The sequence below is a fragment of the Paenibacillus sp. FW104-T2 genome (genome assembly GCF_058789975.1).
Window position 1 is genome coordinate 172488 of record NZ_JBYTCE010000007.1, and the last position, 97773, is coordinate 270260.

General features: G+C 48.7%; 88 protein-coding genes and 1 riboswitch (1 of these 89 cut by a window edge). Of the genes, 61 read left to right on the top strand and 27 right to left on the bottom strand.

Features of this window, described 5'->3' with window-relative positions; genetic code table 11:
• From AC3WQ3_RS11415 to AC3WQ3_RS11435, 5 genes are all read left to right on the top strand, one after another.
• Positions 1-773: the end of a rhamnogalacturonan lyase gene (locus AC3WQ3_RS11415; protein WP_492472377.1), read on the top strand. Its footprint begins 1036 nt before the window's first position; only the last 773 of its 1809 coding nucleotides appear in the window; the start codon falls outside the window, past its left edge; the stop codon is at positions 771-773.
• A 475-nt stretch (positions 774-1248) separates the two neighbouring features.
• Positions 1249-2328: a sulfate ABC transporter substrate-binding protein gene (locus AC3WQ3_RS11420; protein WP_127539182.1), complete on the top strand. Its 1080-nt coding sequence runs from the start codon at positions 1249-1251 to the stop codon at positions 2326-2328.
• Between the two features lie 79 nt (positions 2329-2407).
• Entirely contained in the window at positions 2408-3244 is an 837-nt protein-coding gene (gene cysT / locus AC3WQ3_RS11425) for a sulfate ABC transporter permease subunit CysT (RefSeq protein ID WP_127539183.1), read from the top strand.
• 40 nt (positions 3245-3284) lie between these two features.
• Entirely contained in the window at positions 3285-4160 is an 876-nt protein-coding gene (gene cysW, locus AC3WQ3_RS11430; protein ID WP_492472321.1) for a sulfate ABC transporter permease subunit CysW, read from the top strand.
• A 221-nt stretch (positions 4161-4381) separates the two neighbouring features.
• Complete coding sequence (locus tag AC3WQ3_RS11435; protein ID WP_095291770.1) at positions 4382-4621, top strand: YezD family protein; 240 nt, start codon at positions 4382-4384, stop codon at positions 4619-4621.
• Positions 4622-4748: 127 nt separating this feature from the next.
• Here the strand turns inward: AC3WQ3_RS11435 and AC3WQ3_RS11440 are convergent, their stop codons facing one another.
• Both AC3WQ3_RS11440 and AC3WQ3_RS11445 read right to left on the bottom strand, forming a co-directional pair.
• Positions 4749-6287, bottom strand: a complete 1539-nt coding sequence (locus AC3WQ3_RS11440; protein ID WP_492472322.1) for an extracellular solute-binding protein — start codon at positions 6285-6287, stop codon at positions 4749-4751.
• A gap of 168 nt (positions 6288-6455) precedes the next feature.
• Positions 6456-8765, bottom strand: a complete 2310-nt coding sequence (locus AC3WQ3_RS11445) for a helix-turn-helix domain-containing protein (protein WP_492472323.1) — start codon at positions 8763-8765, stop codon at positions 6456-6458.
• Between the two features lie 313 nt (positions 8766-9078).
• Here AC3WQ3_RS11445 and AC3WQ3_RS11450 point away from each other — a divergent pair, with 313 nt between their 5' ends.
• Positions 9079-11832, top strand: coding sequence for an S-layer homology domain-containing protein (locus tag AC3WQ3_RS11450; protein ID WP_492472324.1), 2754 nt, complete (start codon positions 9079-9081; stop codon positions 11830-11832).
• A gap of 166 nt (positions 11833-11998) precedes the next feature.
• On the opposite strand, the gene AC3WQ3_RS11455 is transcribed toward AC3WQ3_RS11450, so the two are convergent.
• Positions 11999-12886, bottom strand: coding sequence for a hypothetical protein (locus tag AC3WQ3_RS11455; protein WP_492472325.1), 888 nt, complete (start codon positions 12884-12886; stop codon positions 11999-12001).
• Positions 12887-12997: 111 nt separating this feature from the next.
• Here AC3WQ3_RS11455 and AC3WQ3_RS11460 point away from each other — a divergent pair, with 111 nt between their 5' ends.
• The 3 genes from AC3WQ3_RS11460 (at position 12998) to AC3WQ3_RS11470 (ending at position 16061) form a co-directional block, all read left to right on the top strand.
• Positions 12998-13423: a GNAT family N-acetyltransferase gene (locus AC3WQ3_RS11460; RefSeq protein WP_492472326.1), complete on the top strand. Its 426-nt coding sequence runs from the start codon at positions 12998-13000 to the stop codon at positions 13421-13423.
• Positions 13424-13674: 251 nt separating this feature from the next.
• Positions 13675-14307: an NAD(P)-dependent oxidoreductase gene (locus tag AC3WQ3_RS11465; RefSeq protein WP_095361535.1), complete on the top strand. Its 633-nt coding sequence runs from the start codon at positions 13675-13677 to the stop codon at positions 14305-14307.
• Positions 14308-14387: 80 nt separating this feature from the next.
• Positions 14388-16061, top strand: a complete 1674-nt coding sequence (locus tag AC3WQ3_RS11470; RefSeq protein ID WP_492472327.1) for an NAD(P)H-hydrate dehydratase — start codon at positions 14388-14390, stop codon at positions 16059-16061.
• A 146-nt stretch (positions 16062-16207) separates the two neighbouring features.
• On the opposite strand, the gene AC3WQ3_RS11475 is transcribed toward AC3WQ3_RS11470, so the two are convergent.
• The 4 genes from AC3WQ3_RS11475 to AC3WQ3_RS11490 all read right to left on the bottom strand — a co-directional run bounded on the left by AC3WQ3_RS11475 (position 16208) and on the right by AC3WQ3_RS11490 (position 21992).
• Positions 16208-17860, bottom strand: a complete 1653-nt coding sequence (locus AC3WQ3_RS11475) for a methyl-accepting chemotaxis protein (RefSeq protein WP_492472328.1) — start codon at positions 17858-17860, stop codon at positions 16208-16210.
• Positions 17861-17886: 26 nt separating this feature from the next.
• On the bottom strand, positions 17887-18894 hold the full coding sequence (locus AC3WQ3_RS11480; RefSeq protein WP_492472329.1) for a BMP family lipoprotein: 1008 nt from the start codon (positions 18892-18894) through the stop codon (positions 17887-17889).
• A 420-nt stretch (positions 18895-19314) separates the two neighbouring features.
• Positions 19315-20925 carry a gamma-glutamyltransferase family protein gene (locus AC3WQ3_RS11485; RefSeq protein WP_492472378.1) on the bottom strand — a complete coding sequence of 537 codons (1611 nt, stop codon included), beginning with the start codon at positions 20923-20925 and terminating at the stop codon, positions 19315-19317.
• A 167-nt stretch (positions 20926-21092) separates the two neighbouring features.
• The gene (locus AC3WQ3_RS11490) at positions 21093-21992 is read right to left on the bottom strand and encodes an SDR family oxidoreductase (protein ID WP_153976719.1); all 900 of its coding nucleotides are present in this window, start codon (positions 21990-21992) and stop codon (positions 21093-21095) included.
• A gap of 155 nt (positions 21993-22147) precedes the next feature.
• On the opposite strand from AC3WQ3_RS11490, the gene fosB reads away from it, so the two are divergent.
• Together fosB and AC3WQ3_RS11500 are read left to right on the top strand one after the other, a co-directional pair.
• Positions 22148-22567 carry a metallothiol transferase FosB gene (fosB, locus tag AC3WQ3_RS11495; protein WP_095291785.1) on the top strand — a complete coding sequence of 140 codons (420 nt, stop codon included), beginning with the start codon at positions 22148-22150 and terminating at the stop codon, positions 22565-22567.
• Between the two features lie 134 nt (positions 22568-22701).
• Positions 22702-22911: a hypothetical protein gene (locus AC3WQ3_RS11500; protein WP_336783736.1), complete on the top strand. Its 210-nt coding sequence runs from the start codon at positions 22702-22704 to the stop codon at positions 22909-22911.
• A gap of 96 nt (positions 22912-23007) precedes the next feature.
• Here AC3WQ3_RS11500 and AC3WQ3_RS11505 read toward each other — a convergent pair whose 3' ends face one another.
• Positions 23008-24258 (bottom strand): helix-turn-helix domain-containing protein, encoded by a 1251-nt coding sequence (locus AC3WQ3_RS11505; RefSeq protein ID WP_492472330.1) that lies wholly within the window; start codon positions 24256-24258, stop codon positions 23008-23010.
• Positions 24259-24443: 185 nt separating this feature from the next.
• On the opposite strand from AC3WQ3_RS11505, the gene AC3WQ3_RS11510 reads away from it, so the two are divergent.
• From AC3WQ3_RS11510 to AC3WQ3_RS11590, 17 genes are all read left to right on the top strand, one after another.
• Complete coding sequence (locus tag AC3WQ3_RS11510; RefSeq protein ID WP_193724807.1) at positions 24444-24650, top strand: hypothetical protein; 207 nt, start codon at positions 24444-24446, stop codon at positions 24648-24650.
• Between the two features lie 117 nt (positions 24651-24767).
• Positions 24768-25736 carry a 3-oxoacyl-[acyl-carrier-protein] synthase III C-terminal domain-containing protein gene (locus AC3WQ3_RS11515; protein ID WP_492472331.1) on the top strand — a complete coding sequence of 323 codons (969 nt, stop codon included), beginning with the start codon at positions 24768-24770 and terminating at the stop codon, positions 25734-25736.
• Positions 25717-27105 carry a preATP grasp domain-containing protein gene (locus AC3WQ3_RS11520; RefSeq protein ID WP_492472332.1) on the top strand — a complete coding sequence of 463 codons (1389 nt, stop codon included), beginning with the start codon at positions 25717-25719 and terminating at the stop codon, positions 27103-27105. Before AC3WQ3_RS11515 ends, AC3WQ3_RS11520 begins: the two co-directional genes overlap by 20 nt.
• Positions 27106-28395 (top strand): diaminopimelate decarboxylase, encoded by a 1290-nt coding sequence (gene lysA / locus AC3WQ3_RS11525; protein WP_492472333.1) that lies wholly within the window; start codon positions 27106-27108, stop codon positions 28393-28395.
• 15 nt (positions 28396-28410) lie between these two features.
• Complete coding sequence (locus AC3WQ3_RS11530) at positions 28411-28671, top strand: acyl carrier protein (RefSeq protein ID WP_336783730.1); 261 nt, start codon at positions 28411-28413, stop codon at positions 28669-28671.
• On the top strand, positions 28671-29549 hold the full coding sequence (locus tag AC3WQ3_RS11535) for a hypothetical protein (RefSeq protein WP_492472334.1): 879 nt from the start codon (positions 28671-28673) through the stop codon (positions 29547-29549). The genes AC3WQ3_RS11530 and AC3WQ3_RS11535 overlap by 1 nt, the downstream gene beginning before the upstream one ends.
• Before the next feature lie 19 nt (positions 29550-29568).
• Positions 29569-30540 (top strand): 3-oxoacyl-[acyl-carrier-protein] synthase III C-terminal domain-containing protein, encoded by a 972-nt coding sequence (locus AC3WQ3_RS11540; protein WP_492472335.1) that lies wholly within the window; start codon positions 29569-29571, stop codon positions 30538-30540.
• Positions 30541-31269 carry a hypothetical protein gene (locus AC3WQ3_RS11545; protein WP_492472336.1) on the top strand — a complete coding sequence of 243 codons (729 nt, stop codon included), beginning with the start codon at positions 30541-30543 and terminating at the stop codon, positions 31267-31269.
• Positions 31269-32426 (top strand): acyl-CoA dehydrogenase family protein, encoded by a 1158-nt coding sequence (locus tag AC3WQ3_RS11550; RefSeq protein ID WP_492472337.1) that lies wholly within the window; start codon positions 31269-31271, stop codon positions 32424-32426. Before AC3WQ3_RS11545 ends, AC3WQ3_RS11550 begins: the two co-directional genes overlap by 1 nt.
• On the top strand, positions 32419-33393 hold the full coding sequence (locus AC3WQ3_RS11555; RefSeq protein WP_492472338.1) for a hypothetical protein: 975 nt from the start codon (positions 32419-32421) through the stop codon (positions 33391-33393). The genes AC3WQ3_RS11550 and AC3WQ3_RS11555 overlap by 8 nt, the downstream gene beginning before the upstream one ends.
• Before the next feature lie 19 nt (positions 33394-33412).
• Positions 33413-34798, top strand: coding sequence for an MATE family efflux transporter (locus AC3WQ3_RS11560; RefSeq protein ID WP_336783723.1), 1386 nt, complete (start codon positions 33413-33415; stop codon positions 34796-34798).
• 30 nt (positions 34799-34828) lie between these two features.
• Positions 34829-36001: an arginase family protein gene (locus AC3WQ3_RS11565; RefSeq protein ID WP_336783722.1), complete on the top strand. Its 1173-nt coding sequence runs from the start codon at positions 34829-34831 to the stop codon at positions 35999-36001.
• On the top strand, positions 35998-36975 hold the full coding sequence (locus AC3WQ3_RS11570) for an LpxL/LpxP family acyltransferase (RefSeq protein WP_492472339.1): 978 nt from the start codon (positions 35998-36000) through the stop codon (positions 36973-36975). The genes AC3WQ3_RS11565 and AC3WQ3_RS11570 overlap by 4 nt, the downstream gene beginning before the upstream one ends.
• A gap of 23 nt (positions 36976-36998) precedes the next feature.
• Positions 36999-38354 carry a M16 family metallopeptidase gene (locus tag AC3WQ3_RS11575; protein WP_492472340.1) on the top strand — a complete coding sequence of 452 codons (1356 nt, stop codon included), beginning with the start codon at positions 36999-37001 and terminating at the stop codon, positions 38352-38354.
• 18 nt (positions 38355-38372) lie between these two features.
• Complete coding sequence (locus tag AC3WQ3_RS11580; protein WP_492472341.1) at positions 38373-39596, top strand: M16 family metallopeptidase; 1224 nt, start codon at positions 38373-38375, stop codon at positions 39594-39596.
• A 170-nt stretch (positions 39597-39766) separates the two neighbouring features.
• On the top strand, positions 39767-40417 hold the full coding sequence (locus AC3WQ3_RS11585; RefSeq protein ID WP_336783718.1) for a 4'-phosphopantetheinyl transferase family protein: 651 nt from the start codon (positions 39767-39769) through the stop codon (positions 40415-40417).
• A gap of 122 nt (positions 40418-40539) precedes the next feature.
• A complete protein-coding gene (locus AC3WQ3_RS11590) occupies positions 40540-42357 on the top strand; it encodes a S9 family peptidase (protein WP_492472342.1) in 1818 nt (605 codons plus the stop codon).
• Between the two features lie 118 nt (positions 42358-42475).
• Here AC3WQ3_RS11590 and AC3WQ3_RS11595 read toward each other — a convergent pair whose 3' ends face one another.
• The 4 genes from AC3WQ3_RS11595 to AC3WQ3_RS11610 form a co-directional block, all read right to left on the bottom strand.
• Positions 42476-43510, bottom strand: coding sequence for an aminoglycoside phosphotransferase family protein (locus AC3WQ3_RS11595; protein ID WP_492472343.1), 1035 nt, complete (start codon positions 43508-43510; stop codon positions 42476-42478).
• 17 nt (positions 43511-43527) lie between these two features.
• Positions 43528-44499, bottom strand: coding sequence for an SMI1/KNR4 family protein (locus AC3WQ3_RS11600; protein ID WP_492472344.1), 972 nt, complete (start codon positions 44497-44499; stop codon positions 43528-43530).
• 153 nt (positions 44500-44652) lie between these two features.
• Entirely contained in the window at positions 44653-45684 is a 1032-nt protein-coding gene (locus AC3WQ3_RS11605; RefSeq protein WP_095291792.1) for a ribonucleotide-diphosphate reductase subunit beta, read from the bottom strand.
• Between the two features lie 370 nt (positions 45685-46054).
• Positions 46055-48388, bottom strand: a complete 2334-nt coding sequence (locus AC3WQ3_RS11610) for a ribonucleoside-diphosphate reductase subunit alpha (RefSeq protein WP_492472345.1) — start codon at positions 48386-48388, stop codon at positions 46055-46057.
• Positions 48389-49142: 754 nt separating this feature from the next.
• On the opposite strand from AC3WQ3_RS11610, the gene AC3WQ3_RS11615 reads away from it, so the two are divergent.
• Positions 49143-49469: an MTH1187 family thiamine-binding protein gene (locus AC3WQ3_RS11615; RefSeq protein ID WP_095291795.1), complete on the top strand. Its 327-nt coding sequence runs from the start codon at positions 49143-49145 to the stop codon at positions 49467-49469.
• A 145-nt stretch (positions 49470-49614) separates the two neighbouring features.
• Here the strand turns inward: AC3WQ3_RS11615 and AC3WQ3_RS11620 are convergent, their stop codons facing one another.
• The 3 genes from AC3WQ3_RS11620 to AC3WQ3_RS11630 form a co-directional block, all read right to left on the bottom strand.
• On the bottom strand, positions 49615-50136 hold the full coding sequence (locus AC3WQ3_RS11620) for a stalk domain-containing protein (RefSeq protein WP_249281219.1): 522 nt from the start codon (positions 50134-50136) through the stop codon (positions 49615-49617).
• 320 nt (positions 50137-50456) lie between these two features.
• A complete protein-coding gene (locus AC3WQ3_RS11625; RefSeq protein ID WP_492472346.1) occupies positions 50457-51563 on the bottom strand; it encodes a hypothetical protein in 1107 nt (368 codons plus the stop codon).
• Positions 51564-51610: 47 nt separating this feature from the next.
• The gene (locus tag AC3WQ3_RS11630; protein ID WP_154896592.1) at positions 51611-52012 is read right to left on the bottom strand and encodes a helix-turn-helix domain-containing protein; all 402 of its coding nucleotides are present in this window, start codon (positions 52010-52012) and stop codon (positions 51611-51613) included.
• A 391-nt stretch (positions 52013-52403) separates the two neighbouring features.
• Between AC3WQ3_RS11630 and AC3WQ3_RS11635 the strand changes: the two genes are divergently transcribed.
• From AC3WQ3_RS11635 to AC3WQ3_RS11660, 6 genes are all read left to right on the top strand, one after another.
• Positions 52404-52508, top strand: coding sequence for a sporulation protein YjcZ (locus AC3WQ3_RS11635; RefSeq protein WP_192262833.1), 105 nt, complete (start codon positions 52404-52406; stop codon positions 52506-52508).
• A gap of 50 nt (positions 52509-52558) precedes the next feature.
• Positions 52559-52663 carry a YjcZ family sporulation protein gene (locus AC3WQ3_RS11640; protein ID WP_212677023.1) on the top strand — a complete coding sequence of 35 codons (105 nt, stop codon included), beginning with the start codon at positions 52559-52561 and terminating at the stop codon, positions 52661-52663.
• A gap of 234 nt (positions 52664-52897) precedes the next feature.
• Positions 52898-53215 carry a hypothetical protein gene (locus AC3WQ3_RS11645; RefSeq protein ID WP_183525959.1) on the top strand — a complete coding sequence of 106 codons (318 nt, stop codon included), beginning with the start codon at positions 52898-52900 and terminating at the stop codon, positions 53213-53215.
• 521 nt (positions 53216-53736) lie between these two features.
• Positions 53737-54333 carry an RNA polymerase sigma factor gene (locus AC3WQ3_RS11650; protein ID WP_492472347.1) on the top strand — a complete coding sequence of 199 codons (597 nt, stop codon included), beginning with the start codon at positions 53737-53739 and terminating at the stop codon, positions 54331-54333.
• Positions 54330-55313, top strand: a complete 984-nt coding sequence (locus AC3WQ3_RS11655; protein ID WP_492472348.1) for an anti-sigma factor domain-containing protein — start codon at positions 54330-54332, stop codon at positions 55311-55313. The genes AC3WQ3_RS11650 and AC3WQ3_RS11655 overlap by 4 nt, the downstream gene beginning before the upstream one ends.
• A gap of 232 nt (positions 55314-55545) precedes the next feature.
• On the top strand, positions 55546-57069 hold the full coding sequence (locus AC3WQ3_RS11660; protein ID WP_154896593.1) for an HD domain-containing phosphohydrolase: 1524 nt from the start codon (positions 55546-55548) through the stop codon (positions 57067-57069).
• Here AC3WQ3_RS11660 and AC3WQ3_RS11665 read toward each other — a convergent pair.
• Complete coding sequence (locus AC3WQ3_RS11665; RefSeq protein ID WP_492472349.1) at positions 57062-57715, bottom strand: phosphatase PAP2 family protein; 654 nt, start codon at positions 57713-57715, stop codon at positions 57062-57064. The genes AC3WQ3_RS11660 and AC3WQ3_RS11665 overlap by 8 nt on opposite strands.
• Positions 57716-57946: 231 nt before the next feature.
• Between AC3WQ3_RS11665 and AC3WQ3_RS11670 the strand changes: the two genes are divergently transcribed.
• The 4 genes from AC3WQ3_RS11670 to AC3WQ3_RS11685 all read left to right on the top strand — a co-directional run bounded on the left by AC3WQ3_RS11670 (position 57947) and on the right by AC3WQ3_RS11685 (position 61881).
• Positions 57947-59362: a sensor histidine kinase gene (locus AC3WQ3_RS11670; protein WP_492472350.1), complete on the top strand. Its 1416-nt coding sequence runs from the start codon at positions 57947-57949 to the stop codon at positions 59360-59362.
• A gap of 91 nt (positions 59363-59453) precedes the next feature.
• Positions 59454-60728 carry an MFS transporter gene (locus AC3WQ3_RS11675; RefSeq protein ID WP_492472351.1) on the top strand — a complete coding sequence of 425 codons (1275 nt, stop codon included), beginning with the start codon at positions 59454-59456 and terminating at the stop codon, positions 60726-60728.
• Positions 60729-60747: 19 nt separating this feature from the next.
• Entirely contained in the window at positions 60748-61434 is a 687-nt protein-coding gene (locus AC3WQ3_RS11680; protein ID WP_492472352.1) for an oxidoreductase, read from the top strand.
• Positions 61435-61506: 72 nt separating this feature from the next.
• Entirely contained in the window at positions 61507-61881 is a 375-nt protein-coding gene (locus AC3WQ3_RS11685; protein WP_127539207.1) for a RidA family protein, read from the top strand.
• 106 nt (positions 61882-61987) lie between these two features.
• Here the strand turns inward: AC3WQ3_RS11685 and AC3WQ3_RS11690 are convergent, their stop codons facing one another.
• Positions 61988-62746, bottom strand: a complete 759-nt coding sequence (locus tag AC3WQ3_RS11690) for a TspO-related membrane protein (RefSeq protein WP_336783707.1) — start codon at positions 62744-62746, stop codon at positions 61988-61990.
• 226 nt (positions 62747-62972) lie between these two features.
• Between AC3WQ3_RS11690 and AC3WQ3_RS11695 the strand changes: the two genes are divergently transcribed.
• A complete protein-coding gene (locus tag AC3WQ3_RS11695) occupies positions 62973-63920 on the top strand; it encodes an arsenic resistance protein (RefSeq protein ID WP_492472379.1) in 948 nt (315 codons plus the stop codon).
• Between the two features lie 9 nt (positions 63921-63929).
• Here the strand turns inward: AC3WQ3_RS11695 and AC3WQ3_RS11700 are convergent, their stop codons facing one another.
• From AC3WQ3_RS11700 to AC3WQ3_RS11710, 3 genes are read right to left on the bottom strand one after another with little or no spacing between them, the layout of a single operon-like run.
• Positions 63930-64415, bottom strand: a complete 486-nt coding sequence (locus AC3WQ3_RS11700) for an AAA family ATPase (RefSeq protein WP_336783706.1) — start codon at positions 64413-64415, stop codon at positions 63930-63932.
• Between the two features lie 4 nt (positions 64416-64419).
• On the bottom strand, positions 64420-66054 hold the full coding sequence (locus AC3WQ3_RS11705; RefSeq protein ID WP_492472353.1) for a response regulator: 1635 nt from the start codon (positions 66052-66054) through the stop codon (positions 64420-64422).
• A gap of 5 nt (positions 66055-66059) precedes the next feature.
• Positions 66060-67889 carry a cache domain-containing sensor histidine kinase gene (locus AC3WQ3_RS11710; RefSeq protein WP_492472354.1) on the bottom strand — a complete coding sequence of 610 codons (1830 nt, stop codon included), beginning with the start codon at positions 67887-67889 and terminating at the stop codon, positions 66060-66062.
• A 143-nt stretch (positions 67890-68032) separates the two neighbouring features.
• On the opposite strand from AC3WQ3_RS11710, the gene AC3WQ3_RS11715 reads away from it, so the two are divergent.
• The 13 genes from AC3WQ3_RS11715 to AC3WQ3_RS11775 all read left to right on the top strand — a co-directional run bounded on the left by AC3WQ3_RS11715 (position 68033) and on the right by AC3WQ3_RS11775 (position 82900).
• Positions 68033-68914 carry a carbohydrate ABC transporter permease gene (locus AC3WQ3_RS11715; protein ID WP_095361509.1) on the top strand — a complete coding sequence of 294 codons (882 nt, stop codon included), beginning with the start codon at positions 68033-68035 and terminating at the stop codon, positions 68912-68914.
• The gene (locus AC3WQ3_RS11720) at positions 68915-69751 is read left to right on the top strand and encodes a carbohydrate ABC transporter permease (protein WP_095291844.1); all 837 of its coding nucleotides are present in this window, start codon (positions 68915-68917) and stop codon (positions 69749-69751) included.
• A 602-nt stretch (positions 69752-70353) separates the two neighbouring features.
• A complete protein-coding gene (locus tag AC3WQ3_RS11725) occupies positions 70354-71655 on the top strand; it encodes an extracellular solute-binding protein (protein WP_154896601.1) in 1302 nt (433 codons plus the stop codon).
• Positions 71656-72063: 408 nt separating this feature from the next.
• A complete protein-coding gene (locus AC3WQ3_RS11730) occupies positions 72064-72684 on the top strand; it encodes a TetR/AcrR family transcriptional regulator (RefSeq protein WP_492472355.1) in 621 nt (206 codons plus the stop codon).
• A gap of 60 nt (positions 72685-72744) precedes the next feature.
• Positions 72745-74712 carry an alpha/beta fold hydrolase gene (locus tag AC3WQ3_RS11735; protein WP_492472356.1) on the top strand — a complete coding sequence of 656 codons (1968 nt, stop codon included), beginning with the start codon at positions 72745-72747 and terminating at the stop codon, positions 74710-74712.
• Positions 74713-74829: 117 nt separating this feature from the next.
• Entirely contained in the window at positions 74830-75777 is a 948-nt protein-coding gene (locus AC3WQ3_RS11740) for an aminopeptidase (RefSeq protein ID WP_492472357.1), read from the top strand.
• 527 nt (positions 75778-76304) lie between these two features.
• Positions 76305-76748 carry a chemotaxis protein CheW gene (locus tag AC3WQ3_RS11745; protein ID WP_492472358.1) on the top strand — a complete coding sequence of 148 codons (444 nt, stop codon included), beginning with the start codon at positions 76305-76307 and terminating at the stop codon, positions 76746-76748.
• A 229-nt stretch (positions 76749-76977) separates the two neighbouring features.
• Positions 76978-80178 (top strand): DEAD/DEAH box helicase, encoded by a 3201-nt coding sequence (locus AC3WQ3_RS11750; protein WP_492472359.1) that lies wholly within the window; start codon positions 76978-76980, stop codon positions 80176-80178.
• On the top strand, positions 80162-80680 hold the full coding sequence (locus tag AC3WQ3_RS11755; RefSeq protein ID WP_492472360.1) for a hypothetical protein: 519 nt from the start codon (positions 80162-80164) through the stop codon (positions 80678-80680). The genes AC3WQ3_RS11750 and AC3WQ3_RS11755 overlap by 17 nt, the downstream gene beginning before the upstream one ends.
• A gap of 81 nt (positions 80681-80761) precedes the next feature.
• Complete coding sequence (locus tag AC3WQ3_RS11760) at positions 80762-81046, top strand: hypothetical protein (RefSeq protein ID WP_492472361.1); 285 nt, start codon at positions 80762-80764, stop codon at positions 81044-81046.
• A 9-nt stretch (positions 81047-81055) separates the two neighbouring features.
• Positions 81056-81232: a hypothetical protein gene (locus tag AC3WQ3_RS11765; protein ID WP_164764301.1), complete on the top strand. Its 177-nt coding sequence runs from the start codon at positions 81056-81058 to the stop codon at positions 81230-81232.
• Between the two features lie 81 nt (positions 81233-81313).
• On the top strand, positions 81314-82279 hold the full coding sequence (locus AC3WQ3_RS11770) for a M15 family metallopeptidase (protein ID WP_492472362.1): 966 nt from the start codon (positions 81314-81316) through the stop codon (positions 82277-82279).
• A 219-nt stretch (positions 82280-82498) separates the two neighbouring features.
• Entirely contained in the window at positions 82499-82900 is a 402-nt protein-coding gene (locus AC3WQ3_RS11775) for a RidA family protein (protein ID WP_336783696.1), read from the top strand.
• A 137-nt stretch (positions 82901-83037) separates the two neighbouring features.
• Here the strand turns inward: AC3WQ3_RS11775 and AC3WQ3_RS11780 are convergent, their stop codons facing one another.
• Positions 83038-84102 carry a copper amine oxidase N-terminal domain-containing protein gene (locus AC3WQ3_RS11780; protein WP_492472363.1) on the bottom strand — a complete coding sequence of 355 codons (1065 nt, stop codon included), beginning with the start codon at positions 84100-84102 and terminating at the stop codon, positions 83038-83040.
• Positions 84103-84398: 296 nt separating this feature from the next.
• Here AC3WQ3_RS11780 and AC3WQ3_RS11785 point away from each other — a divergent pair, with 296 nt between their 5' ends.
• The gene (locus AC3WQ3_RS11785) at positions 84399-84875 is read left to right on the top strand and encodes a GNAT family N-acetyltransferase (protein WP_492472364.1); all 477 of its coding nucleotides are present in this window, start codon (positions 84399-84401) and stop codon (positions 84873-84875) included.
• 42 nt (positions 84876-84917) lie between these two features.
• Complete coding sequence (locus AC3WQ3_RS11790; RefSeq protein ID WP_492472365.1) at positions 84918-85988, top strand: Gfo/Idh/MocA family protein; 1071 nt, start codon at positions 84918-84920, stop codon at positions 85986-85988.
• A gap of 85 nt (positions 85989-86073) precedes the next feature.
• On the opposite strand, the gene AC3WQ3_RS11795 is transcribed toward AC3WQ3_RS11790, so the two are convergent.
• From AC3WQ3_RS11795 to AC3WQ3_RS11805, 3 genes are all read right to left on the bottom strand, one after another.
• Positions 86074-86442 (bottom strand): hypothetical protein, encoded by a 369-nt coding sequence (locus AC3WQ3_RS11795; protein ID WP_492472366.1) that lies wholly within the window; start codon positions 86440-86442, stop codon positions 86074-86076.
• Between the two features lie 94 nt (positions 86443-86536).
• Entirely contained in the window at positions 86537-86854 is a 318-nt protein-coding gene (locus AC3WQ3_RS11800; RefSeq protein WP_492472367.1) for a hypothetical protein, read from the bottom strand.
• Between the two features lie 204 nt (positions 86855-87058).
• Positions 87059-89635 (bottom strand): UvrD-helicase domain-containing protein, encoded by a 2577-nt coding sequence (locus tag AC3WQ3_RS11805; RefSeq protein WP_492472368.1) that lies wholly within the window; start codon positions 89633-89635, stop codon positions 87059-87061.
• Between the two features lie 338 nt (positions 89636-89973).
• Here AC3WQ3_RS11805 and AC3WQ3_RS11810 point away from each other — a divergent pair, with 338 nt between their 5' ends.
• Both AC3WQ3_RS11810 and AC3WQ3_RS11815 read left to right on the top strand, forming a co-directional pair.
• On the top strand, positions 89974-90768 hold the full coding sequence (locus tag AC3WQ3_RS11810) for a zinc ribbon domain-containing protein (RefSeq protein ID WP_492472369.1): 795 nt from the start codon (positions 89974-89976) through the stop codon (positions 90766-90768).
• A gap of 67 nt (positions 90769-90835) precedes the next feature.
• Positions 90836-91633: a TrmB family transcriptional regulator gene (locus AC3WQ3_RS11815; protein ID WP_492472370.1), complete on the top strand. Its 798-nt coding sequence runs from the start codon at positions 90836-90838 to the stop codon at positions 91631-91633.
• 249 nt (positions 91634-91882) lie between these two features.
• Here the strand turns inward: AC3WQ3_RS11815 and AC3WQ3_RS11820 are convergent, their stop codons facing one another.
• Positions 91883-92542, bottom strand: a complete 660-nt coding sequence (locus tag AC3WQ3_RS11820) for an NUDIX hydrolase (RefSeq protein ID WP_492472371.1) — start codon at positions 92540-92542, stop codon at positions 91883-91885.
• Positions 92543-92622: 80 nt separating this feature from the next.
• Here AC3WQ3_RS11820 and AC3WQ3_RS11825 point away from each other — a divergent pair, with 80 nt between their 5' ends.
• The gene (locus AC3WQ3_RS11825; protein WP_095291879.1) at positions 92623-92925 is read left to right on the top strand and encodes a hypothetical protein; all 303 of its coding nucleotides are present in this window, start codon (positions 92623-92625) and stop codon (positions 92923-92925) included.
• Between the two features lie 153 nt (positions 92926-93078).
• On the opposite strand, the gene mscL is transcribed toward AC3WQ3_RS11825, so the two are convergent.
• Entirely contained in the window at positions 93079-93573 is a 495-nt protein-coding gene (gene mscL, locus AC3WQ3_RS11830; RefSeq protein WP_416292431.1) for a large conductance mechanosensitive channel protein MscL, read from the bottom strand.
• A 244-nt stretch (positions 93574-93817) separates the two neighbouring features.
• Positions 93818-93917, top strand: a riboswitch (purine riboswitch).
• A gap of 249 nt (positions 93918-94166) precedes the next feature.
• On the opposite strand from mscL, the gene AC3WQ3_RS11835 reads away from it, so the two are divergent.
• Positions 94167-94754: a xanthine phosphoribosyltransferase gene (locus AC3WQ3_RS11835; protein WP_336783687.1), complete on the top strand. Its 588-nt coding sequence runs from the start codon at positions 94167-94169 to the stop codon at positions 94752-94754.
• A gap of 1 nt (position 94755) precedes the next feature.
• Complete coding sequence (locus AC3WQ3_RS11840; RefSeq protein ID WP_095291884.1) at positions 94756-96117, top strand: nucleobase:cation symporter-2 family protein; 1362 nt, start codon at positions 94756-94758, stop codon at positions 96115-96117.
• 191 nt (positions 96118-96308) lie between these two features.
• Here AC3WQ3_RS11840 and AC3WQ3_RS11845 read toward each other — a convergent pair whose 3' ends face one another.
• Positions 96309-96647 carry a DUF4870 domain-containing protein gene (locus AC3WQ3_RS11845; protein WP_336783686.1) on the bottom strand — a complete coding sequence of 113 codons (339 nt, stop codon included), beginning with the start codon at positions 96645-96647 and terminating at the stop codon, positions 96309-96311.
• 259 nt (positions 96648-96906) lie between these two features.
• Between AC3WQ3_RS11845 and AC3WQ3_RS11850 the strand changes: the two genes are divergently transcribed.
• The coding region (locus tag AC3WQ3_RS11850) for a hypothetical protein (protein ID WP_492472372.1) at positions 96907-97773 on the top strand (867 nt) is incomplete at its 3' end.

Consider the following 97773-nt stretch of genomic DNA (forward strand, 5'->3'; position numbering starts at 1 on the left):
TGAGCGTAGCGGACGTGGATGGAGACGGCAAGGATGAGATTATCTACGGTGCCATGGCGGTAGATGACAACGGAAAAGGATTGTACACAACAGGGCTTCATCATGGCGATGCCATGCATCTAAGTGACCTGGACCCCGACCGTGCCGGGCTTGAGGTATTTCAGGTTCATGAGACCCCGTCCAATGCGGGAGTTGAATTTCGTGATGCACGTACAGGGCAGCTCATCTGGGGCATACCTACAACAAAGGATATCGGACGCGGCATGGCAGCGGATATCGACCCGAGATATAAGGGAGCTGAAGTTTGGGCGGACGGTGGTCTGTATACAGCCAAAGGACAGAAAATTGGAACAACCTTGCCTTCATCCACGAATTTTGGTATCTGGTGGGATGGAGATCTGCTGCGGGAGCTGCTGGACAGCAACCGAATCGATAAGTGGGACTATGCCAACAGTAAAACGGTTAATTTGCTGACAGCTTCAGGTGTTTCCTCCAATAACGGTACAAAATCCACACCGAATCTGCAGGCTGACCTGTTCGGGGACTGGAGGGAAGAGGTAGTATGGCGGACAAGCGATAGCTCTGCGCTGCGGATCTACACCACAACTGCGGTCACGGACAAGCGGATTTATACCCTGATGCATGATCCGGTGTATCGTCTTGGTATCGCATGGCAAAATGTTGCCTATAATCAACCGCCCCACACCGGTTTTTATTTGGGTGAAGGCATGAGCACGCCACCGGTACCCAATATTCATTATGCTGGGAAATAAGAGATAAGCATGAGCTGCGGCAACCAGAGCAAGATGCCATGTTAATCTGTTATTCCGCCTGATCCGAGGACAACAGGGTAATCCTGTTGTCCGTTTTTCATTCCATTTCAATCGGATTGAAATCCCGAAGAAATCGGAAAAAACGTTTGACAGGCCAGAGGGCTGCCCTTATGATATGCATATAACTTACTAAACAGGTAGGAATAATAAAAATGATTGCTTAACTATTGCAGCAGCAGTCATGACAGTCAGAGAAGAATAACTTGAACAGAATAACGTTCTAACCGTATCGACGGAGGAACACTGCAGCACATCATTTCTGGATGAAGCATACACGGCCTTGGGTCGGCATGACTTTGTGAGGGAGAAGTGTGCGGGTGGTTCCTCCGTCTTTTGTTCTTTTTTCGGTGCGTTCCATACTGTTCAGCCTGCCTGAGGTAGTCATTGCAGAACCATTCTGGGGGGAGTGTTGTTTATGAAAAAGAGAATTCATAAGGGTATTCTGGTTGGTCTGGCATTGGTATTAACAGGGGTACTGGCAGCGTGCGGCGCGGAGAGCAGCGGTTCCAGTGCAGCAGGAACATCGGGAGAGCAGGATAGCGGCAAGGAAGCTGCCAAAGCCATCGAGCTGCTGAATGTATCCTATGATCCGACGCGGGAACTGTATGAGCAATATAACAAGGCGTTTGCGGCGTATTGGCAAAAAGAGAAAGGCCAGGAAGTGACGATCAAGCAGTCACACGGCGGTTCCGGTAAACAGAGTCGTTCCGTGATCGATGGCTTGGACGCAGATATCGTTACACTGGCATTGGGATATGATATCGACGCGATCGAGGATAAAGGGCTGATTAATGCGGGCTGGCAGGATAAATACGAGCACAACAGCTCCCCATATACCTCAACCATTGTATTTTTGGTACGTAAAGGCAATCCGAAAGGCATCAAGGACTGGGATGATCTGATCAAAGGGGATACCCAGGTGATTACCCCGAACCCCAAAACCTCCGGCGGAGCGCGTTGGAACTATTTGGCAGCATGGGGATATGCGCTGAAAAAGAACAACAATGATGAAGAGAAGGCGAAGGAATTCGTAGGTGAACTCTTCAAGCATGCACCTGTACTTGATTCCGGGGCACGTGGCTCTACGACAACATTTGTTGAACGTGGTATCGGTGATGTGCTGCTGGCTTGGGAGAACGAAGCGTTCTTATCGGTAAAAGAGCTGGGTCCGGACAAATTCGATATCGTTGTTCCTTCCGTTAGTATCTTGGCTGAACCACCTGTAGCAATCGTGGATAAAAATGCAGACAAAAAAGGCAGCCGCGAGGTGGCAGACGCTTATCTGAAATATCTGTATAGCGAAGAGGGGCAGACCATTGCCGCGGAAAATTACTATCGCCCGACGCTGGATAGCGTGAAGGAGAAATTCAAAGACCAGTTCCCGGATGTTGAATTGTTTACACTGAATGATGTATTTGGCAATTGGCGGGATACGCAGGCCAAACATTTCAATGACGGCGGGATCTTTGACCAGATCTACGTTCCAGGCAGTTAATGTTGAACACAAAAAGAGCTCACCACCATGTAAGCGGCCAACCAGCCCTACCGGCTGAAGGCAGAGAGGATGAACGTCCATGAGCAAGGTGATGGTGGCCCGGAGACGCACACTGCCGGGCTTCGGATTGACAATGGGGTACAGCGTGTTCTACTTGAGCCTGGTTGTCCTTATTCCACTGGCAGCGTTGATCTTTAACTCCACGGGCCTGACCTGGTCCACGTTGATTGAGACAGCAAGTAACCCTCGGGTACTTGCTTCTTTCAAGGTTAGCTTCCTGACTGCAGGAGTGGCTGCCTTGATTAATCTGGTTCTTGGGCTGCTCCTGGCTTGGGTGCTGGTCCGATATGAATTCCCAGGCAAGCGCCTGTTTGATGCAGTCATTGACCTGCCATTCGCCCTGCCTACTGCAGTGGCAGGTGTTGCCCTTACGGCCCTGTATGCCGGAAATGGATGGATAGGGCAGCTGGTGGAGCCTTTGGGTATCAAGCTGGCGTATTCGCAGGCAGGTATTACCCTGGCGCTGATGTTTATCGGCATTCCGTTTGTTGTACGTACGGTACAGCCAGTTTTGGAAGAGCTGGAGGCCGAAGTGGAAGAGGCTGCCGCCACGCTGGGAGCAGGAAGATGGCGCATTTTTCGGACGATATTGCTTCCGGACCTGATCCCGCCGCTGCTGACCGGGTTTGCACTTGCTTTTGCCAGAGGCATTGGGGAATATGGATCAGTCGTATTTATCTCGGGCAACATGCCGATGAAAACGGAGATTGCACCTCTGCTGATCATGGCGAAGCTGGAGCAGTTCGATTACGCCGGAGCTACGGCCGTAGCCCTGCTGCTGCTGCTGGTCTCTTTTGTCCTGCTGCTGGTGATTAATTCACTTCAACGCTGGAGCCGGAAGGCTGGCAGGGCTTAGGCGTAATAAGCCAACCTAAACCAAAAGGAGGTACATATGAATGGCGGGTTCCGTTCCAATAACGCCTGCTCCCCAAGTGCGAACCGGTCCGGGGCCAAACCGTGCAACTACGGAAGCTCCATGGGTCAAATGGCTATTGATCGGTCTGGCGAGTCTGGTACTGCTCTGGCTTCTCATTTTGCCATTAATCATTGTGATGATGGAAGCACTGAAGCAAGGGTGGGGTGTCTATATTGCAGCTCTTACCGAACCAGATGCCATGTCAGCCCTGAAGCTGACACTGCTGGTTGCAGCGATTACCGTACCGCTGAATACGATATTTGGTGTAGCCGCAGCCTGGGTCATCACCAAGTTCCAGTTCAGGGGAAAGGGAGTCATGATCACGTTAATTGATCTCCCCTTCTCCATCTCGCCAGTTGTGGGCGGGTTGATCTTTGTACTGGTATTTGGCTCCAATGGCTGGTTTGGACCGTGGCTGGCAGAGCATGATATCAAAATTATCTTTGCCTTGCCTGGTATCGTAATCGCAACGCTATTTATTACCTTTCCTTTTGTGGCGAGAGAGCTCATTCCGTTAATGGAGGACCAAGGGACGCGGGAAGAAGAGGCGGCAGTCACGCTTGGCGCTTCCGGATGGCGAATCTTCTGGAATGTTACGCTGCCCAACATTAAGTGGGGGCTGCTGTACGGCATCATTCTGTGTAATGCCCGCGCGATGGGCGAGTTCGGAGCTGTATCGGTGGTGTCTGGACATATTCGCGGAGAGACGAATACACTGCCGCTGCATGTCGAGATTTTGTACAACGAGTACCAGTTCTCGGCATCGTTCGCAGTCGCTTCCTTATTACTGATTCTGGCTCTGGCAACGCTGCTGCTCAAGAGCTGGCTGGGACACAGAACGGTTTCAGAGAAGTAATTAAGGGTCCGAATTCTGGCCCATTTCCACCTTAATTGGGAGAAATCACGAGTTCATTATATTTCGATAATGTTTCTTGAAAATACAGATTGACAGCTACTGGAAGCCCTGCTAATGTATAAACCAAGTATATGGGTTGGATAAGAATGAATTATAAGTCGGATGGATGATCATGCGTCAATCATATAGCGGGCAGCAGCCCGGGAAGAGGAGGCGGCTCTATGGCTAAGCCGTTAAAAGTGGATGAGGTATGGATGGATCGAATTGCCGGACAGCTGAATGACATGGAGTTTGGCTCGCTTCACATCGTTGTACATGAAGGCCAGATTGTGCAGATGGAGCGGACTGAACGCAAACGATTTGAGAACACGCCCTCAGGCAGCACCTCCAAATCCGGCAGCACTGCACGAAGCAGCTCCCCCCGCTCATTGCGCGGATCGAACGCAAGTGCGAAGGGGTAGAGACTGAGGCGGCATCAGGGAGCATAGATTGGCTTAGTGTGAGTTACCCATAAGTTTTCCAAAGAACACGTATTTTTTTTGGAAACTCATGGGTAATTCATGCTTTTAATGTGATAATGTGGCCAAACTATTTCGTGGAATTTGTCTCCATTTGCCCGTTATACCATTCATTAGCTTCAGTCAGCACCTGCTGCCCGCCTGCTTCCATAAATTCCTCCACGAAGGTATCAAAACTTTCAACAGGCTGATCGCCGGTGATGATGGAGATGTATGCTCTGTCCCTCATATGGATCAACTCAGATGAATATTGAATCAGGGCAGGGGTAGCCACCTCCAGATGATTATAAATACCGTTCTCCGTCAATCCCTCAGATGCAGCCCACTGCTCCCGTTTGCCAGAGGTTGCACCTGGAACGGTCATGCCAATGCTGGAGCCGATCATATTGGTGTAATTCTCCATACGGTTATATGGGGGCAGAATGTGAAATTCCCCTGAAGATGAAGAGCTCCAGTTCCAGTGCTTTCCTGGAAGGCCATATTCCATTTTGATCTGCTCTGCCGGATCGGAGTTAGCACTGACATAATCGAGGATTTCAAGGATTTTTTCCAGTTTACCAGGCTCGTTGACCGTATCGGCCCCGATTGTAATGAAACTCATCAGCAGATTGTAGCCTTTGGAGCCACTGAGTCCATCAGGACCTGTAACAGGAGGACCGAATTCAACGCCTGCGGATGCGTTCTTCTGCAGGAGTTCATGGACATTGAACATGGCTCCGACGGGAATTTCCTCATCCTTTTCATTAAGAATGCTATAATCGCCGTCTTGAGTCCAATGATAATAATTGCCCATGGAGGTCATCCCAATTCTGCTATTAATAAACGCATGCGACAAATGCTTGTAGCCACCTTTATTTTCTCCAGTTATGAATTCAGGATCGATAATCCCATCCTGATACCACTTCTGCAGATAAGCTAGGGCTTTCTTCATCTCAGGTTCCAATGCGCCGATCACGAGTCGGTTATTTTTTTGGTTAAAATATAGCTGCTCGGTAAAAACGGACTGCCCAAAAGCACCAAAAACGACATTCATGCCCTCTTTGGATAACCCGTATGTATCCTGTTTCCCATTTCGGTCAGGGTCACCTTTGGCGAATGCATACATAACTGTCTCAAACTCCTCTAATGTTCGCGGAACTTCGAAACTGCGTTTCTCCAGCCAGTCTTCCCGATATACAATAGGGGTCCGGTAGATGTTAGTCTGATTGATGACCGGGATTCCATATAAGGCGCCATTTATTTTTCCGTACTCCAGGTAACGTGAATCATAATCACGGATTCGCTTCACAATATTAGGCGCATGTTCTTCAAGTACGTCCTCGGGAATTTCTGCTAATACCCCCTGCATCTGATATTTAAGCAGATCATGTGGCTGCCTGATCCGAAGAAGATCCGGTATGTTTCCTTGAGCGAGCTTCAAGTCCAGCAGGTCCTCATAGCGTCTGTTCTCCAGGTTCCACACCTCCAGATTCACATCAAAAAGATCCTCAATATAGGTGATCATCTCTGCATTCTCAGGAACGGGAGTATTCTGATGCATGGTCCAGGAAATTGTATATGGCGGCTCTGTATCCTTCTCAGACTCATCAGCAGGATTGTGCTGCTGCATTTGAGCGCGTTGTTCCCCCAAAACGGTGCAGCCACTCATACATATGATAAGGATAACGGTTGTGATCAATAGACACAGAGCTCTTGAAAGGTTGAGGTTCATAGCAGCTCCTTCTCATGGTTTGATATCTGGATCAATGTCCTAGGATAGGGATAACCCTTCGGCTATTCAGTTCATCAGACTGCGCATGAAGTTTTTCGGTGTACAGCCGTGAATTTCTTTGAACTTCTTAATGAAGTAAGCAGAGGTACGGTATCCGACCGTGCTCGCAACCTGCTCAATAGTAAATTCCTGTTGTGCGATGAGTTCGCGTGCGCGTTCCATTCTCTGATTGGTGACATATTCCGAATAGGCCATGCCGGTCTCTTCCTTGAAAATCTTACTAAGATACTTGGGACTGATATACACCTGTTCTGCGACATGATCCAGCGTGAGATCGCCCGAAATATGCTCGCGAACGTAGGCTTTGACAGCTGAAATGGTATCCGGGCTCCTGACCTCGCTTCGTTTCTCCATCTGTGTGATAAATTCGGTTACCAGATCAGTCATCCATTCCGAATACCGGTTGATATTGTAGAACGAGGAATATTGCTTGTACAAATTCATGGAGCTCATCTCGGCGGGCTGCCAGCGCACCTGACTGATGCAGTCAGCGTATATGGAAACCATTTTTAATAAAATAATGCGGCTGTATTCGGCTGAATAGAGGCCTTCCTTGATGGTCGATACCACATCCTGAATGGCCTGAACCGTACCATCCATATCACGGGATTGCAACTTCTTCTCAAAACTCATGAGGTAAGCGTCCGGAATCTCCAAACTGCTGGTTTCCCTTTGCAGGAGATCAAGGTCTTGAATGGCAGACAGAGCGGGAAAGAAATAGCTGTATTGAATCAAGGCTTTCGCCTCATGATAGCTTGTGTGAATCTTCGTGAAATGCTCTACCCAGCCGCCTAACGACACTGCAAATTCCAGACCGAACCTGTTTCTCGCCTCGGAATGAATAAAGGATACAATGTGATCCGAAACAGGCTCTTCGCGTTGGTTCGTACAGATGATCACGGCTATTTTGTGATCCTGCAATTCCTCCGCAAGCAGCTTGGTTTCAGCCATTTCTGCTGTCTCCAGCTGCTGAATCATCGTGTACAACGTATGCTGCAGCTGTCGTGGCTGCAATTCCTTCCACTTCTCGCTGACGGGGTCAATGACGATACAGCGATAGCGGGAATAGGCCACAGACACCTGAACAGACTGCAGCTGTTCTTTAAGTTCCTCAGGCGTAAATCGGTTATTTAACATATTCAGCATGATACTGTGCCTAATCATTTTGTGATTGGCCTGCAGCGTTTCTTCCAAACTATCGACTTTGATGGATAGGCTGCTGATAGCCGAATCGATGAATCGATATTCATTCTGCTTCAGGTTACCGGGGCTATCTACCCTGGCCTTGATATTATTCAGGATCCGCTTAAGAGGACTGTAATTGGCTACAGTGAAGCCGAACGACATGGCTATCCCAACCGCTACAGCAAGCAAACCCAGAAGCGCAGAGACCTCCTTTAAGCTATCAAGCTTATAATAGAAGCTTTTATTCGGGATGGTTGTGTAAATTCTCCATCCATTTTCTTCGAATTGCTCCTGGGAAACAACATAAGCATCATGATTAAAGTTTTGCGTGAAGCTCTCGCCGGAAGAAGGACCGGAGAGCAGCGACTGAAGCAGAGTCTCGTTCGTGGAGCTGCCTAACATCGATTTATCAGCGGCAGATATGACAATTCCGTGCTGATCCACGATGTATGTATTTTCATAGTCGGCAGGGATCATATTGTGAATCAGCTGACTGATCGTCGATTCTTTGATATCAATCGCAACCATGACCTTACTGTCTTGTCCAGAGGACTGAAATGGATAACTGTGAACATAGGAGATTAGAATCATCGTGCTGCTCTGTTCGGGTAATTCGATAAAAGTATCCTCAGGAACCATACGAGTCTGCATCCATAAGGAGCTTTTGTCACTCTTTTTCATCGCCTCAATCCAATCGTAGGCAGAATCTACGCTCGATGGAGTGACTTCATGGAGCTGCAGTCCATATATAGAAGAGATCATGAAATGATTCTCTGTATCGTACACATGAATGGCCTGAATCAGGTCGGAATAATTCTGCACCTGACTTTTGAGCAGCTGCTCAATGTCCAGAATTTTGCTGTGGTTTCCTTGCAGGCTATCGAGCTGAATGCTGACGGGGCTGCCCAGGGCAAGAGAAAGATAGACTTGGTTCACCTTTTCGATAACGGAGGTCTCAATATAATTGACGGTACTTTGCAGCTGCAATTGTTTGTTGATCCGAATCTCTTTGCTGTATTGATGGGAGAAGAAGAGATATAAGATAGATCCGAAAAGAAGCGCAATAACAAGGACGACAGCAAGATAGGAAAAAATCAACCTGGATCTCACCGACTGGAAGAGCTTGCGCATTCTTTTTCCTCCTTCATAACGGGTTTCTAGACAACTTCATCATTATATAATAGCCCCGGCACTAGAAATCATGTTGATCGAAATTTAACAAACACCCCCAGAACAATTTACGTTCCGTTAATCTAAATTTACAAACAACTGCACTCTAGATGATGATTCTATTATTCACTCTATTTTTTGGAGAATACACAGGCCAAAACGTACGAATTTGATATAAAACGGAATTTGTTCTATAGATGCCAGGCTCCTCCGAGTGCTAAAGTAACCCCAGATCAGACACGGAATGAATGGAGACGATCCTACACATTCGCTGATGAAATCGAAAAATTACGATTATGGGAGCGTGTATTTGCAGGCCATGAGAAAACCACTTAAAAAATCACTGGCATTACTTCTAATGTTGTCTATGGTAAGCCCAACGTTTGCAGATCGGAGCTTTGCAGCCGATCAGAAGATTCAGTTCTCTGATATTAAGGGACACTGGGCGGAAGCGAGCATTCAAGCATGGGGTGATGAAGGACTGATTCGGGGCTATCTGGATCGTTCATTCAAACCAAACAACGAGATTACGAGAGCAGAATTTATGAATCTGGTGAATGGTGCTTTTGGATATGCAGGACAAGCTGCCATTAACTTTAATGATGTTTCTGAAGATGCATGGTATTATCAGGCCGTTTCTACAGCTAGTGCGGCTGGATATATGGATGGTTATGCGGATCAAACGATGAAACCTCAAAATCAGATCACACGTCAGGAAGCGGCCAAAATCATCGCTGGCATTCTGAATCTGGACCTGAATGAGGGAGCAGCGAATGCATTTAGCGATGCTTCGTCCATAGCGGATTGGAGCAAAGGAGCTGTAGGTGGAACTGCAGCAGCCAAAATTATATCCGGATATTCAGATGGAAGCTTCAAACCACTGCAATCGATCACTCGGGCAGAAGCGGTAAGTGCACTTTTTAATGCCTTGGAAATAGACTCGAGCGATGCTAAACCATTCAAGCCAAAGGGCACGGCTAATGTGCTGAATGTGGAACCTCCTGCCGAAGAAGCTCGTCTGTCTGCAGTCGAACATGGAGCCAATGCGGACGACGGCACGTTGAAAAATATTGCGGCAACGAATCCATTTATTGATATTTTGGACGGTTTCGAACAAGTCTGGTCCATGAACCAATCGGATTGGAGAGATGGAACAGCAGCGACCAAACCGGGAGTTAAGGGAGAGGTTGCAAAGTATGGCGATGGACCGACCCCATATTATGATGGCTTTAAAAATGATCAAAAGACAGCAGTCGCAGACCAGAAAACATTTGCGAACGAAGAAATTCGAAATCAAGCGACTTGGGTTGCTAACATCAAATATGTAGAAGATGTGACGCAAAATCGTACCGATGAAGAGGCGTTAGCCGCCTATTACGATGACCAGAGAGATAAGATCTACAGTATGATGGAAGCTTTTGGGCCACTGGCTAACACGTATGTAGACATCGTTAAGCCAACGACAAGCGTCGAAAGAGAGATCAGCGATATGGATGTTGTCTTGACAGAAGAAACGGCAGAAGACCAAAGCCAGGGAATGGGAAGTGAATGGGCTAAGACGGAGCTTGCAGACATGGTAGCCCTGGTGGATCTGGTTCGATTCAAGACTCCTTCATCCTCCAATCCTTCGAAATACTTCTACTCTTCCCCAAGACCATGGAGAATGAATTCGAACGGAGAAGTGAAAGAGGTTGTCGATGAGAATGGTTTGGCCGTGTGGGAAACCTTGGGTAAAGGTGAAGTGATAGAAGAACCTTTGGCTTCAGGAGGAACCAAAACAACGGGAGAAAAGCATTTCCAACAATACGAAAGCAACGTGGAAATCATTCCTGCATTGAGCTATGTAAGAAGAATAGCGGAAGATGGACGAGGTAAGGATGGAGCATTCCCGAGCGGTCATACCAGTGCTTCGTATCTGTCTGTTCTCCCTTTTGCCTACGCCACGCCAGAACGATTCTCTGAATTTTTAACAAGAGCTGCTCAAATGGGTGAAAACCGCATTGTGACCGGGATGCACTCGCCGCTTGATGTTATTGGTGCAAGGATTCAAGCGACAGCCATGACAGCTTATGCATTCAATAAGGAAGAGAACCAGGAATTGATGGAAAAGGCATATAATAATGCAGGAGAAGTATTCGGAGCATTGGCAGAAAAAGAAAATATGAGTTTGTACGAATATGCGCACACGGTAACAGAGGACTATACCTTCAAAAGTGCATATGACGAAAAGAAATGGGAAGATCATGATGCCAATAAAGCCTTCTACCGAGATAAACTCACATACGGCCTGCCACAAACAGGAATCAAAGGTTTGGCTCCTGAAGTGCCACAAGGAGCAGAGGCGCTATTGAAGACACGTCAGCCTTATTTAACCGATGAGCAGCGTAGAGAAGTGTTATATACCACATCCATTGACTCCGGTTATCCGGTACTGGACGAATCAAACGGTTGGGGCAGATTGGATTTGGTAACGGCAGCGGATGGCTACGGCGCATTCATAAACAATGTAACCGTGGATATGGATGCTTCCAAAGGACGTTTCAATGCAGAGGATTGGTGGAGAAATGATATCTCTGGCAGTGGAATGCTGACGAAAAAGGGAACAGGAACACTTACCATGACAGGCAATAACAGTTACACAGGCGGAACGCTGCTGCAGGCAGGAACGCTGGTGGCTGAATCTGCATCTGCTTTTGGTCTCGGTGATCTGTATGTGGAGAATGGAAAAGTCATCGTTCATGCGGATGGAGCATTAAAATTAAATAGAAACTTTACTCTGGACAGTGGAACGTTGGAATTGGTTATGGACAATGATAACAGCCAGGTTAATGTCGGTAAAAAGCTGTATCTGGATGGAGGAAGCCTCAATCTGGACTTGTCCAACTATAAGATCGAAGGTTCCAAGGATATTACTTTAATGACGGCTGGCGTAATTAAAGGTGAATTCGACCAAGTCACAGCGGATGGTTATGACGTTCAGGTTACTTACGAAAAGGATCGCATCATTGCACATGTTGTAGCCAAATAAGCTATGTCATTGATTGAAGTAATACTATTCTTATATGGAAAAGGACTGAACTACGTTGTAGTTCAGTCCTTTTTGAATTCCGAGCAACACAAGGATTCAGTCGTGAGAGTTCTGGTTTACCCATTTGATTATCATAGATTACATGAAAAAAAGGGAATGGTCCTCACTATTCGCCCGTGTAGGCACCAGCTTTACGCGCTGCACTCACTTCGATTTCAGTAGGGGACTCATTCGTTGGCTCCAGCTCGGTATGACCTACATAAGGGCGATCACTCCGTGGGCGAGTTCCAGTAAACCCGAAACCTGAAACGAACAGGATCAGCTGTAATCCCAAGGCATAAGGAGCAGCAGCAGGCCCAATCAGATGGAGCAGCGAGCATAGCACGATCAGCAAGAAGAGTATTTTGTTCACTGTACCTGATGGTTCGCGGCGAAGGCTGGCCCAGAGCAGATAACCATACATGATGGCAATCATCAAGGAAACTGCACGCAACCACGGGAGGACGCTCTCCCATGAATCTACAGAAACGTCCAACAGTCGCTGACGGAACACAAGATCAACAACCAGCAACAGGGTAGCTGCCAGTGCAGCTGGTTCGGCCAGAGGCCGAAAGATTGTCCAGATGGCCTCGCCCCAATGATCTGTTCGGGTATCTTGACCAAGTTCATCTGATAATGCGGTGCATTCTCGTTCCAATGCTCTGTGCATCAGCGCGAGTCTGGCAGGATCATGCTCCTTGATGCAGTCGCGGATCTGATCCTGTAACGTAGAGGAGAGGTCAGATGCTGATTTGCAGGCCAGCATGGCCATGAACAGATCATGTTGTTCATTTTGTGAGAATGAATACTTTTTATGTTCCAGAATGGTGAGTTTTCCCAACAGGGTTGTGCTTATGTATAATGTATTTTGTATCCTTCGCATTCGCCTTTCGTGGCTGCGGCGAACTTCAGTGGCGGACCATATATATATCCCAAGCAGCAAAGCTATGACTCCAAACAGCACAGCCTCAGCGCCGGGGCGCGATAGTAGCTCTTTGATCCAGGGTTGAAACACACGTTTTCCTCCTTTGCACAAACTTAACGTATCTTGAAACACGCTTCACGTAAGCTTTCTCTCACTATTACACAGGAAGTAGATGAATTCAAGCAGAAAGGGGCACAATTCATGGACCAGATCAGCATGGAACACATTCCACCCACAGCAGCAGAGTATCTTGCCTTGCGACAGATGGCGGGTCTCAGTGCGATGAGCAAGGAGGGAGCAGAAATTGGACTGCCGAACAGTCTTTTTGCCGTATGTTTACGTAATAAAGATGCACTCGTAGGCATGGGTAGGGTTATTGGGGATGGCGGTTGTTTCTTTCAGGTGGTGGATATTGCGGTTCACCCGGATGTTCAAGGCAGGGGATATGGCAAGTTGATTATGAGCGAGATCATGAAATACTTGCGTGAACATGTGCCTGCTCGAGGCTTGGTGAGTCTTCTTGCAGATGTACCTGCAGATCGCCTTTACTCCCAATTTGGTTTTACCTATACCAGCCCGAAATCGGAAGGCATGTGGTGGAGGCAGGGAGAGGATGAACGGATATAATTAAGATATCCCGATCTTGAAGCCGCTATAGCGGCTTTTTTTGCTGTGTAAAAAATGCAGTGGATGCAGAAGATAGGTGCAGCGCTGCTTATTGGATGTGTGAAGTTTGTCGGTTTATTAACTTTGGTTTACAAGTGACTACATACGGTTTAAGATGGCGTGAGCCGTTTAAGGTATATAACAATAGGATTAAGTATTACAATATAACGGTATGTTGACGAGATGATATCTACTGAAAAGAGGGATAAGATATGAAAGTTGCGATTTTTGGTGCGACCGGAACGATTGGAAAGACGATACTGTGGGAGCTTATGGACCGCGGGCATGAAGTGACTGCGATTGTGCGTGATCCGTCCAAAGTGGAAATGGTTCATGAACGTCTGCGTGTGGAAAAGGGCGATTTGTTGAACCCGGATCAGGTAGCCGATTTTACAGCAGGCCAGGAAGCTGTCGTTAGTGCCTATGGTCCGAAATTCGGAGAAGAAGAGGAGCTGCTGGAAGTTACACGTTCACTGATTGAGGGTGTTCGTCGCGGCAAAGCCAGCCGTCTGGTTGTCGTTGGCGGAGCTGGCAGCTTGCTGACCGATTCAGGTGAGATGCTGATGGATACGCCTGGATTTCCGGAGGAAGTTAGAACCCTGGCGAAGGCACATGTGGATGCTTATGGCTTAATCGAGGAATCGGATATCCACTGGACGTATATGAGCCCAGCGGCAACAATTACATCCGGACCGCGGACAGGCCATTTCCGGATCGGGATGAATCGTTTGGTCACCGATGATCTGGGAGAGAGCACGATCTCGGTTGGCGACTTTGCTGCGGCATTGGTGGATGAGCTTGATGATCCGCAGTTTATTGGTTCCCGTTTTACGGTAGCTTATTAAGGGAAAGTGTGCCGGGAGCTAGTAGAATTGAATGATGCCAAACGCAGTATGAGAAGTTACTCACCGGGGAGGGATGAACCTTGTTTATCGTCACCGCTGAACAGATGCGAGCTGTAGATGAGCACACCATCCATAAGTTGGGCATTCCTGCTGCGAGTCTGATGGAGAACGCGGGCAGAGCCATAGCGGAGGAAGTTATCGCCTTGTGCCGTGAGGAGGCTGCGGGTGGTAAGGTTGTTGAACACAAAAGGCGCCGGGAGCAGGGAGAGGCACAGCGGGCACACACCGGGCCAGGTGATCGCCAAGGTTCCGGCGGCGACATCATCGCCGATCCGGCGCTGGTGATGGCGCACCCCGCTGATCAGCATTGGTACATGCTGATCGGTAAGGGCAATAATGGCGGGGACGGGCTGGTTGCGGCCCGCCATCTGCTTGAAGCGGGGCTCGGCGTGACCTTGATCTACGCCGATGCGCCCGAGTCACTGCGGGGCGAAGCCGCCGTGCAGCGGGATGCCGCTGCGCAGCTCGGCATCCCTGCCCTTGTCCACGGCCGTGAAGCCGTGGACTTCAGCCGGTGCACAGGCATCGTGGATGCACTGCTGGGCACCGGCTCGCAAGGGGCGCCGCGGGGAGCTTACGCGGCGCTGATTGAGGCGGCGAACGACAGCGGCAAGCCGGTCGTGTCCGCCGATGTGCCAAGCGGGCTGAATGCCGACACCGGGGAGGTATACGAGCCTTGCATTCAAGCGCGGGTGACTGTATGCCTCGCGCTGCTGAAGCGCGGACTTGTACAGTATCCGGGCGCGACGGCCGCAGGGCGCATCGTGGTGCGCGCCATCGGCATTCCGGCACGGCTTGCGCCGGAGCACGGTCCTTCCGTTCGTCTGTTGACGGAGGAAGTGATGCGTGGTGCCCTGAAGGTGGATACGGATCGTCTGCGGGCACCTGACGGGCACAAGGGAACCTACGGCCACGTACTGCTGGCCGCAGGCAGTCTGCCGATGAGCGGCGCAGGTCTGCTCTCGGCCAAGGCTGCGCTGCGCGCTGGCTGCGGACTCGCCACATGGGCGCTGCCGGCGGCACTGCTGCCGCATGTCATCGGCAGTGTGCCTGAGCTCATGCTCGCAGCCGCGGCAGATGGCGACAGCGGCGAGTGGAACGCGGCTTCCGCCGAAGCCGTGCTTCGTCTTGCGGAGAGCCGCGACGTGATTGCAACCGGGCCAGGCCTCGGCCGCTTCGAGGGCGACACCGGCTGGCTGCGCCGGCTGTGGCAGCAGACGGATCGCCCGCTCGTCATCGACGCGGACGCTCTCAACATGCTTGCAGACGCGGGCAGAGCCGGGCCTCGCGACTGGGGCCGGCGCAGTGCGGCGACCATTCTGACGCCGCACCCCGGAGAGATGGGCCGCCTGCTGGGCATGCCGACCCCCGAAGTGCAGCGTGACCGAATTGGTCACGCTGCACGGTACGCCCGCGAGCAGGGCGTGACCCTGGTGCTCAAAGGAGCACGAACGGTCATCGCAACGCCTTCCGGCGAGGCGTACATTAACACCACCGGGCACGCCGGTATGGCAACGGGCGGCGCCGGGGACGTATTGACCGGCATCATCGCCGGTCTGCTCGCTCAAGGACTCAGCGCGGAGCAGGCCGCCGCTTTTGGTGTATACCTGCACGGCCAGGCCGCCGAGCAGGCTGCGCAGCGGCGCGGCGATCCGGCGTCTCTGCTGGCAGGAGACATCATTGACGCCCTGTGACGCGATCTTCTTGAGAGAGCCTTAATCTCTACGGGTGATCTGAATAATAATCTGTGTATTCGCACGCTCATTAAAAAACCTCCACTTCTCTCATACCAAGAGAAGTGGAGGTTTCTTGTTTAGACTATTGAGGCTGAGGCATACCTTTACAAGCGGAAACGCTGCAGCTCCTGATGCATTTCCTCACTGATGTCACGCAGCGATTTGACCTTGATGCTGGCCTCTTCAAACGAGCGCTGCTGTTCCGTCGTCGAAGCCGTAATCTCTTCACTGCTGGCTGCTGATTGCTGCGTAATCGCACTGATGTTTTCAATGGCCTGCTGCACCTGTGTACTTAGCTGACTGGATAGCTGCATATCTTCGGCCAGCTGGTTAATGCCCGTACTGATCTGTTCTACGCTGTCACGAATAGCGGAGAAGGAATCCCGGGTTTGTCCGGTCGCCTTTTCCTGTTCAGCGAAGAGCTGTATACTCTGCATCACAGAACCTTTCACCTTGTCCATGGCGCTTGTGATTTCACCCACAGCCGCATAGATATGCTGCACGGATTGTGCAGACTGCTCTGCGAGCTTGTTGACTTCCCCTGCAACCACGGCAAAACCGCGACCGGCTTCGCCGGCACGAGCCGCTTCGATTGAAGCGTTCAGGGAGAGCAGTGTGGTCTGCTTGGCGATCTCGGACACATAGCCTGTCATCGTGGTAATGCGCGCTGCGCTTTCTTCCAGCTCCTGCACAGTCTGTTCAACCTCAGCCATGGCTACCCGGTTCATTTCAGCGAGGCGAAGCTGCTCCTCAATGGCCGTGTGTCCTTCCTCAACCGTGCTCATCACCTCGTTGCCATGGATCGCCGATTGGGAAGTGGCATGAAGGTTGCTGCCGAACGTGTGCTGCATCTTGTCCACGACCATCACCGTTTCACTCAGATCCTCCGCAATCTTCTGGCTGCCGGTGGACAGCTCTTCCGTCGTACGGGAGACCTGCTGCACAATGGCCTGCATGGTGTCGTTGCCGCGGTCAATGTCCTGAGCCATGCCATCCACCCGTTTCCCGGCGGTATCAATCGATTGGATAATATTGCGAATGTTTTCTGTCATAAGACGGAAGGAGCGATTCAGCTCATCCAGTTCATCCTTGCCCCGGGTTTCAGGCAGCTGCTGAGTCAGATCGCCAGCTGCAATCTGTCCTGCAGCGATCTTCAGCACTCCAATACGTTTGGCTAGCTTCCGGGAAGTATACATGTTGAACAGCATGGCAGCGACGAGCAGGAGAACAGCGCCGCCCAATGCAATCTGCCAGGTCTGCTGAATGTCCTGCTCCAGATTAATCGTGTATTGATCATACCGTTCCTTGGTTATTTCATCGAGCATGTAGATATCATTTTGAATGCCCTGCACTCGTGTACTGTAGCGTTTGGCTTCCGAGCTGTCCAAGGCTTGCATGGCTTCAGTTGCCCCCTGATCCAGTGCAGTCAGTTTCGTCTGAATGGACCCCATCAATCGAAGCTGTTCATCGGTTTCCAGTAATCCTTCGGTAAGTTCTTGAATCATCGTTTTACCTTCGTCCAACAAGCTGCGTACGGCATTCTGATTGCCAGCTGTCATCGAGAAAGAGAACACGTCCAGCGCCTGCTGTGTCTGAATCTGATTGGCTTTAAGCTCACTGACCTTGAGCATGGCGGGTACTAAATTTTGATTTTTGGCGTTGATGCCCAGTAACTGAAAAATGATATAGGCTACCAAAACAAGACATAAAAGTAATGAAATTAACGCATTAATAATCAATTTGCCTTGCAATTTCATAAGCGTATCTCCTCTAATCCGTCGATTTAGGGTTCAAGCGTAATTTTGGTTTTGCCGGATATGATTTCAGCTTTCCGATCTTCGAAGGTTTGCTGCTGTTCCGCACTGAGTGTGATGTTATGTAATGCGGTCAGGCCTACGGCATCTTCTGCCAGCCCCTCAACCATGTTCTGCTCGGGGAAGGAGTGATTGTTTTTCGTAAACGTGTTAACAGCGTTGTAGATGGAGACATTGACATTTTTCAGCATAGAGGTGAGAACAGCCTTTTCCGCCAAAAAGAATTGATCCGTATCCACACCGATGGCGTATTTCCCCAACTTCTGAATCTCGGTTAGTGAGCCTACTCCGGTGAGGCCCGCTGCGACATAAATAACATCGACGTCTTGCTCCTGGATCATTTTCGCTGCCAGCTCCTCGCCAAGCTTCGAATTACCGAAGTCTCCTGCATAAACGACCTGAACTGTAGCATCCGGATTAACGGCCTGTACCCCTTGTTCGAAACCCTGTTGAAAATCGCGGAGAAGGGGAATCTCCATTCCACCCAAAAAGCCTACGTGATTCTCGGTTGTCGCGAAGCCAGCGATCATGCCAGCAAGATAACTGCCTTCTTCACTGCGGAATGACATGGAAGTCACGTTTGGCAATTCGGAGTGTCCGTCGACAATAAGAAACGGCTGCTCCGGATATTTTTGAGCGACCTTTTCCAGATCGGGCAGAAGGGTGTCGCTAAGTCCGATAATCAAGTCCACACCATCCTGAGCGAATTGCTCAAATGCTGTTTCTGCCGTTAGATCTTTTCCGGGCTCCTTATAATCAAACCGAATCGTGTTTTCATTTCTGGCCTGAACCAGTCCTTCAAAAGCAGCATCATTGAATGAACGATCGCCAAGGCCGACTTCAGTAAGGACAATACCTACTTTGGTCCGCTCGTCCTCTGCCGTTTCATTTTCTGTGGAAGAACATGCCCCCAGCATCAAAACCATGACAACCAAAATCATGCTCCATAAAGCCTGGGTGACCCTTTTTGTTTTCATGTTATACCCTCGTTTCTATAGATGTGTGATGTGAGAGGTGAGTCTTTTGCCCTATATGTATATCGGTCAGGAGGAGGATGGGGATTATGGTTAATGATGAAAATTTACGAAAATCTTAAACGATTTCATGATTTATTCATTCCTGTTACAAAATCTGGCAGGGTTGATTAACATACCGTATCTCCATGCCGATCATCTAACCCAAAAAGGCAAAGAAAAGATCAGCGAATGATCTCTTCTTTGCCTTTTTATCTGGATATCTAGTGATGTGAGGATGATAGCTATTCATGAATAATCATCCTATCGATGAAAACCCTCTATATATCAACGGTTTCTCCTGCCGCCGAAGCAAATGGCCAGCTTATGGTTGCTCCTGTTTGAATACTGCTCGCTTTAAACTCAGTTCTAAGCTGAGCTGTATTACCATGCCGCCACCGATCCGTCTGTCCGGCTTTCGGTGCCAGCGCATAGTACCCCGCTGCCTGGGTCACGCCATATAATCTGACCGCGTCCAAACATGGAAGGGTCGAGAGCAACCTGAATATCATGCCCTTTGCGGGCAAGTGCTTGTGCAATATGCTGCGGAAAGCCGGTCTCCACCAGTATCGTTTTGCCTTTTGTCCACTGCCACCTTGGAGAATCCAGGGCTGCCTGCGGATTCAGGTGGAAGTCGACCGTGTTCATGACAACCTGCACGTGGCCCTGAGGCTGCATGAACCCGCCCATGACCCCGAATGGGCCAACTGCTTCATCGTCGCGCGTAAGGAACCCTGGAATGATCGTATGATACGTGCGTTTGCCTGGCTCCAAGGCGTTGGCCTGATCCGGATCGAGTGTGAAGTTATGACCTCGATTCTGCAGGGAGATACCTGTTCCCGGTACGACCAGCCCGGAGCCGAAGCCCATATAATTGCTCTGAATGAAGGAAACCATGTTGCCTTCCCCATCAGCCGCAGCGAGGTATACCGTACCGCTTCCTTTTGGATCGCCTGCTTCAGGCATGCGTGCCACGTCTCCAATGAGTTTGCGCCGCTCTTCCGCATACGCTTCGGATAGGAGCTCCTTCACCGTCACGCCCATCTTCCGCTCCTCGGTAATATATTTCTCTCCATCGGCGAATGCGAGTTTTATCGCTTCGAGCTGTCTATGGTACCCGAGCACGGATTCTTTTTCTTCAAAATCGAACCCTTTGAGCAGATTGAGCGCTGAGAGGGCAATCAGTCCCTGACCGTTTGGCGGGATCTCCCAGACATCGTAGCCACGATAGGAAACCGAGATGGGATCGACCCATTCAGGCTGAAAGGCCGCCAGGTCGTCTTTGGTCAGGTAGCCGCCATGCTCTGCCATAAACGAATGAATGCGCTCCGCCAGTTCTCCTTCGTAAAAGTCACGTGCGTTGCTCTCGCCGATTCGGCGAAGTGTAGCCGCATGATCCGGCGAACGCCACATCTCGCCCACGGCCGGAACACGCCCGCCTGGAGCGAATGTCTCAAACCAGGCACGCCCCGCAGCCGCATCGCCCTGGCGTGCATAAATGTCCGCTGCCCGTGCCCAGTGGCGGGCCAGCCCAGGCGCAAGCGGGTAACCTTCCTCCGCGTAGCGGATAGCCGGTTCCAGCGCTTCCGCCAGCGTAAGCCGCCCGAAGCGGCGGCTCAGCTCAGCCCAGCCCGCCGGTGCGCCAGGCACCGTCACCGGGATGACCCCAAGCTTCGGCATCTCCGAATGGCCTGCCGCCTTGAGCGCCTCAATGGATATGCCCTGAGGCGCAGGACCGCTGGCATTCAGGCCGTGCAGCTTGCCCTCGGTCCAGACGAGGGCAAAAGCATCGCCCCCGATGCCATTGGACGTTGGCTCCAGCACGGTGAGCGCAGCAGCCGTTGCGATTGCGGCATCAATGGCGTTGCCGCCTTTTTTTAACACATCCAGACCTGCTTGTGCTGCAAGAGGCTGCGAAGTGGCGACGATGCCTTTGTTGGCATAGACGGGCACACGGTAAGAGGGGTACGGTTGATAGAGAGGATCATAGTTCATCAGACGGTTCAGCTCCTTGTCCCAAGATGTCAGGTTCCGGTATACCGGATGCTTAACTCCTACCCCACTTCGGAACAAGATTATGATTCTCCTGCTGAATTGCCAAATTCAACCTGACATGGACGATAAATCGTTTAAATACCTATTGGTTTTCACCACGCCTGACCTTAGGTGGTCACCATATCGCCGCCGTTGATATGAATGCATTCACCGGTTACGTACGACGAATCACGCGATCCGAGATAGACATAGGCCGCTGCCAGCTCATATGGCTGGCCTGCACGACCCATTGGCGTCTCGGTTCCAAATACCTGCACATCTTCAGCAGAGAAGCTGGAGGGAATGAGAGGGGTCCAGATTGGACCTGGAGCTACACAATTAACCCGAATTCCCTGAGAAGCCAGTGATTTGGCGAGTACGCGTGTCAGCGAGACAACAGCCCCTTTGGTGGAGGAGTAGTCAATCAGCTGCACATTGCCCTTATAGGCTGTAATGGAAGCCGTGTTGATGATGGAAGCTCCTTTGCACATGTGCGGGAGAGCGGCCTGAATCAGAAAAAAATAGGAAAATACATTGGTTTGAAATGTGTGGTAGAGCTGTTCTTCTGTAATGTCGACAATGCTCGGCTGCACATACTGCACCGCGTGATTGTTGACCAGAATGTCTATTTTCCCGAAGGTTTCCATTGTAGAACGAATGACCGCATCACAGTTTTTCTTCAGCCGAAGGTCGATCTCAATGAGCAGACAGCGCTGGCCCAGCTCTACAATACGATCCCGAGTCCACTCGGCATCCGTCCGTTCATACAGATAAGCAATGACAATATCGGCACCTTCCTTGGCATAAGCAATGGCAGCAGCTCTGCCGATTCCACTGTCCCCACCCGTAATGATGGCTACTTTGCCATCCAGTTTGCAGCTGCCGATGTATGCCGGATCCTCGCTAATAGGTTCAGGTACCATGAGGGTTTCCAGACCTGGCTGACGATCCTGGTGCTGGGGTGGAAATGCCAGTTTTTGCTCTTTGCAGACCGTCTTCTCACCATAAAAAGGGTAGACAGGATTCATTCGCTTGCATCCTCCTCGAGCATTCATTGATAAGCCTAGGCTATGCGTTCGCCCAGAAGAAGGTGCGTTGAGAGAAGAAGTCATTTGTTTTTTGAAGGAGAAATATACCATAATAAGGATGTGAGTAATCAAAATTGTGGAGGTGTCAGGAGCGAGTGAATATACAGGGAATTAATCATCTGTGCTTTTCCGTATCCAATCTGGAACGATCCATTACCTTCTATGAGCAGGCTCTCGGTGCCCGGATTCAAGTGAAGGGCCGCAAGCTGGCGTATTTTGAACTGGCTGGTCTCTGGATCGCTTTGAATCAGGAGGATGTTATTCGCAATTATACGGAACGAACCTATACACATATTGCCTTCACTGTGAAGGAAGAGGAGTTTGATACCTCTGTGCAAGAGCTAAAGGCAGCAGGGGCCGATATTCTTCCTGGCAGAGCACGCGATCCCAGAGATGCAAGGTCTGTTTATTTTACCGATCCCGATGGTCATCTGTTCGAACTGCACACAGGCACCATGAAACAAAGACTGGATTATTATCGTGAAGATAAACCACATATGACTTTTTATACATGATAACGCAATGCAAATGGAGGTAAATGGGAATTAACGTATTTAAAGTCACTGCAATTATCCGTAAAATACGTCTTAGGTTCGCCGAGTATATACGATATGGTCTGCTGCCAAATCATACACAAGGAGAGATGGACGTGAAGAGTAGAGGATTCAAGCTACAAGGAATTGCAAGTGGGCTCTGTGTGGCAACGGTTGTGGTCATTTCATTCTTTACAGGGCAGCTTCATGCTTCAGGAGGAGTCGTGCAGCCTCAGGGAGACTTGAGCCATGTATATAAACATATTCAGGAAGAGGTAACTCCACTCGATTTGAATGATCCTGTCCCAGATTTTAAATCCGTTTAGAAATAATGGAAAACGGGTCTCCAGTTCCGAGAGCCCGTTTCCGAAAGTGGATCTGACTTACAACTGTGAGTTGTTAGGTGAAGATCAGGATCGTATTTATCTGATATATGACTTGTAGTCATCAAATTCCATTTTTTGTTTTTGCTTGCTTAACTGAAGTAACTGGTGGCTGATGTCAGCCTCACGTTCGGCATGAATACGTTTTAGGAGATCGTGGCTCATCCGAAGAAAATAATATCCTTCATCGGAGTTGTCCTTCTCATGGAATACCAAGCCGAGGAGACGATATAATTTTGCCCGTAAGACCCCTTCATCTCGCAGCTCCAGCAACTGTAGAGCTTCTTTGATGACAGTCTCTGCTTGCTGTAGTTCGCGCTCTTCCAAATAAATTTTACTGATTTCCTCCAATATGGAAGCCTTCTTGTGGGGCAGATTACGTTCGTCGTAAATTCCGGCGCATTCACCCAGCAAGGGAAGGGCTTCTTTTTTTTGCCCCATATGAAGCTGTATGACCGCAAGGTTATGGAGCGCCAGGACATAGGACTCACTTCTTGCCAGTTTATATGAATCTACCGATTTTTTGGTCCAATCATAACTTAACTGCATGTGACCGTCTTGTTCAGACATGTAATAGGCTTTTCCCAAACCAAGCGTAATCTCACCATAGAGCTCCGGCTGGCCTGCCATGCGGGCTTCTTTCTCTGCCTTGAGATAGAACTCCAATCCTTGATCAATATTTCCTAGACGCAAATGGGTAGTTCCAAGATAGATCAGCGCGCGTATATGTTCATCATGTAGGTATTTTAGTCGGCTGCTGTAGGTATACGCATGTTCATAAAATTTGCGGGCAGCATGGAACAACTCAGAATGAAAAGCTGCGCGTCCCATTTCCAAATAGTACTGGACAATTCGCTCTCTATCTCCGGTGCGAGTTACGATAAATGCTGCGGCTTCACCATTGTCCAAAGCCTGACGGTATTCTCCTAGTCGATTATAGCTTCGCATGATGAGAAGATAGGCTTCAGTCTGGTCGAGTACATCTTTGGTCAGTGTGAGCACATTATGGGCCATCCGGATGCAGGCACGATCGTTGCGCTCCTTATAATACAACTTTGCCTTATCCAGTACGGCTTCTCCAATATCGGTATCTGTCGCTGTACTTCCTCCCAAAAAATACTCCATGGGTGTATTCAATCGTTTGGCTATGATTTTCAACATTCGCTGAGAGGGGACGGCTCTGCCTTTTTCAATGAGACTGATATAAGAGCGTGTCATATCCTCGCCTGCCAGTTGTTTTTGGGATAGTCCAAGCTGCTCCCGGATTTCCCGGATTTTAGGTCCGAGCATGATCATTTCACCGTCCCTTAAATAAAGATTGAGATATTACTAGCATTGTGATTTGTATGTTGATCATGTGGTGGGCAGAAGCAGGGGGTAAGGAGTGTAAGAGGTCCATTTACCTCCATTTACAGTTTAAATACGATTTGGAAGATTATAGAATGATAGTATCTTAGATGAAAGGAGGAATACCAATGGTCATTAAAGCGACTCCAATTACATTGGAACAATTGAAAAACAAAGAACTGGAAGCGACACAATCGGATGTGAACGTGCTGGATGAAACACGTGAAGTCAGTGCCCGTGCAGCAGCAGCTCGTGCAGCGGCAGCTCGTGCGGCGGCAGCCCGTGCAGCAGCGGCCCGTGCAGCAGCAGCTCGTGCAGCAGCAGCCCGTGCATAATCTCCTATACTTATTGTTACATGATGGTTAGATTCAATAGATGAGAGCTTCTGACGAAGCTCTCTCCCTGTATCCAGAGCGCTCTGAATGAAGGGTATAACGAGGTGTCCGAAACCGATGCATATCAACCAAATCTGGTCTTACATTCCGGAGTTCGCTGTTCCTGTCCGGGAGTTAAATGAACATCTTGGACTCAAAAATGCTCAGACCAAAGTCATGGAGAAAATTCATGGTCTGAAACAGGTCCGGCAAGATAAGGGCGGTGATCTGACTGCACTTCTCGGGCGTGTGCTCGCCCAGGTGGTCAACAGTCCGGCGGTCGTTCCGTCTTCCATTAAGTATATCATTTATTGTCATACAATTCAGGAAAATTTCCCCTTTCCTATGAAGGTGCTTCAAGGCTTGAAACAAGCGTACGGGTTGCAGCATGCGATTGCTTTTTCGCTGACGCAGCAAAATTGTGCTTCGGGTCTAATCGCATTGGATGCCGCCGCCACGTTGTTGCCTTCACTGGAAGAGGATGATCATATTTTAATCTTGACGGGTGAGAAAACATTCAGTCCCATTGTGCAGCTTATTCCCAATACAACGGTTATGGGAGAGGCTGCGGCGGCTGTTCTGATTGGAAATTCCAACAGCGGAAGCCGGATGATCGGACTAAGGAATGTGACCTTGGGGCAATTTTGCAATGTGCTGACAGGGGATCCGGAGACGTTAAAAGAATTCCAGGAGATTTATACACCACAGTTATGTGAAGTCATTGTCCAGGCAGTCAACCAAACCGGGCTCACGATGCAGGATATACGTTATATTGTTCCGCATAATGTGAATCTCTCTTCATGGAAAAAGGTTGCTGCAGCGTTGTCTTTTCCGTTGGAACGTGTATACACCTTCAATGTGCCAGAGATCGGACACTGTTTCTGTTCCGATCCATATATCAATCTGAAAGAAATTTCAGATTTGCAACTTCTACAGAGGGACGACTACTATTTGCTCGTCACCGTTGGTCTTGGAGCTACATTTAGCGTGGCAGTAATGCAGTATGCAGGAATGGGAGGTGGCGTAGTTGACCACGCTGTTATCTGACTTTTCGATCAAGCTGAAGCGTGCACTCACAGGTAGAGAGGATGCGGTATTGGTTTATCTGAACAATTTCGAAGTCGAGGAATACTGGAATGAGCAAGGGGTACTGAAGCTACCTTCTCTAAGTATTGGATCTGCTTCAGACGTAGTGAACCGGATGGAGGAGCTCGGTGTCTTTCTCGCAGGAGAACAGGATGTTGTTCTGCTGAAGAGTTTGCCAGATCCCGGTTTTGTGGCAGATGCCCGAGTGGTTGGATTCGGGCGTTCCCGATTTATTGCAACAGAGTCTAATGAACCGGGGATGAACATTACTGCCAGCATCCTGCATTGCCCGCGTACGTTGGAGAAGCTGCGTGAACTGGCTCATGATCGTAGCATTCAGAAGTATCTGGTTCCGTTCGGGGTCTCAGATCAGGAAGAGGAATTATCCCGTCAGACAGGCATTCCCCTTGCAGTGCCTCCAGCGAATGTATTTCGTAAGGTCAATGACAAGGGTTATGCCCGGCGTCTTAATGCCGAACTAGGCATACGCCAGATTCCCGGCTGTGAATGTTCTTCACTGGAAGAGCTGTCCTCGGGATTTGAACATTTGAAGTCTGTATTGGAACAAGGCGGCAGACTAGTATTGAAAGATTCGATGGGTGTATCCGGGAAAGGCATTACCGTTATTGCTGAGGAGTCCCGCTTCCGCAAATGCATGAGTTTGCTCGAAAAGCAGGCTAGCAAAAATGGGACAAGAACAGTCAATTATGTGTTGGAACAATGGATCAACAAGACCTGTGACTTGAACTACCAGATTTTAATTGACCGAACTGGCGAGATTGAGTTTCTCGGTGTTAAGGAATCCTTGGTTGAACAGGGAGTGCATCAAGGGCATTTAATGCCGCCGCGCCTGGATAATAACCAGATTGCAGTTATTCAGGATGCTGCATTCCGTATTGGAGCAGCACTTCATAGAGACGGATATTATGGCATAGCCGGTATTGATGCCATTCTCGATGAAGACGGAAGTGTGTGGCCGAACCTGGAAATCAATGCAAGGTTTAATATGTCTACCTATCAGATCAATATCCAGAACCGCTGGATTTCGGACGGCATGTTCGGACTGGCTAAGAAATATGCACTCCGGCTGAAAGAGCCGCTGGAGTACGAGGACTTACGGTCCGTGCTTGGACAGCTTTTGTTTGATCCATTAAAAGGCGAAGGTTTGCTGATTAACAACTTTGCTACCGTTAATGCTGCATTCAAAAGCACAGGCAGCCTATTCTCAGGCCGTCTGTATGGCGTAATTATTGCGCATTCGGAGGAACAGTTGCGAGCAACTGATATTGCAGTGGAAGCAGCACTAACAACCATAAACGAGGTGAAATAAATGTCAGGGGAATACCATATTCAGCAAGTTGCCATCTCCGAAATTGCTGAGCGCTTTGGCACACCATTGTATGTATATGATAGCGATGTATTGGAGCAAGTCTATCAGGAACTTCGAGGATTGCTTACGCCAAAAGTAGAGCTGTTTTATTCGCTTAAAGCCAATCCCAATATCTCCATTGTTCATTGGTTGCACGAGCTTGGAGCCCGGGCTGAGGTTTGTTCCATGACCGAGTTACATACGGCGCTTGAAGCGGGTGTGAAGCCTGAGCATATTATTTTTCTAGGACCAGGTAAGAGTGCTGCTGAGATTATCGCATGTGTAAGGCAGGGCATTTACGCCATCGTATGCGAATCATTTCAGGAGCTTGAGCGCATCGAAGCAATTGCAGCGGATGAAGGGCGAATTGTGCCGGTAGCACTGAGAATCAATCCTTCGTTTGCCGTAAAAGGATCCCGTCTGACCATGGGCGGGAAACCGCGCCAGTTTGGTATCGACGAGAACCATGTGATTCAAGGGAAGGAAAAGTTTGAACGTTGCTCACATGTGGATATTATGGGACTGCATGTCTATATGGGAACTCGCATGCTTGAAGTGGAGCCCATTGTGCAAAATACACGCCACATTTTGGAACTGGCCGAACGGATTGAGCAGCATTTGGGCATCAAACTGCGCATGGTCGATGTGGGTGGGGGTTTGGGAGTTCCGTATCATGAAGGGGAAGAGCCGCTGTCCGTGGGTTCATTAACGGAGCAACTGAATCCGTTGTTTGATGAATATAAAGCGAATCATCCTGACACCCGCTTGTTTATGGAGCTGGGTCGTTATCTGGTGGGCAAAAGCGGTATGCTTGTGAGCCGTGCACTGTATGTCAAACAATCGTACGGAGAAACCTTTATCGTTACGGATGGAGGGACGAACTGCCATATGGCAGCAGTCGGTATCGGATCGTTTGTGAAGCGGAACTTTCCGATCGCTTCTCTGACACGTTATGGTGAATCTCCGGTAGCGGAGTACAACATCACGGGACCACTCTGTACCCCAAACGATGTGATTGGTAAACGAGTGAATCTGCCTTATGTTGCTCAAGGAGATCTGATTGGAGTTTTTCATTCTGGTGCTTACGGTCCTACAGCTTCTCCGACCCATTTCCTGAGCCATGGCAGTCCTGCAGAAGTGATGGTCAGCGGGGGAGAGGTGCATCTGATTCGGGAGAGAGATACACCTCAGGATATGCTGGGCAAACAACGTTTAATCCATGTTTCACCGTCAGCAGTAACTAACCTATGAGGAGAGATGATAATCATGACCACTGCATTATTGCTTGAAGAGATTAAGGGAGCCCTTGCCGAAGTGTTGAATATGGAAGCGGACCAGGCTATTAACCTAGATACGTCTTTATTTGACGAGCTTCATCTGGATTCTACTTCCGTTCTGGAGCTGTTGATGACATTGGAAGATCGGATTGATGGTTTGGAAATCGACCCGGATGAATTGGAACCCGATGTTTTTGATACAGTGGGTTCACTGGCTGCATACATTGAGAAGCAGCTTGTAGCTGTCTGATGGCGGCGCCTGTTGCCATCCGGGACATGAAAGTCAGGCTTTTTGCAGACAAGCAGCCTCCGTTTGAACACCCGGAGTTATTGCGATTCCACCAGGATATGCTAGCGAATTCACCTGTAGAGGCTCGCTTCGAACTACTGAAGGAGCGCAATAACAATGCTTACCATGACATGAGCACAGAACTTCTCGAAGAAACCGGGATTGATCAGATCATGAAGGAGGTCGATATTCTCCTACTGGCCTACAATTTCCCAAACATACGTCCCGATATTTCAATTGTAAATTATTTAATGGACCGTTACCAAGCCCGTTTCCTCAGCTTTGCTGTGAATGATCTGGGTTTTGGTGCTCCTTTTGCCGCACTGCATATGCTTCAGCATTATTTGAACAATGGCGGCTATAAAAAAGGCATACTGCTGGTCTTGGACCAAACGGCACTTCCTTATGAAACGGATGAAATCAGTAAAGCTCCAGGTCCAGATACAGCCGCGGTCATGGTTCTGGATCAGTTGTCAGGAACAGGTCTTTCACTTCTGGGCGTAGAGATGAGGTATGCAGAGGAATCAATTGAGAAGACGGCAGCACGGGTGCTGGATGGATTATGCAGCCGGGTTTCCGTTGACCCGAAACAGATCGCTTTATTGGTCCATCCATTACTGGAGCAGCAAGTGAAGGGAGCCTCATGGTTCCATGAAACAGGCCGGAGAGGAAGTTATGACCCTTCGCGCTGGAGTGCTGCCCCGTTCTTTGCTCTCGAAGAACTTCTCCAGGAGAGAGACAGGGATCAATATGTATGTCTGATGCATCTGGAGCAGGCGGATTCATTTGTCTATGCACTCCTCATTCGTACAGGCGAGGCAGAAGAGATGGAGTTGTAATCCGGAGGAGGCAATGAATATGGGATTCGGCATTGTGGATATAGGCGTATATTTGCCCGATCAGATCGAGGAACCTGAAGTCATACTGGAAAAGATGGGGCTGGGTAAGGGGGAACTTCAGTTACTGCGTAAGTATCATCGACTGAAGGGTGTCCCTATTACTGATCCGAATCGATTTCTGGATGAATCGATGATTCAGGCCATCCGTCACCTTGAGGATAGGCACCCCCTGCCTGCGATAGACCTTGTCCTCTATGCCCACTCTGCACATGTGCAGGCACCTGGAGATTATTTGCCTTTACAGCGGGCTCTTCGTCAGTTCGATCTGGAACATGTGCCGTTCTATAGCATCTCACATATGAACTGTGCTTCATCGATAGCCGCTCTTCAATGGCTTGAACGAATATCCCTTACGCAGCCGGAGATTGGCCATGTACTGTTGGTTTGTGCCGATCAGTTCAATTTTTTGCCATCTGAATGGAGATATATCCGCAAATCGACGATATTGGGTGACTCTGCTGTAGCGGTCCTTCTAAGTAGAGATGAGGGGAAGCATGTTGTACAGGCTACTCACATGCTAAGAGATACGCGGTTCCATAACGGATATTATGCCGAGGCAGAAGAGATGGCGTCGTTTAACAAGTTGTATGTGGATCATATCATTCAAGGCATGGAAGAGCTGCTGTCAGCGGAGGGATTGACACTTCGGGACGTGGATCATATCTTCCCTCATAATGTGAATTTCACGACCTGGAAGGAGTTCTCCAAACGTACGGGTATTGGGCAAGAACGGATCTATCTGGACAATATTCCCCGGATCGGGCATACGTTCTCAACTGATGCGTTCATTAATCTGAGTTCAGGGCTGGAGAGTAATTGGGTATGCCATGAGGGACGGTCCGTACTGGTCAGCATTGGGCTGGGCAGCTTTTTTGGATTTGCACTGATTGAGCATGGAAGGGCAGATAACAAGCATGGAGGAGGAGTGTAAATGTCAGTCGTGGATTCACATATGGCAGGTACTGCGCCCGATGGAGTCAATTCAGCGGGATGTGCAGTTCCTCCTATTGCAAAACTGTTGGAAAGTGCAACAATACGATACCAGGGGCATCCGGTATTCCTTTCCCGAGGGACGTATGTATTGGTTACCCGCGAGCTGGTTGAAGAGCTGCCTTTCGTCTGGCATGAAGGAACTGACCGCATGTATGAATGGAATCAGATCCAGGTTAATAGGGTGGACGATCCAATGTTGGAACCATCTCTTCAGCTGTATCACATTCAGGTGCCCATTGGAACAGAACAGGATGAGACCCTGCTTAAGGAGCAGGTATTCGATACGACTGATCTGACGAAGCAGATGCTCCAGTTCCGCGTGGAACTGTGCAGGGCAGGATTGGAGCAAGTACGATTACATTTGTCCAGTCGCACATCAGGGGGTCAGTCCACCCTTCAGCATCAGTTAGTGAAGGGCATGATAGCCGACATTTTGACGGTACTATACATGGCTGAGACTGTGCCTGCAGGAACATTCGCCATGGATCAAGCTCATATTTCACCTGATCGGACAATTACCTGGGTACATCGAGAGCTTGATGAGGCTTTCCGTCTTGTCCAGCGTCTTGGTGGTGGATTTGGTTACCTGAGGCAGGGGATATCAGCCTATGTGTACACCGGTCAACTGGTCAAAAATATAATGCTGGATGCCAAGGAGGACTGCTAATGATAAAACCATCCACAATTGCTGTGTTTGAACACGAAATGAGGAAGTATGCAGCCGAATTGCGCGAAATCGGCCTTGTAATAGATCGTGAGCCTGAGCGGATCACTGAATTCACGAATCTGGAATCCATACGAACCATTAATCGCATGATGATCCCCCCGGAATATGGAGGTGAGCCCATCGTGACTGTAGGCCAAGAGCGATATTATGGACTTTCCTGCCTGGAGAGGGTGATCGCCATTGAGCAGCTTTCGGCAGGTGACGCAGGTGTTTTTCTGGGAAGTCCAGGTCCGTCCATGTCCAGCGTGATTATTTCGGCTCTGGCGGATCCACAGCAGAAGGAACGGTATTATTCTCATTTCCTTAAGGGAACAGCATGGTCTTTCTTTGCTCTGACAGAACCTGAAAAAGGTTCAGATGCCACTGAAATTGGCACACGCATTTCACGTAATGGAGAAGGCAGGCTGGAGCTGAACGGGCAAAAGTTTTATATCGGAAATGGGCACCGTGCCAGCATTGGACTGGTATTTGCCCAGACGAACCGTACGCCGCTAGGTATTCAGATTGCGCTGGTAGACAAGTCAATCAGTGGCTTTACTGCGAAGCCGCTCGATACGATGGGTGTAAGAGGAGTGCAGTTAAGTCACCTGACATTTGATGCTTGTCAGCTGGAGGAGCATGATATAATCGGACGTCATCTAAGTCCGACCAAACGTGGATTGTGGGGGGCTCTTCAAACCTTTCACCGAATGCGGCCGGGCGTAGCAGCACTCGCGTTAGGTGTGGCTCAAGCAGCGTTTGATTACGTCAGAGAGCAGAGATCCTTCTTCAAGGAAAGGGAGAAGCTGGAGCTGGAGCAGATTGAAATGCGATTGCATGCACTTCGCAGCATGATTCGCAGTGCAGCAGCAGAGATTGATGCGGATGTGCAGAAAGGGTATCTGGCTTCCCTTAGCAAAATCCGGGCCGGAGCCCTTGCCGAGGAGGCAACAGAGCTTGCACTGGATCTGATGGGCCCTGGTTCCATGCATGAGCATCCGTTATTGAATAAGTGGTATCGCGATGCAAGGGCCTTTGAGTTCATGGAGGGCACCACCTCCATCCAGAAGATCAACGTCTTCCAGGCCTACGCTAACGGAAAAATGAAGCATGCCTGATGTTCATAGCCTCAACCGCCGGACGTCTGTATTTGTAAATCATATCTGTTGGGTTACTGCTGAAGATCACTTGTATACCTTGGATAAACCGGATGTGGAAGATTACTATTACCTATCTCCACATATATATATGGAGGAACACTATTATGGGAAATCCACTTTACGTACCCGATCCCTGTTATCCGCTGGAAGGCGCGTAACTGCAGGCGATCTTGCGCTAATTGCTATGGAATCCTTATCTGAAAATGCAGAACTGTGGGATGTGTTGATATTGGCGCAGACTTATCCTGATCGATATGCAATGAACCCGCCACTGGCTCGAATCCTGGAATCGACTTCATGGAAGGTGGATTATCCGCTTGCTTTTTCCCATCTGGGAGCACTCGCGGGTTTGGAAGGAATTCAGGCTGCTCAGTGGACATTGATGGGAAATCAAAGGGGAGCACTGGTTCTAACAGAGCAGCGTGTACTGGAGAGTGGAGTTTTACCGAGGCAAGGATGCTCGCAAACTGGTATACCGGGAGAACGATCGGATATGGCTGTAGCTTTGGACTTAAGCAAGGAGACGGGAGCCCTGGAAGTGGACTACATGGGGAAGGTATTCATGAATTCAGCTGAAGGAAGGAGTATCTCCGAAAAGGTCAGCTCTATTCTTGAAGAGCTGATGAAGTCCTGTCAGACAGATCACGTGATTGTCCAGTCCAGTCTGGTATCACGCATTTGTGCAGACGGAGAACAGCATATTCATCCAGTAAAAACTTTCGGAATACCCCATAGAGATTATCAAAGTGGTGATGTATGGATACAGCTTGGAGAGCAGCTCCAGAATGGAAGCATCCGTCCAGGTGAACGTGTTCTGCTTGTCGCTTGGGATGGAGGCTGTTTGCTGACTGCGTCCTGCGCATTTGTTATAAGGCAACCCAACCTCTCGAAGCTCCCGCTTCACTTGGGAGTTGGAACATCATGACCTGAGGAGGTGCTTCATCGTGCAAGGCCTGGATTATACTTCTGGATCCGTGAACAGATTGTTGATTCGCACCGCAATACCAATGCTTCTCGCTTCTTTGGTCAATGTCACAACGCAGCTGGTTAACGTATTCTTCATGGGCCATACAAGCCAGACCGTACTGTACGTGTTATCGCTGTATATCCCCATTTCCTTCGTTATGATTGCCATTGTGGAAGCAACACAGCTGTCTGTTCAGGTTGCTGTATCTCGCAGTCGAGCAGAGGGATCCCCATACTTTACACAGTTGTTTGCTCACATGATGGGCAGTGCAGGGGTGTTGGCCATTGTTATGGGGGGTCTGGTGATGCTGCTATCACCCTTGCTGTCCTGGTTTTATGCGGTTCCGAGTGATGTCCGGCCACTCTTTGCATTCTATGTTGCTGGCATGATGGCTGCGGGTGTGCCTGCTGTACTCGCAGCAGCCAGTGGAGCTGCCTTGAGAGGACTTGGCAGGGCACAAGCCGCCTCGTGGAATGCTGTTGGTACGGCGTTACTTAATATTCTGCTTGTGTATTGGTTTGTCTCCTTAGTTGGTTTTGATCTAAAGGGGATTATCTATGCCAATCTCATTTCTTCCACGTTGTCCCTGCTTATCTCTGTTCTAATTTTATTTGTGCGTAAAGAACTGGTTGCTGTAAGGCTTGCGTTTGTACAGAGGCACCTTATTGCGCTCCGGCAGGTCGGCATTCCGGTATTCATCTCATACTGTCTAATCTTTGTTAGTACATTTTTCTTCAATAAAATTGTTAGCCACTTTGGTGAAGGGGTTGTAGCAGGATTCGGTGTGGGTTACCGCATACAGACCATGGCGATCTTACCTGGCATAGTCATCGGGTCCGCAATTGGAATCCTGATCAATCATAACCTCCAACAGGCACATCGACCGAGAGCATATGAAAGTTACCGCAGGGGCCTTTTGCAGTCTTTTATCATTTATGCCGTAATCTCTGTAGTGATCTGGATCTGGCGTGATCCTCTTACCGCTCTTCTGATCGCGGATCCTGTATCCCGTACTGAAGCTGCGCGGTATCTTGCGATTGTTGCCCTTTCCTATCTCACCATGGGTCCCATGATGACCACTTTGCTTACCATGGAACAGAGTGGAAGGGGGTATCAGGCTCTTTTATTAAACGCGGTGTATTTCCTGCTAATCATTACGGCAGGTTGGGTATTAACGCGAGTATTTAATCAAGTTGTCTATTTTTATAGTGTGATCGCTTTCGTTAACGCAGCCAGTCTATTCTGCCTCTTACCCGTACTTCGGATGTTCAAGCGGGAGTACGCAGAACAGTCTGTACCCGGAGGGTCGGATCTGGAAGGGCAGGAGGTCATAAACGGCCGAAGTTATTCAACACAGTCATAACTAAATTATTTAATAGCAGGGGGCCCTCTTATGAAAGATCTGGAACCTGTATATCTGGTGCGTCGCCTCGGGAATGCATTAATCGCTGCTGATAACTCGTTCAGCCAGTTTTATCAGATCGAGCCAGCTGAAGAACTGGAGCCGCGCCTTGTACCGCAACTGGCAGGTATTGCACCGCCAGTGATCCCCTTTTTTTCACTGGAGCCACTTGCTAGCCACGCTTCTCCTCGTCTCTATATTCTGGGCATCCCTTATGCTGGAGGCACGGGCATGGAGGAATCCAAGGTTGGGGAGTTTGAACAAAGTCTGCGGGCTGAATCCTGGAAAAAGGTATTATACCCGGCCCTGACGGAGTCCCGCTTATCGGGTTTAACTGATATTGGCAATGGTCAGCGATTGCTTGAATTCATAGGCATGCAGGATCTGGGCTCCTGCGTACCCTGTGAACATGAGGGAGATTATTTCTATATGGAAGGACTCCAATCAGCACTGAATTACACTCAATCAGAAAAGGCTTTATTGTGCTGTATCGGTGGCGACCATTCCATCACATATTCAATTCTGAAATCCATGCTCAGTCAAATGAGCGGGAAGATCATTTTGGTTCAGTTTGATGCTCACCATGACTGCGGGGTAGATGCCATTCATCAGGAGCAAGTGAACCATGCCAATTTTGTTAGGCATTTGCTTGATGAGGATAACATTGCTGCGATTGTACAAATTGGCCTGCGTGGCCTGCGCTCTTTGGATCAGATGTACAGCCATCCTAAGTTGATCCAGATTTCGGCGGAGCAGATGACTCCGGAGAGAGTGCGTACAGTTCTGGCTGAGACTCAGCAGACACATCAGGCAGAAGCGGCGTATTTATCGTTTGATCTCGATTGCCTTGATCCAGGAAGTTTTCCTTATGTCGATTTTCCCATTAGTGGAGGACCCACCTGGTTTAATACCCGAGATTGCGTTATTTCTGCATTGGAATCGCCGTTGCCCTTTGTCGGATTTGATATGGTGGAGGGACAAGGAGTGGAACATGAGGTGCAGATTCCTGGTCAATATGAGATAGCTTTGAGGATGCTCACCTATATGATGGATGGAATGTACCGGAATTGGGAACGCCACAGGAATGATACCCATGAAGCCGTTGGCGTGTCAGCGGGAAGTTCAGTTCCGATCTCACAATCTTCGAAGGAGACAAGCCTATGATGGATTTCAAATCATTGTACACTCTGCATCATGAACAGGTCGAAGACGAGCTGCATAAGGAACGGGAGGAGGGAATCCATTTGGGTTCCTTCTATGCCTTGATGAACATTGTTAAGGAATTCAAGCCGTTACAACCAAAGGTGACTGCTGAATCGATCTGGATTGATTATCTTGCCTTCTTGCGTACCATTGACGAACACAAAAAAAGTCCTTACTCCTTTCTGGAATGGGATGAGGTGGAGGGACGTGAACATCTGCGGGCCACCTTACAGGAAGGTGGTGCACTTTTAACCTGGCATTATGGGTTTGTCAGACACAATATGATTACGATTGGACAAGAGATTCGTGCGGGTCACATGTCGGCCAAACTTCCATTTTACCTCATTGCAGAGCGGGAAACGGTAGAACAGGAGAAGAAACTGTCCGGCTGGGATGCCATCCGAAAGTATGCGGGAGCAGAACTGCTTAATGCAGAGGATGAGATGATCGGGATCAGGCTGTATTCCCACCTGCGCAAGGGAGGATCCTTTAGTCTTTTTGTGGATGGACAGACCGGATACAATACGGATAATCATGCGGCAAACATTCCTTTTCTCAGTTCACGGATTCGTACCAGAAGTGGAATTTTCCGCATTCTGGCCAAGACGAAGAAGCCGGTATGCCCTTATTTTATGACGTTAACCGAAGACTTTCGCTCCAAAATTGTATTCCTTCCACCTGTCATTCTGGATGAGGATGTCCCATTGGCTGCTGACCGAATTTACGAACCATTTCGCAAACAGCTGCTGGCACAGCCGGCTTTATGGCGTTTTTGGGACAGGCATCATCAGCAGGTTGTTCAGTGGGGAGATGAGGAAAGGCCTGATACAACTGACACAGCCAGCCAAGTCGATTGGATATCCAGGCCGCTAGAAGGTTTTGGTCAACTTGGCCTGAATACAGCTAGCGGTACAGTCTACAGTCTGGACTCATAGCTGGAATGAAAGGAGGAGCAGGGATGCAGTCTTTTATGACAGAGGAACGTAACAACTTGTCAGCGCACATTTTGTCCACGCACAAATATGCCAATCACTATGTACATATCAGTCTGATCAATCCACAGAACAGCATACCCGCAGCGGCATTTGTTGTAATTGTCCGTCTTTTGATGAATCATTCCCGACGGTTTCCGTCCAGATCTTTGATTCAAAGACAGCTATGGTCGCTGAATGGTGCTGAATTCAGATGTCAATTTGAGTACAAAGGGAACAATCAGATAGCGACTTTGATGCTTCGTGTGCCTGATGTATCTGGTTCCATGCCTGAAACAAACCTAAAGGATGCGCTAGAATTCCTTGCAACTCTACTTTATGAACCAGCTTTTGGAGAAGAAGGAAAGTTCGATGAGAGGAAGGTACAGGAAGCGATTGCATGGGCTCAGCAGCATAGGGATTATGATTCATCCGAATGGGACAAGGTTGTGCAGGGGCGATGTCTGGAATGGCTGGGGTATGAGGATATAAGCCGGCTGCAGCAGCTTGAGCCAACGGAACTGTTTGCTGATGGAGTGGAATGGCTTCAGTGGTACCGGATGTTAATCCGTAACCCCATTCATATTCATGTGATTGGCAATGTGCAACATGATCGGATTGCAAACCACATTTGGGATCAATTTATAAGCCGCGACCCTGATGCGTATACCGTGCGATTCGCCGAACAAAATCAGGCGGGGAATGATGCGCGGCTGCCGAAGGTGCAATCACTGGCTCAAATACAGCAGATGCCGGAGAAGCAGGAGCATCCAGAGGTTCAACAGGAGGCAGGATCCATGATGATGGAATTGATGGATATCCAACAGTGCAAAATCAATGTTGCCTACAGCACAGGCATTCGGTTCGGATCGCCTTTATATCCTGCTTTGTTTGTATTCCACACATTATTTGGTGCCACGCCTGCCTCCCGTCTTCAGATTGAATTGCGAGAACGGCAGCAGAGAGTGTATCAGATCAGCAGCCAACTTGATGATTACCGGGAAACCCTGCATATTACGACGGGGACCAGCAGCGCTCATGTGGCTGAAGTTCTGGAAGGCATCGACTCCGAGTGGAGCAGGATCTGTGATGGGGAGATTTCTGTGAAGGAGCTGTATACAACGGTTCAGAATGTGATGCATTTTGTGCAAGTTGGTTTCGATATGCCACAGCAGATCATTGCCAATCATATAGATTTTATTCTGACCGGAAGTGAAATGACTACGGCCCATTTCTTACAGGGGATTGCTGAAGTTACCCCCGAATCTGTGGTATCCGTTGCCTCTGGACTGAAGAAGCAGGTCACCTGGATTCTTTACCCCGAGAATGAATATTCCGCATAGTCTCAAGGAGGTGAATTTATGAATATTACCGTGCCTCATGCCCCTTTTCGCCGTCGTTTATCCAATGGGCTGTTTGTTAATATCTTTCCACAGCCGGATTATCGGCACACGTTTGTTTCATGGTCTGTGCCTTATGGTTCGATTCATGATATCGACGCAGCGGGTACTGCCCATTTTCTGGAGCACATGATGTTCTATAATCCGGATAAACAGGATCTAAAGGCATTGTTTCACGCTGAAGGTGCTTCAACCTCTGCATTAACACGTTACGATGTAACGACATTTCAGTTGGCATGTACAGGCAATTTGATTAGCAGTTTGGAACTGTTAATGAGTACGCTTGCGACTCCGTACTTTACCCGAGAAGATGTGGAGCGTGAAAGGGCGGCCATTCACCAGGAGCTGGCGATGTACGAAGATCAGCCGACTTGGCTGGCTTTGCAGCAGATGCTGGTGATGATGTATGGCGCAGGGCACCCAATTGGCAAGGATGTTGCGGGTACAACAGAGAGTGTCGACACTGTAACCATAGAAGGATTGACCGCAGCGTATCACACACACTACCAAACTTCCCGTATGGCCGTTTCTGTGGCAGGCCCGGTAAATCCTTTTGAGATCATGGATCTATTGGAGAGATATCCGGCAGATGTACAACAGAAGGCATTCCACGCTCCGTTCAGTCAGCCTGCTCAGAATCAGGAGGGAAATGATAATTATCGGGAAATCCATTACGGATTGCCCGTGCCGCTTGTACGCTTCGGCTTTCGGGCAGGAAGCCCGCCTACTCGGTTGGAGGATCAGGTAGCATTGATGATTGGTTTGGAAGCATTGCTGGGTGAAACATCAACCTTCTTTGCAGATTGTGTGGCCTCAGGTTTACTTGGCAACGGGACCGAATGGGATCACTACTACAGGCAGGATTTTGCCTTTTCCAATGCTTGTGGTTACTCTGTGGCTCCGTACGAGTTGTATCATAGGGTTGCCGAGCAATGCCGCCGTGTTACTGTTGAATCCTTCTCCCTGGATAATCTTGAATATGCCCGTATGAAGTGGATGAGCAGCTATTATGCAGATATGGATTCATTAAAAAAGCGCTGCATGCACATTTCCGAATATGAAGTGATCGGACTGAATTACATGCAATTGGGAGAGTGTGCGATGGCTCTGACGGATGAGGAGGTTCGGGTTCAACTGAAACGTATGGCGAATCCCGAGGATCTTCAAATGTCGGTTGTTCGTTAGATATACAGTTGTGAAGGAGGCGGAGTATCCTGATGCAGAGTGTATGCTTAAGAACGCAGGATTTTACGCTAGAAATGGGTTGCTTCCCATCAGGTGCTAGGTCCACAAGTTTTCGGGCAGATGAAGTACACATCTGGACATGTCCTCTTCCTGATCAGGAGGAGGACTCTTTGTCGACATTGGATATGGACATGTTCCTATTAAGTCCGGATGAAAAGGAACGCGTACATAGAAAAAAGAAGACATCTTTACTTGCAGCCCATAGTTTGGCGATCTCTAGGACTTTTCTGAGATATGTACTGGCACACTACATGAGTGAGAAAGCTTCGAATATTTTGATCGAATATGGTGCAGCAGGCAAGCCATATGTTAAGGGAGGACCTCAGTTCAACCTGTCTCATACTCAGGGAGTATCTGTGCTTGCATTAACTGCACACAACGCTCTTGGCATTGATGTGGAATATGTACGTCCACTGCTACACATGGATGCCATCATCAAGCGATTTTTGACCGAAGATGAGAGACAATATGTACTGGAAAACAGGAGTGAAGAGCATGAAACTAGATGGCGGCTATGGCATGTGCTTACGAGAAAAGAGGCTTGGATTAAGGCTTGTGGTCAGTCGTTGTGCGGACGTTGGCGATCTCTAAACACATGGTGTGCAGAGAAGGATAATCGGGATGTGATGGCGCTTGAGGGACAGCATTATGTGTTGCAGTCACTGGATGTAGGTCAGGGCTACTCCGCCTCCCTTTGCGTGACAGGAAAAAGAAAAATGTCTGTACGTTGGATGAATACAACGGATGGCATAAGAAGTTAACAACAATGATAAAGGACTATGACATGAGTATTGTGTAAACAATGGAATTTACTGTAATATGGACAAATATACCTTAATTCACCACCGTTAAATACTTTTTTTCATTCCCAAGGAGGTTTGTCATGCTTCAGTTTCCCAAACCGGATGTAGAGCAGTATTTCCAGACGTATCGCATTTCGCACTTTGCCGTATCGGCGGACGAGAAACGTTTGTTTTTTGACAGCAATTTGAACGGTGAACCGAATATTTGGGCGATGGATTTGCCGGGTGGCTACCCGTATCCCTTGACGTACTTGAACCAGAGCAGTCAGTTTATCAAGCCTGATCCGCTTGGACGCCATATTCTTACAGGGTTTGATCGGGACGGCGATGAGAACTATCATCTATATGCGCTTAAACCGGAGGGTGGCGTGCCGCTGCCCATTGTGCCTGCAGAGCCGAATGACCGCTGTTATTTCTCGGAGTTGTCCGAGGATGGACAGCGACTGTATTACGTGACGAGTGCGGGTAACCCGAATTATCTCAATTCACGTCGACGCGATCTGGAGACAGGCGAGGATGTGCTGTTGTACAGCGGGGAAGAGGCGACGAGCTATTTGGTTGCGATAAGTCCCGACGAGAAGAGCTTCGTCATTGTGAAAATGTATTCCAATACGTATCAGACAGCGCACCTGCACTTGGAAGGGGAGATGATATCCATTCTGCCCGATTCGGAGAGACAGAGCCAGGTATCCGAAATTCTATTTGCAGATGACCATCGCCTTTTGCTCGTCACCAATGATAAGGAAAAATACTCTTATGTGGCTGAATATAGACTGGATACCCGCGAGTTCCGACCTTTGTGCAAAATTGAAGGGGAGGACGTGGAGATGATTCGCTGGCATAAGGCATCGGAGACATTGTACTTCTGGACGCTTACAGGTACAGAAAACCGAATGTACATCCTGGGCAAAGATGCTGAGCAGCCGCGTCGCCTCGACATGCCTTTGGATACGGTAGAACAGACGCGCGTAACCAAAGCGGGCAATGTGTACATTCTTGGCCGGGGTGCGATTCAGCCGCATAATATCTACCGTTTGCCTGCGGGGAGTGATTCTTGGGAATCACTAACGGCCAACCGGGTGACAGGGCTTGATCCGGTTGATCTGGTCTATCCTGACCTGGTTCGGTACAACTCCTATGATGGGCTGGAGATTGAGGCACTTTTCTTTAAAGCCAAGCCGGAGCAGGCCAACGGTTACACGGTGTTCTGGCCGCATGGTGGACCACAGGCCTCGGAAGCCAAGTTTTTTCGGCCGATGTTCCAGCTGATGCTGGCACAGGGCTATCATATTTTTGCGCCAAACTTCCGTGGAAGCACCGGGTATGGTGCCGAGTTTGTGAAGATGGTAGAGAGGGACTGGGGCGAGGGGCCAAGGCTTGACTGTGTTGCAGGCATAAATTGGCTGTTTGACCAAGGCATCTCCTCACCGGATCGCCTGTTTGTGGTTGGAGGCAGTTATGGCGGGTACATGACGCTGCTGCTTGCTGGTCGCCATCCTGAGCTGTTCCGGGCAGCAGTCGATATCTTTGGGCCAAGCAACCTGTTTACGTTCCTGGAATCCGTCCCTGAGGATTGGAAACCGATGATGGATAACTGGCTCGGTGACCCCGTTCGCGACCGTGAGAGGCTAACGAAGGACTCGCCCATCACTTACCTTGACCAGATGGTAAACCCGATGCTGGTCATTCAAGGAGCGAATGATCCAAGGGTTGTGAAGACAGAATCGGATCAGATCGTGGCGGCGCTTCAGGGCAAGGGCGTAGACGTGGAGTATATCGTATTGGACGATGAGGGTCATGGCTTCTCCAGAAAGACGAATGAGATTCTTGTGTATCGGCGGATGCTGGAGTTTCTGCAGAAGCATCAGGAAGCGCCTGTAACGCAGGCCCAAGCTTAACTTATCGTTTAACAATTTAGATAGCAAGACAGGATAAAAAAACGACCGAAGCAGGGGCAGTCCCTGATTTCGGCCGTTTTTTGGTTTATTCTTATTCGTTGCATACAGATCGGTTGCTCTAATCAATCAATCCAAGCACAGAATCGATATAGTGCTGCGCCCAGACTGCAAAAGGCAGATCTGCCTCCCATGTGACCCGATTGGTTGCTTTGGCTTCTCCCCAGACGAGAATACGCTGATACAGCAGATGAATCCCTAAGCGAACGGCAAATTGTTTGCATCGCTCTTTGTCATCAGCGCAGACAAGTTCCCGGTAAGTGTACAGAAAGCGCTTGGCAAGCTCGGGCTGATTTTTATGTATATACATGGCTGTCATTTTGGTCAAATCTGCCGTACCGTCCCCGAAATAGGAGGTGGTAAAATCAAACAGGCCACTAATGCGCCAGTCGGAAGCATGGTCGCCAACCTTCTGGATGACAAAGTTCTCTACCTTGAAATCGCCCATGACAAATCCCGGAACGGGCATGGCTTCAAACGCAGCCTCTGCAAGCCTAAGCTGTTCGTCCACCCAAGCTATATCTGCATCCGTAATGACAGAGTACTTCTGGGCATCCAGCAGCCAGTGACGGATGGTTCCATACAGCCAGTCAAGATAAGTCCCCGCAAAGGGAACGATTCGTTCGGCTATGGGGTCATACTCGCCTGCATCCGGTACTTTCCATCGATGCAGTTCGATCAGGCTATGGGCGAGCATGGAGGCAATCTCTTCTTGCTCATCCTGTCCGAGTCCAGCCTGGAGCGAAGAATCATACAGGTGTTTTCCCGGTAAACGAGGCATGATCGCATAACTCCAACCCAGCAAGTCCGTGTTTTTTTGCAGCAGGTAGGGAACGGGTACAGGAATGGCGGTGTGCTGAGCTAACTGCTGGGCGAAAAACTGTTCTTCCTGCAGCTGTCCAACATACAACGGGTTGCCTTTCAAAATATACTCCCCTTGAGAGGTACGGATGAGCAGTGTCTGGCCCATCACTCCCTTTTCGGTTTGTTTGTATTCTTCAAGGATTCCCAGGTCGAATTCATGGAGTGCTTCTTGAAGTGAAGAGAATGGAACATCGCCAATTTGGTGGGTAGCAAAATAAATTCGGGTTGTCATAAGGGCCTCCTGCCGGTTTAGTCCTCGTCCTCTTCGTCCAGATCGAATGTTTCCTCATCCACCAGTCCACGAACAAATGCTTCAAAGCACGGTGCCAGGTAAGTGATCTCATAGTCATCTTCCTGGTCCACATGGACAACGCAGGGCTCACCTTGCGGACCGCAGAAACGATAATCCAGCATCACGACATCATGACCGGCAGATGGACAGTCACAGATCACAATGCCCAGATCAGGATATCCCCAGTCCTCAATCATGAAGCGACTTCCCATTTCTCCGGTAAGGGAATAGGACTTGTCATTCCCAATGCCCATCATGCCGGTAATGGCGATATGATTTTCCGCCCAGGATGTAGCTTCTTCTGTAGGGAAAACGGTACGTGCAGGAACTCCACCGTTTTGAAAGTTCATTAATTGAATATAGGAAGCAGGCAGTTTGTAACCCAGTTCCTGCTCAGTAGAGATGATTTGGCTTTCATCAAAAGGAGAAGAAACATAGCTGCTCTGTGCATAGTCACTCTGCTCCCAAAATGTGGAGGGATCATAGGAGCCTGAGGCCGCTCTAAGATGGTTCTGGATCCCGCTTTGTTCCCATTCAGCCAGCTTCTCTAGATGACGCTGCCGGTCCCGCTGCATTTTTACAACTTTGGAACGGGTTGAATTCAGGAATTCGAGTGTCGAATCATCATAGGGCTGAAGCCGGTCAGCCTGTTCAAATGCTTGCAATGCCTGATCATATAAGGCCATATGGTAATAGGCATAACCCAGACGGAATTGCCAGAGAGGATCCCACTTGCCTTGCTCTTCAACGGACTTAAGCTGATGAATGGCTTCACGGTATTGTGCATTATTGTTATATGCTCTCGCAAGATGACCTGTCAGGTCATAATTCCGATCAGGTACAGGAATCTGTTCAATGCGTTTGATAATGAGACCAAACAGATCCTGGTCATTCCAGGTGTTCAATTGATCAAGCAGTTCTCGTTCCATCCTTTAGCCTCATTTCAATAGGAGATTCAAACCTTCTCCATTATATCCCAGAATTTTCATCCATGGGGAGAAGGGTACAAATCGTAACAAAAACACTCCCATAGAGGGAGTGTTTTATGGATATATTGTGTCTTCTGTATGTTATATCTGAACTTACAAATCGTCGAATCCGTTGTCGTCGCCGACTTTACCATAGTTACGGGATTTCGCCTCGAAGAAGTCTGTTTTTGTTGCATTGAGTGCTTCGTCAGAGAAAGGCTTGATCCAAGGCATGCAGTTTACATCCACGCCTTCGTAAGCTTTATCCATGCCCATGAGACGCAGACGTTTGTTGGCGATGTATTTGATGTAGTCTTCCAACTCGTTCAGGTCAATTCCACGAACATTGCTGAGCGTGTAGTGTGCCCAGTTGGTTTCCAGCTCGACAGCACGGTCGATTGTTTTATAGACATAGTCCATGTTCTCAGGCGTGTTCAGTTCAGGGAAATCAACAAGCAGCTGTTTGAACACTTCAGCGAAGAAGTAGCAGTGCTGATTCTCATCACGCTGAATATAAGAGATCATCTGGCTGGTTGCCATCATCTTCTGGTCACGAGCCAGGTTGTAGAAGAAGGCGAATGTACTGTAGAAGAAAATCCCTTCAAGTACTAAGTCGGCTACCATGGCTTGGAAGAATGTTTGTGGAGACGGCTCGTCCCGGAAGCTTTGATAGATGTCGGCGATAAACCGGTTACGGTCGAGCAGAACGGGATCATGTTTCCAATATTCAAAAATCTCTTTTTGCTCCCGATCGGACACGATGGAGGACAGCACGTAAGAATACGATTGGTTGTGAACGACTTCCTGTTGTCCGATAATGGCTGAGATCGCTTCAAGCGAAGAATCGGTGAAGTACCGTTTAACGTCACCTACAAACATCGTTTGCATGGAATCGAGAACAGCCAGCAGGGAAATGTTGATTTTGAATGTACGCTGTTCTTCCGGATCCAGTTGGGCGAATTGGGATGCATCCTTGGACATTGGAATTTCGTCAGCGATCCAGTGGTTGAGCAGCAGTACTTTGTACAGCTTGTACATATGAGGCATACGAATGTCGTTCCAGTTCAGGATCCCGGAGCATTCACCTTCAATAATTCGAGTCGATTGGTTAGGTGCTTCTGTATTGAAAATTTTCTGTACTTGCATAATCCGTTCACTCCTTGAATGAATTTACACTGTATAACTACGATGACAGAACAACCTTCCGATCGCTGTTATCCCCTGGTTTTCTGATTCCTTCTTTCAAAGGGTAAAATCCCGTGATAGCGTATGCTTCCGAAGTAGCTTTCTTTCAGAAAGCTTTTAGGCGAGCGCTTCGCTTCTCCAGCTTTGTTCTGTCCTCTTCGTTATGGTGTAATATTTAGTTCATTTATACATCAAGTTCTATATGTGGCATCTATATCAACATCGCTGGGATGCTGTGATCGTAATTTGGGCAAAAAAGTACCAGGGCAGCGCCATTTTGCAATCAAAACAGGATGCCCTGGTGGTCATCGTGAATCTAATAATCTATCGATCAGCTTGCGCAGGAGTCACATTCTTCAATCGTCAATGCACGGCTGCGAACATAGTAGGTCGATTTCAGACCCGCTCTCCAGGCATGCAGGTGCAGTTCAAGGAACTCCGTTGCTTTGATATCAGGACGGACATACAGGTTGAAGCTTTGTCCCTGATCGACGTGACGTTGACGGGCAGAAGCCATGTTGATGGAAGCATGCTGATCCACCAGGAAGGCCGTTTTATAGTACCAGATGGTTTTGTCGGACAGGTCTGGTGCCGGGTTGGCAATCTTGTACGTTGTTTTCTCTTCATAGGACAACAGCTCATAGAGCGGGTCGATACTGGCAGTAGATCCGGCAATAATGGATGTTGAACCATTCGGTGCAATTGCGAACAACCATGCGTTACGTACACCGTTTTGCTGAACTTCAGCCTGCAGCTCTTTCCATTGTTCGGTCGTTACGAATTCGCCTACGCGCTCACCCGTCGTGTAATCCCGTTGTTCGAAGTACTTACCGCTCTCCCAGTCGGAACCTTTGAATTTCGGATAGTGTCCTTTTTCCTTGGACAGTTCCATGCTGGCTTTGACGAGCAGAAAGTTGATTTTTTCGTACAGGTTATCGTTGTAGGTTACAGCCTCATCAGATTCCCAACGGATGCCCTCAAGAGCAAGCAGGTGGTGAAGTCCGAATGTACCCAAACCTACGGCACGGTATTGGCTGTTGGTATATTGGGCTTGCAGTACTTCAATGTTGTTAATGTCAATGACGTTATCCAGCATGCGAACCTGAATCGGTACCAGACGCTCCAGCACGTTATGAGGCACGGCACGTGCCAAGTGAATGGAGTTCAGGTTGCAGACCACGAAGTCGCCAGGCACTTTGGAAATCACGATGCGTGTTTGACCATCCTTGGTTACAAGCTCTTCTTTTTCTACTACCGTTGCAGACTGGTTCTGCATGATTTCGGTACAGAGGTTGGAAGAGTATACCATGCCATGGGCACTGTTCGGGTTGGAACGGTTAACCGTATCACGATAGAACATATAAGGTGTACCTGTTTCGAGCTGTGATTTCATCACGCGTTTCATAATATCGATGGCTTGTACTGTAATACGGGACAACAGCGGGTGGTTTACCGCTTCTTCATACTTCTCGCGGAATGTGCCTTCGCCGAAGGATTCGTCATAGAAATCTTCCAAGCCGAGTGCGCGGCCGTTTTCGTCTTTCCAGCCCATGACCTTTTTCGTTTCATGCGGGCAGAACAGGCTCCACTCACCGCGGCTGGCTACACGTTCCATGAACAGGTCAGGCAGACATACGCCGTGGAATACGTCATGTGCACGCATCCGCTCGTCACCGTTGTTCAGCTTCAGATCCAGGAACGCCAGAATGTCTTTATGGAAGACGTCCAGGTAAACGGCAATTGCACCTTTGCGTGTTCCCAGCTGATCTACGCTAACTGCTGTATTATTCAATTGGCGAATCCATGGGATTACGCCGGAGCTTGTGTTTTTGTGACCACGGATGTCCGAACCACGGGCTCTGACTTTACCGAGGTAAACACCGATACCGCCGCCCATTTTGCTAAGTCTAGCTACATCCGTATTGGAATCGAAGATGCCTTCAAGGGAGTCATCCACTGTATCGATGAAGCAGCTGGAGAGTTGTCCGGCCACCTTTTTACCTGCATTGGACATGGTCGGCGTGGCAGCCGTCATATACATGTTGCTCATCGCCCAATAAGCTTCCTTAACCAGATGCATGCGGTTCTCTGCAGGCTCCTGGTGCATCAGGTACATGGCGATAACCATGTAGCGCTCTTGAGGCAGCTCCATTACTTTGCCGTCAAAGTCGTGTGCGAGATAGCGTTCTGCCAGTGTGAGCAAGCCAATGTAGTCAAAGAGCAAATCGTTGCGGTAATCAATGCATTCCGCCAATTCGTCAATTTGTTCTTTGGTGTAGCATTCCAATAGTTCTTCACGGTAGATGCCTTTTTTTACAAGGTCTACAAGGAGAGGATGGAATGCACCGTAAGGCTCGTCCGGATAAGATTTGTATCTACGGTTGGTAGCCGCTTTTTTGTAAAGGGACGTAAGCAGCGAGCGTGCCGCCGCGAATTTCCAGTTCGGCTCCTCTTTGGTTACCAGTTCCAGTGCGCTCATCATAAAAGCGTTACTGATCTCGTCTCCGGTTACTTCGTCACGACGAAGTTTGCTGTTAACCCCGCGTACCAAACGTTCCTTGTCCAGCATGTCCAGTCCTTCCAGGATACGGTCGGCATATACCGAGATACGCATATCGTCAAAGGCAAGCTGGCGGTTGTTCGGCTTGATCACAACTTGTGGCATGAATATTCCTCGCTTTCGCATGATTAAGAGATAAATTGGAGAATTCTTATATAAAGAATTGAGTGTCTTCTTACGGTGAGAAAAAAAATAGGTACATCAGGGTGGACTGCGGTGGTGACAGTTTGCGCATGCAAAGACCCCGTAACATAGGAGCAGCTTCAGAACATGATCATATAAAAAGCACTCCCCGCCTGACGGCCTGAAAATGCCCATGAATGCACTGGCTTCCTGACAGTCGCAAATGGTATGTCGACCGTAAGGTGCTATTATGTAAGGTTATGTCCATATCTAGTTGCGACTGTCATAGAGGCAACCGGGTGCAGTCCAAACAGCCCCGTTAACCTCGGCGTCAGTTCTGTTTCGAGAAATCGATTTTCACCTACAGGGACGTGCCTTTAAAGGTGATTCCATCCTGTTTTTCGCGAGATTGCAGAAGATGACTTTCAGAAGTGGGGAAACGCTTTGTCACTACATTTTGTTGCTGTTATCCTACTCTAACCCAACATCTTGTGTTTGTAAACAGGTTCAGCACACTAAAACGTAATTCCGAGTATACCATTTACGGCATGAATCCGCAAAGGAAAAGGACTGGAAGATTTGAAGATTATTCAAAAAAAATTTTTGTCCAAATGGAATGACGTCTTCACGTCAGTTTGAATTGTGATGCCTTCAACTGTTAAAATAAAAATAGTCAAAATTGCGCTAAATATAGCGACAACGGTAATCTACGAAGCAAAAAGGGAGGCGGAGCAGGATGGCAATAGCAGAAGTGACCGTAATTCCAATTGGAACAGGAACGACCAGTCTAAGCAGTTATGTGGCCGACATGCAGGCCGTATTGGAAAACCAGCGTGGCATTACATATCAGCTGACTTCAATGAGCACTATTATCGAAGGACCGCTGAACGAGGTCTTCACAGCCATAGCGGCTCTGCATGAAGCTCCGTTTCTATCGGGGGCCCAACGGGTCTCTACATCCGTCAAGATTGACGATCGGCGGGATAAACCGGATGCCTCCAGCATACAGAAGCTGCAATCTGTTCAGGACAAGCTGGCATCCCGTGAGGTACGTCCGAATTAGGGGTTAGAATGGGAATAGGCGAATTCCCTATTCTTCAGACAGGGAATATCCTTCTCTGCAGTAACCAGGTATTTCTCACAGAGTAACAGTACAGGAAAGAGCCTCACAGGAGACATACCCGGCGAGGCTCTTTATTAAAATATGATTACTTGATCAAACCAGCTTTTTTCAGATCTCCGCGATTCAATACCAGAGAACCCTGCAATTTTTTGTAACGAATTGTTTTACCCGATGGATCTGCTACCACCTTTTCTTCGTTTTCCTTAAGACCATTCGCATTAACACTCAGAATGGTTTTAAGATTTTTTGATACATTATAAACATCCGCTGAGTCTCCCTTGAGTGCAACGTCATATCCATTGGAGGCAGATAAATCAATTAGAGTAATCCAGTCTGCTTGAGTTTGACTCTTTGCAGAGAATTCGATAGAGCGGGTCGCACTTGCGTAATTTACTTCATAACCGAGAATTTTGGCAGCTTCACGAAGTTGTAGGTATGTATTGCCCTTATAAAGTAATTGATCGGATGTTACTGATTTGGACTGACCGTTAACAATAACTTTGAAGTTCGCCAACGTTGCTTGCACCTTTTGGGAGGTTGCAGCCACAGCCATGGAAGAAGAACCAACTAACATTCCTATAGATAAAGCAAGAATAACTTTTTTCATTTTCACCTTTATCATCAGCTCCTATGTAAATGTGTTATACCTGAGAATAATACCCTAATCAGGGATGATTGACACGGGTGAAATATATTATTTTTTTACTTCTTACGAATCATTATGAATGCGATTTATCGCGGGGAGTTGTACTTGGAAATAAACATAAATATATAGTTGGAGTGTAAAATTGGTTCTTACGATTTGTGTTAATAAAGTTATGATTATGACGAGGGGACTATGTGATTTCGTGTTTGTGATAACTAAATGAGGCAGGGAATGAAAAGAACTCAACCTTTTAGGTTGAGTTCTTATTTGTGCAAATGGAATTATTCAGCGATTACCAGTGAAGCTCCAATCAACGTGGAATTGGTAAAACCGCCTCCGACATTTTGGAATGAGTAGTTGGCAATAGGTGCACCGATTACGGTAGCGTAATCTCCATCAAGTAAATCTCCAGTTGTTGCTGGGTATAGTGCTGTAACATAGTTACCGTTATCATCCATAACAAGAACAATGGAAAAAGTTGATCCGAGAGAGTTATCCTCTTCAACCTGAATAACTTGTCCGCTGACACTGACGAAATCCTCATAATAGTTAGCCACGTTTTTATTAAGATGTCTGGTTGTAACTTTGGAGTCAACAAGACCTTTTGCCTTTTTGCGAAGATCCGCTGTACTTGCAGGGAACAAGTCGCTATTGCTGGCAATAAAATCGTAAGAAGCCTGATCTAATACAGCTGTGTTATCTGTGATAAAAGGTGTTAAATCATTGAAAAAATTTGCAGCTGTGCTTTCCGCAACCGTGCTTCCAGCAGTCTGTTCCAAAGGAGCTGAGATACTTAGGGAATTAATGATTTCGTTAACGGTATCCTGATTATAGGAATCTTTGGAATAGGTTATCGTCATGGTGTAGAGTTCACTATTAGTCGGGATCATGTACTGGACGAGAACTATATCGGTGCCGGAAGTGTGTGTATAGTTTCCTTCCAAAACACCTGCGTTATATTCCTTGTAGGGCTTATTGGTATAACTAACCTTCTTATAATTGGAAATGCCAATAGATTCACCATTTTGTGTGTAATAGTCTACAACATTATTGGCAAACTCTTCAGGATTAATTGAACCCGATGGGCTGGATTCGATGGTGAAATTAATGTTATCTGCAAATTGTGATGATGTTGACTGGTCTGAAAATGCTGCTTTGACTGCTGCATTCATTTGACTTGTATCTATGCTTTTCCAGTGATCTGGATAAGAAAATGAGACGCCTTCCCCACTGTATGTAGTGTATTTGGTAGTCTTAGCCTCGGCAGAGACAGTTTCTGTTGCACTTGTTGTTTCTGTTGTTGGTGTGTCTGCTGTTTTGGTTGTTTCTGAATTACCACAAGCACTAAGCAATGCAGTTAATGCCAGAATCGTAATAAGTTTCTTCATGATCTCTAATATCCCCTAATGTGCTTCTCATCGGATGAGATTTTTTCTTAAGTCATCGTGTGTTTACGGTGCTCCAGAGTTGAGTTCTCGTAGTTACTCATAATAAAGTTGAAAAATTGCAGGGTTTCGTTTTTAAGCTGATCAGGTGCACTAAGAAAACTCTTTAAGAAGGTCCCATGTACAGGATGATCCAGATATGAAATGAATTCTTGATTCAGATTCCTTATTGGAGATGCTAATGATGACTCGGGAGTTAGACCGATAAGATAATCTGCACTGGTGTCCAAAGTCTTTACTAAACAACATAAAGCTTCAGGATCAGGTTTTCTGTGATTGGTTTCATATCGGGACAATTGGACTATGGTGAGATCCGTTTTTTCTGACAATTCCTTCTGTGAATACCCCTTCATTTCTCTTAAATATTTAATGCGCTCACCCAAAGTAGGCATAAAGACTCCTTTCCACATGAATAGTAAAATAATAACATTACTAAATAAAAGAGAATATAAAATTACCAAAAAGGTAATTTTGGAACAATTAATCAACAGATTAATCTATAAATAATACCATTATGGCAATATTTGTGCATCCATTTTTAATGGAGTTATGCAGTTAGCGCCACTATATAAACAATTAAGCTCAAACATGCGCATCTATCCAAAGAACTAGTGGTTGTTGAAATATGCAATATAGAGAACAGGAATCCTTATCTAAGTAGTTGTTAAATAAATTAGGATGCTTATACGGTCGTGGACACCAGCCCATTTTTGTCTAGAGCCCGGTCTGGAAAAGGACTTCTGCATATAGTGAACTGTACCTCAAATCAAAGGAGGGTTTTACATGAGTGGAGTTGTAGGTGGATACGGCGGAGCATGGACATCGACTGGTGCCATTTTGGTTCTCTTCATCCTGTTGGTCATCATCACTAAATCTTTCTGGGTATAATAGCGTTTATTAGCCCCACACACGAATTCTCTGGTAAAGGAGGGTTCTCCATGAGCGAAGTCGGAGGCGTAGGATACGGCGGCTGGACATCGACTGGAGCCATCTTGGTTCTGTTCATTCTCCTCGTCATCATCACTAAATCTTTCTGGGTGTAATATAGCGAACTCTGCCGGTTAACCGGCAGGGTTTTTTTGGCTGTGGACAAGCTGGGCGGGTGGCTTGGATAGAAGAAGCATACATAAATTTAGATTGAAAAAACACAGGTATATCTCCACGCCAATCCAAGGCGAAAAGTGCCCATTTTATCCAAATGAGGGCCATAGCCCGGTCCAGCCGTAGGCAAAATACATAGCTTAGGGGTGTAGGCAAATGCTAAGGAGGAATGAACAATGAGCGAAGTTAAACCGAATTCACCGAACGGACAGGGACACGTATACGGACATATGGGAGGTCATGAACAAATGCATAGTTACCCATACACAGGTCACGAAATGTACGGTTACGGATGTGGAACAATGCCGCTTGGATACGGATATGGATACGGGTACGGACACCACGCGAACCAAGCTCCAGTCGTGCACGGTTATGGTTACAGCAAAGGCTGTGGAACTTCTTATGGTCACGGTGGGGGAAGCTGGGGATCCATGGGTACCATTCTGGTGCTTTTCATCCTGCTCGTGATTATCTCCAAAACCATGTTCATCTAATTGAAAACTTTTCGACAAAGCTCGGATAATTAAATTTAAAAATATGTAATCAGACATGGAAAAGCACCCGGAACCCAATTCCGGGTGCTTGGTTTGTGTATGTTTTCAATCTTCTCAAGAATAAGTGACTTCCAAAACAACAAAAGCCCTACCTCTCTTTTGTCCTTGCGGCTCCGATGACCGCGCCAGTGTGAATGGGAAAATCTTGTGAAACTCTGTTATACCGGGTTATTGTGATTCAGGTTCTTCAATCTCCATAGGTTGGTTGTACATATTCGCTGCGGTCGCAGCATGAAGAAAATATTCCGGGGTTAAAAGAAGATAGAAAATCAGTTGAGGTTTAATACCAACTTTAAGAGTATACCACAGTCTGTAATTTTTTGCAAGATAAAGGAAGGGTGAAGTGTGTTGCGAGGAAAATTCATGAAAGGTTTTCAGATTTTTTCTTCCATAAGGTAATCCTCTTCAAATGTTTTTTCGTAGGTTATAATGTTGAGGGAGATCAAGAAAGGGGCCCTCGCATGACTGAATCAATGGAGGACAGCAGGTTAATGCAACAGATCGCAGAGAGGGATACATCTGCACTGGAGCTTTTATATGACCGCTATGAGCGGGCAGTGTATTCGTTTGCCTACCGGATCGTAGGTGATCCAATGACGGCAGAAGAAACGGTACAGGAACTGTTCCTGCGAGTCTGGAATAACGCAGAACGATACGAGGCCTCCCAGGGGAAGCTAACCACATGGATGTTTGCCATAACGCGAAACATTGCAGTGGATATGCTGAGGCGCAAATCGAAAGGTGCCGCGACAATGGCGGTAGAGAACGAATCGCTGGCAGCGTATGCCGACGAACAAACCAATACGGAACAAGAAGTGGAGCGTAAGTGGGAAGGAACCCGAATCAGGGAAGCCTTATCTCAATTGAATAGCGATCAGCAGCAGGTTATTGAATCCATATATTACGGGGGATTAACGCAGCAGGAAGTATCCAGCCGATACGGGATACCGCTGGGTACGGTCAAGAGCCGGGTCAGGCTAGCAATGAAGCAGCTTCAGAAGCTGCTAGCCGATGCTGAATTGCAGCCGGACGCGGGAAGGGAGGGCAAACATCCATGATAGAGCGACATGAAGAGTGGTCTGATCTGGCACCGATGTATGTGCTGGGCGGACTGGAAGCCGAGGAAGTGGAAGCATTTGAGGCACATATGGCTACATGCGAAGCATGCCGCCAGGAAGTGAAGGAATTGCAGGAAGTCACCGGCTCCCTGCCACTCGCGGCGGAACCAGTTGCGCCGCCGCCGGGAATGCGGGCACGTGTGCTGGGCAACGTGCTCGGCAGCGCGCAGGAGAGCGCCGAGGCGAAGCCGGCGGCTGCTCCTGCGAAGCCTGAAGCACCCGAGGTGCTTCAGGCAACCCCGGCGCCGCAGCACGCAGATGCGGCGCAGCCCGGGCAGGGCATGCCGCCGAACACGGCGGTGCCTGCAGCCCGGGCAGAAGAGGCTGCACAGGCACCGCCATGGCAGCCGCAAGGGCGCGCGCGTGCACGCAGCAGCCGCGCCTGGCGTGTGGCCAGCGCAGGCCTTGCTGCGGCGGCGCTGGTGCTCGGCATCTACGCTGCGCAGCTGCAGAGCCGAATCGATGCACTCACGCAGCAAGCGGCCGGCTCATCAGCTGCACAGGAGCAGCTCGCACAGGCACAGGCGCAGAATGAAGAGCTGCAGCAGCAGCTTGCGGCTGTGCAGGAGCCATCGCGCTCCGTGCGCATGGGCGAAGCCGTGAAGCTTAGCCCTGCAGCACAGGACATCGTGGCGAATGGACTGGCGACCATCGTCATTGACGATAAGGGTACACATCTGGTTGTGCAGGCAGAGAATCTGCCTGATCTGGAAGGAAACGAAGCATTCCAGGTATGGCTGATCAAGGGGGATACACCTCAGAATGCCGGAACGTTCCTTAGCCATGATGGCACGGGTGCGGTGTACTACACATTGGATTCAGTCAATGACTATGACACAGTTGCCATTACTCTGGAACCGGATGCGATGGGTGACGAGCCTCGGGGGACGATGATTCTGGCTGCCAAGATTGAAGGATAAATAGAATAAGTGATGATACGAGGCTGTTTCCTGAGGGAAACAGTCTTTTTTTAGCTTGGAGCATGACTACAAATGGAGATATGCACATAGTGTAATATGCCAGAGATGAATGATTGTGAAGATCATTAATTTTTTGACGCGGCTTGACCGATAAAAAATAAAGGCAATACCCTGAATCTCCCCCTTACATTAATCGGGAGAACTGGTTGCACATAGAGAGTGAGGGGTTTGGGTGGAGATATACCGTTCATTTATCTTTCGTCTGGTGCGCAATTATCTGGTAGGCTCACTCGCAGCCGTATTTGTTGTTGGTACTGTGGTGATGGTCTCTACCTTGCAAATACCAACTACTGAGCTTGTATATTTGATCATGATTGTGTTTATTTCCCTTCTGTTTATGTTCGTTGCAGAAGGTATAGCTTTACGAATTCAGCTTAGACCAATCAGGCAGTTTTTTGCTCAGGAGCGTTACGAGCGGGCAGAATTGAGCCGAATGTATGAGGTGATACACCGTTTTCCGGGGCGGACCATCTACAGGGTCATGGGGCCCCATTTGCTGGGATTTTCATTGCCAGCTGCAGGGTTAACTCTATGGATGCTTACAGTGGGTTGGTTGGACTTTCCGACAAACTATGTTGCCGTGGCAGCGGCTTGTGCCATTTTGATTGCCATCATGCATGCGTTAATTGAATATTTCCTGACAGTTCGGGCGATTAGACCGCTTCTGATGGAGGCCCGCCGCCGAGGTAAACAGCAATATGGCACCGAGCCGTCATTGGGAGGACGTGTACTCGTATCCATTCAGCGGAAATTTCAGCTAAGCACGGCCCTCATTGGATTATTTCCGCTATTTCTGTTTTTCCTGGCTACATTTATCAGGCTTCAGTATATGGATCAGGAGTTTGCGAAAGAGTATATCCTATGGGGGATTATCGTTGTTGTGCTGGGGGCTGGCTTTGCCTTGGTAGGCAGCTGGCTGCTGATCCGGGATGTCCGTGATCCAGTCGCAGAATTAACAAAAGAGATGAACCGAATTCAGGAAGGGGATCTGGGCAGAAGAGCGCCTGACCTGTATGCAGATGAGTTTTCGGCTCTTATTTCCGGGTTTAATATGATGATTAATCGGTTGGAGATGAGGCAGGAACGTAATCGGCAGCTGCTGCAGAGCTATTTTTCCACGCTGGCTGCTGCACTGGATGCGAGGGATAAGTATACGGCCGGACATTCCATGCGGGTGGCCGAGTATTCACTCATGATCGGCAAACTGAGTGGTATGAGTGAGGAGCAAGCAGATTTGCTGTACAAATCCGCGCTTCTTCATGATATTGGTAAAATCGGAGTGCCAGATGAGGTTTTGCTCAAGGACGGGAAACTGAGTGAGGAAGAATTCGCAATCATTCAGACCCACCCGGTACTGGGCGAGAGCATTTTATTACAGATCGAACCGATGGATGCAATGGCTGATTTTTTGCCGGGCGTGCGGTCTCATCATGAACGTTACGATGGAAAAGGGTATCCGGATGGCAAAGCGGGCCTAGAGATTCCGCTCTTCGGGCGGATTATTGCCGTTGCGGATGCCTTTGATGCCATGACCTCGGATCGTCCATATCGAAACGGCATGAGTCATGAGAAAGCGCTATCTATCCTGGAAGAAGGAAAAGGGACCCAATGGGACCCTTATTTTGCAGGCTTGTTTATAGAAGAGTGGAGAAGGAAAGAGCATCTCCACGGTTCGTCGGAGCGAGGGGTCAGTTGATCCCCTCGGTCCACTTTGACCCTTTCCGGCGCCGCCGGTGTAAGGACAGTCCGGTGATAATGGTGAAGATGCACTCACCAAGGACAATTGCACCCAGAGCATCATAGATCACATGCTGCTTAATCAGCAGGGTGGACAGCACAATCAGCGTTGCGCCAGCGGCTACGAGCCATTTGACATAACGGCGAATGCTCTGTACCGAGAGAACCGCTCGCATCACGAGATAGGAATGAAGTGCATGAATGCTTGGGAAGCAATTATAAGGGCGATCCTGACTATAGAGCCATCCCAGGACGGATGCGCCTAGACCTGTACCTGTAATTTCTGGTCTAGGAACACTGGTCTGAAAGTTGAAATAAATCAGATAACAGATCCAGACACAGATGTTCATGGACAGCAGTACACGATAATAGGTAAGTCTGTCTTTGGCACAGAGGTATGCCAATACACCGAACACAAATGGGTACCAGCCCAGATAAGGAAGGGACATTCCGGGTACGAAAGGAATGAGCCGATCGATCGGGGAGTTGAGCACGGCGAATCCGCGCTCAGGGCTGTTAAGAACATCATATAACAGTCCCATGACAGCCAGAGAAAGCATCAAGCTTAATGACAGCCAGTAGGATTTGCTTTTTAACGTTTGCACTACAACGTTTCTCCTTTCAATCCAAATCCGTCAAGGAAGTGGATCACAGCGATAAATTAAACAACACTATATTCTACTATGTTTCGAGCACAAATTGAATCCGGATTTGTGTATTTTTGTGTATTTTTTTGATGTGCCAAGAATGTCGAAGGCTGTATGGGCATGATATGATAGAAGTACATACGGACAATGGTGTGTCTACGAACAAAACGGGACAACAGGAGTGAGTGAATGCAATTTTCTAAGATGTTCGTATTAAATATGGGGATGCTCATCACCATAGCCTATCTGGCTAGTGTGTTCTATAAATACATTGTGATACGTGCTTCCTCCAGATTTAAACAATGGAGCTCCGTGCTTGTTCTTATTTTTGCGGGTTGGATCAGTACGGTATTTGGCTTTCAGCTAACGGATGAAGTGATTTTTGATCTCCGGTTTGTCCCATTAATCATTGCTGTTCTGACCTTCAGGCAGTCATACAGTTTGATTATTATTGGTGCCGGGATTGGCTTGTCCCGATTAACCTTTGGCATCAATGAGGCTACGCTGGCGGCTCTGGGCAACATGGCGATCCTTGGAGTGTTATGTGCAGGGTTAAATATATGGATGAGACGCAGTGACTACAGACTCATTATCAAGGGCGTGCTGGTTATCGTGATCGTCAATGTCGTCAACAGCATCAACATTGCGCTGCTTGGCGTCGTTCCTCCAACGTATTTTTTCTCCCATATTATGCCCTACACGCTTCCTACCGGTATTTTACTTAGTCTTATTTTTGCTTTTATCCTGCGGGACTTCCAGAATGAACAGAATCGGATTCTGCTTATCCAAAGTACCAACCGCTTATTGTCTGAGCAGAAGGAAGAGCTGCAGAGGGCCAAAATTGTACTGGAAGAGCGAGCCAAGCAGTTGATGCTGGCTTCGCAGTACAAGTCCGAATTTCTCGCCAACATGTCGCATGAGCTGCGAACACCGCTCAACAGTGTGATTAACTTTGCCCAGATGATTAGTGAAAACAGCGATACGATGGACCAGGAGGATATTGCTCGGTTTGCGGCGATGATAGACCATTCCGGCCAAGAGCTGCTTACGTTGATTAACGATATTCTGGATTTGTCAAAAGTCGAGGCTGGGCGGCTTGATATCGTTTATGAGGATTTTAGTGTGTCGCAGCTCGTTGAAGATGTAATGAGTCACTTCCAGTTGGTGGCTGAGAAAAAAGGAATTCAGCTGCTGATGGAGAAATCGCCTGACGCACCGGAGACCATGTGGTCTGACCCACAGCGTGTGCAGCAAATTTTGCGTAATCTGATGTCCAATGCCATCAAGTTTACGCATAAGGGAGCCGTACAATTGACGGTAAGCACCGAACAAGTGGACGAGCCTGAACGTTCGGGGAAATGGCTGGTTTTCTCGGTCAAAGACACGGGAATCGGCATTCCTGCAGATAAGCATCACTCCATTTTCGAAGCTTTCCAACAAGCCGATGGATCGATCAGCCGCAAATTTGGCGGCACAGGACTTGGCCTGTCCATCAGCCGGGATTTGGCGCGTTTGCTGGACGGATCGATTCGGCTTGAAAGTGTTGAAGGCGAGGGAAGCACCTTCCGGCTTTACCTTCCCTTAAACCATGAAAAAATGAGTTGACAACCCTCTTGCTGTGAGTAGAATTTGTGGTGATAACTAGCATCGACCGGTAGTCACAGCCCGGTCTAAGGAGTGTATCCCCATACAGAAGATGGTCAAGGTTAACCCTCCCTCGTTTGCAGGCAAACGTCGCAAGGGTTCGACACAACGTATCAACTTATCGATCGCAACATGGGAGGGTGTACCGGCAATTATATTGCAAACATTGCTGGGTGGACCATTCTTAACGGGATTTCTGCTGTACCTTGGGGCCGGGTCAAGACACATCGGTTTTGTACTCGCCATAACCACGTTTGTGAATATCGCCCAGATTGGAGCAGCCTTCTGGATGCAGCGTATCCGCAGCCGGAAACGCATGCTGCTGTTATTCGTTGGAGTACATCGCATCTTGTGGAGCGCCACTGGATTAATTCCCTTTCTCTTCCCGAAAGAGTGGTGGGTAGGCGTTTATATTGGAATGTACACGGTTGCGTTCATATCCAATACCATCGGGGGCATGATCTGGACCTCTCTCATTGGGGACATCGTACATGCCAAAGTGAGGGGACGTTATTTCGGCATTCGGAATACAATCCTGAATGCACTTGGAAGCGTATGCTTGTTTGTGGGAGGTATCGTTTTGGACCGTTTTCCGGGCGAGATGGGCTTCCTGATTCTGTTTATTCCGGTATGGATCTGTGCGATAGCGAATATCGTGATCTATTTCTTTTATCCGGATGTCCCCTTTGAACGTTCGACCGAGACGGTTTTCTGGCGGATGCTGAAGAAGCCGTTTCAGGATCGGTCTTTTCTGAAGGCTGCCCTATTTCTGGCGGTTTGGTTGTGGATTCAGACTCTGATCGTTCCGCTGTATTCATATGTAATGCTTGACTTGCTTAACATTAATTATCAGATGGTCTCTCTCATTACGGTGGTACAGACCATCGTCATGATGGCCGGATTCTATATTTGGGGTAATCTGAACGCACGATTCAGCAACAAAACCTTATTATTTTGGACATTGCCAATCATCGCACTCTCTTGTCTGTCCTGGGGTTTGATGTCGTTTATGCCTGTTTTGATCGCGCTCTTTTTGTCTCATATCTTTCTTGGTGTCGGTGTCGGAGGATTTAACCAGCTGGCCTTCAACTTTACGATCGGAGATACACCCAAAAGTGAGAGACCGATGTTCGTCGCCGTTTACTCAGCCTTAACGGGGGTAACGTCGTTCCTCGGACCACTGATTGGCGGTTGGTTGTATGAGAAAATGGAAGAGTGGCCGGAGACGCTAACCTGGATGGCTACCTATGGGTTTCAGGTAGGTATTGGTGTTACCATGCTGATTCTTGCTTTTACGCTGGGACGCCGGGTACTTCTGAGATCGTAATCACAGATGAAATGGAGGGATGAGTATGGAAATTAGCGGGCGAAAGGCCCTTGTAATCGGGGCCACGGGTCTGGTGGGCAGCCTGCTCGTCCATCGTTTGCTTCGGCAACCGGAATATGGATTAGTTCGTATTTTGGTCAGGAAGCGACTGGACCTTGAGCATCCCAAGCTTGAACAGTATGTGGTGGATTGGGATCAACTGGGAGACGCCAAGAATTTGTTTTACCCCATGGATGACTTATACTGCTGTCTGGGCACGACGATCAAAAAAGCAGGCAGTCAGGAAAATTTCCGCAAGGTCGATCTTCACTATCCGATAGAGGCAGCCAAACTTGCGAATGAGCAAGGGGTGTCCCAGATGCTGGTGATTTCTTCCATGGGAGCGAATGCGGGCTCGGGAGTGTTTTACAGTCGAACCAAAGGGGAGATGGAGGAAGCTCTATCCTCGGTTGGTTTCCGCTCTTTGCATATCTTTAGACCCTCTCTGATTTTGGGTGACCGCGGAGAAAAGCGTGTTGGAGAACAGCTTGCTGCCCGCCTGATGACGTTCATGGATCGCTGGATGAAGGGGAAAGCTGCCAAGTATCGTGCAATACATGCTTCAACCATCGCCAGGGCTATGATTAATATTGCGCTTGTCAGGGCCAAAGGCAACCATGTCTACTCCAATGAAGTGATTCATGCACTTGGAACAGAGAATTCCTGAGATGTTTCTTGGCAGGAGAGGATCATGGTATAATAAGCTTCAAAACTTGAGAACATGAAGGAGAACCAGCCCATGAAAAAACCAATTTCTACAGATCAGGCTCCAGGTGCTATCGGTCCATACAGCCAGGCTGTTGCTGCAGGTGATTTCGTCTATACATCCGGTCAGCTTGGCCTGAATCCCCAAACGGGAGAGTTCGGCGCAAATGTTCAGGAACAGACCCGCTTGTCCTTAAGTAACGTAAAAGCAATATTGGAAGCAGCAGGCACAAGCATGGATAAAGTCGTAAAAACGACTGTATTCCTGAAAGACATGAACGATTTTGTTCCTGTGAATGAGGTATACAGCACATTTTTCGAACAGCCTTACCCGGCACGCAGTGCGGTTGAAGTAGCTCGTTTGCCGAAGGATGCGCTTGTGGAGATCGAAGTTATCGCCCTGAAATAGAACGGGAGCACCCTTTTCTGAGTGTTACAATACATAAAAAGCCGATTCCGAATGAGTTGACCGGAATCGGCTTTTTTCAACGACGTTTACAAAGGACTCTTTCCACTTAATCACGGTCCTGATTACGGGCGAAGAAGAGATATACGGCATAGATCGCAAGCACGATTGCAAGGATAATCGCCGTATAATAAACGGAGGAAACGTCTTTCTGCTTAAGTGCGATGGCAATGTATGCCCATGTAAATACAAGCGGGTAGATGCTGTCCCGATAAGGGAAGCTCACTAATACAGCCAGCACAAGACCTACAATGAGCATGATGATCGTCCAGGTAGGTTCGCTGATACCGAAACCATCCCAGCCAATTTTGTATAATAGAACAGCTGCATTAATAATGGTCGCGACACTAACCCATCCGAGGTAGATGCTGAATGGCAGTTTAACCAGCCAAATCTCCGCTGTTGTTGGGAGGGTGATGGCACGCGTTTTGAGATACAGCATGATCAGGCACAGCAGAAGCAATACAATAATAAGCAGGGCGAGGCCTGTCTGAAGATTTTGAAAAGCGAAGATCCATGCTACGTTAAAGACGCAGCTTGCCAGAAACCAGTAACCGAGTCGGGTGATGGAATCCCTTTTCCACGATGACGGAAGAAACTGATAGATCACGAAGCCTGCAAGCAGCAGATAGATCAATCCCCAGATGGAGAAGGCGTACCCTGAAGGTGTAAGCAGCACGGGATACATATCGGATACTTCCTTGTTGGTTCTCCCGCCGATGGGTAGAGAATTCGACAGGTAATTCACAACGATAACTGCGATAAATCCAATCGCGTTTAACCATTTGTACGGATTGTTACGAGACATTGTACATCCTCCTTGGTTTACAAAAGAATAAATGAACCACGGGTCAGTCTACAATGAATATACCCAATTCTTCCACATTCTAATAAGGAGCCGCAAAAAATTCACAGGATGCATGATGGATGACCCGTATTTGCTGCCCCCAGATCCATGCTCTGTCCAATGTACGCGTAATGAAAGAAGAATATGCCCCAAATAAGGAGGATGAAGTGTGCTTACAAGAGAGACCATGGAGAAGCAGCAAACCTGGTTCTATATCGTTGCACTGCTTATTGGTGCAGCCATTGGCCTGGGAAACGCTGAATGGGGATCGGCTTTGCGTGACACTGTTTCACCCGTGCTGGCCATTTTGCTATACAGTATGTTTACACAGATTCCTTTTTTGCAGTTGAAACAATCGTTATCCAATCTCAGGTTTATCAGTGCTGTTTTAGCCGCCAATTTTGTCGTTGTACCTGTGATCGTATCGCTGCTAACGTGGATATTCCCGCAATCGCCTGCGGTTCTCATCGGCGTTTACCTGGTGCTGCTAACCCCATGCATCGATTATGTCATTGTTTTTACCCAGCTAGGACGCGGGAATGAAAAGCTTATGCTGGCTGTAACGCCAATCTTGTTCGTGGTGCAAATGGTATTGCTGCCTTTGTATTTGTGGATACTGACCGGGGAAGAGGCAGCCCAGCTGATGACAGTGGGGCCGTTTGCAGAAGCATTCCTGGTTCTCATTGTTATACCATTAATCCTGGCAATCCTTACTCAAGTGTGGTCGAAGGGGAGAGCGGTTGGGGAAAAGCTGATGGATACAGCAGCCTGGCTGCCAGTTCCGATGATGGCACTGGCGTTAATTGTGGTGGTTGCCTCTCAGATTGGCAAGGTGTACTCAGACTTTGCTATTGTCGTGAATGCCATACCTGTTTATGTGTCTTTTTTGATATTGATGCCATTTCTGTCTCGCTTGGTGGCAATTCTGTTCCGATTGGACATCGGTGCCGGACGTGCGCTGATCTTCAGCTCGGCGACCCGGAATTCACTCGTCGTGCTGCCGCTGGCGCTTGCACTCCCGGAAGAATGGGCTACAATAGCTGCTGCAGCCATCGTAACCCAAACCATTGTCGAATTAGCGGGAGAGTTAATCTACATCCGTTTGGTGCCTTCATTTTTCATAAGAGATAAATGAGGTAATCATTTAGGTTGTGCTTCGCTTACAAGGTGAGGCAGCTATACGCTCAAGCTCGTCGGTCACTTCCTCAATGGATTTGCGCGTGTCGATCTCAAACGTCGATCCGGCACGCAGCAGCGGCTCTACCGTATGCACATAATGAATAATCTCTTCCCGTTCAGCCTGAGTCTTTCCGTAAGGATTGTTGTGACGGGAAGATACTCGTTCCAAAATAACATCAAGTGGTGCACTTAATAAGACAATTGCATCAAACAGGGGGTAAAATTTTCCTTGGTTAGAAACTGTACCTGAGATAAATAGCGCTCCTTCGTTATGCCCTGCAAGAAGTGCCGTGATCCGTTCTTCGTTCCATAACCAACCGGTGCCGTCTGCGTTCTCGCTCCACTCCCCGTAATCGGTATCCACTATACGATGTCCTTTCCGGGCCAGTTCGGCCAAGGCTGTTGACTTACCGGTACCCGACATTCCTGTAATCAAAATTACTCTTCTCATATGGCTAGGAATTCGCCTCCGTTAAGGTTTTACGGTATTCACCAGGTGAGATGCCCTCCATTTTTTTAAACACTTTGCTGAAGTACTTCTCGTCCTGGTATCCAACCATTTCCGAAATTTTAACGATCCGTAGTGAAGGATTCTGCAGGAGCAGTTTGGCATTGTTGATTCGCAGTTTCCCCAGATATTCGGACCAGTTCAAACCGAACTGCTGCTTGAATTTGCGAGATATATACTCTCGGCTGAGATAGAACCGTGCAGCGATTTGCTGCAGGGACAGATCCTCTTGATAATGGGCATCTGTGTAGCGCGCAATATCGGTCATCGGATCAGAATGGGTATTAGGGTGAAAAGTAAGAGCTTTCCCCGCTGCCAACAGTCGCTGTTCCAGCAGAGACCGAAGCAGAGGCAAGGACAGCAGCCCTTCGGAGTCCAGTGGTAATTCTGCAAAGGGGATAGACTGTTCCTCTACTGCATCCTCATCGCTTGCTGGCGGAGAGTCTGCCGCATCATCAAGCCACCGCCCAAGGATCCATTCCATTTCTTCCATCCACTGATGAACCTGTTCGGCGGAGATGATCTGAAGCTGCGTTATGGGCTCGATCCACTCTGCCACAGCATGGGCTACACTGGAAGCACGCCCACTAATCGAGGCAAGCCGCATGGATTCTTCATAAGCATTTAAACGTAACCCTTTATTATTCCCTGAGGAAGTCTCTAGAGAATCGTGGAATCTTTGTGCGTTCTGGAGCGTATTACGCCTCCATAACCGGAGGCTGGCTTCCTGATAGGCAGCCGCAACACCGGAAGGATAGGATTCGCACGCGGAGACACCAAAGTGAAGCCGGCGCTGGATGGTTTGCTGCAATCCAGCGTTTATCTTCTCAAGCAAGGGGCCAAGAGCGGTACAGCTTCCCCAATGCAATAATACGATCTCATCAGGCTGATCCAAGTGGCGGAATGCTACGCCTTCCTCAGGTGTGGATAACATCTCGGCGCAAATATTCAGAACGGAGAATACAAGCAGATCGGGATGGCTGCGGTATTTGGCCAGACATTCTGCGTCCAGATGGGACAGGCTGGTGACAGCAATATTGCAATTTCCAGCCTTAACTGGGAGATTCAGCTCATCCCGCAGCCGCTGAATCTGAGCATGCCCATTGCCGCGTCCGGTGACAAGTTCTGTCAGCAGCCTGTCATGATAATGGGGACGCATGCGGTTGACCACAATGGACTGGCGTGCTGCCTGCAAACGGACGGCTTCTTCTTCCTGCCAGGCGTTCACGGCCTTGGATAGGGAGGCATTCAACTCATCCGCTTCTACGGGCTTGAGCAGATAATCCATGCCTCCGTAGCGAATCGCATGCCGGACAAGCTCAAAATCGTCATACCCACTGATAACCAGTACCTTGCTCTGCGGAGCGTGAACTGATATCCATTCCAGCAGGGCCATGCCATCCTGACCGGGCATGCGCATGTCACTAAGAACAATCTCCGGTTGGTGGGAAGAGATCGCTGCTGCGGCTTCATGACCGTCTGCGGCTTCAAGGAGGGTATCTATCCCCAGGTCATCCCAATGCCCAAGCAGCCGGATTGCGTCGCGGACGTGCTTTTCATCATCAACAATAAGTGCTTTCATGTTGTTCACTCCCCCGCGTAAATGTTGAGCTTAATTATGACACCGTTTGGTTCCAGGTTGCTGATCTCCAGCATAGCCGTATGCTCCGGCGGAGAGTTCAGTTGCAGCCTGCGCATCACATTCCGTAGGCCGATGGATTCCGATGGGTCAGAATCCTGAGCGGCAAATCCGGAAGAGGTGTCAATCAGACTTAGCCATCCCTGAATCTCGGACAACTTCTCCTCTGGTATGGGAGGTCCGTTATTCTCCAGTTGAATTTCAATCAAGTGGTCAGATGTCCTGCGACTGCTTATACGAATGAATCCTTTACCTGGCTGGACATCCGCCCCATGCTTGAAATAATTTTCAATCAATGGCTGCAGGGTCATTCTCGGCAGTTCGGTGCGTAATGTATCTTCGGCAAAATCAAGTTGTACCTCAAGGCGGTCGCCAAACCGCTCCTGTTGAAGTTCCAGATACAACCTTGCATGCTCGGCTTCCTCTCGCAAGGTGACACGAGTTTGGTCCCGCATGCTGTAACGCAGCATTTTGGAGAGGGAGGAGAGGAGCACGTACACCCGCTGCCCTTGATGCTGGAGGGCGAGTGTGCCTATGGATTGCAATGTATTGTATAGAAAATGTGGATGGATCTGCGCCTGTAATGCTTTGAGCTGGTTGGTTTTGTTGGCAATCTCCAGTCGGTATTCTCGCAAAATCAGGTTATTTACCGTATCCATCATATCCCGGAAATGACGCGCAAGTACTCCAATCTCATCCTGGCTCTTAAGCCGTATGTCCACATGCAGACGTCCCGCCTGAATCTGATTCATATAACGCATTAATTGCTTGAGTGGTCCGGTTATGCGGATCGAGATAAACAGGGTAGCCACGATAACGAGCAGAAGCGCAGCAATGGCAATCATGGCATTATTCCATGTCAGTGTGGTAGCCCTGGCATATAGCGTCTCATTCGGAATTTGTTTGATGATCGTCCAGTCGGCAAAGGTGCTGCCCATTTGTTGATAGACATACATGGAATGCTCTTGTTCAAAATGTCCTGCAGCGGTGCTGCTTGTTCCCGTTCCCGTCCGTGCTGCATCAAGCTCCCTGGATGCTTCCTGCCTTAATTGATCTGTTCCACTGATCTCAGAACGACCTTGGTATATGATCTGATTCTGACCATCCACGACATAGATTTGTTCCTTCTCCGGATCGTACAGCCTGCTGCAGATGGCCGCTATGGTATCCATGTTCAAGTCTATGGCGAGCACCCCCAGACGCTCGGTTGATGGAACATCCTTGATTACACGATGTAATGTAATTACTGTTCGTGCAGGATCATCGGCGGAAGCTGCCTTGAAGCCGTAAGTATGACTCATATGTGCTGATTCTACCCATATATCCGGGCTCTCACCACCTGTTTTTCCATGGAGGGTATCGGAATAGGCCTGTTTGCGTTCCTCCCGCTTTGGAAAAGGGCTCATAATTAAGGTAGATTGATTGGCTGCAAACGAGTGCAAATAGAGCTGGAACACATCCGGTACAGCTGAGCGAATGGTCTGCAGCGTTGTATACACCTCTGCTACAGCGCGATAATCGCCAGGTATTTTTGCCAGATTACGTAGGAAATTAGGGTCACTGTATACGGCAAGTGATGCTCGCGCCACATTATCTACATAGTTGTTGAGGTTGGTGGAAGCCTGATAGATGAGACGTTTGTTCTCGGCAACGGCCTGCTCGCGCAGGGCTGTTTTGGTCTGGATGAATGTCATGCTGATGGAAGCCAGCAGGGGAAGTGTGGTGGCTATGAGCATGAAAGCGATTAACTTGGTGCGAATGCTGTAGTATTTTGACATTGGGACACCCCTTCTGGTTGCAGGATAAGAGAGGACAATATTTTACACCCAACTGTTCACGAGGGTCAGTGTTTCCAACCGGAATATTGGGGTTTAATAGAAAAAGAGACCAATTCCATCCATCTATAGAAGGGGAGAACGATATGAAGCATCGCAAATCTTCGCAGCTGTTACAGCAGCTGGTGTTCGTGGGTCCCTCCATCGTGTTCTTTATTCTCATCATCGTGGTCCCTTTCCTGCTGGGAATGTATTACTCCTTTACAGATTGGAACGGGGTGTCAGAGAATATCAATTGGGTAGGGTTCGACAACTTTCTTCATATTTTTGCGAATGATCCCAAGTTCCAAACAGCGTTCTGGTTCACGGTACGTTTTACGGTGGTCGGTGTAGTATTAACCAATATCATCGGTTTTTTCCTGGCGTACTTCCTGACCAAACCGCTTAAGACGAGAAACATTCTGCGCACGATCTTTTTTATGCCTAACGTGATTGGTGGACTGTTGCTCGGCTTTATCTGGCAGTTCATATTTGTGAAAGGGTTTTCAGCAGTTGGCGACGTGACCGGCTGGTCCTTCTTCAACCTCCCTTGGCTGGGAGACGAGCCGACCGCCTTCTGGGGAATCGTCATTGTATTTGTCTGGCAGACCGCAGGGTATCTGATGGTCATCTACATCTCGTCCCTGACCAATGTGTCGCCGGATCTGCTGGAAGCCGCTGAAATTGATGGAGCAAGCCGCTGGCAGGTACTGCGGAGCATCATTCTACCGCTCATTATGCCTGGGGTAACGATCTGTCTGTTCCTGGCGATCTCCTGGTCATTCAAAATGTTTGATCTCAATCTGTCACTGACCAAAGGTGGACCGTTTGGATCAACGGAGTCCGTTGCACTCAACATTTACAACGAGGCATTCGTGAACAACCGTTACGGCATTGGTACGGCAAAAGCACTCATTTTCTTCGTGATCGTTGCGATCATTACGATGATTCAGGTCCGTCTGACGAAGAGCAAGGAGGTAGAGGCATAGATGGAAACGACAAAAAACTACCGCTTCAGTACGATCATAACCGAGATCATCATGGTACTGATTGGACTTCTGTTCCTGGTTCCGTTCTACTTCCTGTTTGTCAATTCGGTCAAAACATTTGGTGACCTGCTTACCAATTCGGCAGCATGGCCGGAAGTCTTCCAATGGGGCAACTATGCAAACGCCTGGGAGAAAATCAAATTCCCTTCGGCACTGATGAACTCGCTTATCGTTACAGTGGTCAGCAACCTGCTGCTTGTATTGATCAGCTCCATGGCTGCATACCGAATGGTTCGCAGTGATACCCGGTTCAACCGAATTCTGTTCGGCATGTTCATTGCCGCCATGGTGATTCCGTTTCAGTCTATCATGATTCCTCTCGTTACGGTAACCAGTAATCTTGGCCTGATCGACAGTCTGGGAGGTTTAATTATCTGTTATCTCGGATTTGGTGCACCCATGTCGGTGTTCCTGTTCCACGGGTTCGTTAAATCGGTCCCGGTTGAGATTGAAGAAGCCGCCCGGGTGGATGGCAGCTCCGTATACGGGGTATTCTTCCGAATTGTCTTCCCGCTCATGAAGCCGATGTATGTCACGGTCATTATCCTGAACACCCTCTGGATCTGGAATGACTATCTGCTGCCATCCCTGATCTTGCAGAGTTCCAACCTGCGTACGATCCCGATTGCGACCTTTGCGCTGTTCGGTCAATATACGAAGCAATGGGATCTGGCACTGCCTGCCCTGGTGCTGGGCATCATGCCAATCATTATCTTCTTCCTGCTGATGCAGAAGTACATTATTCAGGGCATTACCGCTGGATCAGTTAAGGGGTAGGTGCGAGAGTAGGTTGCTCCGGGATCATGGAAAGTGCGAGGGATAAGGTCGCTGTCGGTTTCATGTACGCTTTCAATCGCTGTTGCTTCTCGGTAGCCTGATTGAATGGGGGGAAGGAAGCCACCGAGTATCAAAGGCGAACGCTTTGCTTTTCCAGCGTATCATGATCCCTTTGCTCCCACCTCGCACGGAGGTGGGCAAAAGGAGCCTTGCCCGCATAACCTGGGCCTGACTCCTGAATGGAAAGGGCCAAAAACTAAAAGATGTAAAGCTAGAATGAGTAAGGCCAAGAGGGGAACTTCCTTTTGGCAGAAAAAGAATGATTACTTTAGGGGCGATATTCTAACGAACCTAGCGCATCTTAATAGGTAAATAATCAGGGCGTGCAAAGATTAACGAACTCCAGTAACGTTATTTAGGTATGAACAAGCATGAGCAATCAAAAATTGCCGAAATAACGTCTCTATAATTCGTTAAACTGCAAACCTGAAGAAACAAAGACAGATAGCATGCGCTCAGTTCGTTAGACGCTGCCTGCGCCCATGTGGCTGAATCAAACCAACAAGTTGGTAAACAGAAACTACTATAGGGAGAGTGTATGTATGAAAAGAATGACAAAGTTGACGTTGCTCATGCTGATTGCTTTTTCGGTAATGCTCGCAGGTTGTGGCAACGGGGACAAGAGCGGCAGTCCGGTCAATACGGATGCTCAAACGGGCGGAGGAGAGGCTGCTGCAGGGGACAAAACCATCAAAATCTTTCAATTCAAAGTCGAAATTGCGGAAGCGCTTAACCGCCTTAAGGCAGAATATGAATCCTCGCATCCAGGCATCAAACTGGACATTCAGACGGTTGGTGGCGGCAGTGACTACGGTGCAGCACTGAAAGCCAAATTTGCCGCAGGCGAACAGCCGGACATTTTCAACGTTGGCGGATACCGCGAACTGGACACTTGGCTTGAATATCTGGAAGACCTGTCAGGTGAAGCTTGGGCCAAGGATGTGCTTGAAGTGGCCAAAGAGCCAATGACCAAAGACGGTAAGCTCTACGGACAGCCGTTGGCACTCGAAGGCTACGGATTCATTTATAACAAAGACCTTTTTGAAAAGGCAGGCATTACTGAAATTCCAACAACGCTGGAACAGTTGGATCAGGCAGCTCAGAAGCTTCAGGCAGCCGGCATTACACCGTTTTCGAATGGATATCAGGAGTGGTGGGTGCTTGGCAATCATAACGTAAACGTTGCATTTGCGAATCAGGCAGATCCGGTAAAATTCATTCAAGGCCTTAACGAAGGTACAGAGAAAATTCCGGGCAACCAAGTGTTCACAGACTGGATGAACCTGCTCGATTTAACGCTGAAATACAGCAACAAAAACCCGCTTACTACCGACTACAATACACAGGTAACCCTGTTTGCAAGCGGAGAAGCAGCGATGATGCAGCAAGGGAACTGGACTCAAGTGCAGATTGATGGAATCAACCCGGACCTGAATCTCGGTATTTTGCCAATGCCAATCACGAATGAACCGAATGACAAATTGTTTGTCGGCGTACCTAACTATTGGGTTGTAAACAAAAACTCGCAAGTGAAGCCAGAAGCGAAGGAATTCCTAGAATGGCTCGTAACATCGGATATCGGGAAACAGTACATGACCAAAGAGTTCAAATTTATCCCGGCGTTTAGCTCCATTCAGGCCTCGGAAGAGGATCTGGGCGATCTGGCGACAGAGATCATGAAGTACAGTCAGGAAAACAAAACGTTAAGCTGGAACTTCAACCGCTTCCCGGAAGGTGTTCCACAGGAGTACGGCAGCACCATCCAGGCATATGTGGCAGGCAAATCGGATAAAGCCGGATTGCTTGATGCCTTGCAGCAAAACTGGGACAGTCTGAAAAAGTAAAAATTTCAGAATGACGTTTATACGTCAGTGGAGATAGGAGATGGACCAGTATCACTAAATGTTATCCACAGAAAATAATATCCACAGGCCATCTAATTCCGTTCGACAATCCACTACCATGACTCATTCAATAGGTCAGCCAGAATATCGTTCTGGTTGGCCTATTTTTTTTATTTTGAGAACCATCCGGAAAGGATAAAATGGCTATCTGTATTTCGATTGTGGATAACAACAATGAATATAAATAGGTAAGCTAAAACTTTAGCCTAGTACTTGATACTATATGTGGATATCCTTTGTGCATAAGTGTCTACATATGGATGAGAGCTGTGTATAAGTCATGGCTCGTATCCTATTCTGCAAAAAGAAAGCTTGCAATGAAGTATTTAGTACTATATAGTTCTAAATATGACAAATCAAACATCAAGCTCAGGTTCTGCCAAACCGAGAAGTGCCAATCCGGTTAACCGGACCAAGGCGATTGAAGTGGCAGCGCAGTTATTTTTGCGTCAGGGATACAGCTATGTCAGCATGGATGAAGTTGTGCGGGCGAGCGGGGTGTCCAAGTCCAATATTTATTATCATTTTAAAAATAAGGAGGAACTGCTTCAGGCAGTGGTACAATACTGGATCGCCCAGTATGAGTCACAAGTCTATGTATTGCTCAGTCAGAGGGAAAGAAGCGTCGAAGAGCGCGTTAACTCGTTTATAGCCACGTTATCGGCAGGCATTGAAGGGCGCAATTTCGAAGGCAGCTGTCCTTTTATAACACTCTATATGCAGACGCCCGCAAGTGCGCCCGACGTGAAGGCCAGTATCTCCCGATTCTTCCGGGAATTGCAGCCTATGATCGAGAAGCTGTTTCAGCAGGGAGTGGACAGTGGAGAATTCCGTGAAGGCATGGATGCAGGGTCAGTTTCTTCGCTGTTTGTTGCTGCATTAGAAGGATCTCTGGTTCTGGCTGAGACCGCGCGGGATACCGGGATTATAGAACAATCCGCACGTACATTTTGTCAGATGCTTCGTTAAGCGAAGCTCTTTTTTTGGATTAAATTAGTACCATGTAGTTCTAATTAGGAGGAAAGAATAATGAACGTAAATTCTACATACTTAAAAACAACTGACCAGATGCTTACCCATAAGGTGGACTCAATGGCTGCATCCATTATTTTTATGACAGGTAGCACCGGATTTATTGGTAAGGAGGCAGTGAAGCAGCTGGTCGATGAAAATCTGCAATTGCTGCTGCTTGTCCGTTCAGAATCCAAAGCCAGGCAAGGCCTGACTTCATACGGAATATCGGATTTCAGCAGAATTACGTTTGTACAAGGAGATTTATCGGTGGAGGGACTTGGTCTTACTGCAGCAGATCGTAGGCGCGTGCTGGAAGCAGACGTCATTATTCATGCTGGAGGAACGATGGATGTCACCCTGGGGAGTAAAGTGGCGGAACAGATATTCATGAATGGAGCGCGAGAGGTTGCCGGGCTGGCTGAAGAGATTCAGCAGATAAGAGGTCTGAGGCATTTCATTCACGTCGTTGGATTCATGAGTCCCTATGGCCTGCGTAATGAGAAAGGTGAAGACATCCCCACTGGCAAGGTGGCCCCGAATGAAAGTGCATATGAAGAAATGAAGTTCCACGCCGATCTGTACCTTCGTGAGCATGCTGTAAAGAATCAGTATCCATTGTCCGTTGTAAACCCAAGCACAGTCGTTGGACCGCGCCCCACAGGTGAGACTGAGCAAACAGGCGGTATCGGGCTGCTCATCGAGGCGATGCAAAAAAGACTTATGCCCGTTGTACCCGGAGGTTCGTCTTATTGGTTACCGCTAGTGGAGAATGATGTGGTGGGGCGGACTCTGGTCTTCCTGACCAAAGAGGCGGTCCCAACAGGCGGGACCTATCCACTTCTGGCACGCAAGGAAGCCAGTCCCAATATGAAGGAACTTCTTCATCTTCTTGCGAAGCAGCTGGACGTGCCGAAGCCCAAATGGGCTGTACCCCTATCCTGGATGCAATTCGCAATGAGATCAGGAGGGGCGCGGATCAGCGGTGTCCCTGTGGAATCGGTTTCCTTTATTACAGACAGAATATGGCATGTGGAAGAGACGGAAGATTTATTTAAACGCATGGGTCAAACATGGCCCGATATCCGGGAGCAGCTTCCATTGGTTACGGCGGATCTGGATTATCGCCTGAGCCTTCAACCTTACGAAAATCTCTCTTCCGGTTGGACTCGAACCCGGATAGGGAACCTGGCAGCGCTAGGCTGGGAGGGCGAAGGTGAACCGTGGCTGATCGTGCATGGAATGCTGAATTGTGCGGATGAAATGCTTCCTTTGGGAGAAGAGCTCCATCAGCTGACTGGAAACCCGGTTTGGCTTGTCGACCTGGCAGGGTTCGGACGTTCCGCTGTACATCAAGGGGAGGAGGCCTTTGACGGCCAGGTGGATGAACTGGTTACGGCCATTGGCAAGTTTGAAGGTCCGATGAAGCTGGTAGGCCATTCCATAGGTGCGGCGATTGCATCTGCGGCGATGCAGCGCAGCGGACGAATGGATATCCGTCTTGGTTTGCTTCAGCCTGTCGCTCACAATACGAATCCAAACATGCTGCGGTGGATTTCCCGCTTGCCAAGAGGAATAATGCGTACCCTCCTCAGCCGAAGGTCGGAAAAAAGCTGGCGGCACCTGTTAAATCTACACGGCACTCAAGCTGAAGCAAGCATTACGCCATCTGCACTGGCTGGAAGAATCAGGTCCAGTTTGCAGTCCCCTCGAATAGCGGGAGCACATGCCGACTTGCTACGATGGATTTACTCCGGCAAAATAAAAAGCAGCACCTTCACTTCTGGGGGAAGCGCGTGGAATCGAGCAGACACTGCCAATAGTACATTGGTGGTATGGGCTGGCGAAGATACGGACTATCATTACCCTGAGGAGTTGAATCCACAGTGTAAACGAATCGATGTCCCTTATGGACACTACTTTCCGGTCTTTCAATACCAGGAAACGGCTGCAATTCTCGTCAAATGGGCGGATTCGAAGCATTGATTTTAAATTTCAGTCCGAGGTGGGAATGTGCAGGATTCCCCTACAGATTGCCCAAAGGCTTCATTTAAGCGTCTAGAACTATAAAGGGTTTTACCAATGACAGGAGAGATTAGTGAAATGAATCAGCAGCGTGTGGAAATTAGTAAAAATGTATTAACCGAATGTCTGGGTCTGCGTGAGGGAGAAAATCTCATGGTTGTAGCAGATGATGCCAAAAGGGAACTCGCAGAATCCATTTATGAAGCGGGGAAAGCACTTGGAGCGGAATCTGTGCTGATGATTATGGCGGAACGCAGCAGATCCGGGGAAGAACCGCCTGCACCAATTGCACAAGCCATGATCCAAGCCGATGTAGCCGTATGTGTGACAAGATACTCCTTAACCCATACACAGGCTCGGAAACAGGCCGCTGCATCAGGTACACGTGTCGCAACCATGCCTGGTATGACAGAGGATATGTTCATGAATGGTGCCATTACAGCTGAATATCCGCAGGTGAAGGCACTGACCGAGAAGGTCACTGCTTTATTAACTGGGGGAAGCCAGGTCCGGATCGAAAAGGAAGGGCACAGTCTGTCCTTCTCCATCAAGGATCGAAGCGGAGTACCCAGCACAGGGATGTATTTGAACCCTGGTGAATCGGGCAATTTGCCTTCAGGGGAGGCCTACATTGCACCGGTTGAAGGAATAGGTGAAGGCAGCATTGTCGTAGATGGATCTGTTGCGGGAATTGGAGCACTTCGTGAACCAATGACTTTGAAGGTAGAAAAAGGCCGGCTGGTCTCAGCTGAGGGTCCGGATGGACAGCAGCTGCTGACGATGCTGGGTGATGAGGATGGCCGTTATCTCGGCGAATTTGGTATTGGCACCAACAATAAGGCGCGAATTACGGGAGTCGTTCTGGAAGATGAGAAGGTGTATGGAACGATCCACGTTGCCTTTGGCAGTAACAACACCTTCGGAGGCACGATTGCGGCAGGAGTGCATATCGATGCAGTAGTGCAGAAGCCTGATGTCTATATTGATGACAGGTTGATTATGAGACAAGGCGAACTGGTTAATTAATCAGAGATAAAGACTGCTGCAATCCACAGTGTGTCCACAATGATGCATAAATGAAGTAGATGTTTAAGGTTTTACGTGAGATTTACAAACAAGTACACAACATGTCCACATCAAATTGTTGTATATCCACATACTTATGCCCATTTATCCACAAACTGTGTGCAATATGTGCACAACTTATCCACAAACGGGGTATAACTTGATCATTTTGGCGTGAATTTCACTCTCTTCAGCCGATATGTATAGTTATCCACAGTGTCACGTGCAAAAAAGACCAGAGATTTGGCATATAGCCAATCTCTGGTCTTTTTGATGTAGTTTACATTCGTTAGTTTACATCGATCTTAATTATCTTTCGTATTGAAACGACTGACTGGGCACTATTTTTCATGGCAAGCAGGGGCTTGATTGTTTAAAGAGCAAAGAAATAGGCGAGAGCCGCCAAAATCAGTGAAGCTCTAAATATTTCGTGGAAAATAACCGATACACCAAGTAACCTTTAAAAGTGAGAGGGTATGGGGACAACTATGAATGAGGAAGCTCAAGTTCAATACATTAATTTTACAGTTGGAGATCAGTTTTTCGCGCTTCGCATTGAGGAAGTACATGAGATTATCAGAATGATTCCCGTGACAACGGTTCCGTTCGGCAGTCCGGAGATCAGAGGCTTTGGCTCTTTGTACGGCAAGGTGGTTTCCGTCGTTAGTCTGCGGGTTCTGCTGGGTATGCCGGATAAAGAAGACGATGCTTCTACGCGTATTATTGTCGTGCCGTATAAAGGTGGATATGTGCCTCTAATTGTGGATACGGTGGATTCTGTGGTGACCTACGATCGGTTTGAAGAACCTGCAGAAGAGCATAAGCGTTTCATGACAGGTGTATTCAAAGAGATTGGACATGCCCCGGATCATACAGCGGGAATTTTGAACCTGGAAGTATTGTTGGGCCTGCTGACAAGCTTAGGTGAATAAATCGTTTGGTGTCATTAACTAGCAGGTGAAGACCTGCACAAAATCTTAATGTTCCTAATCCCATGGAGGGGAGAAGGAACATTTTTTTATCCGGATTGAAGTGATCAGGAGCGTATCAGTAGCGTATCAAGAGATGAATAAAGCAATTTTTGTGCGTAAAGGTTTTTAAATCCGGGCATTTTCGTATATGATGGAGAGTAACAATGCGAAGGGATGACGGGAGACTGTAATGATGCAATCGCTGTATGGAGTATGGCTTGGTGACGTATTTTTTTGTTTTTCCGGTGAAACATCGGAGCCGCGTGTGGATGCGTGGACCCACTTGGTAAGGAGACTGAATTTTGGCGACGGAGGTCGTCTGTTTCAGCCTGCCGCTCTTCGCCTTGCGGAGCTGCGCTGGCCCAATCCGATGCGTAATGCTGCGGAAGCCAAGAGTACGAAGCGGCGCCAATTGCTTGGACGGACGCTGGAAGGGCTTGCGATCTCGCCCAAAGATACATTTAAACTGCTGCTTCATTGGGATGACAGCATATTGAAGGCCGCAGGGATTCAGGCAGGTGAGGAGATAGGCTACTGGATAAAAGCAGCACAGTTCACACAGGAGCTGCTGCTGCGCGGAGAGATTGCTCCTTCTGCCGAATTTGCTGCCAAGACTGGGGCGCGGCGACGGACGGGACAAGAAACGCTGACAGGGGTATGGCGACCTCGTCTGTCTCAGGAAGCGGATGTGGAACGTTTCCGCGAACTGGCGGAAGCCATGCCGCCAATCGGTTTGTCTGCACCTGGTGCGTACGCTTCCTCCGAGCCGGAATCCCGGGAGGAGGCAGGTGCTGCTGTCCTGTTTTCATTCATGAGCGGCATGATTCATGCTGTCGTGACAGGAGAACTGGAAGGGATGGACAGTGACTTGTCAAGATACCGCACCCCGTTTCGGCGCGGATCTTCTCCTGCAGCCGAACTGTGGTGGAACAGCCTGATCTCGATGTTTCGTCCCGTGACTGTACAGGGGCCAACGGAGGAAATGGCAGAGCTGATTGAGACATTGCGAGAAGCAGGGGGCACAGGGATGCCGGTAATCGGCAGTGAGGAGACTGTCCCTGCTGAAGGGGAACTGAAGCTGGTGCTTCGGCTTGAACCGCCTCTTGGCGAGCATGAAACGTTGTGGGGCATCACCTTTTGGGCAGATAGTGCACAGGAGGCTGGGCTGAGATTGCCTGCACGAACCATCTGGGCTCATCCGGATCGGGACCTGGATCGGGGAAAGGTGCGCTACGTATCCGCAGCAGAGCAGCTGCTCATGGTCCTTGGTTATGCCAGTGAGCTGGCACCTGAACTGGAAATAGCCCTGCTTCAACCCCGTCCGGAAGGGATAAAATTGGAGCAGCAGTCCTTTTTTGAGTTTTTAACTCATGCAGTACCGCGTCTACAGAAGGCAGGAATAACCGTTCTTATGCCATCCCGCTGGAGTCGTGCGGGTCGGCGTAGAGCCGGGCTGCGTTTACAGATGCTCAATCGTGGCACGGAACGGGCGCCTGGCGCTCCGAATGCACTGGGGATGGAACAACTGGTTGCCTTCAAGGCGGAACCGATGCTGGACGGCAAACCTGTTACAGCGGAGGAGCTTGCTGCGTTAGCAGAAGCTTCGGTACCTTATGTGATGTTCCGCGGCGAATGGATCGAAGTCGACACGAAGGAAATTCGCCAGGTTCTGCGTTATATGAAAAAAGAAGAAGAACAATACATGCCTTTATCCGAATGGCTTCATCTGGCTGCAGAGGAAGGCGAGGATGCAGCCTGGAAGGGATTATCCGTCTTTGGTGCAGAATCCGAAGGCCTGCTCTCCTTCCTGCTGGACGGACAGGTGCTTCGCAGTATCGAACCGCGGCAAGTGCCCGCGGAGCTGCATGGGGAACTCCGGCCATATCAGGAGCGCGGATATCAATGGTTGTCTGCGATGCGCGAGCTTGGCTTCGGAGTTTGCCTCGCGGATGATATGGGTCTCGGGAAGACGATTCAGGTGATCACGTGCCTGCTCGACTTGAAACATGAGGAACAGCAGGCAGCGGTGGAAGAAGCACGTGAAAATGAAATGTATGGTTCAGGTGATCCATCGGAGTCTGGCGAGATTGTACCTGCAGAGGCAGTCAACTTGCCAGCACTCATCGTCTGTCCCACCTCTCTGCTTGGCAACTGGCAGCGTGAGCTCAAACGATTCGCGCCAAATCTGTCTCTGTACATCCATCATGGGGGACAGCGGCTTCATGGCAGTGCGTTTCAGGCCGAGGCACAGGCACATGATATCGTGCTGACGACCTATCATTTGGCTGGCCGGGACGGACCTGACCTTGCATCATTGCACTGGTCAACCGTGGTCCTTGATGAAGCGCAGTATATCAAAAACTATCGTACCAAGCAGGCACAGAGTGTGATGCGCTTATCGGCGCCTCACCGGATTGCGATGACTGGTACACCGGTCGAAAACCGTTTGAGTGAGCTGTGGTCCATTTTCCAATTCCTCAATCCTGGATATCTTGGAACGGCTTCCTCGTTCCGCCAGCGATACACCGGAATGGGGACATCCGAAGAAAACAGCACGTCCCTGCGGGAGCTTCACCGGCTTGTTTCGCCGTTCATGCTGCGTCGGCTCAAAAGTGATCCGGACATCCGCAAGGATCTGCCGGAGAAGCTGGAGCTGAAATCATACTGCTCACTGACACCAGAGCAGACGATTCTGTATCAACGTGTGGTGGATGACCTAATGGGTGGACTGGATGTCAGAAACGGCATTGCCCGCAAAGGGATTGTATTATCGTCGCTCACCAAACTGAAGCAAATCTGCGACCATCCGGTACTGGCAGACAGCAGCCGCAAGGATCATGCGAAAGTGGAGGCATCCGGCAAAATGGAACGCTTGCTGGAATTGGTTGATGCGATCCGTGACAACGGGGAATCGGCACTCATTTTCACTCAGTATGTGGCAATGGGCGAGCTGTTGGTATCGCGCCTTACGCAGCGTTATGAGGAAGAACCGTATTTCCTGCACGGCGGCGTGTCCAAGGCACAGAGGGACGAGATGGTGGAGACATTCCAAAAGGGCGAGGGCCCATCACTATTCGTTCTATCCCTCCGGGCTGGTGGGGTAGGTCTGAATCTGACGCGTGCCAGCCATGTCATCCACTATGATCGCTGGTGGAATCCCGCGGTGGAGAATCAGGCAACGGACCGGGTGTTCCGAATTGGGCAGAACCGCAATGTGCAGGTTCACAAGTTGATCTGCCAGGGTACGCTGGAGGAACGCATAGATGAGTTAATCGAAAGCAAGAAGGCACTTTCCGAACAGGTGGTTGGTTCTGGGGAGAACTGGCTGACCGAAATGTCGGATGATGAATTGCGCGGACTGATCTCGCTACAGGGTGAGACGTGGTTATAAGCTTGGCAAGTATATTGGTGGGCGATCAAATGAGAAGGGGGAAGGTTATGAGCGAAAAGTGGAATGTGGAGCTGCATATGTCCCCCGGTGGATGGACAGCGGGGGTAAGTCAAGCTGCGGAGGCGCGTCAGAACGCATCAGCAGCCGCGGAGCAGGCTGGAACAGCTGCCAGCCTGTTCACGGTAACAGGTACGCTGCCGCAGCTCAGCGAAGAGGCTCGCGAGGCCGTGCTGGCCCAGCTGCGCAATCGGCCGCTGGCCCTGTACGCCCTGCTTCGCGGCGGCCCTGCCCCGGCGGAGCTCGCGGGGCTGCTGCCTGCTGCACCGGCCGCTGCGGCATGCACCTGCGGCCGCGCAGACTGCGCGCATGCTGTGGCTGCGGAGCACGCCATCGCTGCGCGCTTCGCGGCCGAGCCGCTGCTGCAGCTGGCGCACGCCGGCCTGCCGCGCGAAGCGCTGCTCGCCGGCGTGCTTGGATCATGGGCAGAGGAACTGGCCCATGATCCAAGCGGCGCGGGCCGCGCAGCGGAAACGGCTGGCCGCCCGCAGGCACGGGGCGGCGAAGGCGGCGCAGCCGTCGGCGAGTGGATCGCCGAGGCTGCCGCAGACGGTGCCATGCACCAGCCAGGCCCCGGCTTCGGCGCGGTGCAGGTGCGGCTGGCGCAGCCGGGCAAGCCCCCGGCAACGCCGGAACTAGCCGCGCTGCTGCCGGGAGTACCCGTGGCAGCAGGTCTGACCATGATCCGCGAGCGTGTAGCTGCGCGGATCTGGCAGGCTGTCCAGAAGAAGAAGGACAGCCCGGCAACCAAATCATAACAGGCATGAAGCGGGGGAGATCTTGGATCACCCTCGCTTATTTGTCTGTGTGAGATGGCCTTATGGCGAGCATGGTTGGAAAGGATATCAATCCTGACTTTAATCTGGATCTGCTGATTAAACGTTGGGATGATGCCCTAAAAGTCCGAAAAATGGCCGTATATGCCGTGCGACCCTTTTCACATGAAGGTTATTCCCTGCCAGTAAGCTTGGAGCGGTGGAGCTCCACTGCAATTTGATGTATACTGTCGCAGGGGATGAAATGCCCCGAAGCGTATTTTATTTTTTTTAATGATTATATTGCGATAGGAGTTTTTTAGATGAAATCACGAACAGGAAGACAGCGCCATATGGCGGTATTGCTGTCCTCGCTTATGATATGCGGAGCATTGCTGTCCGCCTGCCAGGATGGCTCGGGATCAGAGGAAAGTCAGAATCTAAACGCAGCAGGCAATACACAGCAGGAAACGGACGGAACTACTGTTCATTTAACTGAGGACACAGGGGATGAAGGCGACAAGACAAACGGCAGCGGGACAGATCAGCCATCATCTGGTGAGAACGGGGATTCCGGCAATGCTTCTGCGGGTGAAGAGCAGGACTCTTCAGATGCTGGCAATGGGACAGCTGCGGATGACCCTCTGATGGAGAAGCGAAGCATTAGTGCGATGCAAAATACGATTGACAGCCAATCCGTTGTTACCAATGCAGAGTCCATGACGGTCATCGTGAACAAGCAGCGCAGCCTGCCCGAAGGCTACGAGCCAAACGATCTGGTAGAGCCGAATGTGCCATTTTCCTTCGATGGCCCTCACGAGAAGCGCCACTTGCGGAAAGAAGCCGCAGAAGCGCTGGAGAAGCTGTTTGCAGGAGCTGAGGCGGACGGCATCGAGCTGCGCGCGGTCTCTGGATACCGTTCATATGAACGCCAGGTTTCCATTTATAACAACAATGTGCAGACCAAAGGACAAGAATATACAGATCGTGTGAGCTCTAAGCCGGGAAGAAGTGAACATCAGACGGGTCTTGCGATCGACGTATCCAGCCCGAGTGTAGGTAATGCCCTGGAAGAGGTGTTTGGCACCTCCAAAGAAGGCGAGTGGCTGGCAGAACATGCTGCAGACTATGGCTTCGTTATTCGCTATCTTAAGGGTGAGGAAGATATCACGGGTTACGTCTACGAGCCTTGGCACATCCGGTATGTCGGAACCGATCTGGCTCCGGACATTGTGAAGAGCGGGTTGACCCTTGAAGAATACTTTGATGAGGCCAATATTAAACTGTAAGCCGAATATGCAGCATATTTAGATTTGTGCTTGAATGCCTAAATAAAACAAAAGTCCTGTAAACGTGGCTGGTTGCATAGCAGCTGGTTACGTACACGGGACTTTTTTTCGTGCCTCTATAACTTCCGATTACCTAATTTCTGGTACCCAGATTGAGCCCGGACTGTTATAATGCAGAGATTATTCAGGAATATGACAAGCAGAGCGAGGGAGGACTCAATGAGTAAACAGCAGGTTTTTACCGGTTCCCCATGGGAACCGCTTGTGGGCTATTGCCGGGCTATCCGAGTAGGGAATCGGATTGAGGTGGCAGGAACGACAGCCATGCAGGATGGCGTTGTCGTGGGAGCGGGTGATCCTTACGCCCAGACCAGATTTGTTTTGCAAACGATTGAGAAGGCGCTCAATGAACTGGGAGCAGACTTGTCGCATGTGATAAGAACCCGCATGTTCGTGACGGATATCTCCCGCTGGGAGGAAGTAGGCAAGGCCCATGGCGAATTCTTTGGGCAGATCCAGCCTGTAGCCACTATGGTTGAGGTGAGTGCACTCATTGATCCCCTGTTAATGGTTGAGATTGAAGTTGAAGCCATTATTGAAAGTGATCCAGAAGCCCAATAAACAAAGGCTACATAGCAAGAACGGAAAATAACCTTATCCCATGTCTGTAAAAGAACAGACCGGGTAAGGTTATTTTTTGCAATGGGAAGGTTATAGGTTTAATTGGTCTAATTTAATCAACCTGTGACAACTCCTGCTTATTGAAACGGCACAATCTCTGCACCCGAAGTATCCACGACCACTTTCCAGGCATTTCCGATCGGAGGCAGGCTGCGAGTCAGCATCGGACTATAGAATCCAATGACTTTCGCGTCTTTCGTCAGTTCCTCTGCTTTGATGGCCTCACCTTTTTGGTTGACCAGCTTGGTATCTTCCGAAATGTTGAGGATGACATGGTCAGGCGATGTTTCGGTCAAGCGAATGCCCGAAATTTCGATTTGAGTCCCTTGTTCTTTCGTAGTTCTTACATTTTCAATGGTACCCGAAGTACCCAGAACATCTTCCGATTTCGTAACGGATTCCTTAGCAACGGTATCCACAACAGTCACTTCGTAGGTCGGTGTTTGCGGAGGAAGACTCATGGTCATGATGGGTGCGTGCACAGCTTCTACGGTCATGCCAATGGTCAGATCAGTAAGTTCGATCTCCTTGCCATCTGCTGACTTGATGACTGTATCCTCGCCCAGATTAAGTACCAGACCCTCGGTACCTGTACCCCCGATATGAATGGATGGATACTTCGTATCCGGGTTCATGCCAGTAATGACACCACGCTCCGTAACTTCTTTCACGTCCTCTTCATTTGTAATTGTGACTTGGTTACCCGTTGTATTTACTTGGGTATGTAGTACCTTTTCTGCAAAAGAAGCGGGTACAAACATTTTACCATCGGTGATTTGAGGGGCAGTTCCCAGTGTAAGCAGCATTTTGTTGATGGAATACTGATCCTTGTCTGCCATGACCAGTGTCCAAAGGTTACCTTTTGTCAGCTCAGCCGACTTGTTCTCTTTGTTCCACTTCAACTCAATACCCAGTGCATCCGTAAGATCACGCAGTGCGATCATGGCTTCCTTGCCATCCTTATTCCAATAGCCATCAGCTATAGCTGTGCCGTTCACGGACACTTTTACAGCTTCAGCCAATGAATGATCCACAGTTACGGAAGTTTGATTCACGGACGGTGTAGTGTCCAGTGTTGCTGCGTATGCTGCACCTCCGCTTAGGGCCAAGGAGAGGACCATTAGGGCACTTACTTTTTTCATGTTGTTGTTCATTGCTGCTCATCCCTTCTAATCTTGGTTATATCGCGGTAAACTCCTAATTAGGGCCGCGCTTATTCTTATAGACGGGACAACTTGGTAAATTGTTGCACCTGAATGCTCGGTCATGTAAGTGGCGTGTCAGCTTATTATTTGCAGCATGTGGCAATTTGCAGGTTACAGGCAGCGGGATACGGTTAAATTTCAGGTGAGTGGTACAACCTGTGATCCGCTTCCTGTTCGCTTCGTTGTTTGAAAAGATAGCATTATCACATTCAATGAGGAGAGGAATGGATTAAATGAGCGATATGTTGGTAGCACTCTACGATTTACCGGAGCAGGAGAGTGGTTTGAAAAAACTGGAGCAATCCTCCATCGTCATCCGAAGAGCCATCGCCCCGGAGAAGCAGCTCGTGCTGGATTGGGTTGGATTGCATTTTAGCCAGCCTTGGGTAGATGAGTGTGATGTATCCTTTGCACGTCAGCCCGTATCCTGTTATATTGCCCTCGAACATGGAAAAATGATTGGCTTCGCCTGTTACGAAGCGACATGCCGCAATTTTTTCGGCCCAACAGGGGTGAATCAGGATGTACGGGGCAAAGGTGTGGGCACAGCGTTGCTACTCGCTTGCATGCACGCCATGAAGGCAGATGGATATGGCTATGCGATCATTGGATCGGCAGGGCCAGTGGATTTTTATGCCCGAACGCTCGGTGCTGTGAAGATCGAAAATTCTACACCGGGTATTTACAGAGGTATGCTGCGGGCAGACTAGAGAGATCATGAAGCTTCCGGAAAAAGGGAAGGGAGGACAAAGATGAGTACAAGCAAAATGCTGCACATCGGAATGATCGGCACCGGATCCATCTCGGATCTGCATATGAGGTGCTATGCCAAAAACGAGAATGCTGTCATCTATGCCATCTGTGATCTGAACGAACAGCGTGCAACAGCTGCGGCTCAGAAATATGATGCACAGTCCGTCTACACCGATTATAGGGAAATGCTAAAGGACCCGCACGTGGATGCAGTCAGCATCTGTACATGGAACAATACGCATGCCGAATTTGCCATCGCGGCACTGGAAGCGGGTAAGCATGTGCTGCTGGAGAAGCCTGTGGCAACAAATGTGGAAGATGCCTTACGAATCGAGGAAGCCGTGAAGAAAAGCGGCTGTACCTTCATCGTTGGATTTGTGCGGCGCTACGACAACAATATGCAGATGCTGCGGAAATTTATCGATGCAGGGGAGTTTGGTCAATTGTATTATGCCAAGGCATCCATACTTCGCCGTCTGGGCAATCCCGGAGGCTGGTTCGCGGACAAGAACCGCTCTGGTGGAGGTCCTCTGATTGATCTGGGCGTACATATCATCGACCAATGCTGGTACCTCATGGGCCGCCCGAAACCTGTTTCGGTAAGTGGGAACACCTATCGGAAGCTGGGCAATCGTGCTCATATCGAAGACCTTTCTTTCTACAAGGCAGCAGATTACAGTTCCACCGTGAATAACGTAGAAGATATGGCAAACGCACTGATTCGCTTCGAGAATGGAGCTTCGCTCGCAGTGGATGTGAGCTTTACCTTGCATGCTCGCGGGGAGGAATCCTATGTCAAATTGTACGGTGAACGTGGAGGCTTTGAAGTTGAACCTGAGACACTGATTGTCACGGAAAAACACAACACCATCCTGAATATCGAGCCGCAGACAGATCATACAGGGCTGCATATTCATAGTGCATTCCAGAATCAGATTGATCACTTTGTGGACTGCTGCTTAAACGGGACCGGACCGATCAGCCCGATTGCGGACGGGGTAGCTTCTACCAGGATGTTATGCGGAATCTATGAGTCTGCTGAGAAAGGGCAGGAGATTCGTCTGGATTAATTTTATTGCAGAGTTTGATGGAGTGTTCCGATCACACAAAAGCATGCGGGTCCGCATCGTGCGGCATCGCATGCTTTTGACTGTGTCATTTGTTCATTGGAGAGTTCTCATACCCGGGGTCATCGTAGTCTGTATCCTGCAGCCTTGGCAGCACATTCATGCTCTCAATCGCTTGCCGGGTATCAGGAGTTCCGTGGTCATACAGGAAACTGTACAGCAAGGTCATACCCTCCGAAAACTGTTCGGTTGCTTCGTCATGATCTGCTGATTTGTAGGGTACAGGCGCGCGCTGCAGCGTATAGGCATCGTCGTCCTCCAGCACTTTCATCAAGTCTTTTAGCCGATTTAACTGTTCATCATCCACCACAACTTCAAATGGTGTTGATTCATTCTGAGTCTGCTCAATGAGGTTATGAGTTACGGATACAAAATAATGCGTTTTACGGTCCTGCATAATCCAACCTCCATTCTAAAATGGAAAAAAGACGCTTCTACTGTTAATAAACAGCAGTAAGCGCCCTGAAACGAGCACAGCCGTTCAACCGTGCCTATTCGTAAGACTGCTCGATTACGATCCCCCATCCATTTCCTTTGCCTTCCAACCGCCCCTGTTCGAAAAAATCAATCCCGTCTACAGTAATGCAAACGGCAACCTGTTCAGGTTCATTGCTTACGGGGGTGGCAACAATGTACCCTCTGTCCAACAGATAAGTAATTGCCCTGTGTTTCTCGATGTGATCTTGCTGATAGAACCTTTCTTTGGGTGCAATATAGGCAGGGTTTTCTGTGAACCAGATATCATAAAGCTCATGTAAAATATCATAGCGCTCCTGGATCCGCTCTCTAATTGCAATCTCCAATTCCATAAGGCACCTCTTTCGTTTCGATTAATCAGTATCATTTAACTTAAGTGTATATTGTAACAACACTGGTTCAATCAAGATTGTTCCAATTCAGAAATTTGTTCTTGTCATCATGACATGAAAAAACCTATCCACCAATAAACCATTGTGGATAGGCTTTGCCGCCAATCTGACATTCTATATCGATTTCATTCCTTCTAGTGCCGCTTATCGTCCTGCCCGTCCAGTTACAGGCACCTCGCGTGTTCCAGCTTCCATGGATCCTGAACACAGGGGGCATGGCGGCGGTCCGACTGCTGCCCGTTTAGCTGCTTTTGCAGAAGGTACGGCGGGTTTCTGACGAAGCCATGCCTTACAGGTAGATGAACTGCATTTCCAGATCGCTACCGTCTCTGTGCGTTCAGAACGTCCTGAGGACGATGATCCTGAACCGGATGAAGCTGGGGCAACCTGACTTCCCTGATGAATACCTGTCGTGCTGAACGCCTTATGATTGCGAATTTGTCCACTGCCACGACGTTCACTGAGGCGATCCTCGTCACGTTCGTTGTGCACGTCATGGTCACGATCACTATAACTGATTGCACGACGATGTACCACATCCCGGCCCTCGGAACGAGTACCAGAGCGGGCAGATTGTCCATTGCCTTTGCCATATGAAGCTGAATGGCCTGTTCGGCTATCGTCGCGTTCTTTGCGTTTGTCTGGTACCTCCAGCCCGAAGGCTTCGAGCAAAAAGCGGGATACGTCTGCCGGTTTCCCGTGATGACTGGCCGGAGAAGTGACGTATAAGTACTTCTTCGCCCTTGTAATCGCAACATAAGCGAGCCGTCGTTCTTCTTCCAGAGCCATATCCAGCTCCGTATCGGTCTGTTGAACTGCAAGAGCTGCCTTTTGATCTTCAGGGATATCCTGCCGCAGGGCTGTACTGTGAGGTACAATGCCCTCGCTGGCACCGATCCAGTATACGCATGGGAATTCAAGTCCCTTGGCCCGGTGTATGGTCATCAGCTGCACTGCATCGCTGTCTTGGGAGCGGCGCAGGGATTCCATTTCACGGTGTCTGCGGGAGAGCTCATCGGCAAACGCTATAAACTCTTCTACCGTTTCGAACTTTTTGGCTGCAGCTTCGAATTCGTCCAGTGTCTCCAGCATCGTTTCCTTGTAGTGGGTGAAGATGCTGGGATCGCCGCTTTCCATATATTTGTCGTAAAACTGGCGACGCATTTCCTGGATGGCGATGACCGGTTTCATTTTGTGCAGCGACTTGATCAGCTTGATGCGTTCCTTGACCTGTTCTTGCTGGAAGGGCTTGAGCTTGTCCCATTTGGCCAGATGGATCAGCGGATACTTTTTGGCTTGCTGCTGTTCGTTGCGCTGAATCCACTCGAGCCCGGCATCACGGGATACGTACAGTGGTCCAAGTGCACTTGGGAGAGCATCTACAGCGCGTGGATTGAGGGAAAGGCGCATATGATCCATCAGGGGCCTGATGAGGGACTGGTCGTAGAATACCGGGGAAGCCCCATGCTGAACAAACGGCACATCTCTCAATACCAGCTGCTCAAATACGGCCCGGCTGCTGCTGGCTGTTCGGTGCAGGATCGCAATATCGCGATAGGTGTGCAATCCTTCCTCAACCTGCTGACAGATCTGGTTCACGACCCAGGCTGCTTCCTCCTCTGCGTTCGAAGGTGTGGCGAAGCGTGGTGCGTCTCCGCGATGACCGGCAGCACGCAGCCGCTTATCCCGTCTTCGCTTGTTGCGGGCCACCAGTTCACTGCCAAGTCCGAGGATGCGTGCATCACTGCGGTAATTAATATCCAGCGTCACGATGCGTGCCCCGGGGTAAACTTTATCGAATTCAAGAATCGATTCCTGGCGCGCTCCATTGAACGTATAGATCGTTTGGTCATCGTCACCCACTACCATCAGGTTGCGATGGGCCAAAGCGAGCTTTTGCACAATTTCATACTGCAGTTTATTCGTATCCTGGAACTCATCGACCATGATGTACTGAAAACGCTGCTGAAGCGGCTTCAGCACGGCGGGATCACGAAGCAGGGCAGCAGCGCGCAGCAATATATCGTCGAAATCCATCTTGTTACGCTCTCGTTTCCAGTTCTCGTAACCGAGGAGGACCCGTTTGGCATCACGTTCCTCCTGCGATTTATCAGGAAGGTCGGTCGTTTCGGAGCCCTGCATCTTCCATGCAGACAGCATGGACAGCAGACTTTCGGGTTGGAAGGCCTCACTCATGCCGTATTGCCGCAGAAGCATTTTGATAACGGTATGCTGGGCACGTGGTTCCCCAAAGATCTCTTCCTGTACACCGTAATGACGCAGCAGTGTCAGGGCGAAGGAATGGAACGTGCGAGCCTGTACTGCTCGTGCGGCTGCTGGGCGAATACCTGGCAGTGATGCGATCCGGTCTTTCATCTCGGCAGCGGCCTTATTGGTAAATGTCACGAGCAGGATACTGCCTGCATGAACGCCGCTGACTTCCATGAGATAACCGGCTCTGGCTGCCAGTACGGTCGTTTTGCCGCACCCGGCTCCGGCGAGAGTCAGCAGGGGACCTTTGCCATGACGGACGGCTGATATTTGTGGCCCGTTCAGACGGATGCCTGCCTCTTCCAATGAGCGGAAATAAGGCGCATCCTGATGATCATCGCCCACGAGCTGCCGACTGGTCTCCAGTGGAGCAGACGGGGACTGGGGCAGGGATGCCGCCGGAGTGACACCGAGCGGACGGGCGTAGAACGTTGAGTTCGGACTTAACATGTTTCATCCACCTCTGTATGCATTCAGGGATAGGACTATCCCGCTTAAAAGTAAACCATTTGCCCTTTTCACAATCACAATGTAAATTGGTATGATAGAGTTAGTCGCCTACATCGGCGGTTATGTCGGGCCAAAGCTTCATTATACCCGAACGTATGGTCCTGACGAAAGCCCCCGAATTCATCCAACATCGGCAGAAAACGGGCACTCACGCGCGTATGCGCAACTTTTTGGCATGATATCGTATAAGTTATATACTATGAAAATTGAAAATTAAAGAACAAATTGCAGTTGAACCCGAAGGGTTCAACGTCTGACGGGACAGAGGAGGAGATGTCATGAAATTGCTTCAACGAATCAAGAACGGAGCGAACAAAGCAACGGAGCGTGCACAGCATGCTGTTGAGATTGGGAAAATAAACAATCAAATCGTGGGCTTGCAGCAGGAACAGGAAGTCCATTTTACAGATATGGGTCGCATCTTCTATGAGGGTTACCGTGCACAGGATATGACGCGCGCCGAAAAAGAAATGGTTGATCTGTCACACCTGTGCGATGAACTGCAGGATGAGATTGATGGTTTGCGCAGCAAAATTGCCGAACTCAAAAATGAGCGGTTGTGCGAATGCGGGCACGTTGCTTCACTGGATGCGAACTTCTGTCCGAAATGCGGACGTAAACTGGGTGAATTCAAGTCTGCAGCATCAACTGCAGGTCCGGCATCTGTGCGGCAAGAAGCAGCAGTGGCTCAAAGTGTGGAACGCCCTTTCTATGAGGAAACGACAACAATTCAAGATGAAGTGGATGAAACTGAACCTTATCATACGGTAATTCCGTCCATCGCAGATCTGGAGACCGAATCCGAATATAACAGTACCGAATTCACGCAGGAGGAGAAGGAGGCGTTTGATGCAGAATGGGAACGCCGCCGGGAAGAAGAGATGCTGCGTGAACGGGAAAGGCAGCAGGAACTCGATGAACGTATCCGTTACTGGAAAGAGAATAATCCGATCGTAAACACGGTTGACGTACAGACTGAAGTGCCAAGGGAGATGGTGAAATGCCAGATTTGTGCATCCGAGCTGCCCAAAGGCTCCAAATGGTGCCCGCGCTGTGGTGCGGAACAGATCTGATGCAGTAGAACCACTGCCGCAGTAAGATAGGGCAGTGTGGTTGCTGACAGCATGGGGGGACGGGAATATGGACCAACTGCTGCATCATCTGAATCATCTCGGGTTTACCGAGATGGAATCCAAAATTATGGTGGAACTCGCGCGCCAAGGTTCGGCCTCCGGCTATGAGGTTGCGAAGCGCCTCGGCGTGTCCCGTTCCAATGTGTATTCCACCTTGCAGCGGCTCTCTCAGCGCGGATTTCTGCGCTGCAGTGCCGGAGAACCTGCGAAGTACAGTGTGCTGAAGCCCGAGGAGATGACTCAAATGATCTCCGGGCAAATGCGTGCTTCTCTTGAGTATGTACAGAGCAGCATGCCACAGCATGAACCTGAGAAACCTGTCTTTTACAATATCGAAGGGGACAAAAACGTATTTGATAACCTGAGCCGTGAGCTGGCAGAGGCCAAACACGAGATTGTCGTGGATGTTTGGCGTGAGGAAGCCGAATTGCTGCATGATCTCCTGAAAAAGGCAGAGGATCGCGGTGTTAGGCTGTTATGGTCATGCGATGGTGGCGAGGGGATATTGGATCAGCCTGCACCTTGGCCTGGCCATCCTCTGTACGGTAAAGGAAACGGGAGAAAGTTCTCTATTGTCGTTGATCGGCGCTGGTGCATGCTGGGGATGCGTGGGGAATCCTATGCAACTCAGGCTGTTGTAACAGAACATCCCGTCATGACAGGATTGCTGCTGAATCATTTTGCGCAGGAATTGGTATTGTACGAGCTGGAACAGGATATGGGTGAGGAGCTGGAATCCCGCTATGGACGCCGTTTTGAACAGCTGTCCGCACGTTATTGGTCTGTTCCTGCGGCAGGAGATTAAGGTTTGGCCAAAGGTATTGAGACATCTGCCTTGATTAAGCTGGAACAGAGCGATATTTTGAGACTTTAATTTATGTAGAAACAGAGCAGGCGCTGCCTTATGGCAGTCGCCTGTTTGCGTTTTGAAGTAAATCAGTGATGTTCATCACGGCATCGTTGCCCTGTTGAGTTAGAGTTAAGGTATGAAGTCATACCAATTTTGAGAAACTGTAGTTATAAGTACAGGACTCGATTTTGGGTAAATGATGAATCAGCCTTTGGGCACGTGATATAGAGCTTCGAGTACGCCAGTGTAATACGCTGTCCCATGGGGGACGAACTCGGAAGCATGGATTATGCGAGTATGACGTTCCGGAGCGGGAGACGAAGAATCCAGGGTAGAAGTCTGTTCCGCATGTACTCCAGTGGCCTGAATCGTATCCGTTTCACCACGAAACAAGGCAAGCAGATCTTGTAGAGGCGCTTCATATAGGCTGTGCACTTCACTGGCCTGCAGGGTGTATGCCTCGAGTGGCTGGTTGAGACATAGGCCGTATACCGAGCTGAATTCCCGGTCCATAAATGGTACACCTCGAACCTCGCCTTGCAGCTGCTGCTTGGCAGTGAGCAGGTAAGACAGGGATTCAAAAGGAGCATGTACGCCCAGTTCTTCCTCCAGTTCTCGACTTGCCTCCTCAAGCTGCTCACCCGCAGTGAGATGTCCCGCTGCTGTAATGTCGTAACAACCCGGGAAGGTATCCTTGATATCACGGCGACGCTGAAAAAGAACCATCCGTTGATCAACGTCATCACGCACGATCCAGCAATGGAATGAACGGTGCCAATAGCCTTTGGCGTGTACCACACTGCGAAGCTCTGTGCCGATCCAATTTTGCTGATCATCATAAATGTCGAAACGTTCTGGGGTCATGATACGTATCTCCTTATATAGCAAGTTTTAAAGTTCAAAATTTCACAAAGTATTTTTTTAAATGAAAGGGGAACGAACGTATGGAATGCATTGTACACTTTCAGGTTATCTATCCGCAACCACAGGAACGTAAAAGTCTAAGAGGACTTATTTTTGTCGGGCAAGGTCAGGAACCGGCCAACAACCAGCTAACGACCATGTTTAAGGATATGGGATTCAATGTACGTCTCGAAGATGAAGCGCAATTGCTGTTTAAACCAGTTGATGCTTCGGCAAACTTTGAATATATTCGGGTAACCGAACTCGATACCGGGGAAGAAGTATACAAAGAAGATAAGGATCTGAAGTCGATTCTGGAGCATCTGCTGCCACGCCGATTCTAGTCCGTAAGGAATGTAATAAGAGAGCATAAGTTTCAGCTTCCTTCACTTACTCTTGGTCATCATGAAAAAAAGGCCCCACCTATAAGGTGAGACCTTTCATGTCAGAGCGATTTCCTTACATCAAAAGGGTCTAATCAGGAGTAAACCTGTTGACTAAGCGGGAGCGCCGCTGCCTTCTGCCTCCAGCTCTGAAGTACAATGTGAACAGCGGGTAGCTGCAGCCGGTATTTCGGATAGACAGTACTTGCAAGCCTTGGTTGTTTTTTTCGGCTCGGGCTTTTTGTGCTCTTTGCTTTTAATATAATTGACACCCTTGACGAGCATGAAAATGCAAAATGCAACAATGAGGAAATCAATGAGTATGTTGATAAATTGGCCGTAGGCGATGACTGTAGCGCCTGCCTCATTGGCTTGAGCCAACGTTGTAATTTCCTGACCGCTCGCAGTAGTCATACCCCGGTCCAAATTAATGATTTTCTGACTGAAATCAATGCCTCCAAGCAGCTTCCCGACAGGGGGCATGATAATATCATTCACGAGGGACGTGACGATTTTACCAAAAGCAGCCCCGATGATGACACCGACTGCCAGGTCAATCACGTTGCCGCGTACGGCGAATTCCTTAAATTCCTTAAGTATGCCTTTCATCTCTGCAATCTCCTTTAATCAATAAATTCATAGTTTAGGCCGCGCATCCGTTATCATATTGTACAAAAAAAACACGCTCCAATCACCCCCTGTCTACAGATTAAGACATGTTTTCACAATTTCCATGAAAATACTTCTTTATTTCACGCCGCCAATTCGGTATACTTCTAACATTGTCAGTTACCTTTACACTTTTATATTCAGGTTCGCGATCATATATTGTAACGAATCTTGGAGCCAAAAATGAATTAAATATGCCGTTACTCGTATATGTGCAGGAATAGGCCTGCATGTCTCTACCCGATCACCGGAATGATCGGACTACGGGAAAGATCTGCATGATCGCTATGATTGGGCAACCTTATACAGGCAATGACTGAAGTTTTAAGCCTAGGGGTTACCATATTCGGATGTCCATTATATCCATGCGTACATGCAGCATTCAATACGGCTTGTCCTGATAAGTACAAGTCCGTCTTTTCCCGTCTCCGGTTTTTCCGCAGCGTGTGAAAAGGCGGGCTTTTTGCTTTTTTACCATCGGAGATGGACATGCTGGCAGGCTGTATAGAGGGCACACAGGGGGAAGAATCACGATGCAATTGTTAAAAGACAAAGTGAGACAGGAAGGAATCGTCCTGTCCGAGCAAGTACTCAAAGTGGATTCATTCCTGAATCACCAGATGGACCCGGTTCTCATGAAGGAAGTAGGCAAGGAATTCATCCGCCGGTTCGACGGAGAGAACATTACGCGGGTGCTTACCATTGAATCGTCCGGGATTGCACCGGGCATCATGACTGCACTGGAACTGAATGTGCCGCTGATTTTTGCACGGAAGCAGAAGTCGCTCACACTCACAGAAGACATTCTGGTTGAGAAGGTGTACTCATTCACGAAGCAGGAAACGAATGAAATTACGGTAGCCAAAAAGTTCATGAAGCCTGGCGATCGTGTGCTGATCATTGATGATTTTCTGGCGAATGGTGAGGCAGCCTTTGGTCTGGCGCGCATCGTTGAGCAGGTCGGAGCTGAAGTGGTTGGTATCGGGATCGTCATAGAGAAGGCATTCCAGCCGGGAGGCCGCTTGCTGCAAGAAGCTGGATACCGTGTGGAATCGTTGGTTCGCATTGGGGCTCTGTCGGATGGACAGGTTACATTTGCGGATGAGGAGGGCTCGAACTAATATGGCACGCGAGCGCATTTTCCAGAGGCATCGGCATCCCATCAAAACGTTCTCGCTCGGTCTGCAGCATGTCCTAGCGATGTACGCGGGAGCGGTAGTCGTACCACTTATCGTTAGTAATGCATTGGGCTTCACTCAGGAACAGCTGACGTATTTGATTGCCATTGACCTGCTGGCTTGCGGTGTGGCAACGCTGCTGCAGGTATGGGGTAATCGTTATTTTGGGGTGGGACTGCCGGTTATGCTCGGCTGTGCATTCCAGGCGGTATCTCCAATGATCTTGATTGGTCTGAACAGCGGGGTGTCTGCCATTTACGGGGCGGTCATCGCGTCAGGGATTTTTGTAGTGTTGTTCTCGGGGCTATTCGGTAAACTGATCCGCCTGTTTCCGCCGGTTGTGACAGGTTCAGTCGTGACCATAATTGGTCTGACACTGATTCCTGTAGCATTCAGAGACCTGGGAGGCGGTCAGGGAGCGGAAGACTTCGGAAGCGGGACGAATCTATTACTCGGCTTCGGCGTATTGGTGTTTATTATTCTTATGACTCGTTTCACGACAGGATTTATCCGTTCAATCGCCGTTCTGGTCGGTCTTCTTGCCGGTACGGTAGCAGCCGGATTTATGGGTGAGGTTAATTTTGCCCCGATTCGTGAAGCAAGCTGGTTCCATGTGGTGAAGCCATTTTACTTTGGTACGCCAACGTTTGAGATTGTTCCCATTCTGACGATGATCCTGGTGGCAATTGTGAGCGTAGCTGAATCGACAGGTGTATTTATGGCTCTAGGCAAAATTTTGGACAAGGATTTGTCTTCCAAGGATTTGGCCCGGGGGTATCGAGCGGAAGGGCTAGCAATCGTACTTGGAGGGATTTTCAACTCGTTCCCATATACCACCTATTCACAAAATGTAGGGCTTGTACAGATGACCCGTGTTAAAACTCGGGATGTTATCGTGGTAGCAGGCGGACTGCTGGTCGTGATCGGATTCGTACCGAAAATTGCTGCACTCGCACAGCTTGTACCTGGTTCTGTGCTGGGCGGAGCGATGGTGGCACTGTTCGGGATGGTCGTTTCATCCGGTATTCGCATCATTGGCAGCCAGGTCGATCTGAATCGGCATGAGAACCTGTTTATCATTGCTTGTTCCGTAGGCATGGGCTTGGGTGTCACGGTTGTGCCTGAGCTGTTCGCGGGTGCACCGGACTGGGCACAGATTATGCTGGGTAACGGAATCATTGCCGGCAGCTTTACCGCCATCTTTATGAATTTGCTATTTAATGGCCTCGGTACGAAGGCGACAGCTGCAAAAATGGCTGAGAAGCAGGCAGATGCGATTCTTGGAGAGACGGAGAAATCAGCATAAATATGTAGATGTGGTGAGGTGGTATCCGGAATGGATGCTATGTTAACTTACAAAATGAATAAGTTACGTGATGAATGAATGAAGTTAATGGCATGATTAATTCACGGAATAAATGTTATACCACCTTAACATCCGGATCGCTGCACGAGAGCAGTGATTCGGATGTTTTTGTTTTATTTTAGGAGTAAATGCTACAGATGTCTCATCTGTTTCTCTGCAAAATCCCCTACCCAAGGCAGTTTCAGCCATTTTCCCTGCAAGCTGGTGACGACCATGATAATCCAAACGACGACTCCCAGCAGTGATAATAAGGATGCGACCAGAGGTCCGAATAGAGGCAGAAATGCCGACAATACATGGCCGATCATAATAATGCCAAAGACCGTAACGGATTGAAGAGCGTGAAACAGTACAAACCGGCTGCGTTTCTCCACTGCCAGGAAGACGATTCCACCTATAAAGGTAAACAGATAACAGAGCATGCCGGCGATATTCTCATCCAGACCGCTTGAGGATTTCATGGGGGACATCCGGTCCAGCCTCCTTTGTCCTTTTTTTATACGTTATGAAGAAGGTGGACAGAACTGAACCGGGTTTAGTTAAATAGGTGCTCTAAAACCTGATGAAATATTTACTCGGATGAGAGTAGTATTAATATAGATTGTTGTAAATTTTATACTCTAAATGTATAATTTCTAAATAAGGGTATTCATATATATTACTTTTGAGGGATTTTTTAGTTTAAAATAGAGTACTCTGGGAAAGGGGATTTATATGGTCAAATTAAAAATGGAACCTTTTAATTCTATGTGGATTAGCTGCGGGAAAAATAATATTATAAGTGTTCTTATGTCAACTAATAAATTATGGGGTTACCTCCCTTCAGTATCAAGTGCTCATTATGCTAAGAGGTCATTAATTCCAAATTTGGCACTAGATACAGATTGTTCTGAATATAAGAAAAAAGGATGGTTAACCCTTCAAACTCATTTTAATTTAGATACAAATATAATAGATGAAACTCTAGATTTTGAAACACATACTGTAACAAAGGATGTACTAGAGACTATTAAAGAAAGAATATCTGAAGGATATTATATTTTTATGGAAGTAGATCGTTACTACTTTCCTGGTAGTATAGATTATTTTAAAAACCATATTCGCCATCGTACTCTTATTTATGGTTATGATGATAATGATAAATGTTTGTTTTTGATAGAGGATTGTGTTAGATTGGGGCACTCCGATCATTTTTTATTATCTTATGAAGATTTTGATACGGTTTGTAACGACGCCTTTACTTATTCCAAGGGTTCAATTGAATTATTATGTTGTAAAGTAAATAATATCGCTGAGGATGTAAGTCCTATAACAAATGATATTGAAAGTAAAATAATTACTAACCTTCAACATTATTTGAAAAATCAAAAAGTAGAGTATGACGATATATATTTTGATACATATGGAATTGTTGCTATTCAAGAGTATGCTGACTCAATTCTAGATATAGTTCCATTCATTGAGGATTATCCAATTCTTCAAGCTGTCTCAAAAATGCCAGTTGATTTGCAAAAACGAAACCTGTTAACAATAGCGTTAATTGATGAACTCGGCAAATTAAATAACAATAGTATAGAACAATTAACTATATTGTAT

Excerpts from the sequence above, each read along its gene's own strand:
- AC3WQ3_RS11420 (WP_127539182.1), top strand. The coding sequence starts at position 1,249 with ATGAAAAAGAGAATTCATAAGGGTATTCTGGTTGGTCTGGCATTGGTA.
- cysT (WP_127539183.1), top strand. The coding sequence starts at position 2,408 with ATGAGCAAGGTGATGGTGGCCCGGAGACGCACACTGCCGGGCTTCGGA.
- cysW (WP_492472321.1), top strand. The coding sequence starts at position 3,285 with ATGGCGGGTTCCGTTCCAATAACGCCTGCTCCCCAAGTGCGAACCGGT.
- AC3WQ3_RS11435 (WP_095291770.1), top strand. The coding sequence starts at position 4,382 with ATGGCTAAGCCGTTAAAAGTGGATGAGGTATGGATGGATCGAATTGCC.
- AC3WQ3_RS11440 (WP_492472322.1), bottom strand. The coding sequence starts at position 6,287 with ATGCAGCAGCACAATCCTGCTGATGAGTCTGAGAAGGATACAGAGCCG.
- AC3WQ3_RS11445 (WP_492472323.1), bottom strand. The coding sequence starts at position 8,765 with ATGCGCAAGCTCTTCCAGTCGGTGAGATCCAGGTTGATTTTTTCCTAT.
- AC3WQ3_RS11450 (WP_492472324.1), top strand. The coding sequence starts at position 9,079 with ATGAAATCGAAAAATTACGATTATGGGAGCGTGTATTTGCAGGCCATG.
- AC3WQ3_RS11460 (WP_492472326.1), top strand. The coding sequence starts at position 12,998 with ATGGACCAGATCAGCATGGAACACATTCCACCCACAGCAGCAGAGTAT.
- AC3WQ3_RS11465 (WP_095361535.1), top strand. The coding sequence starts at position 13,675 with ATGAAAGTTGCGATTTTTGGTGCGACCGGAACGATTGGAAAGACGATA.
- AC3WQ3_RS11475 (WP_492472328.1), bottom strand. The coding sequence starts at position 17,860 with ATGAAATTGCAAGGCAAATTGATTATTAATGCGTTAATTTCATTACTT.
- AC3WQ3_RS11480 (WP_492472329.1), bottom strand. The coding sequence starts at position 18,894 with ATGAAAACAAAAAGGGTCACCCAGGCTTTATGGAGCATGATTTTGGTT.
- AC3WQ3_RS11485 (WP_492472378.1), bottom strand. The coding sequence starts at position 20,925 with ATGAACTATGATCCTCTCTATCAACCGTACCCCTCTTACCGTGTGCCC.
- AC3WQ3_RS11490 (WP_153976719.1), bottom strand. The coding sequence starts at position 21,992 with ATGAATCCTGTCTACCCTTTTTATGGTGAGAAGACGGTCTGCAAAGAG.
- AC3WQ3_RS11505 (WP_492472330.1), bottom strand. The coding sequence starts at position 24,258 with ATGCTCGGACCTAAAATCCGGGAAATCCGGGAGCAGCTTGGACTATCC.
- AC3WQ3_RS11510 (WP_193724807.1), top strand. The coding sequence starts at position 24,444 with ATGGTCATTAAAGCGACTCCAATTACATTGGAACAATTGAAAAACAAA.
- AC3WQ3_RS11515 (WP_492472331.1), top strand. The coding sequence starts at position 24,768 with ATGCATATCAACCAAATCTGGTCTTACATTCCGGAGTTCGCTGTTCCT.
- lysA (WP_492472333.1), top strand. The coding sequence starts at position 27,106 with ATGTCAGGGGAATACCATATTCAGCAAGTTGCCATCTCCGAAATTGCT.
- AC3WQ3_RS11530 (WP_336783730.1), top strand. The coding sequence starts at position 28,411 with ATGACCACTGCATTATTGCTTGAAGAGATTAAGGGAGCCCTTGCCGAA.
- AC3WQ3_RS11535 (WP_492472334.1), top strand. The coding sequence starts at position 28,671 with ATGGCGGCGCCTGTTGCCATCCGGGACATGAAAGTCAGGCTTTTTGCA.
- AC3WQ3_RS11540 (WP_492472335.1), top strand. The coding sequence starts at position 29,569 with ATGGGATTCGGCATTGTGGATATAGGCGTATATTTGCCCGATCAGATC.
- AC3WQ3_RS11545 (WP_492472336.1), top strand. The coding sequence starts at position 30,541 with ATGTCAGTCGTGGATTCACATATGGCAGGTACTGCGCCCGATGGAGTC.
- AC3WQ3_RS11550 (WP_492472337.1), top strand. The coding sequence starts at position 31,269 with ATGATAAAACCATCCACAATTGCTGTGTTTGAACACGAAATGAGGAAG.
- AC3WQ3_RS11555 (WP_492472338.1), top strand. The coding sequence starts at position 32,419 with ATGCCTGATGTTCATAGCCTCAACCGCCGGACGTCTGTATTTGTAAAT.
- AC3WQ3_RS11565 (WP_336783722.1), top strand. The coding sequence starts at position 34,829 with ATGAAAGATCTGGAACCTGTATATCTGGTGCGTCGCCTCGGGAATGCA.
- AC3WQ3_RS11570 (WP_492472339.1), top strand. The coding sequence starts at position 35,998 with ATGATGGATTTCAAATCATTGTACACTCTGCATCATGAACAGGTCGAA.
- AC3WQ3_RS11575 (WP_492472340.1), top strand. The coding sequence starts at position 36,999 with ATGCAGTCTTTTATGACAGAGGAACGTAACAACTTGTCAGCGCACATT.
- AC3WQ3_RS11580 (WP_492472341.1), top strand. The coding sequence starts at position 38,373 with ATGAATATTACCGTGCCTCATGCCCCTTTTCGCCGTCGTTTATCCAAT.
- AC3WQ3_RS11590 (WP_492472342.1), top strand. The coding sequence starts at position 40,540 with ATGCTTCAGTTTCCCAAACCGGATGTAGAGCAGTATTTCCAGACGTAT.
- AC3WQ3_RS11595 (WP_492472343.1), bottom strand. The coding sequence starts at position 43,510 with ATGACAACCCGAATTTATTTTGCTACCCACCAAATTGGCGATGTTCCA.
- AC3WQ3_RS11600 (WP_492472344.1), bottom strand. The coding sequence starts at position 44,499 with ATGGAACGAGAACTGCTTGATCAATTGAACACCTGGAATGACCAGGAT.
- AC3WQ3_RS11605 (WP_095291792.1), bottom strand. The coding sequence starts at position 45,684 with ATGCAAGTACAGAAAATTTTCAATACAGAAGCACCTAACCAATCGACT.
- AC3WQ3_RS11610 (WP_492472345.1), bottom strand. The coding sequence starts at position 48,388 with ATGCCACAAGTTGTGATCAAGCCGAACAACCGCCAGCTTGCCTTTGAC.
- AC3WQ3_RS11615 (WP_095291795.1), top strand. The coding sequence starts at position 49,143 with ATGGCAATAGCAGAAGTGACCGTAATTCCAATTGGAACAGGAACGACC.
- AC3WQ3_RS11620 (WP_249281219.1), bottom strand. The coding sequence starts at position 50,136 with ATGAAAAAAGTTATTCTTGCTTTATCTATAGGAATGTTAGTTGGTTCT.
- AC3WQ3_RS11625 (WP_492472346.1), bottom strand. The coding sequence starts at position 51,563 with ATGAAGAAACTTATTACGATTCTGGCATTAACTGCATTGCTTAGTGCT.
- AC3WQ3_RS11630 (WP_154896592.1), bottom strand. The coding sequence starts at position 52,012 with ATGCCTACTTTGGGTGAGCGCATTAAATATTTAAGAGAAATGAAGGGG.
- AC3WQ3_RS11635 (WP_192262833.1), top strand. The coding sequence starts at position 52,404 with ATGAGTGGAGTTGTAGGTGGATACGGCGGAGCATGGACATCGACTGGT.
- AC3WQ3_RS11640 (WP_212677023.1), top strand. The coding sequence starts at position 52,559 with ATGAGCGAAGTCGGAGGCGTAGGATACGGCGGCTGGACATCGACTGGA.
- AC3WQ3_RS11645 (WP_183525959.1), top strand. The coding sequence starts at position 52,898 with ATGAGCGAAGTTAAACCGAATTCACCGAACGGACAGGGACACGTATAC.
- AC3WQ3_RS11650 (WP_492472347.1), top strand. The coding sequence starts at position 53,737 with ATGACTGAATCAATGGAGGACAGCAGGTTAATGCAACAGATCGCAGAG.
- AC3WQ3_RS11655 (WP_492472348.1), top strand. The coding sequence starts at position 54,330 with ATGATAGAGCGACATGAAGAGTGGTCTGATCTGGCACCGATGTATGTG.
- AC3WQ3_RS11670 (WP_492472350.1), top strand. The coding sequence starts at position 57,947 with ATGCAATTTTCTAAGATGTTCGTATTAAATATGGGGATGCTCATCACC.
- AC3WQ3_RS11675 (WP_492472351.1), top strand. The coding sequence starts at position 59,454 with ATGGTCAAGGTTAACCCTCCCTCGTTTGCAGGCAAACGTCGCAAGGGT.
- AC3WQ3_RS11680 (WP_492472352.1), top strand. The coding sequence starts at position 60,748 with ATGAGTATGGAAATTAGCGGGCGAAAGGCCCTTGTAATCGGGGCCACG.
- AC3WQ3_RS11685 (WP_127539207.1), top strand. The coding sequence starts at position 61,507 with ATGAAAAAACCAATTTCTACAGATCAGGCTCCAGGTGCTATCGGTCCA.
- AC3WQ3_RS11690 (WP_336783707.1), bottom strand. The coding sequence starts at position 62,746 with ATGTCTCGTAACAATCCGTACAAATGGTTAAACGCGATTGGATTTATC.
- AC3WQ3_RS11695 (WP_492472379.1), top strand. The coding sequence starts at position 62,973 with ATGGAGAAGCAGCAAACCTGGTTCTATATCGTTGCACTGCTTATTGGT.
- AC3WQ3_RS11700 (WP_336783706.1), bottom strand. The coding sequence starts at position 64,415 with ATGAGAAGAGTAATTTTGATTACAGGAATGTCGGGTACCGGTAAGTCA.
- AC3WQ3_RS11705 (WP_492472353.1), bottom strand. The coding sequence starts at position 66,054 with ATGAAAGCACTTATTGTTGATGATGAAAAGCACGTCCGCGACGCAATC.
- AC3WQ3_RS11710 (WP_492472354.1), bottom strand. The coding sequence starts at position 67,889 with ATGTCAAAATACTACAGCATTCGCACCAAGTTAATCGCTTTCATGCTC.
- AC3WQ3_RS11715 (WP_095361509.1), top strand. The coding sequence starts at position 68,033 with ATGAAGCATCGCAAATCTTCGCAGCTGTTACAGCAGCTGGTGTTCGTG.
- AC3WQ3_RS11720 (WP_095291844.1), top strand. The coding sequence starts at position 68,915 with ATGGAAACGACAAAAAACTACCGCTTCAGTACGATCATAACCGAGATC.
- AC3WQ3_RS11725 (WP_154896601.1), top strand. The coding sequence starts at position 70,354 with ATGAAAAGAATGACAAAGTTGACGTTGCTCATGCTGATTGCTTTTTCG.
- AC3WQ3_RS11730 (WP_492472355.1), top strand. The coding sequence starts at position 72,064 with ATGACAAATCAAACATCAAGCTCAGGTTCTGCCAAACCGAGAAGTGCC.
- AC3WQ3_RS11735 (WP_492472356.1), top strand. The coding sequence starts at position 72,745 with ATGAACGTAAATTCTACATACTTAAAAACAACTGACCAGATGCTTACC.
- AC3WQ3_RS11740 (WP_492472357.1), top strand. The coding sequence starts at position 74,830 with ATGAATCAGCAGCGTGTGGAAATTAGTAAAAATGTATTAACCGAATGT.
- AC3WQ3_RS11745 (WP_492472358.1), top strand. The coding sequence starts at position 76,305 with ATGAATGAGGAAGCTCAAGTTCAATACATTAATTTTACAGTTGGAGAT.
- AC3WQ3_RS11750 (WP_492472359.1), top strand. The coding sequence starts at position 76,978 with ATGATGCAATCGCTGTATGGAGTATGGCTTGGTGACGTATTTTTTTGT.
- AC3WQ3_RS11765 (WP_164764301.1), top strand. The coding sequence starts at position 81,056 with ATGGCGAGCATGGTTGGAAAGGATATCAATCCTGACTTTAATCTGGAT.
- AC3WQ3_RS11770 (WP_492472362.1), top strand. The coding sequence starts at position 81,314 with ATGAAATCACGAACAGGAAGACAGCGCCATATGGCGGTATTGCTGTCC.
- AC3WQ3_RS11775 (WP_336783696.1), top strand. The coding sequence starts at position 82,499 with ATGAGTAAACAGCAGGTTTTTACCGGTTCCCCATGGGAACCGCTTGTG.
- AC3WQ3_RS11780 (WP_492472363.1), bottom strand. The coding sequence starts at position 84,102 with ATGAAAAAAGTAAGTGCCCTAATGGTCCTCTCCTTGGCCCTAAGCGGA.
- AC3WQ3_RS11785 (WP_492472364.1), top strand. The coding sequence starts at position 84,399 with ATGAGCGATATGTTGGTAGCACTCTACGATTTACCGGAGCAGGAGAGT.
- AC3WQ3_RS11790 (WP_492472365.1), top strand. The coding sequence starts at position 84,918 with ATGAGTACAAGCAAAATGCTGCACATCGGAATGATCGGCACCGGATCC.
- AC3WQ3_RS11795 (WP_492472366.1), bottom strand. The coding sequence starts at position 86,442 with ATGCAGGACCGTAAAACGCATTATTTTGTATCCGTAACTCATAACCTC.
- AC3WQ3_RS11800 (WP_492472367.1), bottom strand. The coding sequence starts at position 86,854 with ATGGAATTGGAGATTGCAATTAGAGAGCGGATCCAGGAGCGCTATGAT.
- AC3WQ3_RS11805 (WP_492472368.1), bottom strand. The coding sequence starts at position 89,635 with ATGTTAAGTCCGAACTCAACGTTCTACGCCCGTCCGCTCGGTGTCACT.
- AC3WQ3_RS11810 (WP_492472369.1), top strand. The coding sequence starts at position 89,974 with ATGAAATTGCTTCAACGAATCAAGAACGGAGCGAACAAAGCAACGGAG.
- AC3WQ3_RS11815 (WP_492472370.1), top strand. The coding sequence starts at position 90,836 with ATGGACCAACTGCTGCATCATCTGAATCATCTCGGGTTTACCGAGATG.
- AC3WQ3_RS11820 (WP_492472371.1), bottom strand. The coding sequence starts at position 92,542 with ATGACCCCAGAACGTTTCGACATTTATGATGATCAGCAAAATTGGATC.
- AC3WQ3_RS11825 (WP_095291879.1), top strand. The coding sequence starts at position 92,623 with ATGGAATGCATTGTACACTTTCAGGTTATCTATCCGCAACCACAGGAA.
- mscL (WP_416292431.1), bottom strand. The coding sequence starts at position 93,573 with ATGAAAGGCATACTTAAGGAATTTAAGGAATTCGCCGTACGCGGCAAC.
- AC3WQ3_RS11835 (WP_336783687.1), top strand. The coding sequence starts at position 94,167 with ATGCAATTGTTAAAAGACAAAGTGAGACAGGAAGGAATCGTCCTGTCC.
- AC3WQ3_RS11840 (WP_095291884.1), top strand. The coding sequence starts at position 94,756 with ATGGCACGCGAGCGCATTTTCCAGAGGCATCGGCATCCCATCAAAACG.
- AC3WQ3_RS11845 (WP_336783686.1), bottom strand. The coding sequence starts at position 96,647 with ATGTCCCCCATGAAATCCTCAAGCGGTCTGGATGAGAATATCGCCGGC.